Origin of the sequence: Chryseobacterium sp. MYb328, assembly GCF_037572595.1 — a bacterium.
Taxonomy (GTDB): domain Bacteria; phylum Bacteroidota; class Bacteroidia; order Flavobacteriales; family Weeksellaceae; genus Chryseobacterium; species Chryseobacterium pennae.
Map to the genome: position 1 here is coordinate 1 of NZ_JBBGZQ010000015.1, position 115343 is coordinate 115343.

117 protein-coding genes, 2 pseudogenes and 1 riboswitch (1 of these 120 running past the window's edge) are annotated in these 115343 nt (G+C 34.2%); of the genes and pseudogenes, 21 read left to right on the forward strand and 98 right to left on the reverse strand.

All coding sequences use genetic code 11. The features are described 5' to 3' along the window. Nucleotides 1-123: 123 nt before the first annotated feature. The 57 genes from ribB to WH267_RS15205 all read right to left on the reverse strand — a co-directional run bounded on the left by ribB (nt 124) and on the right by WH267_RS15205 (nt 42268). Nucleotides 124-771 (reverse strand): 3,4-dihydroxy-2-butanone-4-phosphate synthase, encoded by a 648-nt coding sequence (gene ribB, locus WH267_RS14925; protein WP_115970296.1) that lies wholly within the window; start codon nt 769-771, stop codon nt 124-126. Between the two features lie 92 nt (nt 772-863). Further along, a riboswitch (FMN riboswitch) is annotated at nt 864-989 on the reverse strand. 271 nt (nt 990-1260) lie between these two features. Next, complete coding sequence (locus tag WH267_RS14930; RefSeq protein ID WP_340009333.1) at nt 1261-1749, reverse strand: GDYXXLXY domain-containing protein; 489 nt, start codon at nt 1747-1749, stop codon at nt 1261-1263. After that, a complete protein-coding gene (locus tag WH267_RS14935) occupies nt 1742-2806 on the reverse strand; it encodes a DUF4401 domain-containing protein (RefSeq protein WP_340009334.1) in 1065 nt (354 codons plus the stop codon). Before WH267_RS14935 ends, WH267_RS14930 begins: the two co-directional genes overlap by 8 nt. Next, complete coding sequence (locus WH267_RS14940; protein WP_340009336.1) at nt 2796-3749, reverse strand: DUF2157 domain-containing protein; 954 nt, start codon at nt 3747-3749, stop codon at nt 2796-2798. The genes WH267_RS14935 and WH267_RS14940 overlap by 11 nt, the downstream gene beginning before the upstream one ends. A 233-nt stretch (nt 3750-3982) precedes the next feature. Continuing rightward, nucleotides 3983-4333 carry a DUF2200 domain-containing protein gene (locus WH267_RS14945; RefSeq protein WP_340009338.1) on the reverse strand — a complete coding sequence of 117 codons (351 nt, stop codon included), beginning with the start codon at nt 4331-4333 and terminating at the stop codon, nt 3983-3985. A 17-nt stretch (nt 4334-4350) separates the two neighbouring features. Further along, the gene (locus tag WH267_RS14950) at nt 4351-5130 is read right to left on the reverse strand and encodes an alpha/beta fold hydrolase (RefSeq protein WP_340009340.1); all 780 of its coding nucleotides are present in this window, start codon (nt 5128-5130) and stop codon (nt 4351-4353) included. Between the two features lie 80 nt (nt 5131-5210). Further along, the gene (blaCHM, locus tag WH267_RS14955) at nt 5211-5978 is read right to left on the reverse strand and encodes a CHM family subclass B1 metallo-beta-lactamase (RefSeq protein ID WP_340009342.1); all 768 of its coding nucleotides are present in this window, start codon (nt 5976-5978) and stop codon (nt 5211-5213) included. A gap of 106 nt (nt 5979-6084) precedes the next feature. Then, on the reverse strand, nt 6085-6924 hold the full coding sequence (locus WH267_RS14960) for a hypothetical protein (protein WP_115970303.1): 840 nt from the start codon (nt 6922-6924) through the stop codon (nt 6085-6087). Between the two features lie 636 nt (nt 6925-7560). Beyond that, nucleotides 7561-8577 (reverse strand): DUF2268 domain-containing putative Zn-dependent protease, encoded by a 1017-nt coding sequence (locus WH267_RS14965; RefSeq protein WP_115970304.1) that lies wholly within the window; start codon nt 8575-8577, stop codon nt 7561-7563. A 25-nt stretch (nt 8578-8602) separates the two neighbouring features. Next, complete coding sequence (locus WH267_RS14970) at nt 8603-9661, reverse strand: hypothetical protein (protein ID WP_340009344.1); 1059 nt, start codon at nt 9659-9661, stop codon at nt 8603-8605. A gap of 43 nt (nt 9662-9704) precedes the next feature. After that, the gene (locus WH267_RS14975) at nt 9705-10274 is read right to left on the reverse strand and encodes a hypothetical protein (protein WP_340009345.1); all 570 of its coding nucleotides are present in this window, start codon (nt 10272-10274) and stop codon (nt 9705-9707) included. Nucleotides 10275-10465: 191 nt separating this feature from the next. After that, the gene (locus WH267_RS14980) at nt 10466-10969 is read right to left on the reverse strand and encodes a DinB family protein (RefSeq protein ID WP_115970307.1); all 504 of its coding nucleotides are present in this window, start codon (nt 10967-10969) and stop codon (nt 10466-10468) included. A gap of 30 nt (nt 10970-10999) precedes the next feature. Beyond that, nucleotides 11000-11383, reverse strand: coding sequence for a 5-carboxymethyl-2-hydroxymuconate Delta-isomerase (locus WH267_RS14985; RefSeq protein WP_340009348.1), 384 nt, complete (start codon nt 11381-11383; stop codon nt 11000-11002). A 177-nt stretch (nt 11384-11560) separates the two neighbouring features. Continuing rightward, nucleotides 11561-13171, reverse strand: coding sequence for a serine hydrolase (locus WH267_RS14990; RefSeq protein ID WP_340009349.1), 1611 nt, complete (start codon nt 13169-13171; stop codon nt 11561-11563). Nucleotides 13172-13399: 228 nt separating this feature from the next. Then, a complete protein-coding gene (locus WH267_RS14995) occupies nt 13400-13909 on the reverse strand; it encodes a hypothetical protein (RefSeq protein ID WP_340009350.1) in 510 nt (169 codons plus the stop codon). Between the two features lie 27 nt (nt 13910-13936). After that, nucleotides 13937-14242: a hypothetical protein gene (locus WH267_RS15000; protein ID WP_340009352.1), complete on the reverse strand. Its 306-nt coding sequence runs from the start codon at nt 14240-14242 to the stop codon at nt 13937-13939. 5 nt (nt 14243-14247) lie between these two features. Next, nucleotides 14248-15027, reverse strand: coding sequence for a hypothetical protein (locus tag WH267_RS15005; protein WP_340009354.1), 780 nt, complete (start codon nt 15025-15027; stop codon nt 14248-14250). Nucleotides 15028-15127: 100 nt separating this feature from the next. Continuing rightward, entirely contained in the window at nt 15128-15502 is a 375-nt protein-coding gene (locus WH267_RS15010; RefSeq protein WP_340009356.1) for a VOC family protein, read from the reverse strand. Between the two features lie 100 nt (nt 15503-15602). Next, nucleotides 15603-16142 (reverse strand): dihydrofolate reductase family protein, encoded by a 540-nt coding sequence (locus tag WH267_RS15015; protein ID WP_340009358.1) that lies wholly within the window; start codon nt 16140-16142, stop codon nt 15603-15605. A 104-nt stretch (nt 16143-16246) separates the two neighbouring features. Further along, nucleotides 16247-16966, reverse strand: coding sequence for a phosphodiester glycosidase family protein (locus WH267_RS15020; protein ID WP_340009361.1), 720 nt, complete (start codon nt 16964-16966; stop codon nt 16247-16249). Between the two features lie 192 nt (nt 16967-17158). Continuing rightward, nucleotides 17159-17821 (reverse strand): hypothetical protein, encoded by a 663-nt coding sequence (locus WH267_RS15025; RefSeq protein ID WP_340009363.1) that lies wholly within the window; start codon nt 17819-17821, stop codon nt 17159-17161. Between the two features lie 14 nt (nt 17822-17835). Continuing rightward, complete coding sequence (locus WH267_RS15030) at nt 17836-18843, reverse strand: metallophosphoesterase (RefSeq protein WP_340009365.1); 1008 nt, start codon at nt 18841-18843, stop codon at nt 17836-17838. Between the two features lie 194 nt (nt 18844-19037). After that, entirely contained in the window at nt 19038-19697 is a 660-nt protein-coding gene (locus WH267_RS15035) for a hypothetical protein (RefSeq protein ID WP_340009367.1), read from the reverse strand. 25 nt (nt 19698-19722) lie between these two features. Next, nucleotides 19723-20019 (reverse strand): hypothetical protein, encoded by a 297-nt coding sequence (locus WH267_RS15040; RefSeq protein WP_340009369.1) that lies wholly within the window; start codon nt 20017-20019, stop codon nt 19723-19725. A 29-nt stretch (nt 20020-20048) separates the two neighbouring features. Next, nucleotides 20049-20474 (reverse strand): DUF1801 domain-containing protein, encoded by a 426-nt coding sequence (locus WH267_RS15045; protein WP_340009371.1) that lies wholly within the window; start codon nt 20472-20474, stop codon nt 20049-20051. Nucleotides 20475-20576: 102 nt separating this feature from the next. Continuing rightward, nucleotides 20577-20792 carry a hypothetical protein gene (locus WH267_RS15050; protein ID WP_115970324.1) on the reverse strand — a complete coding sequence of 72 codons (216 nt, stop codon included), beginning with the start codon at nt 20790-20792 and terminating at the stop codon, nt 20577-20579. 96 nt (nt 20793-20888) lie between these two features. Continuing rightward, nucleotides 20889-21317, reverse strand: coding sequence for a DUF1801 domain-containing protein (locus tag WH267_RS15055; RefSeq protein ID WP_340009373.1), 429 nt, complete (start codon nt 21315-21317; stop codon nt 20889-20891). Nucleotides 21318-21352: 35 nt separating this feature from the next. After that, entirely contained in the window at nt 21353-21916 is a 564-nt protein-coding gene (locus WH267_RS15060) for a hypothetical protein (RefSeq protein ID WP_340009374.1), read from the reverse strand. An 84-nt stretch (nt 21917-22000) separates the two neighbouring features. After that, on the reverse strand, nt 22001-22405 hold the full coding sequence (locus WH267_RS15065) for an NUDIX hydrolase (protein WP_340009375.1): 405 nt from the start codon (nt 22403-22405) through the stop codon (nt 22001-22003). 28 nt (nt 22406-22433) lie between these two features. Beyond that, nucleotides 22434-22766 carry a hypothetical protein gene (locus tag WH267_RS15070; protein WP_340009376.1) on the reverse strand — a complete coding sequence of 111 codons (333 nt, stop codon included), beginning with the start codon at nt 22764-22766 and terminating at the stop codon, nt 22434-22436. 239 nt (nt 22767-23005) lie between these two features. Next, a complete protein-coding gene (locus tag WH267_RS15075) occupies nt 23006-24097 on the reverse strand; it encodes a serine hydrolase domain-containing protein (RefSeq protein WP_340009378.1) in 1092 nt (363 codons plus the stop codon). After that, a complete protein-coding gene (locus tag WH267_RS15080) occupies nt 24075-24659 on the reverse strand; it encodes a hypothetical protein (protein WP_340009380.1) in 585 nt (194 codons plus the stop codon). Before WH267_RS15080 ends, WH267_RS15075 begins: the two co-directional genes overlap by 23 nt. Nucleotides 24660-24662: 3 nt before the next feature. Next, the gene (locus tag WH267_RS15085) at nt 24663-25172 is read right to left on the reverse strand and encodes a hypothetical protein (RefSeq protein ID WP_340009382.1); all 510 of its coding nucleotides are present in this window, start codon (nt 25170-25172) and stop codon (nt 24663-24665) included. A 25-nt stretch (nt 25173-25197) separates the two neighbouring features. Next, nucleotides 25198-25860, reverse strand: a complete 663-nt coding sequence (locus WH267_RS15090) for a hypothetical protein (RefSeq protein WP_340009384.1) — start codon at nt 25858-25860, stop codon at nt 25198-25200. Nucleotides 25861-26015: 155 nt separating this feature from the next. After that, nucleotides 26016-26609, reverse strand: a complete 594-nt coding sequence (locus tag WH267_RS15095; protein WP_340009386.1) for a hypothetical protein — start codon at nt 26607-26609, stop codon at nt 26016-26018. A gap of 138 nt (nt 26610-26747) precedes the next feature. Continuing rightward, nucleotides 26748-27413 (reverse strand): DUF4919 domain-containing protein, encoded by a 666-nt coding sequence (locus WH267_RS15100; RefSeq protein ID WP_340009388.1) that lies wholly within the window; start codon nt 27411-27413, stop codon nt 26748-26750. A 79-nt stretch (nt 27414-27492) separates the two neighbouring features. Continuing rightward, on the reverse strand, nt 27493-27675 hold the full coding sequence (locus tag WH267_RS15105) for a hypothetical protein (protein WP_340009390.1): 183 nt from the start codon (nt 27673-27675) through the stop codon (nt 27493-27495). A gap of 74 nt (nt 27676-27749) precedes the next feature. Continuing rightward, entirely contained in the window at nt 27750-28394 is a 645-nt protein-coding gene (locus WH267_RS15110; RefSeq protein WP_340009391.1) for a hypothetical protein, read from the reverse strand. A 192-nt stretch (nt 28395-28586) separates the two neighbouring features. After that, complete coding sequence (locus WH267_RS15115; protein WP_340009393.1) at nt 28587-28919, reverse strand: hypothetical protein; 333 nt, start codon at nt 28917-28919, stop codon at nt 28587-28589. A 224-nt stretch (nt 28920-29143) separates the two neighbouring features. Next, nucleotides 29144-29599 carry a hypothetical protein gene (locus WH267_RS15120; protein ID WP_340009396.1) on the reverse strand — a complete coding sequence of 152 codons (456 nt, stop codon included), beginning with the start codon at nt 29597-29599 and terminating at the stop codon, nt 29144-29146. Nucleotides 29600-29689: 90 nt separating this feature from the next. After that, on the reverse strand, nt 29690-30349 hold the full coding sequence (locus tag WH267_RS15125; RefSeq protein WP_340009398.1) for a DUF2461 domain-containing protein: 660 nt from the start codon (nt 30347-30349) through the stop codon (nt 29690-29692). 306 nt (nt 30350-30655) lie between these two features. Next, a complete protein-coding gene (locus tag WH267_RS15130; protein WP_340009400.1) occupies nt 30656-30886 on the reverse strand; it encodes a hypothetical protein in 231 nt (76 codons plus the stop codon). Then, nucleotides 30849-31499 carry a metallophosphoesterase gene (locus WH267_RS15135; RefSeq protein WP_340009402.1) on the reverse strand — a complete coding sequence of 217 codons (651 nt, stop codon included), beginning with the start codon at nt 31497-31499 and terminating at the stop codon, nt 30849-30851. Before WH267_RS15135 ends, WH267_RS15130 begins: the two co-directional genes overlap by 38 nt. 59 nt (nt 31500-31558) lie before the next feature. Next, a complete protein-coding gene (locus WH267_RS15140) occupies nt 31559-32308 on the reverse strand; it encodes a hypothetical protein (protein WP_148060809.1) in 750 nt (249 codons plus the stop codon). Nucleotides 32309-32321: 13 nt separating this feature from the next. Then, entirely contained in the window at nt 32322-32942 is a 621-nt protein-coding gene (locus tag WH267_RS15145; protein ID WP_340009405.1) for a hypothetical protein, read from the reverse strand. A 72-nt stretch (nt 32943-33014) separates the two neighbouring features. After that, nucleotides 33015-33677, reverse strand: a complete 663-nt coding sequence (locus WH267_RS15150; RefSeq protein ID WP_340009407.1) for an immunity protein Imm33 domain-containing protein — start codon at nt 33675-33677, stop codon at nt 33015-33017. Nucleotides 33678-33794: 117 nt separating this feature from the next. Beyond that, a complete protein-coding gene (locus WH267_RS15155) occupies nt 33795-34265 on the reverse strand; it encodes a hypothetical protein (protein WP_340009409.1) in 471 nt (156 codons plus the stop codon). Between the two features lie 224 nt (nt 34266-34489). Then, a complete protein-coding gene (locus WH267_RS15160) occupies nt 34490-34900 on the reverse strand; it encodes an SMI1/KNR4 family protein (protein ID WP_340009410.1) in 411 nt (136 codons plus the stop codon). Nucleotides 34901-35008: 108 nt separating this feature from the next. Further along, nucleotides 35009-35512 (reverse strand): hypothetical protein, encoded by a 504-nt coding sequence (locus tag WH267_RS15165; protein WP_340009412.1) that lies wholly within the window; start codon nt 35510-35512, stop codon nt 35009-35011. Nucleotides 35513-35539: 27 nt separating this feature from the next. Further along, on the reverse strand, nt 35540-36373 hold the full coding sequence (locus WH267_RS15170) for a hypothetical protein (protein WP_340009414.1): 834 nt from the start codon (nt 36371-36373) through the stop codon (nt 35540-35542). A 215-nt stretch (nt 36374-36588) separates the two neighbouring features. Then, the gene (locus tag WH267_RS15175; RefSeq protein WP_340009416.1) at nt 36589-37275 is read right to left on the reverse strand and encodes a hypothetical protein; all 687 of its coding nucleotides are present in this window, start codon (nt 37273-37275) and stop codon (nt 36589-36591) included. Between the two features lie 364 nt (nt 37276-37639). Further along, a complete protein-coding gene (locus WH267_RS15180; RefSeq protein WP_340009418.1) occupies nt 37640-38293 on the reverse strand; it encodes a DUF4919 domain-containing protein in 654 nt (217 codons plus the stop codon). Nucleotides 38294-38436: 143 nt separating this feature from the next. After that, entirely contained in the window at nt 38437-39612 is a 1176-nt protein-coding gene (locus WH267_RS15185; protein WP_340009420.1) for a Kelch repeat-containing protein, read from the reverse strand. Nucleotides 39613-39668: 56 nt separating this feature from the next. Then, the gene (locus WH267_RS15190) at nt 39669-39896 is read right to left on the reverse strand and encodes a hypothetical protein (protein ID WP_340009422.1); all 228 of its coding nucleotides are present in this window, start codon (nt 39894-39896) and stop codon (nt 39669-39671) included. Nucleotides 39897-39982: 86 nt separating this feature from the next. Further along, the gene (locus WH267_RS15195) at nt 39983-40456 is read right to left on the reverse strand and encodes a hypothetical protein (protein ID WP_340009424.1); all 474 of its coding nucleotides are present in this window, start codon (nt 40454-40456) and stop codon (nt 39983-39985) included. 254 nt (nt 40457-40710) lie between these two features. Then, the gene (locus WH267_RS15200; RefSeq protein WP_340009426.1) at nt 40711-41352 is read right to left on the reverse strand and encodes a hypothetical protein; all 642 of its coding nucleotides are present in this window, start codon (nt 41350-41352) and stop codon (nt 40711-40713) included. A gap of 406 nt (nt 41353-41758) precedes the next feature. Further along, on the reverse strand, nt 41759-42268 hold the full coding sequence (locus tag WH267_RS15205; protein WP_340009428.1) for a dihydrofolate reductase family protein: 510 nt from the start codon (nt 42266-42268) through the stop codon (nt 41759-41761). An 81-nt stretch (nt 42269-42349) separates the two neighbouring features. Here WH267_RS15205 and WH267_RS15210 point away from each other — a divergent pair, with 81 nt between their 5' ends. Continuing rightward, nucleotides 42350-42697 (forward strand): winged helix-turn-helix transcriptional regulator, encoded by a 348-nt coding sequence (locus WH267_RS15210; protein ID WP_340009430.1) that lies wholly within the window; start codon nt 42350-42352, stop codon nt 42695-42697. A 253-nt stretch (nt 42698-42950) separates the two neighbouring features. On the opposite strand, the pseudogene WH267_RS25195 reads toward WH267_RS15210, so the two are convergent. Then, nucleotides 42951-43198 (reverse strand): annotated as a pseudogene (locus tag WH267_RS25195) (transposase); the annotation flags it as partial. Nucleotides 43199-43275: 77 nt separating this feature from the next. Here WH267_RS25195 and WH267_RS15215 point away from each other — a divergent pair. Next, nucleotides 43276-43866, forward strand: a complete 591-nt coding sequence (locus tag WH267_RS15215; protein ID WP_068944692.1) for a DUF6624 domain-containing protein — start codon at nt 43276-43278, stop codon at nt 43864-43866. A 145-nt stretch (nt 43867-44011) separates the two neighbouring features. Here WH267_RS15215 and WH267_RS15220 read toward each other — a convergent pair whose 3' ends face one another. The 20 genes and pseudogenes from WH267_RS15220 to WH267_RS15315 all read right to left on the reverse strand — a co-directional run bounded on the left by WH267_RS15220 (nt 44012) and on the right by WH267_RS15315 (nt 60468). Continuing rightward, a complete protein-coding gene (locus WH267_RS15220; RefSeq protein WP_340009433.1) occupies nt 44012-44365 on the reverse strand; it encodes a hypothetical protein in 354 nt (117 codons plus the stop codon). Nucleotides 44366-44598: 233 nt separating this feature from the next. Then, nucleotides 44599-45006 carry a helix-turn-helix transcriptional regulator gene (locus WH267_RS15225; protein ID WP_340009435.1) on the reverse strand — a complete coding sequence of 136 codons (408 nt, stop codon included), beginning with the start codon at nt 45004-45006 and terminating at the stop codon, nt 44599-44601. 176 nt (nt 45007-45182) lie between these two features. Then, nucleotides 45183-45980: a radical SAM protein gene (locus tag WH267_RS15230; RefSeq protein ID WP_340009437.1), complete on the reverse strand. Its 798-nt coding sequence runs from the start codon at nt 45978-45980 to the stop codon at nt 45183-45185. Continuing rightward, nucleotides 45943-46752 (reverse strand): hypothetical protein, encoded by an 810-nt coding sequence (locus tag WH267_RS15235; protein ID WP_340009439.1) that lies wholly within the window; start codon nt 46750-46752, stop codon nt 45943-45945. Before WH267_RS15235 ends, WH267_RS15230 begins: the two co-directional genes overlap by 38 nt. A gap of 166 nt (nt 46753-46918) precedes the next feature. Further along, a complete protein-coding gene (locus WH267_RS15240; protein WP_340009440.1) occupies nt 46919-47584 on the reverse strand; it encodes a HEPN domain-containing protein in 666 nt (221 codons plus the stop codon). 185 nt (nt 47585-47769) lie between these two features. Beyond that, the gene (locus WH267_RS15245; RefSeq protein WP_370647760.1) at nt 47770-47934 is read right to left on the reverse strand and encodes a hypothetical protein; all 165 of its coding nucleotides are present in this window, start codon (nt 47932-47934) and stop codon (nt 47770-47772) included. A 117-nt stretch (nt 47935-48051) separates the two neighbouring features. After that, nucleotides 48052-48603 (reverse strand): hypothetical protein, encoded by a 552-nt coding sequence (locus WH267_RS15250; RefSeq protein ID WP_340009441.1) that lies wholly within the window; start codon nt 48601-48603, stop codon nt 48052-48054. Nucleotides 48604-48734: 131 nt separating this feature from the next. Further along, a complete protein-coding gene (locus tag WH267_RS15255) occupies nt 48735-49055 on the reverse strand; it encodes a hypothetical protein (protein ID WP_340009443.1) in 321 nt (106 codons plus the stop codon). Further along, complete coding sequence (locus tag WH267_RS15260; protein ID WP_340009445.1) at nt 49039-50013, reverse strand: 5'-nucleotidase; 975 nt, start codon at nt 50011-50013, stop codon at nt 49039-49041. The genes WH267_RS15255 and WH267_RS15260 overlap by 17 nt, the downstream gene beginning before the upstream one ends. Nucleotides 50014-50167: 154 nt before the next feature. Further along, a pseudogene (gene groEL / locus WH267_RS15265) lies at nt 50168-50395 on the reverse strand (chaperonin GroEL); the annotation flags it as partial. Nucleotides 50396-50466: 71 nt separating this feature from the next. Beyond that, complete coding sequence (locus WH267_RS15270; RefSeq protein ID WP_340009447.1) at nt 50467-51369, reverse strand: hypothetical protein; 903 nt, start codon at nt 51367-51369, stop codon at nt 50467-50469. Between the two features lie 1494 nt (nt 51370-52863). After that, nucleotides 52864-54489: a chaperonin GroEL gene (groL, locus tag WH267_RS15275; protein ID WP_340009449.1), complete on the reverse strand. Its 1626-nt coding sequence runs from the start codon at nt 54487-54489 to the stop codon at nt 52864-52866. 104 nt (nt 54490-54593) lie between these two features. After that, complete coding sequence (locus WH267_RS15280; RefSeq protein ID WP_034696138.1) at nt 54594-54872, reverse strand: co-chaperone GroES; 279 nt, start codon at nt 54870-54872, stop codon at nt 54594-54596. 179 nt (nt 54873-55051) lie between these two features. Further along, nucleotides 55052-55186, reverse strand: a complete 135-nt coding sequence (locus tag WH267_RS15285) for a hypothetical protein (protein ID WP_259080891.1) — start codon at nt 55184-55186, stop codon at nt 55052-55054. Between the two features lie 265 nt (nt 55187-55451). Continuing rightward, nucleotides 55452-55589: a hypothetical protein gene (locus WH267_RS15290; protein ID WP_165852192.1), complete on the reverse strand. Its 138-nt coding sequence runs from the start codon at nt 55587-55589 to the stop codon at nt 55452-55454. A gap of 161 nt (nt 55590-55750) precedes the next feature. Further along, nucleotides 55751-56473 carry a DUF3108 domain-containing protein gene (locus tag WH267_RS15295; protein ID WP_340009451.1) on the reverse strand — a complete coding sequence of 241 codons (723 nt, stop codon included), beginning with the start codon at nt 56471-56473 and terminating at the stop codon, nt 55751-55753. A gap of 50 nt (nt 56474-56523) precedes the next feature. Next, the gene (locus WH267_RS15300) at nt 56524-57039 is read right to left on the reverse strand and encodes a nuclear transport factor 2 family protein (RefSeq protein ID WP_123320765.1); all 516 of its coding nucleotides are present in this window, start codon (nt 57037-57039) and stop codon (nt 56524-56526) included. A 102-nt stretch (nt 57040-57141) separates the two neighbouring features. Further along, the gene (locus WH267_RS15305) at nt 57142-58380 is read right to left on the reverse strand and encodes a cation:dicarboxylate symporter family transporter (protein WP_340009454.1); all 1239 of its coding nucleotides are present in this window, start codon (nt 58378-58380) and stop codon (nt 57142-57144) included. Between the two features lie 90 nt (nt 58381-58470). Next, the gene (locus tag WH267_RS15310) at nt 58471-59757 is read right to left on the reverse strand and encodes a CitMHS family transporter (protein ID WP_340009456.1); all 1287 of its coding nucleotides are present in this window, start codon (nt 59755-59757) and stop codon (nt 58471-58473) included. Nucleotides 59758-59775: 18 nt separating this feature from the next. Then, nucleotides 59776-60468: a DUF2490 domain-containing protein gene (locus tag WH267_RS15315; RefSeq protein WP_123320762.1), complete on the reverse strand. Its 693-nt coding sequence runs from the start codon at nt 60466-60468 to the stop codon at nt 59776-59778. A 229-nt stretch (nt 60469-60697) separates the two neighbouring features. Here WH267_RS15315 and WH267_RS15320 point away from each other — a divergent pair, with 229 nt between their 5' ends. Then, on the forward strand, nt 60698-61726 hold the full coding sequence (locus WH267_RS15320; RefSeq protein WP_340009458.1) for a sensor histidine kinase: 1029 nt from the start codon (nt 60698-60700) through the stop codon (nt 61724-61726). Next, a complete protein-coding gene (locus WH267_RS15325; protein WP_340009460.1) occupies nt 61726-62424 on the forward strand; it encodes a LytR/AlgR family response regulator transcription factor in 699 nt (232 codons plus the stop codon). The genes WH267_RS15320 and WH267_RS15325 overlap by 1 nt, the downstream gene beginning before the upstream one ends. Before the next feature lie 101 nt (nt 62425-62525). On the opposite strand, the gene WH267_RS15330 is transcribed toward WH267_RS15325, so the two are convergent. After that, nucleotides 62526-64910 carry a M1 family metallopeptidase gene (locus WH267_RS15330; RefSeq protein ID WP_340009462.1) on the reverse strand — a complete coding sequence of 795 codons (2385 nt, stop codon included), beginning with the start codon at nt 64908-64910 and terminating at the stop codon, nt 62526-62528. Between the two features lie 67 nt (nt 64911-64977). After that, nucleotides 64978-65556, reverse strand: a complete 579-nt coding sequence (locus WH267_RS15335; protein ID WP_115970432.1) for a HupE/UreJ family protein — start codon at nt 65554-65556, stop codon at nt 64978-64980. Between the two features lie 70 nt (nt 65557-65626). Between WH267_RS15335 and WH267_RS15340 the strand changes: the two genes are divergently transcribed. Further along, nucleotides 65627-66127: a DUF6702 family protein gene (locus WH267_RS15340; RefSeq protein WP_340009464.1), complete on the forward strand. Its 501-nt coding sequence runs from the start codon at nt 65627-65629 to the stop codon at nt 66125-66127. Here the strand turns inward: WH267_RS15340 and WH267_RS15345 are convergent. The 4 genes from WH267_RS15345 to WH267_RS15360 form a co-directional block, all read right to left on the reverse strand. Next, nucleotides 66124-66717 (reverse strand): acyl carrier protein phosphodiesterase, encoded by a 594-nt coding sequence (locus WH267_RS15345; RefSeq protein ID WP_115970381.1) that lies wholly within the window; start codon nt 66715-66717, stop codon nt 66124-66126. The genes WH267_RS15340 and WH267_RS15345 overlap by 4 nt on opposite strands. After that, a complete protein-coding gene (locus WH267_RS15350) occupies nt 66714-67421 on the reverse strand; it encodes a VanW family protein (protein WP_115970382.1) in 708 nt (235 codons plus the stop codon). The genes WH267_RS15345 and WH267_RS15350 overlap by 4 nt, the downstream gene beginning before the upstream one ends. After that, a complete protein-coding gene (locus WH267_RS15355) occupies nt 67418-68089 on the reverse strand; it encodes a class I SAM-dependent methyltransferase (protein WP_115970383.1) in 672 nt (223 codons plus the stop codon). The genes WH267_RS15350 and WH267_RS15355 overlap by 4 nt, the downstream gene beginning before the upstream one ends. Before the next feature lie 83 nt (nt 68090-68172). Then, the gene (locus WH267_RS15360; RefSeq protein WP_115970384.1) at nt 68173-68301 is read right to left on the reverse strand and encodes a helix-turn-helix domain-containing protein; all 129 of its coding nucleotides are present in this window, start codon (nt 68299-68301) and stop codon (nt 68173-68175) included. A gap of 322 nt (nt 68302-68623) precedes the next feature. Between WH267_RS15360 and WH267_RS15365 the strand changes: the two genes are divergently transcribed. The 3 genes from WH267_RS15365 to WH267_RS15375 all read left to right on the forward strand — a co-directional run bounded on the left by WH267_RS15365 (nt 68624) and on the right by WH267_RS15375 (nt 72734). After that, on the forward strand, nt 68624-69991 hold the full coding sequence (locus tag WH267_RS15365; RefSeq protein WP_340009469.1) for a sedoheptulokinase: 1368 nt from the start codon (nt 68624-68626) through the stop codon (nt 69989-69991). A 38-nt stretch (nt 69992-70029) separates the two neighbouring features. Continuing rightward, nucleotides 70030-71175, forward strand: a complete 1146-nt coding sequence (locus WH267_RS15370; protein ID WP_228438586.1) for an MFS transporter — start codon at nt 70030-70032, stop codon at nt 71173-71175. A gap of 464 nt (nt 71176-71639) precedes the next feature. Further along, complete coding sequence (locus tag WH267_RS15375) at nt 71640-72734, forward strand: substrate-binding domain-containing protein (protein WP_115970387.1); 1095 nt, start codon at nt 71640-71642, stop codon at nt 72732-72734. A 231-nt stretch (nt 72735-72965) separates the two neighbouring features. Here WH267_RS15375 and radA read toward each other — a convergent pair whose 3' ends face one another. The 7 genes from radA to WH267_RS15410 form a co-directional block, all read right to left on the reverse strand. Continuing rightward, nucleotides 72966-74315 (reverse strand): DNA repair protein RadA, encoded by a 1350-nt coding sequence (gene radA, locus WH267_RS15380; protein ID WP_115970388.1) that lies wholly within the window; start codon nt 74313-74315, stop codon nt 72966-72968. Between the two features lie 184 nt (nt 74316-74499). Next, nucleotides 74500-76200 (reverse strand): bifunctional alpha/beta hydrolase/class I SAM-dependent methyltransferase, encoded by a 1701-nt coding sequence (locus WH267_RS15385; protein ID WP_340009472.1) that lies wholly within the window; start codon nt 76198-76200, stop codon nt 74500-74502. A 3-nt stretch (nt 76201-76203) separates the two neighbouring features. Then, nucleotides 76204-77505: a phosphatase PAP2 family protein gene (locus WH267_RS15390; protein ID WP_340009474.1), complete on the reverse strand. Its 1302-nt coding sequence runs from the start codon at nt 77503-77505 to the stop codon at nt 76204-76206. Next, entirely contained in the window at nt 77487-78242 is a 756-nt protein-coding gene (locus WH267_RS15395; RefSeq protein ID WP_115970391.1) for an SDR family NAD(P)-dependent oxidoreductase, read from the reverse strand. Before WH267_RS15395 ends, WH267_RS15390 begins: the two co-directional genes overlap by 19 nt. Before the next feature lie 461 nt (nt 78243-78703). After that, nucleotides 78704-79747, reverse strand: coding sequence for a patatin-like phospholipase family protein (locus WH267_RS15400; RefSeq protein ID WP_340009476.1), 1044 nt, complete (start codon nt 79745-79747; stop codon nt 78704-78706). 4 nt (nt 79748-79751) lie between these two features. Next, nucleotides 79752-80552, reverse strand: a complete 801-nt coding sequence (locus WH267_RS15405; RefSeq protein WP_340009478.1) for a phosphatidate cytidylyltransferase — start codon at nt 80550-80552, stop codon at nt 79752-79754. After that, nucleotides 80542-81144: a CDP-alcohol phosphatidyltransferase family protein gene (locus WH267_RS15410; protein ID WP_340009479.1), complete on the reverse strand. Its 603-nt coding sequence runs from the start codon at nt 81142-81144 to the stop codon at nt 80542-80544. The genes WH267_RS15405 and WH267_RS15410 overlap by 11 nt, the downstream gene beginning before the upstream one ends. Before the next feature lie 153 nt (nt 81145-81297). On the opposite strand from WH267_RS15410, the gene WH267_RS15415 reads away from it, so the two are divergent. Further along, on the forward strand, nt 81298-82908 hold the full coding sequence (locus WH267_RS15415; RefSeq protein ID WP_115970395.1) for a CTP synthase: 1611 nt from the start codon (nt 81298-81300) through the stop codon (nt 82906-82908). 229 nt (nt 82909-83137) lie between these two features. Beyond that, nucleotides 83138-84931, forward strand: a complete 1794-nt coding sequence (gene yidC / locus WH267_RS15420) for a membrane protein insertase YidC (RefSeq protein WP_123320748.1) — start codon at nt 83138-83140, stop codon at nt 84929-84931. 62 nt (nt 84932-84993) lie between these two features. Here the strand turns inward: yidC and WH267_RS15425 are convergent, their stop codons facing one another. After that, complete coding sequence (locus tag WH267_RS15425; RefSeq protein ID WP_123320991.1) at nt 84994-85578, reverse strand: ribonuclease HII; 585 nt, start codon at nt 85576-85578, stop codon at nt 84994-84996. 282 nt (nt 85579-85860) lie between these two features. On the opposite strand from WH267_RS15425, the gene WH267_RS15430 reads away from it, so the two are divergent. The 4 genes from WH267_RS15430 (at nt 85861) to WH267_RS15445 (ending at nt 95737) form a co-directional block, all read left to right on the forward strand. Next, nucleotides 85861-88917 (forward strand): SusC/RagA family TonB-linked outer membrane protein, encoded by a 3057-nt coding sequence (locus WH267_RS15430; protein WP_340009483.1) that lies wholly within the window; start codon nt 85861-85863, stop codon nt 88915-88917. 14 nt (nt 88918-88931) lie between these two features. Continuing rightward, nucleotides 88932-90611 (forward strand): SusD/RagB family nutrient-binding outer membrane lipoprotein, encoded by a 1680-nt coding sequence (locus tag WH267_RS15435; protein WP_115970398.1) that lies wholly within the window; start codon nt 88932-88934, stop codon nt 90609-90611. Between the two features lie 620 nt (nt 90612-91231). Further along, a complete protein-coding gene (locus tag WH267_RS15440) occupies nt 91232-94162 on the forward strand; it encodes a SusC/RagA family TonB-linked outer membrane protein (RefSeq protein ID WP_340009485.1) in 2931 nt (976 codons plus the stop codon). Between the two features lie 6 nt (nt 94163-94168). Beyond that, the gene (locus WH267_RS15445) at nt 94169-95737 is read left to right on the forward strand and encodes a SusD/RagB family nutrient-binding outer membrane lipoprotein (RefSeq protein WP_340009487.1); all 1569 of its coding nucleotides are present in this window, start codon (nt 94169-94171) and stop codon (nt 95735-95737) included. Between the two features lie 91 nt (nt 95738-95828). On the opposite strand, the gene WH267_RS15450 is transcribed toward WH267_RS15445, so the two are convergent. After that, nucleotides 95829-95984, reverse strand: a complete 156-nt coding sequence (locus WH267_RS15450; protein ID WP_340009489.1) for a hypothetical protein — start codon at nt 95982-95984, stop codon at nt 95829-95831. 163 nt (nt 95985-96147) lie between these two features. On the opposite strand from WH267_RS15450, the gene argS reads away from it, so the two are divergent. Beyond that, complete coding sequence (argS, locus tag WH267_RS15455) at nt 96148-97908, forward strand: arginine--tRNA ligase (RefSeq protein ID WP_115970401.1); 1761 nt, start codon at nt 96148-96150, stop codon at nt 97906-97908. 127 nt (nt 97909-98035) lie between these two features. On the opposite strand, the gene WH267_RS15460 is transcribed toward argS, so the two are convergent. The 5 genes from WH267_RS15460 to ccoN form a co-directional block, all read right to left on the reverse strand. Further along, nucleotides 98036-98971 (reverse strand): YihY/virulence factor BrkB family protein, encoded by a 936-nt coding sequence (locus tag WH267_RS15460; RefSeq protein ID WP_340009491.1) that lies wholly within the window; start codon nt 98969-98971, stop codon nt 98036-98038. A 1-nt stretch (nt 98972) separates the two neighbouring features. Further along, complete coding sequence (gene tamL / locus WH267_RS15465; protein WP_340009493.1) at nt 98973-101300, reverse strand: translocation and assembly module lipoprotein TamL; 2328 nt, start codon at nt 101298-101300, stop codon at nt 98973-98975. Continuing rightward, the gene (locus WH267_RS15470; RefSeq protein WP_340009495.1) at nt 101300-106327 is read right to left on the reverse strand and encodes a translocation/assembly module TamB domain-containing protein; all 5028 of its coding nucleotides are present in this window, start codon (nt 106325-106327) and stop codon (nt 101300-101302) included. Before WH267_RS15470 ends, tamL begins: the two co-directional genes overlap by 1 nt. Nucleotides 106328-106621: 294 nt before the next feature. Next, nucleotides 106622-107509 carry a cbb3-type cytochrome c oxidase N-terminal domain-containing protein gene (locus tag WH267_RS15475; protein WP_340009497.1) on the reverse strand — a complete coding sequence of 296 codons (888 nt, stop codon included), beginning with the start codon at nt 107507-107509 and terminating at the stop codon, nt 106622-106624. Nucleotides 107510-107527: 18 nt separating this feature from the next. Next, nucleotides 107528-109807 (reverse strand): cytochrome-c oxidase, cbb3-type subunit I, encoded by a 2280-nt coding sequence (gene ccoN, locus WH267_RS15480; RefSeq protein WP_340009499.1) that lies wholly within the window; start codon nt 109805-109807, stop codon nt 107528-107530. 179 nt (nt 109808-109986) lie between these two features. Between ccoN and WH267_RS15485 the strand changes: the two genes are divergently transcribed. The 6 genes from WH267_RS15485 to WH267_RS15510 all read left to right on the forward strand — a co-directional run. Continuing rightward, nucleotides 109987-110298: a helix-turn-helix domain-containing protein gene (locus WH267_RS15485; RefSeq protein WP_340009501.1), complete on the forward strand. Its 312-nt coding sequence runs from the start codon at nt 109987-109989 to the stop codon at nt 110296-110298. Between the two features lie 222 nt (nt 110299-110520). After that, complete coding sequence (locus WH267_RS15490; RefSeq protein ID WP_123320739.1) at nt 110521-111939, forward strand: amino acid permease; 1419 nt, start codon at nt 110521-110523, stop codon at nt 111937-111939. A gap of 184 nt (nt 111940-112123) precedes the next feature. After that, nucleotides 112124-112912: an AraC family transcriptional regulator gene (locus WH267_RS15495; RefSeq protein WP_340009503.1), complete on the forward strand. Its 789-nt coding sequence runs from the start codon at nt 112124-112126 to the stop codon at nt 112910-112912. A gap of 103 nt (nt 112913-113015) precedes the next feature. Then, a complete protein-coding gene (locus tag WH267_RS15500; RefSeq protein ID WP_340009505.1) occupies nt 113016-113630 on the forward strand; it encodes a hypothetical protein in 615 nt (204 codons plus the stop codon). Nucleotides 113631-113634: 4 nt separating this feature from the next. Further along, entirely contained in the window at nt 113635-114738 is a 1104-nt protein-coding gene (locus WH267_RS15505) for an agmatine deiminase family protein (protein WP_340009507.1), read from the forward strand. Nucleotides 114739-115092: 354 nt separating this feature from the next. Then, a protein-coding gene (locus tag WH267_RS15510) for an HdeD family acid-resistance protein (RefSeq protein ID WP_115970412.1) crosses the window boundary here: on the forward strand, nt 115093-115343 show its beginning. It continues 382 nt past the right edge of the window; 251 of the gene's 633 nt are visible here — the first part of the coding sequence; its start codon is at nt 115093-115095; its stop codon lies beyond the right edge, outside the window.

The window sequence follows — 115343 nt, forward strand, 5'->3', positions numbered from 1 at the left end:
TATTTAAATAATTATATCTTTTTATTTAAAAAAAAATTATTTTAACAAGAAGTAGGCTTCATATGAAATAAAAAGCCGCCCATAGTATCGGGCGGCTGTTCTGTGTATTAAATATCTATAAGTTTAGTTGCTCATAACCATTTTGCGATAAGCGTAAATATCTTCAATGGTTACTACACTCATGTCTTTTTTGATGGCAAAATCTACGATTTCCGGAAGTCTTGCCATAGAACCATCTTCATTGGTAAGTTCACAAAGTACTGCATCATCACCAAGATTAGCCATTTTTACAAGATCTACACTGCCTTCTGTGTGACCACGTCTTTCAAAGACGCCATTTTTTTTGGCGATTAGTGGAAATACATGTCCCGGGCTTGCAATATGCTCCGCCTGCGCCTCTGCAGCAACTGCTGTTCTGATGGTCGTTACGCGGTCTTTAGCTGAAACTCCGGATTCCACGCCTTCTTTGGCTTCAATAGAAATGGTAAATGCAGTCTGATTTTTTGAATTATTGTTTTCCACCATCGGACGAAGGTTCAGATGTTTACTTTTCTCTTCAGAAATGCATAAGCAGACGATACCGCTGCATTCGCGGATCAGAAGTGCCATGTCCTGTTCTGTAATAGTGGAAGCGGGAAAGATGATATCACCTTCATTTTCGCGGTTTTCATCGTCTACTAAAAGAATACCTTTTCCCTGTTGTAATGTTGAAAGTGCTTTTTCTACACGTTCTTTGGAGGTTGCTCCGAATTTTTCTAATAATTTTTCCATGTTATTTTACTTTTAAAAGTTAAAATAGTCTTCGGTACATGGAAATGAAATACGATACCGCAAGAGCCCAGAAAGGATCTTACCGTACGTTTCATTTTCTTCTCCCATCCAGACTTTAACTGTCGGTTTTGGAATTTCACCAAATCAGTCCCTTCAGATGAAAGGAGTCGCGGACTGTAACCGCCGGTAGGGAATTTCACCCTGCCCCGAAGAAAACTTATACTAAGTTTTGCTGTATGTTTTAATTTAAATTTTTATTTCATTAATTATATTTAATACACAGGCCGCTAATTTCGGAAAGATTTTTGAGATAGAAAAGGCTTTGGCAATAGGATTTATCAATAACTGATGGGTTGTAAATAAAAATCCATCCCTGAATTGGGATGGATTCTGTTGATTATATTTCAGGAATTCCGGAAGAGTATTGTTTATAAAACCTCTTTTCCGGATTTATAAATTTTGATGATTTTATTTCTTCCATTCTCTATATTATTTAATCAGTTTTAAGTTTTCGTCGTATAATCCTATCAACAGACTGTTTCCGTCTTTGTCTGTTTTTATTCCACCATATTCGGCGGCATCGTATTTTTCTGACTGCCCTTCCTGGAAAAAGAAAGACTCGGCGCCGATATTAATTCTCCATTGATTGGGTGAGGTATATTTGATGAGGTGTTCTCCGGTTCTTAATGGAGTAGGGTCTTTTTGAAAGCGAACCTGTTCGGCAATTCCTTTTGTATCAAGTTTTACCACACAATAGCCACGTTTGGGAATCTTTTCCGCATTAATGTTATTCGCGATATCATACCGTAAGTTCATATAGTCACCCTGCATCAGTGAGCGCGGATCCACGGGTGCCAGCTTTAATAAGATGGGTTGTCCGTTTTTTAGCAAAGTTTCTTTTTCCACTACGGAATAATTAAAGTATACCAACAACAGAACAAGGTTGAGAATGATGATAAGCCATTTATATTTATTCATTTGCTGTCAGTTTTTTGTGAGTGAAGAAGTAAATTGCCAGAAAGCTAATTCCTGATCCGAAAAGGAGTATGGATTTGATCAATAAGGTAAAACCAAGATCGTAATAAAAACGTCCGATAAAATAGATCAGAGCAATGATGGCTAAAACCAATCCTGTTCTGTAATTGACAAAAAAGCTTAACAGAATAATCAGGACTGCTCCCGATATGGTAGGTGTTAGTAAAGTGGGCAGTAAAAATAAAACAGTAAGAGTGTAAATAATAATTTTATAAGTTGTACTGGTTACCTTTAATGTTCTGAATAGAAGAAATACTACATAAAGGATAGCCAGCATAATCACAACAGACGGGATCCAGTCATAATAATGCTCTGTCAGGTGGAGAAAAGATGCCAGTCCTGAAAATACAAGAGTAAATATAAATGAAAAGACCATTCCTGCCCGAACCGGATCATACAGCTTAGACAATATCTTGTTTTTGGTAATTATTTTTGCTTCCTGAAGAAATAGGAATGTTATTATTACTGTTTGAAATATAATAATTGCTGAGATCAGACTGTAAGTATCATGAGTCTGAGAAAATGCAACTATACTTCCATTGATGATCAATACTGAAATAAAGGAAAGGATATAGCTTTGAACCAGAAACAAGGTGCATAATGCAATGACAATGAATACCATGTAGACGCTGTCTCCTTCGGTAGAAAGAGCAAAGCCAAGGAGAGCAAAACCAGTAATGAAAAAAGAAACACTTAAGGTATCTATAATTGTTTTTCCGGATATTCTGCTGATCAGCGAAGAACCTGCAATACAGATTACACCCAATATACCTGCTCCTGTGGGAGAATCAAAAACCTGAAACAAAAAAATAAAGCCCAGGAAGGTAAGACATGCCATCATTCCACCAATTATGGATAATATTTTGATAGATAATGATTGGTGATTATTGTCTTTTTCCTCATAAGCTGCCATAATAGAATTTTCATCAAAATGAATTTCCCTGTTACTCTCAGTCTGAAGATGATCCATCAGTTTTTTTATATGTTCTCTATTTGTCATTTTTCCATTTTTTTTGAAGGTTCATCAGATTTTTAATGATGAGGGTGATGCTCACAACTATGAAAAAGAAAACCAATAAGAATATGGCCTCACCATCTACTGTCTTGAACAGTAAAGAGCAGATAATAATGACAATACTCAACGGAATAATGGCAAAATAAAAGCTGTTTTTCGTTTTGAAACCATACCAGATTCCTGAAGCATATACAACAGTGCTGAGTGGAGCTAGAATGTATAACGATGTTTTATGAATCTCAGTAATATCCAGACAAAGTCCAAATGTCGATATACTGATAACGGCCAATGCTAAAATGTTGGTAAACCAATGGGGAACATGAATCTTTTTATAATGAGATATAAGAATTGAGCTGATTAAAATAACGGTGTTAAGGATAAACATCAGAATAAGAATACTCATGTTTTCCCAGTCTTTTGCTACCTGCTGAGAGTATAAAACAAGGGTGGTGTTTATTAAAACTATATAGAGAAGCCATAAAGGGGCAAAATCTGATATGATCACCCAAAGTGTTATAAAAAGAGTCCAGGCCAGAAAAAAGTCATAAGCATCGGCACCGGTTTGATAGATCTGTCCGAATACTGCAAACAGAACTCCTACTAAGGCTGATGCTCCTGTAAGGATGATATTTCGGATGTTGCTGTTGATTTTAGGAAGTACTGCTAAACCTGTAGTGGTAATAACCAGTATTTCTGTTAATCCGATTTTTGCAAATTTAGGAAGCTCTGCCCAATTGTAAGCAAAGAAGAAAATAATTCCGGATACGGTAAGCCCTATTCCCAGACTAATCAGGAATAATTTAAGAAATTTTTGCCAGGCTTCTGTGCTGCTGTAAATGGTATCTTTAAGAACTGTTTTGATTTCTTCTTCACTCAGATTGCTGTGCCGGCTGAGGATTTGGAGATCTTCTCGTTGTATGTTTTTCATTTAAGATATGTTAAGTGCTGACAGTTTGTACTGTCCTAATATAAGTTGTTGTTCAGTTTCTGTATATTCTTATTGCTGAAGTTTATTAGGTATCGCAGGAAATATGTTCCCATTTCTGATCTATATAATTAATCAGCCAGTTGAGGAGAGCATAATGTTTTTTTATAAACAATGCTGGTTCTATGATATTAAATTAAAAATAATACCTGATGATCAATTAAGGTTGATTAAAATCATTCCCTTAGTATCTTTTCCATTTTTTTTCCTTTGGCCAATTCATCAATCAGCTTATCAAGATATCGGATTTTCCTCATCAGTTCATCCTCTATTTCTTCTACACGATATCCGCAGATAACTCCTTTGATTAATGCAGCGTTAGGGTTCATCCTGGGAGCTTGTTCAAAAAAGGTCTTAAAATCATTTCTCTGATCCAGTTGCTCCTGAAGTCCTTGCTCATCATAACCGGTAAGCCAGTGAATGATTTCATGAACCTCAGATTTTGTGCGTCCCTTTTTCTCCGCCTTTTGAATGTAATGCGGATAAACACTGGCAAAAGTTGTGGTGAAAATTTTTGTATTCTGCATGGCCCGGGGATTCAGTATTAAACTAGTTTTTTTAAAATTCCATCAAGTATAGTATTGAATTCTTCCGGCTTTTCAAGCATAGGATAATGTCCCACTTCTGTCATGGTTACATAGTTGTAATCCTTTAAATATTTGCGATTAGCATCTATATTTGTAGGGGAAGCATCCGAATTAATAGCGATTACCGGAATTTGAACCTGCTCTGCAATGGTTGTAAAATCGGTTTTGTATAAAGGTTTGAGAAGATTGATGACCATTTCCGGCTCGTTTTGAAGGAATTCTTTTTGTAACCTGTCCTTTACAGCAGCAGGTGTTTTTTCTGCAAAAAGATACTGAGGCAGGAAGTTTTCCACTGCATATTTAAAATCTGTTCTGTAATGGGAAAACATTATTTCCTCTGCCTGTTCCTCAGTAAAAGATTCATCAAGGTTCTTCAAAGTATCTACCAGAACAAGAGCTTTTACCTGTGGAATTCTCAACGAAGCTTCAAGAACATAAGCTCCGCTCATTGAATGACCTACCAGTATAATGTTCTGTGAGTCTATGGCGTCAGCTACCGCTTTTATATCATCAGCATACCGGGAACTCGTCCAGTCATTTCTGGAAGAATCAGATTTACCGTGGCCTGCCAGATCTATTTGTATAACACGATATTTGGGTGCAAAATATTTCTGCTGATCTGCCCACCATTCAGTATTGCCGAGCCAGCCGTGGATCATGATGATTGCTGTACTTCCGTCTCCGGATTCTCTATAATGAATTTTTTGACCATCAGAAGATATTGTATATTTTTCCATGATTTTTTTTGGTGTATAAATAATATTTAGAAACGAAGGTACAAAAAGGCTGTGGAATTCAAGGTAAAGCTTTCTGTAGCTTACCTTTGCTGCACTTTAAATAAAGTAATTGTATAATCAAGTAATTTCTGATCTCCATATTCACCATGCCCCGGAATAACGATTTTTACATTAGGATATTCTTTTTTTACTTTTTCAACTGTAGCGGACCAGTCTGAAACATTGGCATCACCCAAATATCCTTTACCAGCTTCCAGTTCTTTTAGCAGGCAGCCTCCAAACAATACATTTTCACTGGGAAAATATCCAACTGTATTATCTTTTGTATGACCTTCTCCTAAAAATTTTGTAATCGTTTTTTTATCACCTACTTTTAATACCAAAGAATCGCTAAAGCTGTTTTCAGGAACAGTAAAGTTATTTTCCCGTGCCAGATCAATAGTTTTGGAATAGGCATAGGAAGAGATGTGGTGGTTATGAAATGCCTGTAATCCACCCAGACTGTCATCATGAAAATGAGTAGGAATAATGGCATTAATTTTTGAATGAAGGGTTTTATTGATCCATTGAATCAGTTCTTCTGAACCTTTGTCATTTGTTGGAGTATCAAATACAATAGTTTCATCAGCAGCTTTTACAATAAGGCCATTACAGGGTACGTTTCCGAAATCATTGGTCTGCTTAAAAGAGGTATGGATAAAAGAATTCTCAGAAATCTGAGTAATGATAAGTTGATCAGACTTATAAATTTCTTTTGCTTTAAAATTACTTTGCTGCTGAGTGTTACATCCTGTAAAAAGAAAGGAGTATAATAAGATGATGAATGTATTTTTAGTAATGTTTCTCATTGATTTGGTGTTTGATGTAAAAATATAATTTTATATTAACGTAAACACGAAAATACCCCCGGAAATATGATTTTTCAGAGGGTATTGAAGTAATTGAAGTTGTTTATTATGAGGTTGGTTCCGACTTGATGTTAATAATCATTACAGCATAAGAATTTCCTGCAATGTCTTTGATTTCGCATTTGAAGTAGATGAGGTTCTTTAAAAATTTCTGTTGAAAAACTTCAATCAGAAATTCTGTTCCAATAGGCATTGCTTTGGAGGCATAGCCTTCCAGACTGTCGATTTCATAAGAGCCTTTGTTTCCTAGAAAATTGAAAATCTCTCTAAGGACACAGTTGGCGATGAAGACAAAAGGAACAATTGGGTGGTTTTCAAAATGTCCTTTACACTGATTCAGGGTAAAAGGCATGATGGATATGGTAAACTGATGCGGGTCTGCAGTATAGTTGATTTTGCCTTCCGGAAGTTTTTCATCGTAAGTTTCAATAAGAGTATCATCGAAAAAATCCTTATAAAAAACTCCAAATGCATCCTGGGATATGATATGATAATCAAGTTCAAAAGAATACAGGATCTCTCCAGATTGCTTATCTTTTGCATTAAGACATGATTTGCCTTTCCTTTTGGATTCCAGATAGCTTCCACCGGTAATCAAAAGAGTGTCAGGAATGGCTTTGTAGGATAATTTTCTGATTCTTAATTTTTCTCCGAGGAAATAAATCTTTTCTTCAGAAGAATTGTTTAGCAGTTTGTATAGGCTGCAGCTTCCTAATGAAGCAAGAGCTTTCAAGAGATTGGTGAGATTTTCATTGCTGAAATCCCAACCGGATATTTCTGTTTCTATGCTGTGATCATTAAAAATAATATGTTCCGGAATATTAATGTACGGAGCAGTTTCTCCAATATAGGGAATGATTTTTTTCTGGATGTCTGGTGTTGTCATGGAATGAGGGTATTAAATTGTTTTCATTGTTTTCATTGTTTTGTGGGTGATCTTCTTCAGCGGTGAGGTGATAATGATACTTTGGCCGTTGTGATGGATCTGTTGGCAGCTATGCTATACTATCTGATTGGGAATAAGCAGAGGGATATAATAGCTGCAGTTTTAATGATGCTCTTATTTTTTTCTTTATGTAGAGTGAGTTTGTTTTTTCATTTATATCTTTTTATAGTGATTTATTTGTTTTTTAAAATTACAAAAAAAATAATTATAAATATTTATGATTAAAATATTTGTGTCTTCTTTTGCTATTGAAAACTCATTTTTTCTGTGTTAAATAAGGAATGAGAGTATGCGTAAAAAAGTTATCCACATAAAATTATCCACATCTTTTTTACTCGCAGGAAACTTTATGTGGATAATTTATTTTGTTTAAATATTTTAATATTAGTGTTTTAACTGTTTTATTTAAATAGTGTTAAAAAGTTATCCACATTTGTGAAATAAAGATTTTCTTTTTTTTAAAAGTTATCAACATGTTTTTCCATATTCCCTGTAGGTCAGAGTTTTTCTTATTCTTTAAATGAAAAGAATAGCGATTAAAGCTGTAATTTTTGTTTATTTTTAAATTGAATATTGCTAAAGACTTTCAATATATTTTTCGTAACCACTTTTTTCAAGAAGATCACTGGCGCTTAACTGATAGACATCTTTCCATGAATCAGGGCCGTTTTTTTCAACATATTTTTCGATGATTCTGAATCCCAGCCAATAGTTCATAGATTTGGGAGCATCAGGAAAAAGCTTGAATTTATCATTTCTCAACAATGGATTGTTTCCTGATTGATCTGCAAAAGAAGGTTTTAATTTTGTGAATATTTCCTTTTCATTTTTGATATACCATGCCCAGTTTTCTTTTGTCATATTTTCCACAGCTTCATACTTTTCCATTTTGTGGTCAAAGAATACATAAGTGAAATAACAGGCAAAACCTTCGTCTATCGTTTGGCTCAGTGCATTTCCTCCATTGCTGTCAGCCTGTCTGAAATGCTCATACACCAGATGATTCAGTTCATGGGGAAGTGCTTTTTCAAGGGAATAACGAATATCTACATTTTTATGATTAAGCTCTAAAGCAAACTGCTCGGCATTACATCCACCAAAGGAAATTCCTGTAATAGGAGTAAAGAGTAAACTTATTCTGGCTTTAGGTTGATAAGGAACTAGCTTGTTGAACCTGGTCAGGGTTTCCTTAAAATGTTTTTTGAGATCAATATTTAAAATATTATTGGCCCTATTTTCAAGTTCCTGTTTATTTTTCTGGTAGAAAGTTTTATTCCAGGCCATCATGCCTTTAGGATTGTTGAAGAGATGAGCATTTTCGTCCCCAAAAATAACTCCATAGCAGCTATCCCATAATTTTTTATGCGGTAGATAGACTTTTTGAACAATTCTTATAGAATCATATTGCTGATCTTTATGAGCAAGCAGCTGATGTTTAAAAAGGTTTTTGATGACAATGCCCTCTACTTTTACACTGTCGGGAATCTTCTCTAATCTGTTATAATTAAATTTATTCTCCGTAACTGTTGTAGTCTTTCCTGTGGAGCAGGAAAGTATGGTAGATGCCGACAAAAAAAGAATAATTTTTCTCATAGAATAAATATCAGCTGTACCCTATTTATTGTAATGGGGTTAAAGCCTTTGAATTTCTTAATAATACCATATACTGGAAATAATCAAGAGTGTTTGTGTTTTCCTTTGGCGTAAAGCTTTCTCCGAACATGGTAGATTTTACAGAGATCAGTTTGTTTGAATGTTGATAAGGAGAGCTATTAGCATTCAGCTTAAACAATGTGATGGAATTGGATTGTGTAAATTCTTTAAAATCATTGATTCCTTTTACCAGCATCAATGGACCATCTGCATTGATCCAGCCTACTTTTTGATCGTCAGGTGTCGGGAACTGTGGATTTTTCGGAAGGTACATTTCGCTGTCCAGAGTATAGCTTACAATGCTTGAAGTTTTAAAACCTGAGTTTTTAAGTCTTTCTGCAAAAGGTTTTTCATTCTTTTTTACACCATGCTGAAGCACATGATAAAATCCGAAAAGTCCGTAAAATTTCTTATGTCCGATATTTAGTTTTTTTACCGAGTTTTTAAAATTCATGATCATTGCTGAATCTCTGGAGATTTTGCGGGAATTGTCATTAAAGTCAGTATCAATTCCAATAACGGAAATTTTTAAAGAATCCTGTAACGTCTGGTTGTAGTCATACATATGATTCCATTTTTCCAATAGTTCTTTACTGGACTGCTGTGGAATTCGTTTTTGTACAGCCAATACCACTTCTTTAAGCAGGTTTTGATCCTTTGTATTGCCATGAAGGAAAAGATTCAGCTTGTGAGAATTGGTACTGTCCATTTCAGCAATGTAATATCTGACTCCGGCTTTTTGATTTAAAAATGTAAGAAGCTCCTGATCCAGTTTTTGATTGTCTGCATATCCATGAACTTCTCCTAAAAGAATAACCTGGGAATTGTAAAAGTTATCATCAAACAACTTGCTGTCTATTTTATCATTAGCGGAGACATGGTTGTTTTTCAGGTAATCAGTAAATTCAGAATCTGTACTGCCGATAAAAATTTTATTGCTAATTAATATATAAACAACGGAAATTAAAATGATAGCAAATACTGTCATAAAGAAGTATTTGAAAAATTTGAGAATTTTTTTCATGGATTATTTTTCACGAAAATAGCCTAAAAAATTAAAATAAGTCCTAAGAAAACTGAAATGTAAAATATTTTTCACCACAATGTAAGCACTGAAAAGCAGCTATTTCTCTCAGATTTTCCGGACTTCCATAAGTTTTAAAATCATAATACTTACTTTTTTCTTTGACCCCTTCTTCCCAGTACCTGTACTTTTCACTGATGTTATACAGGTCATCATTATTTTGTGGATAACCTGTAAATTCAGTGATATTTTCACAACAAAGAGGCATATCAGGTTTTTGCATAAATATAGGGATATCCGGAGTCCGGTTGTACTTTTTGATTAAAACTTCTTTGAGTTCTGCTGTGTAGTTTGAGGGACAATTTAATGAGAGGAGATATTTTTCAATAGTTTCCTTATACAGAAAACTGCAGGTGTGGACCATCAGTTTAGAGTGCAGGCACTCATGGCAGGCAGCATAAATATCATCATCAATCTCACCATTTTCTAAAGTAACTTGTCCCTGGTAAGGGTATAGGTCAACATTTGTTTTTTCACAGACATGGCATTCCGTATAATATTCATCCAATTTTTCAAGAGCATCATCGGAAATAAGTTCAAAAAGTTTCCCCATTTGATTTTTTAATTCAATTTATTCAAGCGGATTAATCAGTATAAAAGGTTCCATGATCTGTACCCCTATATTTTTAAACTCAGGAGACGATATAATTTCCAAAAGGTATTGGATTTTTTTTCCTGATTCAGGCTAAGTTCTATGGTTGTAGTGGTCATAGTGAATAATAAAAGATTAAAATAACAGAAGCCTTATTCTTTGTCTTTATAGATATTCCAGAAGTTGAAATCGGTCATAGGAGCATCCGTGATGCCGACATTACGGCCCATTGTCACAATCTGTCCTCTATGGTAAGTTCCATGAAGAACAACATGTTGAATGTATTCATATTTTGAAAAATCACATTGAAACCACTGAGATTCTATTTTTACATTTTTTGACAATTCCTCTTCAGATAAGGTTTCCACATAATCTACCAGCTTTTGAGAGTTACTCTTTATGTTGCTAAAAACTTCTTCTTTGCTGGTTTCAGCGGTGGTTTTGGCAAAATCGAAATCATTGTTTCCGGAAATATGGCTCCACCAGTATTCCTGGGTTTGCCAGATATGATGCAGGGTCTTTAAAATAGTGGGAAAGCTGGAAATAACTTCCTGATTAAGCTGTTCATCAGATTTTGTGGATAACCAGTCAATGTATTTATTGACTACCCAATTGTTGTACTGAACTGTTTTGGTGATTAATGTTTTTAAGCTCATGATATTAATATTTTGGTTTTAAAATGGGAATTAAAGTCCGAAATGCCTATCCCTATCATTGTTTTCAGGATTAATAAGCGCCTTATTGCTGTAGGTTGCTGCTTCAAATTCATTGATATTCACAGAGAGAAAAGAAACATCAGGAAGTAATGCTGTCAGCAGGGTGACAATCTGTGTCGAAAGATCTGCTTTTTGTTCTGTGCTGCGCCCTTCCATAATATATCCAAAGACATGCAGAAAGTTGTTCTTATGCTTTCCCAACCGATAATACTGATAAGGCTGAAGTCTTACCTTGATATCATTAGCAGCAAATAACCCTGCAGACTCGGCTACTGTATATACAGCATCCATAATTTCATTGGAGGTTCTTTGCCAGAGGACATCCTGTGAACATTCAATGATGAAATGAGGCATACGAAATATTTTGTAATATGATTTTTGTCATGTAAAAATAAGAAAAATATGAATCCCTGTTTCAAATAAGATTCCGTTCTGATAATAAAGTTTTTGTATGGCTGTAATTGTGAAAATTAAAATAAAAAAGCCCGGATAGCAGATCATCGGGCTTTTAAAAAATATGATAACGGTTTTTTATTGAACAGATTTTTTAATATTGTACTGAGGTTTTATGGGATCAGACATATCCAGTAGAATATCATACTGACCCTCTTCTCCAATCAGGAAATCATAAGCATTAAGTGCAATAGTCTTCCCATCGTTATTTAAACCAAGATTGTAGCCCCAATCATTATCCAGTCTGAATTTTAGCTTACCCTTTTTCAGATGATAATTTTTGAGAAAATAGAGATTCGGTTTTTGAGTATCTGCCTGCAATGGGGTATCTTTTCCGTCCCATCCACCTGGAGTTGCATCTCCGATAATTCCCCATAGATAATTATCTGTTGTCTTTGTTCCTGTTTTCACACTTCCATCGCGAAGCTTAACCATCACAGAATTAATTTTTCCTGTTTCATCCGGTTTGAAGGTGAACGTAACATTGTCATCCAGCTGAAATGAAGTATTGCTGACAGGGAATAGTGAACATATAGGATATCCATTTTCTCTGAATAGAACCTGCCCGTCCAGAGCAGTTACATAAAATTTAGTGTTTCCAGCAGAGTAAATTCCTTCCAGTTTTTTTAGTTCCTGTTGATTAATTTTTACAGCAGTAGGAATCTTATAAGGCTTATGATATATTATATTTTCAATCTTCGGTACGATGATATCTGTATGTGATAATGTAGAATTTGACAGGGCGATGAAACAAATATCATCCTCCAGAATTTTGTAATATATGCTCCGGTAGCCGGGACCGCCGCCGCCATGCCCAACACTTTTTTTACCATTATTAATGATGACATCACTGCCCAATCCATAATGATCGTTAAGATAAGGTGTAAACATTTTTTCAGTAGTTTCCTTTTTAAGAATTGTATTGTTTTTAAAAGACTCATTGAATTTGAAAAGATCGCCAACAGTAGAATACATTGCACCTGCTGCAAATGGATGATCTGTTTTAAAACGAAAGGCTTCGGTAGATGCATGGTCTAATAAAAAATCATATCCAAAGGCTTTGTTCTCATCTGTAACAGTATTAAAGTGGAAACCGGTATGATTCATCTGCAGTGGTTTAAGAATATAGCTTTCAATAGCCTTGTCATAATCCATTCCGGTCACCTTTTTAATGATATATCCTAGAATATAATATCCGGAGTTGGAGTAGTCCCATTTTGTATTAGGTGGGAAATTCAATGGTTTTGCCGAAATATATTTGATGAATGTTTCTTCATCTACCGTATTTTCTGAGCCTGTTTCATTAGGAATTCCTGAAGTGTGGGAAAGAAGATTCGCAATGGTGATACTGTCTCCTTTGGGAAAATCTGGATAATATTTGGAAAGTTTGTCGCTGATCGATAATTTTCCTTCTTCTTCCAGCTTCAGAATGACTGTGGAAGTGAACATTTTTGTGGTGGAAAAGATTCTGTAAAGACTTTTGTTGGTATTTTTTTCTTTTTTAGGACCGTTTCTGTAGCCGTAACTTTTTTCGAAAATAATTTTTCCTTTTTCAGCGACAAGAACAGTGCCGCTGAATTTGCCTGCTTTATCATAAGCTTCCAGTAATTGCTCAATTTGTTTAGTTTTTTGTGAAAAAACAGGGTTGGCTGCCAAGAGTAGGAGAAGGCAGGTTAAAATAACTTTCATGTATCTTTTTAGATAAGACAATTATAAAAGAAGTAGTATTACATTGGGTTTTGAAAAATAATTGGATTATTTGACATCGGTTCCGGATAAGTATTTTTGATTCGTATGAATAAGAGATTATTTTACACCGTAACCTTGGATTTCGGTTCCGATGTTTTTATTTCTTCTAGTAGGGTTGTACATTTTAATAGTTATTTCGTCAGTAAAAATTATCTTATTTTGAGATGCTTAATTCCAACACCATTCTTTTTTTATTTTATCAGCTATTTCATCAGCTTTTTCTTTTGTAATCCAGTCTACAATTCTTTTCTCCCCGTTTTTGTCTGCCAGTACAACGGAATAGGTAGCTCCTGTCCATGAAAAATGATAACGAACTCCGAATTTATACTTTTCTATTCTCTGATCTATTGTCTGAATATCCTTAATTTCCTGTTTCAGGAAGGTGTTGGGAGCCTTAAATAATTTATTTTTATGTATTACAGTTATAGAATCCGTTTCAATCTTGAGAATGGTTTTTCCAAAGGTATTCCACAGCCAAAGATATAGGAACAGAATAAAAAAAGCTACAAAAGGAGCTACTGTGAAGATATAGCTCAATGTGGAAAGTAAATAGGTTTTTTCAGCGGATGTCAAAGGAATTATAACTAAAATAATAAAAAAGAGTATAACTAATGCAAGGCTTGTGATAAGGGTCATCAACCAATTGGTTCTGTTTTTTATTTCAATGGTAGCAGGCATTTTTAAATGTTTTTTGTTATTTAACATTCAGCGTGATGGTCTGTATTCGATGAGAAAAGTATTTTTATATTCTGTCCAGTTTCTATAACCCAATCTTCCGCTTAGCTCTATAAATTCTTTTTCAAGTTCAAAAATTTTTATTTTTTCTTTCCCTTTTTGAAAAGTTATCCATGAAGAATTGCAGTCATATTCCCAATATATCTTTGCTTCATTCTGCAATAGGGTAGCCTCACAGGAAATTACATCTTTCAGTTCCGGTTTTTGTGAACAACTGCATTGCTGGCTATAAAAGGACGAAGAAAATAATAAAATGGGTATTAACAGATATTTCACGATCGTTACAGTTTCTCAAAATATTTTCCTTTAAACTGATAACGGATCTTTTTAGCAGTAACCTTAGAATCAGCCTGAATTACAGGAATACTGATGATTTTATTTTTAGGATCATATTCAATCTCGTAATCTCTACCTTCATAATTTCTGTTGGCTGAAGCGGTAAGATCTACTTCATATCCCAGTTGGTTTTTTATTCCGCTTAGTGTTTTGATGAGCTGGGCTTTGTCATTCAATTGTCCATTGTCAATGGAAAAAACTTTAATATTATGATAGCTCATCCCTGAACTCAGAATTGCTTTGTTTTGAGCAAGATAGTATTTTTTGTTTTCTGAGATAATATCATTGATCTGATAATAATAAGATCCCGGGTCTCCTTCACCCTGGTTTTCTCCAGCCTTCGAATATACTTTTTGATCAGACTTATACTGAAATATATTTTTAAAGAAATGCATAGTTCCGCCGGTCCAGGTATCCCAGGAATAGATCCGGAATTTACCGTCTTCTGAGGTTGCAATGATCAATCCGTTTTTTTCAAGAAATTTGAAATCATTGGTTATGGTTTGAGGATGAGAAGAAGTGTATCGAACTAATAATTTTTCAAATTTTGTGTTGGCAGCAGCCAAAGAATCATAAGAATTTTTAAAATCTCTGCCTTCAGAAGACCAATAATTAATTTTTTGAAAGGCTTCATTCAGTTGTTTTTCAATAGCCGTTATATTTTGTCCAAACCCTAAATGGATCGTGCATAAACAGATGAAGCCAAGTATTTTTTTTGCATTCATGATAATAAATTTTGTGGGTTATGAAAATAATAGATTTTTTAAAACTTCAATATAATTTCAGTGTTTCAAAAAATGGGTTAAAAAAAACGAACCTCAGTTACTATTTTTTACATTTTAACTGAAATACATTTCCTTCAGGATCTGTCCCGTCACACAACCAGAAATCATAGTTCTCAAAAGTTTTGACTTCCCTCATATGTACGTTTTTTGACAACAGTTCATTTCTTGCAGTCTCAATATCTGTGTCTGCTTCAAAAACAAGTTTGGTATTGTTGTCAAACTGATGACCATTTTCTATTTTTTCCAGGTACTGATCTCCGATTTTATGAAGTCCGATATTAACAGTTCCGGCATTCATCAGAACCCAAATAGAGTCCTCTTCAAGAACTTTGAAATTAAAATTTTCAACATAAAAATTTCTAAGCAGACTGGTATTTTGTACATACAGGATGACAGATTCTAATTTTATATTCATGGTTAGGAAGATATTGTATTTGAAATTAAAAATAATGCCATAACTGATTGGTATTCTGTCTGCTATCTTGAGATTCGTTGACGAGGGAATAATTTCAGTTTTATGGATGATAAATAAGCTGTACTACACCGGATTTAAACACATTGGTTTCCATAAGTTTTAAATTCAATCTTTCCTTCAGATCTTCAAAAAGAGGTTTTCCGTTTCCTAAAGCAACAGGATGTACAGATATTCTGTAAACATCAATCAGGTTATTTTGAATGAACGTTTTAATAAGACTTGCACCACCGTACAGCCAAATGTCTTTTCCGCCCTGTTTTTTTATTTCTGAAATTTTTTCCACAAGATCGGAGTGGATGAACGTTGCATTCTTATCCTCCCGGTTTTGATTTGAAAAGACGAATTTATTTTTTGACTGGATGGTTTTCCAGAATTCATGTTCTTCCGGGGCTGCATTTTCGTCGGGCAGATAATTTCCCCATGCATCGTAGCTTACCCGGCCATAGAAAATGGTGTCGATACCAGAGATAAAGCCATCAAAATCCATATCATCATCCAGAATGCACCAATCGATTTCTCCGTTAGGCCCTTCAATGAATCCGTCTAAGGTTGTCGCTAAATCCAGGATGATTTTTTTCATAATAAAAGTGATAATAGGGGTTAATGATTTTTCTAATAGTAATGAAAGATAAGTATAATTTACTTTTCTTTTCTTTTCTTAAAAACCCTATTGATCTACAATCTTTATTTGTGGTCTGTAACTCCTATCATCACTCCGAAATCTCCGTCCGTCTGTATCCAGTTTTTTTCAGGAAGATATGCTCTGGAAACATAACCGTCAAGATACAGTGCATTTTTGCAGCCCATTTCTTTAAAAAGCTGTGCAAAACTATAAAAGTTGATTTCCTTTTTAGACATGGCGAAAATAATCTCTCCATTTTCCAGAATACCAACACCGTTCCTGATATTCAGGTTTTTAGAATCTTTTTGAAAGATAGGATTTATTTTTCCGCCAATTAACAACATTGGCCCGGATTGAGTGGCATATTTGATTGTCGTATTGTGTTTATATTTTTTTGTTTCGGAAATTACCGGCTCATTGTTTTGAGTTAAATAAAATATTCCGTTAGGCTGAAGGTAGAAGTTTCCTGAGCCCTGTAATGTATCTATAGGTTTTAAAATTTTAAAATTTTCAATGTACAGTCCTTTTGGAAGATTATCTGCTTCAAACATTCCGCCATTCATGGCGAAAAGTAATTTTTCATTCCTGGATTCTACATCATTTTTCAGATTTTTGATGCTTTTCAGAATTTTATTTTGACTGTCCTTCCAATATAGTTTTACATTTTGTTTTTTAGGATCAGCCTGATAAATGACAAAGTTGTTTTTGTCCTGTATCTTTTCTTTACAGGAGATGAGGAGGAGGAATAGGAGTGCAAGAAAGTAGTTAGATTTTATAAACATATAAATTTCTGTTGCTATTCGTAATAGGAGAGATGCCCTTATGGACTGATAATCCTTCTTTATAAAATTCTGTACAGTCGGATACTCCCAATGTATCTTTTGGCTTTCTTTGCGCAAAAGAGAGAATACTGACCAATAAAAATAAGAAGATAATAAGGGGTTTCATAGGTTTGTTGGAAATTGCTGATCTAATTATTTTTCAATCGTTTTTAGTCTCCTGCGTAGGATCAAAATAATTATTAAAAATATAAGAATGACGATGATTGAAAAAAAGGCAATCATCTTTAAATTTTTATTTTCACTACGGATATCAGAAAGTTCTTTGAGATGCTTCCCTATCATATTTTCAGATACATTAATATCTTCATCAATAAGATCATCAGTTACTGTTGGTGTATTTGTCTTGAGTGTTTTTAACTGAGTCAGATAATCATTGCTCAGTATTTGCAGTTCTTTTAAATCTTCCGTTGTGACCTGGTCCAGTCTTTTTTGTACCAGGCAATGATCAGAATAGAGGTAACCGGTATCTTTACTGATATAGGCGAATATCAGATATTTTCCTTTTTCGGAAAACAAAACATCACATGAGTGAAGCTGAGAATGGAAAAGAGTGGCATTTTCATTATAGAAATCGTCATAAAAATCCGGTTTATACACCTTGCTGATTTTTACTTTACTCAGTGTATTTTTAGAGGTTTTATATCCATTGGGAGCTTCTGAAACATCATAAACCTCACCGATAAAAACAAGAGTAGCAGTGTTGAAAGACTCTTTTATAGTGGGCTCATTAGCACATTTACAGGCAAAAATGTGCAGTGGAAGAAAAAAAGTTAACAGGAGAAATTTATATTTCATTACGTTTTGTAAGTTTACTGAGCGTTTTTAAGTTCCATTTGCATATCCAGGACCTTTTGCGGAGTATCTATATGTTTTTCCAGGTCTTTTACTTCCAAACGGTTCGTTCTGCTTTTATACATAAACCCTTTGAAAAGATATTTTTCAACTTCAAGAGGGAATGTATCCGGATTTTTTTCAATAATAGAGCGGGTAATATGGTCAATCATTTCTTTCATATCCCTCAACGAGTCTTGTAGTTGATCTTTCCATTCCTGTAAACCATTCAGAAAACCAACGATTTCCTCCTCTTTAATATAGGCAAGCTTTGCAAGCTGTTTGTCTATTTCCGTGAAGGTCATTTCGTTCCAGTTCTTATTTTTTAACACCGGAATTTGCCATTTTTTCTGCTCTTCAGTCCAGTAATTTTTCTGGGCTTTTACCTGATGAATCTGAAATGACGGAAGTTCAATCGCGGTTAAATAATTTCCATGACAGCTTCCTGTATCTATTCCGTAGGTATTGTTCAGGATTTTGGGATAATCTCCTACTACATGATGGCCGTAGATAATAGGTTTTTCACCTTTATAAAACTCGTTCCAGTAGGTATTTTCGGGATATTTTTTTTCTAAATACCGATCTCCGGAAGTGGTGCCGGATAAAACCTCGTCCTTTTGTTCTTCCAGCTTTTTATCATGTTCAAAAAAAGCATGAATGATGATGGCATCTTCCGTTTCGTAATAATAATTCAGGTTTTTTAGCCAATCAATAAATTCAGCATACCGTCCTCCGAACTGTATTTTTACAATTTCCTGAGCGTAGCTTAAAGTTCCGTTCAGATGTTTTCTTTCATGGTTGCCCATCAGAACCACTGAGTTCGGACGGTTTTTGAAATATTCGTAAACTTCTTTAGATTTATTACCTCTGTCAACGAGATCTCCCAGGGAAATCAACAGGTCTTCGTCTTTTAGATTAATGTTTTTTGTCAGGGTTATGAGTTCATCATAACAACCGTGAATGTCTCCGATTACAAAGGTTCTCATGGTTTTGTTTATTGTTTTGCAAATATAATATCAATATATATTCCGGTGGTATTATAGGTTATAATTGTGAGTTGCTTTTTTCTAATATACGAATTACATCAAATTAATATGATCAAATAAAAAATCCGTTCTGTAATATTGAACGGATTTGTTGGTACAGATCTCCAGATATATACTGAAACTGTTATTGTATTTTACTTCTTTTCATATTTTTTAAAAAGAGCATTGTCATACGGAATAAACATGGATAATGATTTTGCTTCCCACATTCCTCCTTCGGCAGCCTGATAAAAATCATACGAGTTATCCAGGAAATTCTCTCCATCAGGTGCTTCCTGCCAATCCTGCTTATCTCTGTTGTATAAAAGAATCATACAGCTTACACAACGGTAGTTATCTTCTTTATTAGGGTTTTCATAACATTTTCCGATCTTTATATTCAGTTTTTGATTGATAATAACATCTGTCAGCCGTCTGTCTGTTAATCTGATCAAAGCGATTTGAGCATCCTCATCATCCGGGCCATTTTTTGCGGGCGTTAATTTTTCGAAATGGGCGTTCTCAATCTTTTTTAATTCTTCTGCTTTGGTTTTTCCTGTTAAGAGATCAATATTATATGGGTGAAAATCTGATGGTGTTTCAGCTACTACGGTAACCATATCTCCTGACGGGTTCTCTGTAAGAAGTTTCTGATTGGTTTCATAATTTTTCCAATCTTCGTCATTATAGGTTACATATTGAATAATTTTATAAAATAAGTTTTCTCTTTCATTCACTTTTATAAAATAGCTGGAGATGAGAAATACTACAAGAATTCCAAGGGTGATCCCTATAATCTTAAATGCCTTTTTCATGTTGATGATAAATTATTTTTAATCTTTATTGAGTTTGTAATCTTATCCAGTTCAGGATAAAAAGTAAAATAAATGTTCCTGCTATATAAAACTGTACTTTATTGACCTTTCTTGCTCCAAATTTCCAGACACAGATTCTATCTGCTATGATAATGAGAACAACGGGAATTAACCCTAATAATATATACATTCCTGCCAGTCCATCTGCCGCAGAAACGCTGGTGAAGGCTGTATAAGAAAAAAATAATCCCACAAGAAGAGATAATATCCCTAGGATGAGGAATAAAGTAAGTTTACTTGCCATTTTTGATGCTGTTTCCATGACTGGTGCTGATGAATTTTGCGATAAAATTAAGGATTTTGTTCGTAGCCGTATCGTATTGCTGCCTCAAGGGTTTTAATATGGATTTCTTTCAGGGCCTTAAATTTTATACAATAACCTGTTATACTGGCTTTTCCTATCTTGTCACCAAAGGTTCTTGATAAATAGGTTTTATCATCAATTCCCAGGATATAAACAGATATTCCTGCTGTATTGGCGCTTATTCCGATTCTGTAGAATTCCTTTGTTTTTCCATCTGCATATTGCATGGTACGATGTCCATAACCTATGTTGGGATTGGAAACAATTTTACCATCACTGTTTTTTCCGTCCAGAAACCACAGTTTACAATCAGGTATAAGTTCCAGAATGATGCGGTGAAGTTCCTGTATATCCATACGTTTAGATTCTGGCTGACTGTTGATGTATTCTGAAATTTGTTCCTGGATAGTCATATAAAATGGTGATTGATAAAGAGGTAAATATAAGATTATTTAAGCCACTGCAGTTCGATATCCTATAATCTTAAATGCCTGATGATAAATTGTTTTTAATCTTTATTGAGTTTGTAATCTTACCCAGTGCAGGATAAATGTTCCTGCTATATAAAACTGTACTTTATTGACCTTTCTTGCTCCAAATTTCCAGACACAGATTCTGTCTGCAATGATAATGAGAACAACGGGAATTAACCCTAATAATATATACATTCCTGCCAGTCCATCTGCCGCGAAAACACTGGTGAAGGCTGTATAAAAAAAATAGTCCCACAAGAAGAGATAATATCTCTAGGATGAGGAATTAAATAAGTTTACTGGCCATTTTTGGTGCTGTTTCTATGATCAGTGCTGATGAATTTTGCGATAAAATTAAGAATTTTGTTCGTAGCCATATCGTATTGCTGCCTCAAGGGTTTCAATATTAATGTCTTTCAGTTCTTTAAATTTTATGAATAAACCGGTTATACTGGCTTTTCCTATCTTTTCACCAAAAGTTCTCATTAAGTAGGTTTTATCATGAAGTTCATTGATAGCAATAGTTATTCCGTAGGAGCTGGCATCCATTTCGATCTTAGGATATTCCCGGGGGATGGTGGCCATATCTTCTGTGAAGCGAAGTCCATAGCCTATTCTGGCATGAGAGAAAGTTGGTCTTTCATCATTTTTTTCATCGTCTATAAACATCAGTTTACAATCGGGTATAAGTTCCAGAATGATACGGTGGAGTTCCTGAAGATCTGCTCTTTGGGGTTCAGGATGGCTGTTGATATATTCTGATATTTGTTCCTGTACAGTCATATAAAATGGTGATTGATAAAGAAGTAAATATAAGATTATTTAAGCCATTGCAATTCTATATATTTTGTACAATCGTTTTTCTGATCATTAAAATTATCGAGGAGAATGGCTGAACCTCCTTCTTTTACAAATTCGTTAACTGTCTGGTATATTTTTTTAGCTTCAGCCGGGCCCTGTCCAAGCAGATCAAAAACAATATGATCCGTTTTTGAAAATGCTGCATATAAAGATAATAGCCGTTTAGGATGATTGGGAAGGGTATTGATCCTGGTTTTTTCGGTGATCCCATTGATTTCATAAATTTTTGTGGCATACGGGCTATCTGGGTTGGTAGTCTTTTTTAAAAATTCTCCAACGGTTACCGGATTGAAAAGTCTTCTGAATAAAGGTTCCGTATAATGTTCCACAAATGTCAGATTTTTATGCACCATCACATTTGCATCCTTTATTTTACCGGAAAAAATATCACCAAGAAATGTTTTTGTCTGATGAAAATGGGCTCCGCCATATAAAAACAGAACCATAAATTCTCTACTGTTCAGGCTGAATGGGGGAATATGAAAAGTGTCTGTTTGTATTCCTTTATTTTCGATAAGCATTGGGGGCAGTACGTTATTGAAGACTTTCAGTTATACTTGATGAAATCTTTATTTTAAGGTTTAATTTTTGACAATAGAAAAATATTAATCCAATAAATTATGAGCGTGTAAATAATCAAAAATCAGCTTATCAACTTCAGATATTTTATCTTTATCTGAATAACGAAGCCATTTTACTTCTTCAATTTCAGAATTTGCCTGTAATTCTCCTGAATATTCTCCCGAGTAGCAGGTCATTTTTACAAGGATACCTTCATCATGGCTGTGAGCCTGTGCTTCAAAAGTTCCTACGTAATTAAGGGTTTCGGGATCCATTGTAACACTTAATTCTTCACTTATTTCGCGAATCAGTGCCTGTTCATCTGTTTCTCCGGCTTCTCTTTTTCCTCCGGGAATATAATATTTGTCTTTTCCGTAGCTTTTTGTTGACAGGATGGCTTTGTCTTTTAATTCTATCCAGGCAAGCTTATCAATGATTTTGTTGGTCATTATAGTTTTGTTTTTATTATCTACAGAATTATTTTATAAATGTAAGGGTATTTTCTATTTCCTCAACAAAATCCTGTCTGTGTAGATATTCAGGTTCTCCAAAATAGCAGATGAAATTCAATTGGCGGGCAATTTCAGAGATTGTTTTTTCAGTTCCTTTTATTTCTCCTTCGGTCCAGTTGTTCCATGCTAATAAAAGATGTTCTTCATCTTTACTGAATTGATAAAAATCAAAATCAATCCCTTTATCAATGAGTCTATGATCATACTCAATATCCATATGCCAATGATCTGTTTTTAAAAGGCTGATGATGGAGTAGAAAGTATCGGTTTCTATATTTGTTGCAATTTTTGTTTCCATTTAATAGTCTCCTGATATAAGGATATTGTTTTCTATATCTGTATTGTGTGGAATCATAATAGACACACCATATTTATTCTGAACAAATTTTAAATTGTTTCCATTTAAGAAAGGTTCAATTTTTTTTCTGCATTGTTCTTCAGCCCGAAAATCAGTTGTTGGCCTGTATTGACAAAAGCGTCCAAATAGGCGTACTGTATGTCAAATAATTTGTCTTTGATTTTAAACATCAGTCTTGATTATTTGTTTCCCTTTTTCAAAATGGCTGTAATCACATCCGAAATTTCAAATAGCTTCCCGTTATAATTATTTCCCAATAAAATAATGGTGAAATTATCATTGAGGTCAGATACTAAAAGGGCTTCATAATTTCCGGCTCTTCCATCATGAGAGTGCTCCACTAATTTTTTGTTTTTAAATTTGGCTTCTCCCAAAGAGGATTGGGTATCCGGCAAATTAAATTGTTGTCCCAATTCAAACAACGAATTTTCATTGATTAGCTTCTTCGAATGAAGGCAATTCACAAATTTTAGCAAATCAGTTGTCGTTAAGAAAGTTCCTCCAACCAAGAAATCAGGTTTATCTTCTATTGATTTATTATTAAATCCTTTTGCCACCAATTTTTTATCAACAATAGGTGTGATCTCAGACGAATTCATTTTACAGGGCTTGAAAATATTTTGACTCACATAATTTTTGTAAGTCATTCCGGTAATTTTTTCAACAATAAACTGTCTTAGAAAAACATTGTTCATGTTGTAATCATATTGAGTTCCCGGAATAAAATCAAGTTTGTCGATTAATTTTAAATCATCGAAAACATCCTGATTACTTTTAATTTTTTTCCAGTTTACATTGGGAAGTCCACTTGTGTATTGTAATAGATCTTTTATAGTTACTTCATGAGCCCACTGAGGCAATTCCGGAATATATTGGGAAACATGATCCTCAATTTTCAATTTACCTTGTTCTTGCAATTGCAATAAGGCGACACCACTAAATTCTTTGGTAATAGAGCCAATATTAAACCTGTAATCTGGGGTAAGTTTTTCCGTTTTTGAAGCATCAGCAAAGCCGAAAGCAGCATTGTAGATTATTTTATTATTTTTCGATACTAAAACAGTACCGTTAAAAACTCCGGATTGATTGACCGTCTTCATCAAAGAGTCTATTTGTGCTATTTTTTTAGTCTGGGCAAATACAGAATTGGTCAACAGTAAGAAAGCTGTGAAAAATAAGGAGATCTTTTTGGGATAGAGCATATTTGTTTTTTGAGGTAATTGGTTTTGTTTTGTAAAAGTTGGTGTTTTATCTGAATAAATCAAGAACATCAATCAATTTTTTTAGTATAGGTTTATTTATTCTTTTGTCCGGGCAGTTTTCATAATAATATCTTGGTGCATAATAATGATATGAACTCTGTCTATCATTCTGAATTAACGTAAGTTTAAACTCATTTTGATCCGAGATCCTACACATTGGAGGAGCATCCTTTAATTCAGGGATTTTAATCCTGAAATCTTCCTGTTTATATTTTAAAAGTTCAGATAAAAGTTCAGAATTGATAAGGGTGATTATTTTATCTTTTAAGGCTGGAGCAGGTTCAATTTTTTTTACAGTTCTCTTTAATTGATCATTCTTTACATAAGTGTGTGGCCGTTCTTCCTGATAAATGTTCAGTTCTCCATTTTTCTTTATAAAATAATAGTAAATAAAGTCATAAGCAGACCAGCCTCCATTAATTTCATAAATCAGGCAAATTTCATTCTGATTTAAACGTTGGGGAAGATCTGAGACAGGCTCTTTAATTTCATTTCTAAGATCAAGATTCGGAACCTGTGCATATCCAATGAAGCTAAAGCTGATAAGTATAATAAATAATATTTTTTTCATTTTTTATTTCTGATAAATGATGATGGGGATATTGGTTTTTAATTCCCATGAGTTTGCTGAGTTGTTCTTTTTATTAAAAAGTAATCTTTCATCAATTTTAGAAATGAATTTTTCCCAGCCGTGCATGGAGTCATTGATGATTATTTTTCCGAATACGGTTTCCATTAATAATTCTGTGTGAATATTTTCCAAAACAGAAGTTTTCTGCACAGTTATTCTAAGGATTTCATACCATTCAATCATGGTTATGAAATCATTGTTCCAAATATAGAATCCGGTTTCTGTATATTCAAAGATTCCATCGTCTTCCGATGTCTTGAGGAGAACTTTATGATGACGTTTGTTTTTATCCGGATTTTTATCAGCATTCTTCACTATCAAGGCAAACAATGAACAGCCCAGAAAATAGAAACATAACCATATGAATATGTTTTTCTCTACCTTAAAAATAAGTATTGTAAAAATAATGAGCAGAACAGCATTTCCCAGAATTAATTTTTGAGTCAGATTCATATTTTCGCTAAGTTTTTCAGCAGTTTTAATAAAAATATAAGTAAGAGGTATCCCTGATTTCCTTGTGTGATGAGATGATGTTTAAGACCTCTTGATTAGAAGAATCATATTCATAATCTGTGGAGTTGACCAACGCGATGAGTTTAGGGTTTATATCCAGTTCCTGATAGGCTTTCAAAACTTCATTTCCTGATACAATAAAAAAGACCTCCTCCAATTCAAGCCCGCTATATGTTTTTGAATACAGAAATACAATTGGAGATTCTCCTTTGTTTATTTTTTCTTTATACTCATTTATTTTATTTCGATCCATGCTGTTTAATGGCTGAGTAGAAATGACCATGGGATTGCTTTCCATTGAAAAATGTAATTGACTTACATTATTTTCCTGTGGTTGTACAAAATTTACCTGCCGGGTAAATGGAAACACAGAATAATTTCCGGTTTCAAATCTTTTTAAAAAAATCTCAATTTTGGCTAATGAAGTATGGTCCAATTCATATCTGACATCATTCAGCTCATTGAAATGGTTGTTGTATGTACAGTTTATATGAAAAGAATTTTGGGCGGTTTGATAAGGCCCAGCCACTACAATGGAATGTATTTCTTTATTAATGATGAAACAGACTGTTGTTCCGTCATAATGAATTTCAACTTGATGGTTTCCGGTTACTTCTAACTGATGCATTGTAAAGTGTGGTTATAGTTCTGGGTTCGACCGAATAGCTATGTTCAGATTATTGGCAGTACTTCTTTTTCAGCGGAAACTAAGTTAAATAAAAATGTGGAATTTACGGTGAAGCATTAGGGAATGATCTTTATTGTATGTTCGTTATTTTCAACTTAAAGATTTCCATACACTACAATATACTCTGCATATTCCAATTTATCATCGAGCCATTCAATCAGTTCATTCTTAAATTTTGCGACTTTCAATTCATCAGTTTTTGTCCGCATTATTCTATCAATTATTATTTTACAGGTGGTCTTGTCAAAATAATTATGTCCACAGATGTCAAAAGATACTTCCATTTCTTTATTCCAGGGATTTTCCAAAGGAAATACAGATTTAAATTCATCGATGACATAATCAAAGTCAGTGGTAGGAATGAAAGCATCGTTTCGTTTGGTTGTTTTATAACATTCTCCATCCTGATCTTCTGGCCATAGAATATATCCGATTTCATTTCTTGGAGATGGAGCGTCCCTTGTCGTGATAATTATCTGTCTTGAATTGATTCTTTCAATAGCTTTCGTTATATCATATTTGCAGAGCTCATAATTTTCTCGTGCTGTATCAGGATCACATTCTGCTGAAATACTGATCTCCCTTATGTTATTATTGTGAAACTCCTGTTCACTGATGTCAATATCGCCATTGTTTTTCTTCAACAGTTGTATGGCAACATCCAATGGGATTGTAATTTTATTTCTCAATATTTTTATTTTTTCACTGTCCATAGGGTTGGGCTATAAAGTTTTATAAGTATAAATATTCCTAAATACTTACTGTTTTCCTGCAGAATAGAGCATTGATTTGCTTTTTGAAATGAAATTACAAAAGGTTCTGCCTCCTTATTCAAACATTTTCTTTGTTGCATGGGGAATAATGAAATACATACTTTTTGTATTTCCATTTTCCAAAACAATATCGAGAATATCTAAAAAATCTCCGTTCTTGTCTCGCCCGGAACCCATTTTTCCGATCTTCATACTAAAGCCTTTTTTTAAAAAATCCTGACCATCAGTAGGGTTTAATGCAAAAGTAGGATTATTTTCATCCATTCCCAGTCCACTGTAGGCCATTGCCCGAAATATCATTTTTGTTTTTACCAGATACTGATCTGCAATTATTTTCCGGTCTGTTTTAAAATAAGCATAAGATGTTTCAAATAATGTTTTCAAGTCGAAAGGGTGGTCCTTTAGAAATTCATCTCCAAGCTGTATGACTTCATTATATTGTTTGTCATCATTCATCTGGTATAAGTTTCTGCCAAATTGAATGTCTTTATAAGGTTTATAAAATTTATTATCTGTAAAACCAATTAATAATGCCAGTACCTGCTTATCCGTAAGAGTGGAGTCCAGTTTATGATATCTTTTTAATAAGTGATCATAATAAAGGTCTGATTTTTTATTTTTTGTTTCCTTCAGGATGTTGTCAAAATCTTTTTTATACTCAAATTTATTCTGAGCAAGGATTAACAGCGGAAAGAAGATGAATAAAATTAAGGCTCGCATGGTTGAGTAGTTTTTATAAAGGACCAATTTACACAATATGTAAATACTATTTTGTTGGAATTGTGGATTACCCTTACTGTTATCTTAACAATAAGCTTATCGTTTCTGTTTTTTCATTTTCGGTGACTACATGTTTTCTGTTCATAAAACTTGCAAAAGTTCTGCTCAACGAATGTTTCTCCCGAAATTCATCATTGGTGAGATAATCAAAGTCAAAAACCTGTTCATTGTTATTAACATTATAAAAAATATCAAGTCCCATTGTATTGTGTTTTTAGGTATTTTAGTTTTAATAAATGCTAAAGATTAGCAAACCATTTTTTTAATATTGATTTTTTATTTATTATTTGGGTTACAATTGGCGTTATAGAAATCTAGCAAAGGAAGTGGGTCGTATTCGAGGACTAATCTTTTTTCTAAATGTTCCTTCACAAGGCTGGGGCAGATTTCATTAAAAAATTGGTTAATCCAGATATTTTGATACTTCACTCTAAACGGAGCGCCATCTATCATCCAGTATATTAACTTCGGTTGATCGTTTTTATATTGAAACACCCAGGTGTTTACTGTTGTAGAGGTAAACATATTACCGCTTCCCATATTATAATGTCCCGGTCTTGTGTAACCTGTAGAATATGCTGTAATATCTCCTGTGGTCTTTTCTTTTTTGAACCATGCAGTGCTGATAATAGGAACTGTGAAATTTTTTTTATAGCCGGAAATGTAATCTAACTTCTCAAATACAATAGGCTCTTGAGTTTTATTATCAAGATATTCTATTTTTTTTATTGTTTTGGTTTCAATTCTTTCGGTTTTTGTAGAATTGTTTTCCTGGAAATTAATTTTTCTCGCTCCGCCTGAAATAAAGTCTGTATTTCCTTGTCTTACAGTTCCATCCTCAAAGTAAATGGTTCCCTTATAATTTTGACCCCAAACTCCTAAAGAAATAAGAGTAAAGTAGAATAGAAAGTTTTTTTTCATGGTATCATTTTTAATTTGTGTTATGTTTTTTAAATCCGGCCTATACAGATTTAAATCTTTGATGTGCTTAAGCTATTGCCACTTAATTCAAATTTAGCAATTTGACTTTGAATCGTTTAGATGATTTTAAGTTTTTTCTTAAAACCAACCTTATATTGTGTACTATATTGAAAAAAACAATTGAGCAAAGGTTTATTTAAGGTTATTACTATAAAATCTGCCTATTTCTTCATCTTCGTTTCCAAACCAATATTTATCCCAGAAAACCCAGAATTCATTCTTATTCTGAGAATCCTGCTCAATTCTGATATTTGAAATTTCATTTCCTGTCTTCATACGGACTTTCATTATCCTGCTGGTCCCGGAGTGATGTGGCTGAATATCCTTAATCTTTAACAATTCTGTTTTCAAAACCTGGTTGTCAAAAATTCCAAATGTATAATCTGACTGGGTCATTTCTGTGTTTGACTTCTTTATTGTTTCGATGAACTCATTTTGGATATTCTTTAGAATTATTGTCTGCAAGACAACCAGTATTATTCCTACAATAAACACCTGAGTAAGGAGAAATATTCCAATGAGTCTTAATTTTGATAATTCTTCCGTAAGAATTGAACAACATTTGAAACCAATACTATTATAAAGCCCAGGAAAGCTGTTACTAATGAAAATGGTAATAGTGGAAACAATTATTCAAGATTTTCTATCATAGGTATGTTTTGATTTTCTGTTGAATATGTTTACGGTGTTTATTTAGTATAATCTCCTTCGATAATCAATTTTTCCATAGCGCTTACAATTTCAGAAACAGGAATAGCGAATACCCCGGCGTCTCCTTTGTCAAACTCTTTTTTCCAGGTAGAATATCCGTCCATTTCAAGAGAATCAGGCATTTTGCTGTTTTCTTTATACACTTTAGTCACGCTTTTATCCAGGGCTTTTTCCGATATAGGGATATGGGTTAGTTTTTCTGCAAAACCAGTAGGACTATCAGGGTTTCTCATTTTTAAACCACTGATAGAAATGTGAATAACTTTGCCTGTTTTAGGATATTCTTCAATCTTTAAAATGGTGAGCGTTGAGTTTGCTTCTATAGGTCGGGTTTTGTAATTCCATTCCTGGCCTACACTGTATTTCATATCATTTTTGGTACAGCTTAAAAGAGTAAGAAGAGCAGCTACTGTTAAGGTAAATAATTTAATCATGATCAATTGGTTTTTTAGGTGAGAATATATTTTATCTAATAATCTTAATCAGGCAGGCTATTCATACAAATGAGTTTTTATTTTTTTAGCTTAAAATAAAGGTTCTCCATTGAGGTCTGTGGTCAGAACTTCACTCATATAATCAAAAAAGGGACGCATGGCCAGCAGGGTTGAAACGACTTCCTTTTGAAAATTATCAGAAAGAACTTCTTTATCGGTAAATTTCCGCATGACGATGTATTGCTTTTTTCTGATTAAATCTATCGCCGGATGATTTTTATCAAAGCCTCGTGGAGCTGTTTTTACAGCCTCACCTTTCAGTTCATCGAAATATTTTATAAAAGTTTTGTCTGAGGTAATCTTTTCTATTTCTGTGGTACTGATTTCAAATTCTTTGCGGATGCGAAGTAAATCCTTAGTTTCCGGTCCCCAGAATCCACCACCTACAAAACTGTTTCCGGGTTCCAGCTGAATATAATATCCACCTCTGAGCATCGGTTTTGAACGGGAATATCCAACACCAAAATTATTTTTATAGGGAGTCTGATCTTTAGAAAAACGAACATCTCTGTAAATCCTGAAAATATGAATTCCCTTTAAATTGTCATATTCCTGAAGTTCGGTATACACCTGATTGAAAAACGCTTTATTTTCCTTCACAACCAGGTCATATTCTGTTTTGTGCTGGGCAAACCATTCGCGATTGTTATTTTTTTCTAATTGCTTAAGGAATTCAAATGCTTTTTTCATAATGTTGGATGCAGGTTAGATGTTTTCACTTGGAGATATTGTTTTTCAAAGTTAAATACCTTTTATCACTTTATCTATACTATTATAAGCTAAATGTAAAATATCTTCGTTTGTGGAAAAACCAGCCTCTTCCAGAAATTGTATTTTGGACTTAATGTTATTGAATAATTCCAAATCCGGGTTTTTAACATTTTCGATATAAAACATGTCAAAGAGTAAACAGTCACAATCCTCGTAATCTTTTAGTAAAATAAATGATTTAAAGAACAATTGGTAATGATCAATATCCACTATTCTGTTCTCATCTTAGTGTAATATGGTTCTTGCAAAAATGGAATGCTCGTAATCTTTAAAATTGACCAGGTCTTCCTCCAGTTCTTTCCAGTCGGACTGATTAAAGGTATCCAGGATTTTATATATCATTTCATTTCCTCCATTAAGCCAATAGTCACCATCTGTATTCCTGTCTTTTTCAATGATATGCTTAATCTCTGAAATTTTATGTCTGGCCGTAAAAATGATAATGGAAAATGACATGATCTAATATATTCCTGATTTCAGGCATACCATAATTCTCTTCGCCACTGTTGTCCTTATCATGAGTGATTAATATATCAAAATTATCTTTTGTTTTAAGCAGTTTCCTGATTTCCTTTTTTTCATAATCCTGAACAAAACGCTTTTCAGATCTTCCTTTCCGGTCACCAATCCTTCCAATACCCACAAAAGTGAGGGTTTCATTTTCCGTTTTTAATTCCTGTTTTAACCCTGACTTGCAAACAAAGACTTTTTCATAAACATCAATGGGAAATAGGCTGTTTTGAGAATTTTCCTTTTCCAGTTCATCCAGAAAATCATGATCTTCATGATTGCCACGAACACAAATCATATTGATATTGAGCTGATTTAAAAATGCCTGAATGTCTGGATTTATTTTTGTAAAGTCATCATGAAAACCAAGTTCATCCCTGTCATATTGTGCATGCTTTATTGTTGCTTTGTCTAGGTTTTCAATATTTGGGTAAGCTCCCATATCTCCGCATTGCAATATAAAATCAACGGTATTCCCTGTCTTTTTCTGGTATAAATCAACCAATTTAAAGGGCAATAATATTTTACCGTGGATGTCAGAAAAAAGAGCAACTCTCATGATGTTTGTTTATTTAAAATTGATGGAAATGTTTTTATTAAGTCCAATTTTTAGTGTGATTATATGCTTAAGGGATAAGAAAAGCAATCGATTCTATATGTTTTTATTTTAAATTTCCATTCCCCTCTTTTTCTGCTTTCATTGATAAATTCGTAGACCCTTCCATTTCGGGCATCCAGAAAAAACTGATTATATCGAATTATTTTTTCAGATTCGATTAAGATTTGTTTATAAAGTCTTTTTGTTCTTGCTAAGCATGAATCGGATTCTTCCACTTTATATTGATCCACTCTATAAGTAGAATAAATATAATTCTCAAATATTTTTGGTTTCAAATCAAGATTCGTTTCAGCATTTAAAACACTTTTCATTAATTCTTCGATTAGTAATCCAAACTCTTCTTGGGTTAAATTTAATTCAGAAACAGTATTTTTTATCTGTTTTTCAAATGTTGAATTCGTTTTAGGATATAGTTGTTTTTGATCCTCATTATCAAAATTCCAATAGTCAAAATACATATTTGAGAAAAATGGAACAGCATAGAACTTTTTATTCTTGCTAAAAACTAAAATCTCGTCATAATCTTCTTTTTTAGGGTTTCTATAGAGTGAAATAGTAAGAGAGTCTAAATTCACTTCTTTTACTTTTTCAAAGTTTTTAGCAAGCATTGGAAAATTCTGTAAGGTAAACTCTATACTTTTCTTTTCCGAATGAAATTCATTTATTTTTGTTTTTTCACACGATAAAATACACAACAGTACTATAGCTGATGCAAAGTATTTGAATTGTAAATGTATACCTGTTTTCAATAGTATGCTTTTTTTATTTCTTAATTTCTTCAATTAATTTTTCAATTTCCTTTACAATATCTGAGTGGCTACTATTCTTTTCTTTGTCTATTGAAAATAATCTATTGCAAACTTTGACAATTCGGTCTAATACTGTATTGTCATTAGGTGACCAGGTTTCACCAGTCTTCATTTGTCCGTTTGTATCGGTTGTAGCAAAATAAAACATGGTTCCATCAAATCCTCTTTTTTCCTTTTCTGAGGTTTTCATTTGTTGGGTAAGAATTTGAAATAAATTTCCGATTTTTAAATAAAGAGTAGAATCTATTTCGGTTTTATGACTGATTAATTTAACCTGGTTACGTTTTTTAGCATACCAAAAATTTTCAGAAAATCTATTGGATATAATATAATACCCGTTATCTATTGTTTCAACTGAAAAAGCATATTCTTCGGAGAATGAAGGTATTGAAGTATAGCGTGCATAAGATTGTTGCGAAAAGTCTTTATAAAGTTTTGGAAAGATATCGTTATAGTACTCCCTTAAAGAACCTTTATATTTGTCAAAATTTTCTGAAAGTTCTAAATATCCTTTTTGCCCGAAACATAAAAGTGTACTCAAAGTAAACGATAATATTAAAATTCTCTGTTTCATAGTTGTTTCCAAATTCAGTTCGCTTCCCAAGAAAGTATTTTGTGTAACTTTAATAGAGCAGTTATTTATAATCTAATTTTCTAGCAATTGTCTGTCAAATGCTATCTGTGCATTATTACCTTGCCAGATTACCTTAAAGCCAGATGGGAGAGCCATAAATTGAACGATTTCCGGGCTGAGTGTCATAAATTGTCCTACTGTCATTTGTTCGAAAGACATTGTTTCTTCATTAAAGCGATCTGTCATTGCAACCCATCCCGAGTCCGGATAATCTCCTATCCAACGGAACAAATTGGCCTGTAATCCTGTTTTGATCAACGGATCTACTGTAATAATCTGGTCAAAATCAGGAAAATCAGGTTCTGTTTTTACTCGAGTACAAACGGAAAGTTGTTGGTTCAGGATGTGAAGTGTACGGTTAAGACCTTCACCAAATCCTTGCTGTTCCGGGATGACTTCAAGAATTTCAAAAAAGTCTGACGCTTCATGAAATAGAATGCACCAGGAGAAACATGTAATTTTTTCTCCGCTTTTAATATCTGGTTTTTCATCTTGAATAAATTCAACCAGATATTGTAAAATTGGTTTTAGTTCATCTAGTGAAAGAGTAGTTTTTGCAATTTTTATTTCTTTCTCAATGGATGATTTTAATCCTTTGGAATAATAATAACTTCCCTCAGAATAAAATTCTATATTTCTGATCTTAAATGTTTTGCTTCTGTTGAAAAATCCCATAGAATATTTTGGTTATTAGTTTTTTTGATTAACATTTCAATTTCCCTTACAATGCCCACCTTGTACACAGTCAGAATTTAGGTATTGTATTGCCCAACGGATATCTGGTATTCTGTTTTATATTTCCAATATTTCCGTTTCAGTATTTTCATACCTTGTTTTTAAACTTTTAATTTTTGCTTCAAATTCACGATATATATCCTCAATTTCTCCTGGATAAAAATGAAGCCAGCGACTGTGATTTCTATATGCTTCCTGCCCTTCAGCAAGTTTTTTGTTTCTTTTGGATTCGTTTGGTACTAAAATTTTGTTGATGGTTAATTGGTGTGGCTTCAACATTTCAGTGAGTGTATCAAAGCTCGTAATACTTACTTTGAGATCACAGATTAAAATATTATTTTTTGAATGAATAATCTCTTCAGAAATATATTCAAGCTTCTTCTCGTGAGATTCTGTTGATGAACGGTAATTAAATTTTTGAAGAATATCATGACAACTGACAATTTTAAAACCTGCAAATTCAGAAATGTTTATATCCTGTTTAGAAACCTGTAAAGTTAAAATTACGGTTATTTTCTTTTTTAACAAGTTTTCTTTTTTCTTGAAAAGGTCAAATAGTCCCATAGATGAGTTTTCGGATACGGTTATTTCTCAAATATATAAAAGTTCCGGTAATTCTGAAATATTGAAAAGCAAAAACCACTCTTTTCAGAATGGTTTTATATTATTTTCTGTATCATTACTTATTGACAATAGTCGGAATTTTGCGTAGCAGACTAAATTCAAGGGAAATGATTATAATATAGCTTTATTCAATACAGAATATCAGCGTCTGCATTGATAAGTGCTATAGCGACAGAAAAAGTATCTGCGATCCATTCATATGTTTCGCCACTATTTTTAAATACACCATCTTTTCCTTTCACAAAACCGAACTGAATTGCATTGATCAAATAGTCTGCAAATACAATGAAGCTCTTATCACTTTCGTTGTGATATTCCTCCTGAATTCTTGCCAAAGGCCAGATTGAAAACATGTTCTTTGTCCAATCCCAATCGATGAAGCCATCCAGTTTTAAGTAAAATTCTTTACAATCATCCGGAAACTGAAAATCAATAATTTCTTCTGTTGCTTTAATCGAGTGTGCTGTTGCTGGTGGACTAAGTTTGATATCTTCAGTTATCCAGTTATTTATAATATTGTCAGTAAGAATTGATGTCATTCTATAGAAACGTTATGGTAAAAGATAATAATGTCTGTAAGTTTTCGGAAGTATGCTAAAATTGTATGATCATTCTACATTATGTCATACAACGAAACTTTGTAGTTGTTATTTATTGTCTGCTAATAATTGTAGAGAAGTTAAATAATCTGTATCAAAATTAATTATTCTTACTTTATCTTTTATAAATTCTCTACTTACGGTCCAATTTGCATTCAGGTCAATCCAGGTTAGGTTGATTTTCTTTTCTGTAAGCTTTTTTAATTTTCCCGGAAAAATTACATCATCCTTTTTCTTAGCTAAACTAAAAATACCAAAGTTTTTATTGATGCTTTCGATTATTGAATCAAAATTTTGAAGCGGAAGTTTCTTTACTTTTTTATCAATTGAAATTCCCTTTAATTTCATTCCTTTTTCCACAAATTCAGTTTTATTATCGGTAGTGATATTTTTGATGTTGCAGTTTTTTATAACAGAATATCCATCCAGAATAAAATCAACAGGATTCGATTTTAGCAAGATCCAATCTTTACTGTAATTAATTAAAATTCCTTGTTCTGAATTTTTATCTTCAAATTCAATAATTATAAGTTTGTTTAATAGTTTTTTCATTGATATGAGTTTTCTGAGAAATAGCCTTTACAATTTAGTTTCAAAACCTTTTCTTAATGCTTTTAGTTCTGGCTCGGTTAGATTTCTTTCATAAATTTTTTCCCAAAGTAACTGAGCTTTGTTTAGTTCTGTTATACCTGTTTTTTTTACTGCAGCCCCCCACATCAATATTGCAAAGTCTTTTTTGTTATAAAGCGTTCCGTCAAAATTTATAAGGGTACCATCATATTTTTCAACAGTATTTTTGAAATCTAGTTTTCCTCCTTTAGATTCTGTCTTAATATATTCTTCAATATTTAAATCATCATCATTACCAACGATTTTTTCCTTTGCTATATTTTTCACTTCTGCCATGATATCATTGTATTTTAAAATCTGAAAATCTTTGTTGTTGAATTTTAAAACATGATTATTGATCGTTGCATCAATTTTTTTGATGCCTGCTAATTCTTTGGCTCTGTTTTCTGTTATTTTTCCTGTGAGTTTTGAGGGAATTTGAAAACTTTCTTTTTTATTGGGAATCATTATATTGTAGAAGAAAGCATCATCTTTAGGAATCAACATCAGCATTCCTTTCACAGTTCCTTTATGAACGATCATAAAATAGTAAGAGGGTAGTTTGGTCGAAAAATTCCAATAGTCATCTAAACTCGGATTTTCATTTTTAAAAACTGATGATTGTTTGTTATCAATATTATCTTTAATTGTATAATAACTTGATACTATTTCAAAACCTTCAAAGTTGACGTTTTCTATTTTTTCACTGTTGAATACCGGATTCCCATTTTTATCGCGTTGTGAATATAAGTTTGAACTCGTAAGAAAAATCAAGAAGATAAATATTGATAAATGTTTTTTCATGGCGGGTTATAGTATTTCTTGCTTAAATTTCAAATTTACATATTAAATCAACATGATAGATTACCTCATATTGTAGTTTTAAATATATAAACATGGACAAAAAAATGTCCTAAAAAAAGACGGTTTTAAGTGCTCTCTTAAGCCTCCTGACTTTAAGAAAATGTCAGGAAACCTTAAGCAGCGGGACAGATGAAGATATATGAAAGGTAAATATTTTACCAAAATTTCCACCACTTATTTTTAGGTGTAACGGGATCAGGTTTTTGGGTATTACGTATGTCATGCGTACTTTCCTTTTTTTGAGGTTGTTCAGCAGAGTTTTCCAATTTAAACTGATCTATCAATTTCAAATAATCATCAGTTGGGATAATGTCTGTGACAAATTGTTTCTCATCTAATTTAGTTAGCAAATTAAAATTTTCCTCAATGAACTTTTCATAAGGTATCCTTGCAAAATCTTTTTCAGAACGCAAAAAGATAAAATCAACTGGTGATAGGAGTTGGGGGAATCCTTTTTGGATCAGTAGAAAAGTCCAGTTCTTCAAAGATGGATCATCATTCTCCATTTCCATTTTTGTCGGAAATTCAATATTTTCAAATTCAGATGTTAAATGTTGATTTCTTCTAATTCCATTTATAATTCTATCTGTCAGAATATCAATGGATGGATGATCTTTAGAATAGTTTTCCAAAACTTCTTTTCCAAAATAAAATGGAGTGTTATATCCGTTTAAAATGGCAGATGAAGCTGAATCTTTTTCTATTAAGCCTTTCAACACCTCAATATTTAGGGTTTTATTTTCGTAAGCCCACTGTAAATTAAAAAGGCTGGAAAAAGTTTCGATATTGTAATGACCTTCGTATGTTTCAATCTCAGAATCATTCAGCTTAGCTAAAGCCAATGCTAATTTTGAGGCCAGAAAATAATCTTCACCAGAACAGCCGGTATTAATTTCAACACAATATTTATTTTCATTGTCTTTCAGGTTTATACCGCGGCTGGAAAATTGAGGAAGAAAGAAAACCGAATTGTTATTCAGATTAAAATGATTCTCAATGGACGGATAATATTTAATTTCATCAATTTGGAAATCTGCTACATCAAGAATATCTTTATAGGTAATATTATTTTTTTTATTAATTTGAAAATTATAACTCATGGTTTAAGATATAGTTTTTTTATTTTTTTGGAGAATGAATTGTTATAATAGGATCACGAAAAGTATAATCGAACTGAAAAATAAAAATTTAGCTTGTGCTGGAATCTTAAAAAGAATATCCGCCCACTAATTTTACAAAGGTTTCTCTGTTTCCAATTTTATAAAAAGTGAGTATACTTCCGTCTGAAAGTTGTTTCATTTGTTGACTAAACTCAGCCTTTGGTCCAGATTGTATCAGTTTATCAAGCTGTTGAAAAACTTCACGTGGTGTTAAAACACAAATTGCTGTTTCTTCAGTCTTACCATCACCACTTTTTTCTATCGTTTGAATGATTAAATCTTTTTGTGTAGAACATAATTCTTTTTTTTGATCTTCATTGAGTGCTCTGTAAATATTCATCATATCGTCCAATAAATTTTTATTGAGGGGATTCATTGAATATTTTGATTCTGCTTCTATAACCATTTTTTCTGCGTTCCCTTTTGATAATTTCTTTTGAGCCGGTTTCCAGAATGTACCGGATTCACTATTGTAGTTCTCAATAGAATAATCCATTTTTACGAATTTACTTCCGTAATAAAGTTGGTTTAATTGCTCCTGAGTCAATTCGGAAGGCTTTATTTTGAATAGGTCTAAAAGTTTATAAAAGTTTTCCTGTGGATTTTCGATGACATTCTTTTTAATAAGGTCTGTGTTGATCTGAGCAGAGAATGCCTGAAAAATTAAAACTAAAATACCTGAAATAATATATTTTTTCATTTGAATTTACTCATTGTAGGTTAATCTATTTCCACTAACAGGAAAAGTGTTATTGAAAGCCTAGTTATACGGGTTGGGCAATGTGAAATATTCTTTTCTCCAATGGGTAGGATTTTATATAATAGCTTGCGGAGGCTTTACCATTATCTGAAAATTTTAATTTGCTGCAAAAGGCCTTTCTCATCTTTATAACTAAAAATATACGTTCCGCGCCTTACTGTTGATAAGTCTATCGTTTTATTATAATAGGCAAAACCTTTGCTGATTTGACTTCCATCCATTGAGTAGATGGTGTATTCGAATTGATTGCTGTTATTTTTATTAGAGATGGTAAATCCGTCTCTGGCAGCATTGGTATAAACCTTTTTTTCCAGTATACTATTATCATTGTTTGTATTGGCAGCGAGTACACTTTCGCTGATATCTGCCACTTGTATGCTTTTAATCGCTGAGCTGATGAGAGATGTTGTACTTCCGCCGATGATATATAGTTTATTGTTATATACTTCCGCTGCAGCATGTCTTCTGGGAATCATATTGGATGATAATTGATGCAGTTTATTGGTTGTTGTATCAAAATAAGCCAGAAAAGTTTGATTATTATAACCCCCTGCAATAAAAATCTTATTACCGGATACAGCTAATGAGTGTCCGGATATGCCAGCAGGCATTGTATATTGATTGGTCCAGAGATTAGTGTTGAGGTCGTAAACATTGATCAGACGGGATGAGGTACCGTTAAAACCGCCAATCACATAAAGTTTATCATTCACAATTTTACCTTTTGTTTCTCTGGCTGTGGGTATATTGGGTAGTGGATTCCATGTATTGGAAGCAATATCATAATATTGGAATGTATTGGAAAATACAGTGGTTTTAGCTCCGCTTAATCCGCTGCCGCCAAACACATATATTTTACCGTTATAGATGGCAGAGCCTGCATTTCCTGTATAGGAACGATTAACAGCTCCTTTTGTTATGGTATTGGTGGCAAGGTCTACAATTTCAAGGTGGCTATTTCCCCAACCGTTAAAAATGTAAATTTTATTATTGTAAGTCTCTGAATTAGCAAATTTTTTGGTCAATAGAGTAGAATTGAGAACACTCCATTTGTTATCCGTAATATTATATTTCTCAATATAATTAGCATTACCTCCCTTGTCCTGATATCCGTTGCTCACATAGATATTATCGTCTACAATGACGCTGGTTGCAGCACCTCTGCCTACCGACATATTGACGAGATTTTTAAAATCAAGGGTTTGTGCATGGGTTAGTAGTGTGCCCAAGAATGAAAGGAATAATAATTTTGTTTTCAATGGTAGGAGTTTTAGGGTTGGGTTCTCAATTTCAGAAACAGGAATTGTACGTGAAGCTAGGGCATCTCGTCAATTATTTTTCCTAATTTTTCAGCAATAGAATTTTTTGACATACTTACGATTTGCCATTTTTCGTCATCAAACTTTGAAATGGTGATAAAATGGTTTTCATCAAATTTAAAAGTATAATAGTAAAAGCCGTCTATTTTGTCAACATTTCCAATAATTTCAATATTGTATTCTGTATTGTTGAAGTTGAAATTAATGATATCAGGTTTTTCCATTTAGTTTTAGTTTAAAACAATTTTTATATTTTTCATCAAAATATGATGTTCACTGGGATATTCTAACCAACAATTACGAATGACCATTATGCCCCGCCATTCAATACAGCATTGCAAAACGTTTTGAAATCACCCAACTCAAGGCCATCTTTTGGATTCATAAATGGGCTCCCATCATAAAACTCGCATACCTGGCCAAAAGATTCAGATCGTTTGTCACAACAGATGAAAAAAAATCCTCTTTCATTTCTATGGCCTACATAAAGCCAAAAAGCAGGTTTTTTTTCTTTATTACCATTACAATCCATATCTTCAATCGTATAGTCAATCATCTGATATAGTCCATAAATATACTGGTCTATTGTATAAAAAGCGATACCATCATTTTCTGTCTTTTCTATAAACTGGGCATAGGCTTTTGGAATAACAAGATTCTCATATTCTTTATAAGAACAGTCATTATAAAAACTTCTGAAAATATTTTTAAAAAAGCGTTCCAAATCAGTTTCGATAGAATATAATGTCCCTTTTGCTACTAATTTGCTATATAGATCCTCCATCTTTTAATTTTTGCTTTGGGGTTCAGATTTGATATTTCTCCTCTGATGTATTTTTTTGATTAGAATATTTAATATAATAGTTTTGAAACAAATATAATAAAAGTGGGAACAGGAAAGGGAGAGTAGGGAATATTTTATCTAATCATAAGAGATGTTGTGCTGGTATTTACTATCCGAAGTCTGATGATTCTGGTAGGTTTGTTTTATTTATGCGGTGAGAATTTTAGGTATAAGCATGATGTTAGCAACAGTTATTATTTTAATTGAATTTCAATTTTTTTATCTTCCATAAATAACTTTATCCAATTTGGAATCTCATTATTTCTTGGAATGCATTCAATTAAGCTTTTATTATTTTTATAATTTTCTATTGCTTGTTCCCCAAACTTGATTTTCATTTCATAAATTTCATCACCACCATATCCAATCCAGGCTTTTGTTATGATTTGTCTGTTTTTTTCAATAGTATTATAAAGTAAAGATTTTGTGTCTTCTGGTACATGTTTTATACCATCACACCAAAAAGTCTTAGCATAATATTTTATATTTTCATTTTCAATGTTTTGAAAATCAAGAGACCATTCTAAATGACTGCAAAATTCTGAGTTAAACATGGGTTCATTAAGATTATAATTAAAAGCACCACAATCCGGACATTCAATATATTCTCCATTCAATTTTTCAAACCCACATTCTGTACATCTGCCATTTCTATTGTTTAAATGCTGAACAATAACTTTTGCTTCATTTTTGCCTAAATTGAATTCCTCAATTAATTTTTTTTCAGCTAATGCTTTTAAATCGTTTTGCATTAAAATATAAATATCAAGTTTTTGTTCTTCAGAAAAGTTGATAATAATAACTTCATTTTTACATTTGTTGCAATTAATTTTCATTCTTAATTTGTTCTTTTTTGTGATCTGTATCCAAATTTACATATTAAATGAATATTAGAGAATATCTATTGGTACAGTTTTAAATAGAGAATATATGAACAAAAAATATTCTTTTAGAATCGCTTTTATATTTTCCCTTTCCTTTCAATAATAATATACACAGCATCCAGCATTTCGATCATATGAATGTATGAATATTTATTATGTTCCTTTCTGGAAGATTGTCGTAGATTCCCAGTAAGAAATAGATCATTTCGGAAATAAAATACTCACATTCCTTGACGCTGTATTTTTTGAATGCTTTTTTTAAAGACCAACAGTGGAGGTTCTTTCGGTTCATCTTTAGTAAGATTAACATAATGATCTTTTTTCGTCCAGAATATTGACCTTTTTAGATCGTTGTTATTCAGTCTTCTTTGCTTAGATGCAGTTGAATGAAACCGTCTTTAAGTTGATATTCTTTATGTTTAAATTTTGAGTTCAGTTCACTGCTGTTTCCTAAAACACCGCCAACTCCTGTGATTAATGGATGAATATTAAAATAAATGTCCGTTACCAAATCTTTGTCTATAAAGGCATTAAAAGCACCTGTTCCACCACCAACTGCCATTTCGTGCCAGCCTTTTTCTGACATATATTCAATAGCTTCTTCGGGACTTTTAACAGTCTTGTAGTCTTTTGATGGGTTAGGTTTTTCAGAGAGTACTACGATTTCTATTCCGCTGAAATGGTCTTTGACTTCCTGTGGGAAGGTTAAAAAATTTTCAAAGGTTTTAAAGCCTATGACAAGGTTCCTCACTTTTTTTGCGAATTCTAAATAAAACTCCATCGCTTCTGCTGGCAGCTGATGATGTGGATTGTCGGATAATAATACTTTACCATTAGCTGAAATGTTGGCAATTACTGTTACTTTCATTTTTAATTTTTTTACCGTGTAAAATTATCTGAAAGAAACTTTACCTTTACTATGCGTTACCTTTTGGAAAGTAACTATTGTATGAGTACTAAAAAAAATGACATCAGTAAAGAACAAATATTGGCGCTTAAAGATGCCATTGAATTATTGGGCGGTAAATGGAAATTCTGCATTCTGCATAATTTGTATCATCACGAAACCATGCGGTTTAAAGATCTGCAGGAAATAGCTCAGGGAATAAGTCCAAAAGTTTTATCCAAAGTGCTGCAGGAACTGGAAGAGAATTTACTGATCACCCGAACGGTTAATAACACCAAACCTGTAACCGTTTCGTATGCACTTACCACACACGCTGCAGAAACTGAAGAGGTTGTCAATGCTTTAATTAATTTTGGGTTGAAGCATAGAAAGAAAATAAAGGAGAAGTGATTTTTATATCATTAAGAAGCTGAGTTTATATCAAGTCATCTTTTTTGATTTTGGAAGTTTTATTTTTTTCTCTCTTTTCAATAATAAGGTCCAGCATTTAATCATATCAATATTTGGATTTATCGGCAAGTTATCATATACTCCAAGTGAGTAATAAATTGGCTATCCGAAGTCTCCTGACTTCGGAGTCTTTTTTTAAGATCTATTTTTATTTTATCGGCTCAAAGTCAGGAGACTTTGCGCAGCGGGAAATCACCTGTGCCTCTGATGAGAGATACCCTTTATCACCAAGCAAGATACAATCAGACAACCGTTCTTTAATGTCCTTCAAAAAGTGAATATCATGAATAGATGCCGGACTTAGGTCTATACTTTAAAAAACACCGTTCACAGAACAAACCGCGTGAAGTTGTAGCCATAAAAAGACATTTGCTGTGATGCGCAAAAACCTCTGTTTGGATAACAATACTGTTCATCTTTACATCTTTTAGAGCGTGCGCTTAAAATAATTCCTATTTTTACAATTAACTTTAACCAAAAATGGTCAATCTATTTTGGATTATGACACAAAAATAGAAATGAAAATAAAAAAAATATTATTTAGCATATTAACCGCTCTTGTTGTAATGATATCAATATTCCTTTATATGAATAGGGATAAATTTGTCTATGTAGGTTCAGTAGATATTATTGAAGTCGATTGCAGCAAAAAAAATCAAATCTTGAGCGAAGTTTTTGAAAGTGACCAAAGGATTAGAAAATCAAATGAACTCATCAAATACGCTAAAGAAGATCACAGGAATCAGGAATTAGTGATTAGCATTATTGAAAAGTGTGGTATGCCGACATTAAAGGAGGTGGATCAAAAACACATGGATGCAATCTGGTTGGGTCTGCAACATAGTACTAAAGAAATAAGAAAAAAGTATTTTCCACAAATAGAGAAAGCGGTAAAAAATGGAGACTTATCTAAACAGCAATATGCATTGATGAAAGATAGGATGTTAATGGACGAAGGAAAACCCCAAATATATGGTTCACAAATAGAAAATGGTAAATTGTATAAATTAGAAAATCCTGAAACTGTAAACGAAAGAAGAAAAGAAATGGGATTGGAACCAATAGAGGATTATTTAAAGTATTTTAATATTCAGTTCAATCCGAATTAACAACACAACATGTAATCACGTAGACGACTTTACTCTCCGAAGTCTCCTGACTTTGGAGCCTTTTTTAAGGTCTATTTTTATGTTATTGGCTCAAAGTCGGGAGACCTTGCGCAGTGGGGTAGTGACGCTTAGCTGTTGTCTTTTTTTATTTCAAATAAATCTGTTCAAGAAGTTCAATTGATTCCGTTTCAGTCAACGGTATCTTTTTATCTATGTTATTTGTTAAATTGAATGAAATCAGCTTGTTATTTCTAACGGCATATAGTAAATATGAAGTAAGATCCTTATTATCATCCTGAGGCTTATCTTTTAAAGTAATTTTCCAGATAATATAGTTTTTTTCTTCGTTTCGTTTTACTTCTGTAACATCAGCTTTTACTCCATTTGAAGATGCCCAGTAATCATATTCCCATTTGTAAAATGCATTCAGCAATTCTTTTTCTGTTAAGCCTTCTTTATAAAATTCAAATTTTTCTGGTTTTCTAACTGAAACTGACAAAATTATTTTTTCGGCTTTATTGCTTAAGTAAAATTGTCCGGAATGTTTAAGCTGATCTTTATATTCCCATTTTCCAGGAAACTCAAATAACTCTCCATTGATTTGAAAAGGAGTCTTTTTTTGTGCAAATGAAAAGGTTGAAACCAGAAAAAGAAGTAAGATTGAAAAAAGTTTAATGGTTAATTTTATTTTGAGTATAAGTGTCTTGAACTATTGGTTATTAGTTTTATTTTTTATTTCTGAATCAGCTGCTCCAATTTGGCCATCATTTCATCTTTTTCTTTTAGCATTCTTTCGTACAGTGCAATTTTTTCTTCGTGGAGTTTGAGTACCTGTTCAATGGGATTGAAAATAGGATTGTCGTTTTTCTGGTATCCAATACTATGATCCCCAAAAGTATTTGCAATTACATTTACAGCCTCTTCCTCATCAAAATTCTGAAATGCTTCCACAGGAATTTTCAATACTTCAGAGATCTTCTTTAACAATGGATCTTCAATAGTTTCTTTCTGTTCTAAAAGAGAAACCTTCTTTTGGTTCCAGTCTTCACCTAGATCAAAAGCTAAAGCCTCCTGCTTTATGCCCAACATCTCACGAAAACGCTTGATATTTCTTCCCTGATGTATTTTTTTGTTTTGCATATTTGTGTGCGTTATAGAAACAAATATAAGTAAAAGTTGGGGGATAGGAAATGGTGGAGTGGGGGTATTTTAGAAAGACAAGAGGTTATATTTTCATTCACTATTTGATATCTTCTGTTCTTTAATAGTTTATTTATTTGCATAAATTCAGGAGATTTTGTGTAACAGGAGAATAATTAATATCGATGTATGACTTTGGGGTTTATATCTAGATTCATACTTTTTAATTTTTGATCTATATTACTATCAAAAATAGAACCTATTTTACTGTAATTGCAATCAATACTATTAGTGTAAACATTTCCTATCTCATCACAAAAAATATAACCTGATATTCTGTCAGTATATTTAAATTTTTCAATTCTGAATTTTTTACTCTGAAAATTCTGGGTTACAATATCAAAATCTGAATCAGAAACTTCAAAAATATTTTTATTTTTAATAGCCGCATCTAAAGGGAAAAATTGATATAAGCTCCAATATGATAAGTTAGTGAACTTATTTAAATATAAAAATAAACATTCCAAATTATTTTTGTTTTGATTTGTAACTACTGTGTTAATTTTCACCTTGTAATTAAGTCTTTGTAGATTTTTTAAAATTTTATCAACTTTTAAAAAAAGATTTTTAGATTTTCTCATAGAATTATGAATATCTTCTGTGCCATCAAGAGATACCCCTAATATGTCTATGTTATCTATAATGAAATTTAAATCAGTTGGTTTTATAGCAAGACAATTAGTGTCAACATGAGTTATGATTCCATTTTTTTTAGCTAAAATGCATGAGTCTCTAAAATATTTTTTACTGAACGAGTCTCCTCCTCCAAATGTGATAATATCAAATTTTAAAGATATTGCCCTTTCAATTATTTGTATACTTTTATCTTCGGTTCTTTTGTTACTAAAGGTTACATAACAAAAATCACAAGTTAAATTACATGATTGGGTATATGTTAGGATTAACCTTTTCATAATTTTTTTTTAATTCATTTAAACTGATTGAATTCTCCCAACAATTACTAAAATGATTTTTTAAAATATTAAAATTATCATTTTGACTTTTAAATTCTAAGGCTATAAAATTATTTTCAATTCGATCTCCTATCTTCCCTAAATGATATGGATCATATATCATATATTTTTCTGTGAAAAAGAGTGTACAATAAACCTCATTTGTAAATCTTATATCTACATGATCGTGTTCTGATAAATCTTGAATTCGTTCGAAATCAAACTTTCTGTCATGGTCATTTTTTACATTATTTAAATTATTACGTAAAGCTTTATTTGGAGACAAAGGATTTATTAATAAAATTTTAAATTTCTTTCCTTCGTCTATTTTTTTCTTAATATTTTTCCAATGTCTGTCAGTTGTAATATCTATATATGATTTTCCGGTTTCTGCGAGCAGAAATAATTCGTTACTATTATCTATTGCAGATGCAATTCTTTCATTGCGTAAGTTTTTTGATGTTGAATCTTTCATAAAATAAAGAGCAGTAATACCCTGATTTTCTACTTCAATGCTTTGGCTTTCCCTTTTTTTTGCTGTTTTTAGGATAAAATTATATCCTTGCACTTTTAGGAATATTTCAAAAACTATAATAATTATGGCAGATATAGCTACTGTCCACCACCATTGTTTTGCTAAAAATATATTAAGTAGTACAACTGAAACTGTAAAAAGAATTATTTCAATAATTAAATTAAATTTATAGAAAAAACTTGGTTTATTGCTGTTCATAATAGGAGAATTTGAATTATAGAGTGAAAAATATTAGAATTAATTTATTATATGTAAATGAATTTGATGTATAGATAAGACATTTGGCTCTAAACGTAGACAATTAAGTATATATAGTCAACAACCATTGATTAGTATAAACTATAAAATACCTTTAATGTTAAAGTTAGTTAGTTTGTAATATAAAATTTAGGACTCCCTGGTACATTAGATTTACTTGATCAATCGTATATTCAGAATATTTTCCATGTGCAGCACGATTTCTTAAGTCTAACCAAGCTGTAATGTTTTTTTGTTCTAAGATTCCATAAACTCCAGCCTTGGTTAATTCAGCATTTAGTACATTCGCTTTTTTAGGAATAAAATCATCACCTTTTGCAGTTACTGTTTCGACGTTGAAACTCTCACATAATTTTCTTAAGTGTTCTTCTAAAACAGATCCTATCATAACCGCTGCAGGATCTTTATATTTTTCATCCAGCAGATACTTACTCATTTCTAAAAAGTCAGAAAATAATTCTGCTGTAACTAATCTTTTGATATTTTTTAACCAATCCAATTCTATTTCATGTCTTATTGAATATAAAATGTTTAATCCAGCTTTGGCTTTATCAAAATAGTTATGGTCAACTAATTTTGTAAATTCTTTATAGTATGTATGATTTTCTCCAAATAGATTTGCAATAAAAGATAAAGATAAAGTTCTAAATCCAGCATATAATCCAGCGTCCACAAAATCATCACTAAATTCGGAGTATGTTTTAGTATTTAATAATTTATTTCCATTATCAATAATCAGATTGATTCTTGTGATTAATTCTTCTTTTTTCATGGTTTTTATGATATGTAGGATTTAAAATTACAGAAAAAAAGCAATTTCACAAAACTAATAATATTCAATTTTGATACTTTTTACTAAACTAAAATATTAAAATAATATATCTTTATGGAAAACCACAAAAACAAAAAAACCGTTCTGAAAAACAGAACGGTTTAATTTATTTATAGCAGTTAAGACTACATCATTCCTGGCATTCCACCACCCATTGGCATAGCTGGTTCAGCGCTCTTCACTTCAGTTATTACACATTCAGTTGTAAGAAGCATTCCAGATACAGAGGCTGCGTTTTCAAGGGCAACTCTTGTTACTTTAGTTGGGTCAATGATTCCTGCTTCAAGCATTTGAACATATCAGTTCGTTTTAGAATTGTATTTTATTCTTCAAAATCTTTTTTCCTTAAAATTGATTTATTTTATTTGTGCAAAGTTAGGAGACTTTGCAAAGCAGGAAAGTTGTTTTTAATGTACTCTTATTATTGCTTTTTCTGGTAAATAATTGTCGATTTTTTCTCTTTCAATTATTTCCTTTTCAGTTCTTCCGAAATCAGTTGAAAGTGATGTGATTTTTGCACTAGATTCATGTTTATAAATTTTCTCACTCAATGGTTTTAAAATATTCATAAATTCGTTATTCATAAAAGGTTCAATGAAGCAAAGACTTTTCTTTTTCCCTTTGTAATTAAAAGTTATAAACTTTCTTTTTCCTGCAAAAGCTTGATTCTTGTTTAATTTTTTTTGTGCCACAAAAGCTTCTAAATCCTTTTCTGCAAGTAAGTTTAATTTTTCAACTTCTTCTTGAGTTAATTTATATTGAAAGAAATTTTTTCCATCCCAACTATCTGAATAAACAATTAAGTTTCCTTTTTTATCAACTATTGTATAAGTTGAAATTTCAACATTCCCATTTTTTTGAATTTCATAATCAGCAATTTTTAGATTTTTAATTTTTAGACTTTGAGCATTTAAAACACACGTGATAAAAATGGAAAAAATTATTATTGGGGTTTTCATTTGTTTTTGGTATCTATCTTTTAATTAAAGTCTAAATATACTATTTTCTTAATGAAGACCATGTTTAAACAAAAAACCGCTCTACAAAAGCAGAACGGTTTATATATTAAATTTGTCTTAGCGACTTGCTATTACATCATTCCTGGCATTCCACCGCCCATTGGCATAGTTATTTCAGCGATCTTCACTGCAATGATAATACAATCGGTTGTAGAAAACATTCCAAATATAGAAGTTTCCTGACTTTGGATTATTTTTTTTGCGCAAAGTCGGGAGACTTTGCGCAGCGGGGTAATAGAATAACGTGTTAGGTATTGCCGAAGGTGGGGATTTTTAGCACAAAAGTTCAATCGAAGAACGAATGTTGAATTATGCACTAATGCCCAATCAAAGCCGTTCAGCCCCGCTTTTGATAATACCTTGTTATAGCCAGTGCTATTTAGTTGCTTCATCTATTTTACTGATTGTCTCAATTTTAATATTAGTTATATCAGATTTGTATAAAGGTGAGTCAAATGCATAAGGTACTCTACCTGACGGAACAAATTTCGAAGATTCTTTAAGATGAACATCTTGATCATCAAAGAATATATGAGCTCCGAAAGCTTTTAAAACCTTATCTTTAGAAATTCCACCCAAAAAATAAGCTTCGTCGACGTATACTCCCCATTTTCTTAGCGTTTTGATAACTCTCATATGTGAGGGAGCATTTCTAGCAGTTACAATGGCTAATCTTAAAGGAGATAATTCAATTGTAGTTGGAAGTTCTTCCTGAATTTTGGACAGTTTTATTAATAACTTAGCAAACGGGCCTTCAGCTAACTCATCATTTTCATGTTCTTGTTCATATTTATGAAAAGCTTCAATACCTTCAGTTTTATATCTGTGTTCTGATTCGTCGGAAAATAATACAGCATCAGCATCAAAAGCTATTTTAACTCTGTTATCTAAAGGTTTAAATTCTGTTGGAGGAGAATAAATATACGCAGCAGCACAACTTTTGGAATCTATTACAGATTGTACATCTTTTGCATCTTTGCTTAAAAATAAATCTATATCAAATGCGTCAATATATGGAGCTAAAGGTTCTCCACCACTAAATGCCATTCTGGTAATGTCTAATTTATGTTCTCGTACTGAGTTCATGATTCTAACTCCTGTTTCAGTACTATTTCTTGACATTACTACAACTTCAACAATCCTCTTTTTGGCATCTGTGTTCAAGTGTAGTAAACTTTGAACTAAATGAAAAGCTGTTCCTGGTTTAAGTAAATCGTCTTCATGTTGTTGTTGATATTTTCTATAACCTGAAATACCTTCCTTTTCGAAGATTTCATTTTCTTCTTCTAAGTCGAACAATGCTCGACTTGATACTCCAACTACTAAAATGTCTGATAAATCTAATGGCATAAGCTATTGAGTTTTGGTTTTAACTATCGTTTTTTTTAGTCGTTAAATATAAAATATAAATATGCTGTTTCCTTACGGAAAACCGTATTCTAATGAAAAACCGCTCTACAAAAGCAGAACGGTTTATATATTAATTTGTCTTAGCGACTTGCTACTACATTATTTCTGACATTCCACCACCCATTGGTGTAGCTGGTTCAGCGCTCTTTACTTCAGTGATTACACATTCAGTTGTTAAAAGCATTCCAGATACAGAAGCTGCGTTTTCAAGGGCAACTCTTGTTACTTTAGTTGGGTCAATGATACCTGCTTCAAGCATGTGAACATACTCGTCAGTTTTAGCATTGTATCCGAAGTATTCAAATTTCGCATTATTTATTTTATTTGTTCAAAGTCGGGAGACTTTGCACAGCGGGGATTTTACAATTGTGATTTAGTGTAATTTTGTATTTACTAAATATCTTTAATTTCTCGATACTTCTCAAATCTACCATCATCGTGTCCAATATTGAAGTCTAAGTCATTACTAACTTTCATATAGCTCTTTTCAAAAGTATCAGGATCTAAGATTGGATATCTTAAAATTTCATAATTCAATATTGGGCGTCCCATAATTGTAATCTGATTTGACTGTTTATTTGGCCAATAAATTCCATAGGGCATATAATTTAAATGCTTATAGATTTTAATAAGTTGTGGAGTTCCACCAATTGCCCAATCATCATCATTTCTTATTATTTCTGTTAGTAATTCGAAAGGTTCCATGTCAAAAAAATCTCCTGCTGTTTTACCGTTTTCCTGCATTTTTAGAAATAATCTCCTGCGTATAAATTTCTCATTTAATGCCCTTCCAAAATCTTTATTATTAGCTGTATCAATAAGTACTACTAACTTATTTTTCATTAATGTTGAAGTTTCATAAGAAAGAAATTCATTTTTTTTACTGTCGAAATCTATTTTCCAAATTTTAAAATCGTTAAGCTTCCAAGAGAAACCGGCAAAAAGATATTGAATCTCAGGCGTTTCAGGTGAAAATTTTTTATTAGGTTGGATGCTATCATGAAGATATTCACGCATGTTTGACATAACTCTTGTTATATGTCCTCGTAAGTCAGTTATATCTAAGGCTCTCGTGTTTACCTTAGGGTGTAATTGTATTGCATTTGTAATTTGTTCAATCATTGGATATGCATATGCTGTATCCCCAGCAAATGCCAATGCACAATCTCCTCTTTCAATTGGTTTTATTTTAGGACAACAATCCCATGCTTTTCCAGAAGTTACTCTGCTATCAGAAGCAATACATAATTCTTCAACGCTTCCAACTTTTCTTACCCAAGCTAAAACTAATGTCATATATTATTTATTTAATAAAATTATAGATGAAGAAAAAATATTGAAAAAGTGGCCGAAAGGTTTATTTTTCATTTAGATTTGATCAATGGTTTTTCACTAAATGAACTTACGAAAAATTAATGTATTAAATAGAAATACTTTAATACTTTCACTAATCTGCTATTCGAAGTTTATTAACTTGAGGTTATTTGTTTAAAGTCAGGAAGTAGCCTTCCCTCATTTTGTTTTATTATTAGTTATCATTAAATATTCTGGTTTTGCTAAAATAAAATATTAAGAATTCCTTCTGGAAAACCATAAACAAAAAACCGCCCTACAAAGCAGAACGGGTTATATATTAATTTGCCTCGGTCGCTGACCGTTACATCATTCCTGGCATTCCACCACCCATTGGCATAGCTGGCTCGTCTTTCTTTCAGTGATTAGACATTCAGTTGTTAAAAGTATTCCGGATACAGAAGCTGCGTTTTCAAGTTTTCAAGGGTAATTCTTGTTACTGTTCTATTATCCGAAGTTTCCTGACTTTGGATTTCTTGTTATGTTTTGGTTGGCAAAGTCGAAAAACTTTTTGGAGTGGAGAAATAGAAGTACAAATGTTAGATTTTGTACAAAAGTTCAATCGAAGAAATACCGTTGAACTTTGCAGTTTCGCCCCACTATCGCAAAACCCTTGTTAGCTGCAGCCCTTTTTTAGATTTAGTGATATAAAAATTTGCCAAGTCAAGACTATGATTATATGTGGTATTATTGTAGCAAAATCGGAAAATTCATAAAGCATTTTGTCATACGCAAAATTGTAATAAGAAAAATCAATCAAAGGATACAAGAAAAAGAGTAGACTTAAATAGATTGAATTTTTTTTTAAGTCAGTTTTGCATTTAAATGTTTTGTTATAATTTAATATTGTTAAAAAGCCACCTAACAAAAAGGCACAAAATATTGACACCCAATATGTGAATTGATCTTCCGAAATCCTTAAAAAAAAGAATTTTGTAAAGAATGATATTATCAAAAATCCTAAAATCCATTCCGATATTATATACCAAATTTGTTTTCTTTCAAATATTTTGAGTTTGTTGGAAGTAATAATTGCAAAATTTAAACACGATAATGATAAAAAAAGATTCAATATAATTACACAAATTTTTGGTGAATCAATAAGTTTGTAAAAGCAATAGAACAAAACAAAATTGAAAGCAATTAAGTACAAAATTTTTATTGTTTTACAATTATTCATTTAATGCAGAATTTTCAAATAGGGTTGCAGCTAACGTCCAAATATACGTATTGCGCAAATATCACATATATATTATTGCGCTTATTTCATATGTGTATTGTACAATTGCTTGTTAAACAGCGGTTTACTTTTAGTTGCTTTTGGATAAACGCAATAGTATATAATAAATGATAAACAAAGGAGTTATCTACAAAATAAAAAACCGCTCTACAAAAGCAGAGCGGTTTATATATTAAATTTGTCTTAGCGACGTGCTATTACATCATTCCTGGCATTCCACCACCCATTGGCATAGCTGGTTCAGCGCTCTTTACTTCAGTGATAACACATTCAGTTGTTAAAAGCATTCCAGATACAGAAGCTGCGTTTTCAAGGGCAACTCTTGTTACTTTAGTTGGGTCAATAATACCTGCTTCAAGCATGTGAACATACTCGTCAGTTTTAGCATTGTATCCGAAGTCTCCAGAACCTTCTGCTACTTTAGCAACGATTACAGAACCTTCACCACCTGCGTTAGCAACGATTTGTCTTAATGGCTCTTCGATAGCTCTCTTAACGATTTTGATCCCTGTAGTTTCATCAGAATTGATTCCTGTAAGGTTATCTAAAGCTGAGATTGCTCTTACTAAAGCAACACCACCTCCTGCAACGATACCTTCTTCAACAGCAGCTCTCGTAGCGTGTAATGCATCATCTACTCTGTCTTTTTTCTCTTTCATTTCTACTTCAGAAGCAGCACCTACATAAAGGACAGCAACACCACCAGCTAACTTAGCTAGTCTTTCCTGAAGTTTTTCTTTATCATAATCAGAAGTAGATGTTTCCATCTGAGCTTTGATCTGAGCTACTCTTCCTTTGATTTTAGCTTCATCGCCACCACCGTTTACGATAGTCGTGTTATCTTTGTCGATTGTTACTTTTTCAGCAGTTCCCAACATATCTAAAGAGATGTTTTCCATCGTGAAACCTTGCTCTTCAGAGATTACCTGTCCACCTGTAAGGATTGCGATATCTTCTAACATTGCTTTTCTTCTGTCTCCGAATCCCGGAGCTTTTACAGCAGCAATTTTAAGAGAACCTCTTAGTTTGTTTACCACCAAAGTAGCTAAAGCTTCTCCTTCCACTTCTTCAGAGATAATTAATAAAGACTTACCACCTTGTGCAATTGGCTCAAGAACTGGTAATAATTCTTTCATTGAAGAGATTTTCTTCTCTACTAAAAGGATATATGGGTTTTCAAGTTCAGCTAACATTTTCTCAGGGTTAGTCACGAAGTAAGGTGACTGGTATCCTCTGTCGAACTGCATACCTTCTACAACATCTACTGTTGTATCGATACCTTTAGCTTCTTCTACAGTGATTACACCTTCTTTACCTACTTTCCCGAAAGCTTCAGCGATCAAAGCACCGATTGTTTCGTCATTGTTAGCAGATACAGAAGCAACTTGTTTTACCATTTCTGTAGAATCTCCAACTGTTTTAGATTGAGATTTAAGGTTTTCAACAACAGCAGTTACTGCTTTGTCGATTCCTCTTTTAAGATCCATCGGGTTAGCACCGGCAGCTACATTCTTAAGACCTTCTCTTACGATAGCCTGTGCCAAAACAGTAGCGGTAGTAGTACCATCTCCTGCAATATCATTAGTTTTGGAAGCAACTTCTTTTACCATTTGCGCTCCCATATTTTCTACTCTGTCTTCAAGTTCGATTTCTTTTGCAACAGAAACACCATCCTTAGTTACGTGTGGAGCTCCGAAAGATTTTTCGATAACTACATTTCTACCTTTAGGACCTAAAGTTACTTTTACTGCATTAGCCAATGCATCTACACCTCTCTTTAGAGCGTCTCTTGATTCAATATCGAATTTTATTTCTTTTGCCATTTTTGATTAGATATTAGATGTTAGATGTCAGATATTAGACAGCTAACAATAGTTTTTTAATTTGATTTTTTTAATCTGAAATCTGATGTCTGTGATCTGAAATCTTAGCCAATAATTCCTAATAAGTCAGCTTCTCTTACGATTAAGTAATCTTTACCTTCTAACTTCAATTCAGCACCTGAATATTTTCCATAAAGAACTTTGTCACCTACCTGAACAGTTGTAGGCTCATCTTTTTTACCAGGTCCTACTGCCACTACAGTACCTTCCTGCGGCTTTTCCTTTGCAGTATCCGGGATAATAATACCTGAAGCTGTTTTAGTTTCTGCTGCGATTGGCTCTACCAGAACTCTGTCTGCCAATGGTTTAAAGTTTACTGACATAATATATTTATTTTTTAATTATTTCTGTGTTGTAATTCTCTAAATGTATGCCATGAGACGGTGATGGCTGAAATGGCAGACTTTTGTGACGGAATGTGAAAATATGGCAGAAAAATAAAATAAGAAAGCCGGAAAATTCCGGCTTTTATTGTAAGTGTTTAATTTTTATGAATCCTGTTTTATGGACACTGTTGTCCCGGTCCGATCCATAGAATACATTGTCCTTTGTAATTGCGTTCACAGCAATAACGTCCTGCTGCACCACCGTTGATTGATTTCTGAGCATCTCTGCTTAGTAATTTTGCATTTTTCATAGTTAATAATATTTAATTTGTATACTTCCTGAACGTTTAAAGTCAATCAGGATTTTGACATTTGGTGTTTAATTAAATCAAAGATAAGTTTTTTCCTTAATATGTGATATATTTTTAATTGTTTTTTTTAGTATAAATTATTGGTTATCAGTTTATACTTGTTCGTTTGTTTGGAGCAGTATTGATTTCAGAAGAGGTAGAAGACAAAAAGAGAAGCCGGAAGATATCTCCGGCTTTTATAATTATTTGTTGTATCAGGGCAGATCTATGGACAAAATTGCCCTGGTCCGATCCAGCGGATACATTTCATATTGTCATCATAATCACAACAAACAAGTTTTCTCGCAGAACCTCCATTAATGGATTTCTGAGCATCTCTGTTTAATAATTTTGCATTTTTCATATATAATACCTTTGTTTTTTTAGCTCCTGAACATTTAATGTCAATCAGGTTTTTTTGACAGCCTGTGTTTTTATTGTTAATTCAAAGGTAAATGTTTTTAATACAGGTTGTTAAGCTGTTTGTAGACAGGGAATTGCTATTGGTATTTTGAATGACTGTTTTTATGAGGTCATTTCTAAAAACATTCTTCTTCCACTCATATCCATTTCCTGTTTCACTATCTTTCTTGTTATAGTATCAATATAATAAGTGGTGGTAGTGGTTTTGTTACTGATATCATCATTTGTTTTCACAACCCAGACCGGTTTTCCCTTATATTCTGACTTTTGGGTATCCAGAATATAAGCTTTCATCATTCCTTTTTTCTCAGATTTTGGATTGTAGTCGAAAATAGAAATTTCGGCAGAATAGTGTTCTTTCAATGGAAGAAATCTTATCAGCATTGCATAGCTGCTGCTGTCAAAATATTGGGTTGCAGGAATATCGATAATATCTTTTTTCTGCAACTTTTTATCCAGATAATATCCTGTAACTTTATCTTTACCGGACTTTAGAACCATGTCCCGCATGGAGTTATAAGAAGAATGATACTCCGGGGTGAAATTTGAGGTTTTTACAATAGTAGAATCTGTCCATCGAGCATCTGGAGCTTGTTTCATTTTCACTATTGTTTTGATAAGAAGATCTGTTTTATTCAGCTTTTTGGTTTCTGTAATGATACTTCCGATTTCTATTTTTGTACCGGCATTTTCAGCATACCATACAGATTCTGATGTTTCATCTTTGATCAATTTAGAATTGATCTGTACATTTTCTGGGGTAAGAAGCTTTTGTGAAAAGAGATTCACGCTGCTCACTAATAAAAGGAATAAGAATGTTCTCATGATCTTTTTATTAGTTAGTTGATCTGAAATTCAAAAAGTTACAATGCTATTTATTCTTTTTGAGGTTCAGGAGAAATATTTTCGTTTTCCATTGAAAATATCACACTGGTGATTTTCCATTCATTTTTAATTTTCACAAGTCCCCAGGATTCTTTGCCCCATAAACCTTTCTTTCCTCCAGCCCAGAAACTGAAATTAAATGTTACAGAAGCAATGCTGCCGTCAGTATCTATATTTACATTAGAAAATTTTTCTTCTTTTACAGATCCTTTAGTAGTGCTTCTGAACCAGGATTTATAATCTGCTGTTTTATGATCCGGAGATTTAGGGTCTTTTTCAATTCTTTTCTGCTGGGTTTTATCCTTATAAACCCCCACCCAGGTTACTGGCCCGTCATAAAATAAGCGATAGAGGCTGGTGCTGTCTTTGGTTTTTAAGCTGGTCATAAAAGTATCCAGCACTTTATGGAGTTCAGCTTTATCTTTTTCGGAGCCTGATTGTGTTTGCGAATAGGTGAGGTTAAATCCGAATAGAAAGATAATGAGCGTTATAATGATATTTTTCATGATTTTCTGTTGAGTTTGGATGAATCCAAATTACAAAAAATACAGAAATAGAATGCAAAAATATTGATTGTTAGTATTTTAAAAAACAATGTCTAAAACTTTTCACAATGTTTCAGTTCTGGGTTTATCTGTTAAATGATTCTTTGAGGCCTGATTTATTTTTGAAATCACTGCCCCGGAAACGGCAATTCCTATAAAGTTGGTGACTGATCTGGCTTCATTCATAAAACGATCCACGCTATAGAGAAGAGCAATATCTGTCAACGGAATTTTTCCGAATCTGTTCAAAGTGAAAATAAGCGCCAAAAATCCTGAGCCTGGGACACCGGAGGCTGTTTTTGAAGTAATGGAAATGATGATGAAAAGCCACAGATAATCATTGAAACTTAAAGGGATCGTATAAAACTGAACCAGAAAACAACAGGTCACGGAGAGATAGATACAGGCTCCGGTAAGATTAAAATTATACCCTAAAGGAATAATAAATCTTAAAATTTTCCTGCTGTAGCCTTCAGATTCCATTTTCTCAAAAATAAGTGGAAAGGCTGTTTTAGAAGATGAGGTACTGACCACCAGGATAATTTCTTCTTTGATGTTCAGTAAAAATTTCCAAAGGTTAAACTTGAAGAGGTAAGAAACAGCCCCAAGAATTCCAAAAATGAAAACAATATCAGCAATATATACCGTGGCAACTACCTTACTCAAAGGAAGAAGGGTATTGATGCCATATACAGCAACACCATAGGCTATATTACAGAAAATAATGAGGGGAAGAATGATGTAAAGATACTTAATGACGGTATAAAATATATTCACACCCTGATCCAATATATTCAGGAACTTTTCTTTTTTTGAAGAAAGATTCATAGCAATACCAATCACAATAGAGAGGAAAAGAAAGATACCATGCCTATTGAGATAGATAAGATTGGGCAGACCATCATTTTTGATTTCAAATGTCTTGGGTAAGGATGTATTGATTCTGGTAATGTCAATTCCTGTATCAGAACCGGGCTGCATCATTAATCCAAAAACGAAACCCACTATTATGGCGATCGAAGTGATCACTAAGAAATATAAAATAGTCTGCCATACAATATTACGGGCATTTTTGAGCTCAGACAGCTGGCTGATTCCATAGGCGACTGCCATAAATATAACAGGGAGGATCAGTGTTTCCAGGATCATGAAAAAATACCGGCTCACCACTCCCAGTCTTATACTTTCCTCAGGAAGGTAATGGCCGGCCAATACTCCTCCTATCATTGCTGTAAATACATACAATGTAAGGTTTTTAAGGTATTTTCCGGTAAATGTTTTCTGAGGTTGTAAAGGGTTCATCGGGAAAAATAAGCTGTTTTTTACAAAACAAGTTTTAAGCGGTATTATTATTTCTGAAGTTGAAGATACTCATTATTCATTACATTCTTATCATATGGTTCCAAGAAGTAGCGCCCCTATAAGCATGATGATTGATGATCCGATTGCCCATTTTAAAGTATACTTCAGGTGATCAGAATATTCTACTCCTGCTAGTGATACTAACAGATACGTGGAAGGAACCAAAGGACTTAATAAATGAGATGCCTGACCAACAAGACTTGCTCTTCCTAATATTTCAGGAGCAATATCCAGCTGGCGTCCTGTTGCCTCAATAATAGGAAGTATTCCAAAATAATAGGCATCATTCGTGAGAAAGAAAGTAAGAGGAACACTAAAGATGGCTGTAATAATATTCAGATAACCACCCCAGCTTTTGGGAACAATGTCTATCATACTATTTCCCATAGCCTGCATGATGCCGGTTCCGTTAAGGATTCCCGTAAAGATTCCTGCTCCAAAGATCATTCCTGCTACAGACAATGCGTTTCCTGCATGTTTTGAAATAATTTTCTGCTGATCTTTTAGTTTTGGGTAATTGATGACAGAAGCAATACAAAAAGCAATCATAAAAGCAATACCTAATGGAACAATGTCTAATATCATCACAGTCAACAGAACAAGAGTCAAAATTAAATTCACCCAGATCAGTTTTGGACGGAGAAGCTGAGGATCAGATTCTCCGGCAATGTCTCCGGTACTGTATTTTGTATACTTCCCATATTTTGCGATGCGTTTTTTTTCTTTTTTCCCTAAGATGTAGGCTACAAAGATTACCCAGATGATGCCTAAAGCCATAATAGGAATCATAGGCACAAAAATTTCGGTGTGTCCCAGTTTCAGGGAGCTCATCACCCTTGCCGTAGGACCTCCCCAAGGTAAAATATTCATAATTCCACCAGCCAGCATAATAATGCAGGTCAGCGTTAATGGATTCATTCCTTGTTTTTTATATAAAGGAAGCATGGCTGCTACAACAATGATATACGTAGAAGAGCCATCACCATCCAGAGAAACCAATGTGGTAAGAATAGCAGTTCCTATAGTTGTTTTTACTGGATTGTCTCCAACGGCTTTTAAAATAAGATTGACTAAAGGCTCAAAAAGCCCGGTGTCTATCATTAAACTGAAATAAAGAATGGCAAAGATGAGCATAACCCCTGTAAGGGCTATTTCCTTGACTCCATTCTTCATCATTTCTCCCAATTGAGATCCAAAACCTGCTAAAAATGCGATGGCTACAGGGATAATGACTAAGGCGGTAAGAGGAGTCATCTTCTTATTCATGATAAGCACCATAAAGATGATGATCATCAAAAATCCAAGGAATGTAAGCATAGGTGGTTGTATTTGAGGTTATTTATTTTTATTTTTTCTCCAGTCAAAATTGTTTCGATAGCCGATATAGGCATAGTTACTGGTAGATCCGGTTTCCAGCTGGTTGATAAAAGCAACTTCTATGGCTGAGTTTTTTCCTGTTTTTATTCCTATCCCGGCTGTTAAACGGTTGCTGTCAAAAGTTTCTTCTTTGCTGGCATTCATTCTGATTTCATTTTTCAGAATACCATAAAGCCTTTCTTTCTCCCCGGCTTTATTGAATGGGATTCTTAAAGAAATAAGATAACGGAGTCTTACAATGAATTCATTCGGATTACTGATAAACCGTTCCTCCACACGAAATCGGTGAGAAATAGAAGTTCTTCCGATATTCCCTCCCAGACTTACCTGTTGGAAAGGTCTTTTTTCATACCTTTCTTTTTTGGTGTTATCAGATTTGTACGAGTCCAGAATAAGAAACATCGCTCCTACAGCAGGTCTTACTTCAGGAGCTACTTCATAATCTACATAGGCAGAAACCAGAAAAAGTCTGGTATCATAGGCGAGGTCAAAAGACCGGTATTGGGTAAGGGCTGTCAACGTACTTTTGTCTGTAAGTTTTGCAGACATGAGGTATTGGAACCACATATTATAACTGTCCCGGCTTTGAGCCATAACAAATTGACTGACACCTAGTAGAAAAAAGGTGATTAACGATAATTTAACTTTCATGTAAAATTGAATTAATATCCTGCTTTCTCAAATATATTTATAAGAAGGAGCCGTGAATTTATTTTTCAATCAATAGCAGTTTTTATCAGTAAACTGCAATCCGGGGAGAAAAAGGTCTTATATTTGGAAGATTGAAAATTGGATATTTTAGATGTTTTTTATTATAAATATTGTATTTATATTATTGATTTTTAGAGTTTTACTTAGTGGTAAGATTTTAAAGAGACTGATGGAATATCATTGGGGGCTTTTGCTGAAGTTTCAGCACGTTTTCTTCTTTTTCTTCTTCTTTATCATCACTTTTTTCACCGAAAACTACTTTTTGGATCTTCCTGAGCTCATCTGGTCTGTATTATTTGTAATTATTTTCAATGTTGGGATTTACTATCTGGTCTATTTTTATCTTGTGCCCAGGTTTTATCTTTCCAATAAGTATCCGGAATTTATTCTGTATGCATTCATCTGTTTTTTAGTATCAAGTCTTTTTAGAATTTTGCTGGAACCTGCGGTGTTTCATATGAAATTTGATGAAACCCTTTCCAATACAAAATTTCTTTATAATGTCTATACCGCTCAGGGCATTGTAATACTGGTGGCGTCATTTCTGGGAATCACGAAGGATAAATTTCTGATCGAGCAGGATTTTAAAAATTTAGGGGAAGAAAAAGACCAATTGTATCTTGACCTTTTAAAATCGAAACTAAACCCTCATTTTTTGTTGAATACTCTTAATAATATTTATTCCAAAAGTTTTAATCCATCTGAGAAAACATCTGAGTCAATCTTACAGTTAAGCCGTTTGCTGCAGTATGTTATTTATGATACCAATAAGGAAAAAATTACGCTAATGCAGGAGTTTTCAACGATTAAATCATTGATTGGACTTTACCAGCTAAAGTATAATAACCTATTGGATATCAAGTTTGAAATAAAAGATGATGAAATGCTGGAACTTATTGAAGTACCGCCATCAGTTTGTCTTACTTTATTTGAAAATGCTTTAAAACATTCAGCAGTGGGAATTGAAGAGAATAGCTTTATCAAGGTATCTTACAAAATACAGGATCAGGAATTATTATTTGAAATTAAAAATTCTGTAGCCAAGAACCGGAATCTAGTGAATAACTTTAATGATAATGGATTTGGAAATGAAGCGGTCATCAGCATTCTGGAAAAATATTATCCTGAAAGATTTACTTTTATATCGGAAGCGGCTGAGAATAATACATACGAAACTACTTTAAAAATTGAACTATAATGGCTAACCTGACTATCGTAGGAGTGGATGATGAATATCCCGCGTTAGAACTTATCCGGCACTATTGTGATCAGATAGAAGATGTAGACTTGCTGGAGATATTTCAGAATCCGGAAGAGGCACTGCAATATTTAGAGAAGAATAGGGTAGACCTTGTTATTCTGGATATTAATATGCCTTATATCAATGGGATTGACCTTTTACTTAAGCTTCCCTATAAACCATTATGTATATTTCTTACCCTGGAATCGAAATATGCTGTAAAAGCATTTGAATTGGATGTAGTGCATTATCTGGTGAAACCTGTAGATTTCGAAACATTTAAAAGAGCAGTATATAAAGCAAAGGACTTTTTACAGTTTAAACAATCTGCAGAAGATAAAAAACAGGAAGATTTCATTATGTTTAAATCTAATTATATCATGAATAAAGTCCTTCTTCAAGATATAAAGTGGATTCAGGGGTTTGGAGAATATATTATTCTAATCACCCATTTGAAAAAATATATGATCCTGGAACGGATGTCCAATTTTGAAGAAAATTTTCAAAACCTGGGATTTATCAGAATTCATAAATCTTATATTGTTCTTTCTTCTCATATCAGTTCATATGATTCAAATACGATTTATTTGAAAGGCGGAGAACAGCTCCCATTAGGAAGAACTTATAAAAAGCATCTGAAAGAATATTTAGGATAAAAAGTAGCGAAATTAAATTCTTAGAGATTTCTAATGTAAAAAATAAAAAGCTCACTGATTCAGTGAGCTTTTCAATTATTGATTGCCTGCAATTATGCTTTTTAGCTTTTTCCTGCTGCCTGCATAGGATTTACTTTTCCATTAGAGCTTCCTCTTACAGAACCTCCTTCCTGTTTCTGTTTGAAGAGCTGGAATTTTGAAGTTTCACCCCCGGCACCATTGCTGGTCCATAAATTATTGGTGGTATCAATATCAGCAGTTTCTCTCATAGGATCTAACTGAATTGATTTCAATTTTTTATCAAAATAATAGGTCTTTGAAACTTTTTGTTCGTTAAGTCTCCAGATCTGTGCAGAGGATTTATCATATAATTTTGAACCATCTTCAAATGTAAATTCAAGGATAATCGGCATTACTAATCCGCCTTTATTCAAAAAGTCGATCTGATAAGCGGTAATATTTTTAAATTTCTCTTTATCCTTAGCATCTAGAGGTGGAGTAGCATCTATTTTAGAAATATATTCCTTAGTGCTTACTTTTTCCTGACCTCTGTCATATCGGTAGTAAAAATCCTGTGCATCCTTATCCTGATCAACATAGAATTTAATATTTTTATCTTCTCTGTTTCTGATTTTTGAAAGATCTTCGAAACTATTTACCAATGGCTTTTCAACCTGATATTTTATTTCTGTAGCAGCTTTTGGATCGGTATCCAGATTAGGTGTTGCTACGGTTACCTTATCAATGGAGATATCTACAGGATCTGTTCCGTAGAACCATCCTCTCCAGAACCAGTCAAGGTCTTCACCACTGGCATCTTCCATAGTTCGGAAAAGGTCTGCAGGTTCAGGATGCTTAAAAGCCCATCTTTTCGCATAGGTTTTAAAAGCCTTATCAAAAAGTTCTCTTCCCATAATGGTTTCACGAAGAATATTCAGCCCTGTAGCAGGTTTTGAATACGCATTCGGACCATACTGAACAATGTTTTCTGAGTTGCTCATGATAGGTTCCAGCTGGTCTTTTGGAAGTTTCATATAATCTACGATTGTCCATGCCGGACCTCTTTTAGATGGGAATTTATTATCCCATTTTTCTTCCGTAAGATATTCCGTGAAAGTATTCAGACCTTCATCCATCCAGGCCCATTGTCTTTCATCAGAATTGATGATCATTGGGAAGAAGTTGTGGCCTACTTCGTGGATAATTACTCCGAGCATTCCATTTTTTGTTCCTTCAGAATACGTTCCGTCTTTTTCCGTTCTTCCGAAATTGAAGCAGATCATAGGATATTCCATCCCGTTGGCGGCTTCTACAGACTGAGCTACAGGATATGGATAAGGAATGGTAAATTCCGAATAGGTTTTTATCGTGTGAGCTACTGCTTTTGTGGAGAATTTTCTATAAAGACCATAGGCTTCTTTAGGATAAAAACTCATTGCCATTACCTTATTATTGTTTTCAGGAATAGTAACATGCATTCCGTCCCATACAAATTTTCTTGAAGAAGTCCAGGCAAAATCCCTTACATCATTCGCTTCGAAAACCCATGTTTTTCTTTGTTTCGAATGATTCTTTTCCGCTTTTTTGGCTTCATCTAAAGTGACAATTTCTATAGGTTCAGAAGCATTTTCAGCTTTTCTGTATCTTGAAAGTTGATCTGAAGTTAATACCTGATCGTAGTTTTTACATTCTCCCGTTCCGCCTACAATGTGATCGGAAGGGACATTCATAGACACTTTAAAATTTCCGAAAACCAGGGCAAATTCACCTCTTCCGGTAAACTGATGGTTTTGCCAACCCTGGAAATCGCTGTATACACACATTCTTGGATACCATTGTGTCATCGTATACAGATCATTGCCGTCCTCAGGAAAATTTTCATAACCACCACGGCCTCCCATCTTCATTCTGTTGGAAATATTATAGTTCCAGTCTACTTTGAAAACGAATTTTTCTCCTTTTTTCAACGCTTTTGGAAGATCAATACGCATCATGGTTTTGTTAACGGTATACTTTAGAGGAGTTCCGGAAGCATCCGTTACTTTTTCAAGAATAACTCCATATCCGTTATCCTTTACAGGAAGTTCCGTTACCTTAAGCTGTTGATCCGTTGTTGAGGGGCGAAGGACTGATGATGTATCATATCCTGCATTCCTCATGCTTGAATGTTCATTTTCATCCAGCTGAAGCCAGATGTACTCCAGTTCATCCGGAGAATTGTTGTAATAGGTAACTGTTTCAGACCCTTTCAGATTTCTTTTATCCTCGTCAAGGTAAGCCGTAATATTGTAATCAGCCCTGTTTTGCCAGTATCCGTGTCCCGGAGCACCGGAAGCTGTTCTGTAAATATTGGGTGTTGGCAGAATACTTCCCAGCTGTTCAAACTTGTTTCCATGATTGCTGCCCGGATTATTCTGAATATTTTGTGCGGTGAAACCTGTATATGTAAATACAGAAAGTGAAAGTATAACAACTTTTAGTTTCATAACCGAAATGATTTAATAATGATCAAAGATAGTAATAAGCAGTTGAAATAGTGAAAAATTTTCATGTTTAGAAAGGAATTCTTTCCAAAGTCATTTTCAGAGATAATGCAAATACTCCGGATGAGACAAAAAGAATCCAGTCTTTTTTGTTAACCTTAAAAATAGTAAGCAGAATAAACAACAGTATTAAAATAGCACCTACAATGACGATCTGTCCTAATTCCAATCCGATATTGAAGCCCAATAATGGAATTGCAATGCCTTGACTTTTAGCAATCATCACTCTGGCAGTATTGGCAAAGCCCATTCCATGAACAAGTCCAAAGATCAGGGCAAGGTAGTAATTGGCCCGCATCAACGTCTGTTTCTGATTTTTCATAATAATATTATCCAGAGAGGTCAGAACAATGGTCAGGGGAATTAAAAATTCAACCCAATCAGAAGGAACCCTGAAAACATCAAGGATACTTAAAGCCAGTGTAACAGAATGTCCAATGGTAAATGCGGTGACAAGGATCAGAATCTTTTTCCAGTCACTGTAGGAATAAACAGCGATCAGGGCCAGTACAAACAGCTGATGATCTAAAGCATCAAGGGAGATAATGTGTTCCCATCCAAGGTTTAAATAAAATAGAAAATCCTGCATCATAAAGTAAAATATAATGCGTACGAAAATAATGATTAATTTCGTACACATTATTTAAATGTCAGGGTTTATGAAGAAATTATGGCTGTTTTTGCTTCCCATTGTCTTTTTATTGTCTTTTACAACAGTATGGCATCCTTATCATGTAGGATCTGTGGAGATCAACTACAATTCTAAGTCTAAAACATTTGAAGTAACAGGCCGGTTTTTTCTTGATGATCTGGAAAATGGTCTTGGGAAAAAGTATGGCGGAACCTTTCATTTTAATGATGATCAATATAAGGCTAAGCTCAATGAAGGATTACAAAAATATTGTCAGGAATATTTTAAACTAAAGGCTGACAGTAGATTTCTTAAGGTCAACTATATCGGATACGAGGAAGATCATGAATCTGTAAATGTCTATCTTGAATCTGAACCCGTTGCTAATCCTAAGAAAGTGGAAACAGCTGTAAGTTTCCTGTACAATCTTTTTGATGATCAGATCAATATTGTCCATATCATTGTAAACGGAGATCGAAAGAGTGAAAAATTAACGTATCCTAACCGTTATCTGTATAAACAGTTTTAATTTTCCAACTGAATAAGAGTGTTGATTTCTTTTGCATGGGCCAAAAGATCAGGGAAAAAGTCATTATAACATTCCTGAAGGATATCTTTATGATTTAAAAAAGCTTCAAAAACAGGGATATCTTTATCCAGATATTTTGCTTTGTTCAATACATTTTGGATACTGAATTTAATGCCCCAGTCTTCACGGTAATTGTAAAGCCAGTCGTCATGTTCCATTTTGGCCAACATTATTTTGAAACTGTCAGGTAACCATTCTTCATTAGCATTTAAAACTCTGTACACCCGCTGAGAATGAGCCTTCCATTCCGTCAGGGAATTTAAAGAAAGATCATTGGCTACAAAATAATCCATAGAAACATCTACAAATGCTCCGGCGTAGAGTCTTACCAAAGGAGCAAAAACTTTTTTAGCTTCATGAATGGCAGGGTGGGAGTCTGTGAAAGTATCAATGGCGCGGTGTAAAGTAATTCCATCCTGAATGTCTTTTGGAAAAGAAAAACGATCCCTGTTTCGGATAAAGTCTTCCAAAAACTGGCCGACAATTTGTCCGTCAGTGAAAGTGAGAAAAGAATGAGCCAGATAATTCATAAACGAATATAAAAATTTTTAAACAAAGTTTTACTATTGCTTACCGTTTCTACCCAAACTCCTTTTTCAATTTCAAGATATTTAAACTCAATGTCGTTTAAGATAACCTCTTCCGGAGAAACCAGGCTGAGCTGAAGTTCATCATCATTAATAAGACATTTAAACTGTACCGGAAACGAAAATAGATTCTGAATCTGCAGATCTTTGTAACCATAAACAACTGTACAGTCTGAACCTAATGGTGTAAAACGTTCGTCGTCCTTGTAAATATCTATCGAATGTGGATATCGTTCCAGAACTTTCAATCCGGATTGAAGCGCCAGATAATATAAAATAGAAGAGAACTGACAGATCCCGCCACCAAAATCACTTGAAATAGTATTGTTGATGAGGTTTCTTCCTTCCTTAAAATTATTTTTTTCGCTAGGTTTTCCAATCATTTTCCAGAAAGAAAATACTTCACCGGGATGGAGAATGAGGTTGTTGATTTTATCACCTACAACTTTTAAATTGTGAATTTTATTCTGATGAAAAGCCCCGCTTTTAATAATTTGCTGGAAGCTGACAGTATATTCTCCAATATTTTCTGAACGATATTCTTTAGGATAAGCATAATTGCTTTTTCGTTCATTAAAATACCGCTGCAAAAGTTTCATCTGCAGTTTCCATGAATGAGGGAGCCAGTTTTTCAGTTGCTGTTTCATCTCTTTTCCAAAATGGTAATATGATAGGAAGCCCAGTTTTTCAGAAAGGAGCGGCAAAGAAAATTATCCAGTGGAAGAAAGAATCTTCTGATTGTTTTCGGCACTCTGTGAATCGGAAAAAATAACACTCCGGTTGTATTGATAACTTTCCATTGATCTTTTGAAAGCGCTGCAATATCTGAAACTGAAAAGCTGTTTCCGGCATGCCAGTCCTTTTGTGGAGAAACGGATTTTTTTCTGCTTTTTACAGGATAATCGAAAATAAGATTTCCATTCTTGTTTAATTTCTGATAACATTCGTTTAAAAATGCTTTCGTCTCTTCCCGGTTCTGATGCATGATGACATGAAAGCAGAAAATACAGTCGAATTCCTCATGAAAAGGGATGTCTGAAATTTCACCCGCTTTCAGAATTTTTTCACGATATTTCTGACGGGCGACATCCAGCATATTTTCACTGAAATCTGTTCCATGGGTAGCAAAATTTAACAAGCGACCTGTTCCGCATCCGAGATCCAGAACCTTTGTATATTTTTTGCCCCGGAAAAAAGAGGTTAAAAAAGACCTTTCCTGTTGGTCAATGTATTGTCCGTAAGAGTTCCCGAAGCGGTTCTCATCATAGGATTCTGCGAGGTTGCTGTAATATTCAAGAATACTAGTTTTCATCATTTGAAAAATCTTTTGTTAAGATCTTTAATTTTATTGACTTCTACAATATTTTTTCCGGCATAATGAATTTTTTACAGCTCAGACTAATTGGATTGTTCTTTTCTGAATTCAGAAGGTGTCATCCCTGTCATTTTCTTAAAAATGGTATTAAAAGCTGTTTTTGAATTGAAACCGGACTCAAATGCAATTCCTATCCTGTTTCTTCTTGCCATTATATTTTTAAAGGCAACTCTTTAGTTCAGAGATGTCTTTTTCTTCACCTAAAATCAACGCATTAGTCATTTGATTTCTAATGTAATTATTTATTGGGGGTTAAGATAAATTCGGATTCAGCTATGGTATGTTAATATAAAGTTTTCAATGTTTGTGCTTGGTGATTCTTTCTTAAGATCAAAGATAGTATGTTTTTATTTTTTTAATAAATGTTTGCATATTGTTTACTTTTATGTAAATAAAATATTATAATATTTTTGTGTATTGATAATAATAATTTTACATTTGAAAACAAATTATAAATCATTCAGTAAAAATACAATGGAAACAAAATCTTACATAATAGGTGTTGATTTCGGAACTACATCACTGTCGGTTGTGCTTGTCAAAACTGATGACTGGCAAATAGAAAGAGTAATCAATAGAGAAACGAATGCCTACATTGAGTCTAGTAATACCTTGGTGAAAGAACAGTCGATCAAAATACTGGTAGATTCTTTCAATAGTGTAATGGAAGAAATTAACTCATTACCTAATATTCATATAGCCGCCTATGGTTTTACTGGACAGATGCATGGTATTGTTGGGCTAGACAAAAATAATAATGCGGTGACCAATCTGGTAACTTGGGAAGATCGAAGTGGAGAAATGGTAATGGATAATGCTACTAAAATGATTGATACTATTAAGACGTTAGCAGATGACGACACTATTTCTTGCGGTTACGGTATTGTTACCTTGTATAAATGGCTGGTTGTAGAAAAAAGAACAGACATTTCTAGCTTTTGTACGATTGCAGACTATTTTGTAGGGCTAATTACACACAAAATAGCAATGAGTCCATCGATGGCTCATAGTATTGGTTTATTTGATATCTCCAAGAATACATGGAATCGCAGATCTATTGAGAAATTGGGCTTAGACTTTCAGTTATTTCCGTTGGTAGTCAGTGAATCGAGTTTGTTGGGTTATGCGGGTGATGTGCCAGTGTTTTCCGCAATTGGAGATAACCAAGCCAGCTTTATGGGGACAGTTTCTGGAACAAAAAAGTCAATGGTACTGAATGTTGGTACAGGGACTCAAATTTCGGTTCTACTTGAGAAAGGGGAAGTTAATAAGTACAATGGATACATAGATGGAGTGGCTACCCAGCTACGTCCTTACGATAACGATTATTATTTGATGGCTACCAGTTTTATAAATGGTGGGGCAACCTATAGATCGCTCTTTAATTTTATGAAAGAGATAGCAGTCTCTTTATTTAATCTTGAAAATATAGATGAGAATCAGTTGTGGAACAATATGGAAAAGAGTGCAGGGTTCAGTATAGAGGAAGGTGATCCGTTAAAAGTTCTTCCTTTGCTGTCATACGAACGTAATGATTTTGGAAAAAACGGGGAAATAACAAATATAACTTCTGAAAATTTTCATCCAGGCAATTTGATTGCGGGATTCCTGAAGGGGCTTTCAGAAAATTATAAATCAGCCCTAAATCCTAACATACTAGAGAAGACAGATTTTATTTACGGAGGCGGAAACGGATTGAAAAAAAACAAAGTATTTGTTCAGATTCTGGAACAAACCTTTGGAAAGCCAATATACTTAACGTCTTATGATGAAGAAGCGGCGGTGGGTGCTGCAATGAATGCTGCTAAAGCAATACAAATTGAACAAATCCAAAAAATCTGATAAACTTAAATAAGGAATTAACCAAAATATAAACCAACATGATGAAAATTTTAAAATTACCGAATTCGATTGCTGTAATGTTCTCCTTTTTTGTTATGGGATATGTAGATTTGGTAGGCATTGCAACAAATAACATAAAGATAGATTTTGGACTGACGGATACCATTGCCAACTTACTGCCATCGATGGTCTTTCTCTGGTTTCTCGTCTTTTCGGTTCCTACTGGAATAATGATGAATAAGATTGGACGCAAAAAAACAGTGTTATTAAGTCTTGCCGTAACGTTTCTGGCGGTGATTACTCCTTTGATTGGATATAGTTTTCCGATTATGCTCATCTCTTTTGCATTGCTTGGAATTGGTAATACCTTAATGCAGGTTTCATTAAATCCTTTGGTAACCAATATTATAAAAGGAGAAAAACTAGCCAGTGCTTTAACTTTCGGCCAGTTCATAAAAGCTATCGCCTCTTTCCTGGCGCCTATAATTTCCAGTTGGGCTGCAATCAATTTTGGAAATTGGAGATTACTATTTCCTATGTTTGCAACAATTTCATTAATCTCTTTTGTCTTGCTCTATTTTACCTCAATAGAGGAAAAATCCGGTGAAGACAAAATGTCATCGTTCAAAGATTGTTTGGGGCTTCTGGCCGATAAGACTATTTTGATGCTATTTATTGGGATACTAGTACATGTGGGCATTGACGTTGGTGTCAATATCACTGCGCCGAAACTCTTGATGGAGCGTGTGGGCATGAATCTACAGGACGCTAGCTACGGAATAGTTTTGTACTTTATCTCCAGAACGATAGGAACGTTTTCAGGTACTTTTATCCTGTCGTTGATCCCTTCTCGAGTATTCTTTATGGTTAGTGCCCTTCTGATGGTAGTGGGAGTAATGGGGCTTTTTTTTGCTGAAACAGGAATGCTGCTCTATATCTGTATTGTCCTACTCGGAATAGGTAATTCGAATGTCTTTTCTATCATCTTTTCGACTGCAATGCAATTAATACCTTCCCGAAATAATGAAATATCGGGCCTGATGATCATGGGTATATCAGGAGGGGCTATTTTTCCCTTCTTTATGGGGATTCTATCCGATTCTCTGAAAAGTCAGCAAGGAGCCGTCATCATATTGCTTTTTTGCATAATCTATCTATTATCTATCTGTCGGAAAATTAAATAACCTAGGTTCGGTGGGATAAGAGAAATAGAATCGAGAAGGTTGAAAGCCTGCAGTTACCATTGGGTGGATGATTCCGCAAGTCATCAAAAAAATCCGGTTTTTTACCACCAATACACGAATAAAAGGTGCTTGAATTGAAACATAAATGACGAAGAATATCCAAGGTCGTTGCCATTCCAGAGGAACCCCAGTTTAGTCAAGAAATAAAATAGCAAGCAATTGGAAATCAAATATTTTTGAATGTTTCTTAATCCAAGCTGAGGTTAAATAATGACATTTTTTCCTAAACACATATTACTCTTTCCATTTGATTTTAATGGAAAGAATGTAATCTTGCACACTCCAAAATATAGAATAAAGGTTTATTTTCCATTTAGTCAATGGGGTATTTTCAATGTGAGATACAAAACAGTTAATATATTTTTTATATTTGCATATCGCATGCAAAATATGATCAAACTTCTATGGATATAAAAAGAAACTATAAATCTATACTTGATTTATTACTTGCGGAGATAAAAAGCGGTAATTTTCCGTTTGATTCTTTGCTCCCCACAGAAGAAGAATTAGCTTTAAAGTATGGAGTGTCCCGGCCAACAATCACCAAGGTTTATAATACATTGCAGGATGAAAACTATATTGTCAAAAAAAAAGGTGTGGGAAGCCGCGTTATTTTCACGAATAAAAATCACCATACGTTTGGATTATTGTTACCGGGAGCAGGAGAATCTGAAATATTTTCGATAATAAATAATAGAATTCTGGAGCGTTCTCTACATGGCGAATTCGAGTGCCTTTGGGATGGTACAACAGCTGGAAACGCCGAAACTAGGAAAGAATTAATTGAAATATATACGGAGAATTATATTTCAAAAAAGGTAGATGGTGTATTTTTTGCTCCATTGGAAAGAATATCGAATGCAGATAATATTAATAAAAATATTTGCGATAAATTTACCCGTGCAGGTATACCACTGATACTTATTGACAGAGATATTGTGGAATTTCCAGCCAGAAGTATCCATGACCTTGTATCTCTTGATAATTTTAATGCTGGTTACGCGATGGCTGAACACCTCTTGGATTCAAACTGTACCGAAATCAATTTTTTATACAGGAAGAACTCTGCTTTTTCTATAACACTTCGTCGTCTTGGTGTGGCGGCGGCGGTACACAAACGAGGATTCGTATTTAATAATGATAATGTGTATTGTGGAGATCCTGAGGAAGTTGATTTTGTTCGGAAAATTAAATTCAAATCTGGACATGCTGGCATTATATGCGCAAATGACTCCACAGCAGCAATGTTGATGTCGACCATGGATTCTCTTGATATTAAAATTTCCAAAAATGTCCTAATATGTGGATTTGATGATATGAAATACGCAAATTATCTGAAATACCCTCTTACATCTTATAATCAGCCCTGTACAGATATTGCTGATGTTGCTGTTGAGATGATGTTCAGACGTATTAAAAATAAAGATATGAAGTCCAATCATTTAAGTCTGATTGGACAAATTATTCCGCGTAAATCTACCATTTTTGAGAAAAAATAATACTTAAAAGACAATGACAACCTGTGGAAATATTTTCAATTGTAATATATTTGTTACTAATATTTTTTACAGTGAAGTCATCTTGATTTTCCGTTTTGAGATTTTCCAAGAACAATTGCCAATAAAAGCTAAATAACTGAAGCCTATCCAACTGTGCATCTGTTCTTTCTATGGTATATCGCTCATTATATAGCGACTTATCGAATGTTTTCGAGCCACATTTTTATTTTTTTAAAAAAGTCTTTCGTGGAAATCTTCAATTTTGCTTACTTCCTCAATCTTAATACCAAACTTTTTCTTCGGAAGTTTATTGAGATTGGAAATGAAAATTTTCTCGTAACCCAATTTTTCGGCTTCAGTAATTCTTTGTTCTGCCTGAGCAACCGGACGGATTTCCCCGCTTAAGCCGATCTCTCCGGCAAAGCAGTAATGTTCAGAAATGGCTATATCTTCATTGGATGAAAGAACAGAAGCTATAACTGCAAGGTCTAAAGCCGGATCATCCGTTTTTATTCCTCCGGTAATATTAAGAAAAACGTCTTTGGCTCCAAGTTGGAACCCAGCTCTTTTTTCGAGAACTGCCAGAAGCATATTCAGCCTTTTGGAATCAAATCCGGTACAGCTTCTTTGAGGAGTCCCATAAACGGCTGTACTCACCAAAGCCTGAATTTCTAAAAGCATCGGTCTGTTACCTTCCAGAGTTACTGCGACTGAGTTTCCGGAAAGCTCTTCAAACTTTTTGGTGATAAGAATTTCTGAAGGATTTTTAATTTCCTTTAATCCCTGTGAGATCATTTCGTAGATTCCGATTTCAGAAGTAGATCCGAAACGGTTTTTATTGGCTCTCAATAATCTGAAAAGGTGATTTCTGTCTCCATCAAAGTTTAAAACCACATCTACCATGTGTTCCAGTACCTTGGGGCCGGCAATCTGACCGTCTTTGGTAATATGGCCTACCAAAAATACAGGAATACTGTTTTCTTTAGCATATTTAATGATCTCATTGGAGCATTCTCTGATTTGGGAAACGGTTCCGGGGGAACTTTCTATCAATTGGGACTGAAGTGTCTGAATAGAATCAATGATCATGAAATCCGGTTCCAGTTTTTTGGCTTCATGAAGAATTTTTTCCAGGGATGTTTCTGTAAAAAGGAAACAGTTCGGATTTTGAATATCTGTTAACCTGTCAGCTCTCATTTTAATCTGAGATGCACTTTCTTCCCCGGAAACATAGAAGATTTTTTTCTTCATTTTTAAGGCAAGCTGAAGCAGCAGGGTAGATTTCCCGATTCCGGGTTCGCCACCGATCAGGGTAACGGAGCCTAAGACAATTCCTCCTCCCAGAACGCGGTTTAGTTCTTCGGAAGGTGTTTTTATTCTTGGTTCTTCACTGGTTTCTACCTCAATGATATTGATGACATGTTGCTTGGTTTTTGAGAAAGGTACCGATTTGCTGTTGGGTTTTTCTACCACTTCTTCTACCAGAGTATTCCATTCTCCACAGTTTTTGCACTGTCCCATCCATTGGGAATATTGGGTTCCGCAGTTTTGACAGAAATATGCCGTTTTCAGTTTTGCCATACTGCGAAGTTATAAAAAAAGCTTTTTTTTCTGAGGCTTACAGAGATTTAAATATCAAAAACTCGTCTTATTCACTTATAGTATGTGTTTGCATACTTGGAATAGATTTTATTCTCTCGCAGATTTGGCAGATTGAGTAGCTAAGAAAGATCAGTGTAATCTGCAAAATCTGCGAGAGAAATTATCAGTTAAGAACATTTACTTTCCCGGAAGAAACTGTGAAAATTCCAAAATCATCAATCAGCATCTTCTCTTTTTGAATAGTATTGAATGCCATAACTCTGTCCAGCTCTTTCTGTGAACGTCTTCTCATGATCCAGTCTTTATTCTGATGATTATTCAGTACATAGGCAATCATTTTCAATTGTGGATGCCAGGGTTGTCCTGTGTACACAATGTGAGAGTCCTTTTCTGAGATGGAAACAATTCCCTGAATAGCTTTGCTTGCCATTTCATTATCTCCAAAAAGTTCAAGTATACCTGAGACAATGGTAATATTAGGTTCAATATTCAGTTTTTTATACGTCTCAGGATTAAAACAATCGAAATTAGTAAACCGGATCTGTTGGTAACCTTTTTCTTTAATCACCTTTTCACCGATTTCGATATTAGACTTTACAAACTCATTAATGACAATTTCAGCTTCAGGATATTTCTCTTTAATATCAAATAAATAATTTCCGGTACCTCCGGCAATATCAAGAATTTTAACAGCTCTTCCCTGTTGTTTAAGTACCTGAATATTTTGTTCTAAAAGCTGAAGCAAATGTTGTTTTCTGATACGGATTCCTTTCCAGCCAATGGCATTGAGATAATTCTTATCCATCATTTTTCCAAAACCTAATTTTCCTTTTGGCTGGTTCTGATAAACATAATCCAATGAAGCACCGGAATCAAATCCATACTTTAATCCGATGGCCATTCCATTGCTTATTTTCCCGATCTTTCCCAGGGAGAGTTTCTGAAGTTTAAAGTTCAGATTGTTTCCAACATTATTTTTCAGATCCTGCTCTTCTTTTACAGAAAATGGGTCAGGGGAAAGATGGGTCTGTTTTGGAACTCTGTTAAAACATTTTTCAGCAAAATCTACAATTTTATTGTATACTTTTTCTTTTCCGGAATCGAATAAAATGCCGTGGAAGAAATCGGGCAGTATCTCGTACTTTTTTAAATCTGTATCCAGTTTATCATGGAATATTTTTTGGTTTTTATTAAAAACCACATGATCTTTTTCTGCAGCTAAAATCAATGTTGGAGTATCTATTGCTTCAGCATCTTCTGTTAAACGTTTTCCAGCTTTGGCAAGATCAATAAGAAGTTCCGCATCAATGGATCTGGAGATCAATGGATCAGTATCGTAAGCTTTCTGTTGTTCAGGATCATGGGTCAGCATCTTCGATTTTACATAACTTTTGATGATTAACCCTTTTTTCAGCTTGGTACCCAATGTAATCATTTCATTAGCCAAAGGAACAATAAGATTAATCCTGAATGCCGGTGCCAAAAGAGCCATGCCTGCAATACCAGGAGCAAAATCATGAGCCCAGGCAGCAGCAACCACTCCTCCTATACTATTGGCAACTACAAAAATATCTGAGATCTTCACCTCATATTTTGTGTAAAGAAATTTTGAAAAAGCATTCAGATCGCGAACATAATCCATGAAAACGGATGAGGTTGTAGCAGGAGTATGGCCATGGCCACGGAGATCAAAAGCAAAAATATTATATTTCGAAAACTGTGGTGACTGAGCAATATCATTAAGCCTTTCAGAATGTTCATGACCTCGGTGGATCATGATGATGCTTTTCTGATGGGGCTGGTAATTCCATTCCCTGTAAAAAATCTCATTGTTATCAAAACTTATAAAATGTCCGCTGTTCATAGGTTAAAATTTTTTGAGAAAATCCTGCAGGTAAGAATGGATAATGATATGCTTATTGCTGGTTTTCATAATGGTTATTGCTCCCTCTAAGGGTAAAGATAAAATATTTTTGATTACCAGAATCCCGATTACAGAACTTCTGGTAAATCCCATTGTACAATGGATGAGTATTTTCCCATCTTCAGGAAGATGTCTGTGGGTTCTGCTGATTTCTGTGATGAGAGATTGTGTTCTTTCAAGATCAAATGTTCCTATATCTAAAATAGGACGGAAAAAATAATTAGCCTGCTCTTTTAGCAATAAGTTTTCCTCAATTTCAGGAGAAAGATCATACACAAAAGTATTTTTATCTGCCTTAAAATATTTTAAGGTTTCCTGATCCGGTTTTGATGAAATATAAATACGGGAAACAGGTTCAACAGGTGTTTTATTTTTTCGGAGAAGTCTCCAGAATATCCGGTACATTAAAAGATATGGAAAATAAAAGATCTTTTTGATCCAGGAAATGTTTCCGTTTCTATCTTTTAAGAAATAGGTATTGTCTTTTTGATAATGATAACCGATGCAAAAATTCATCAGAGCCGGCCATAGCAGGATTAGTCCTGGTTGTCCTGAAAACTGATTCAATAATAATGCAGTTAGAATAAACATCCAGGCCGATAAAAAATAAAAATTAGCGACATGAAAATTCCTGTATTGGAAATCTTTTTTTCGGTAAGGAAAGATGATAAAACTGATATGAGAAAGTATAGCACCCGTTATGATGTCAATACCATGATGCTGATAGGTAGTTAACGTTGAAAACCCTAATAAAATAAGCAAGAGTAGAAGAAAAGTCCTTCCTTTTTGTAATGTTCTGAAAACAGACCAGAAGATCAATGCATAAGAAATATGTAATGAAGGAGCCTGATTAAAAGGTGAATCAAATGTTTTTAAAAACTGAAAAGAATATCTCAAAATGAAATTTTCAATATCAGGTTTTTGTAAAGAAAACTTTAAAGGAAACAACAGAAAAGAGATCCCTGCAATAATTGTCACAAAGAGCATTCTTTGGGTCAAAACCTTAAGCTGTTCTTTATTAGTACAAAGGAAAAATACCAGATAGAAAAATAATCCACTGGTCATATACGGAATAATCGTCCATGGAATAAACGGAATATATTTTTCAAAGTCAAAAACAAACGATGGAACCTCCGGTAATGCTGAAATATGCCACGCCGTATAATTGTAAACCACAGTGAATACAACGGAACAAAGTAGCAGAGCATACAACTTCTGCTGTATTTTCAATCGTTTTTCATCCATTTTGCTTTTCTGAACATAATGATATTTAGTAATGAAGAAGGAAGCAGGGATAAAGATTTCATCATCCACTTCATTTTTGCTGGAAAAATAATTAATTTTTCTTTGTCTTCAATGGCTTTGGTAATAATAGAAACTGCTGTTTCCAAATTGGTGAGAAATGGTTTTTTGCTTAAATCATTTTGATTCAGCTTACGTAATTTTTCAGTATCCACATAGCCAGGTGCAATAGTGGTTACAGAAATTCCAAAAGGTTTCAGGGCACGGCGGTAAGCATCAGCAATCTGAATGACAGATCTTTTACTCTTAGTATATAAACTGGAATTTTCATAATTCATAATTCCGGAAACTGAGGCAATGACAGCAATATTTCCGCTTTTCTGCTTTTTCATAGCTTTTCTTGCAGCTTCAAAACAGTTCACCGTTCCTAAAATGTTAGTCTGCAGCATTTCCTCCGCTTCTTCATAGGAGATTTTTCCTGCCACATCTTCTGCATAGCTTCCGGCACAATTAATAAAGATATCAAGTTGATCTTTATCCACAAGGAAAGACTTTAATGTGGATAAAACAGAACTCATTTCACAAACGTCTGTCTGGAAAACCTGCAAGGTTTCGAAATGGCTATCGGTAATTTTTGCAGGATCTCTTCCACAAACTCCTACACAATATCCTTTTGAAAGATAATGCCGGGCCAGAGAATAGCCAATACCAGAAGTTCCGCCTGCAATAAAAACATTCATGAGTAAGTTGTGATTTTCAATTGTATGTAAAAATAAATTTTAAAAATGAAAAATAAGGATGTTTTGCTACGGATACATAATAATTTTATTTTCCCACTGCTGTTGCAGATTTATACGGATGACTCGTTTTGAAGTGGATGTCTTGATCTCGGAAAAAATCAGAAAATTTTTGATTCATATTTTGATATTGTGGATAACTTTTTTATATTATAAATTAGACTTATTTATGAAAAATCGTTTAACAGATGTAATTTATAACTTGTTGAATTTTTGATGAATATGGAGATGCGTTTTCTGCAATTCCATATTGTGGATAACTTTTTTAACCGCAGACTGTACAGATTTATGCAGGTGCTTGTGGATAATAAATCAGAAATTTTCAACCCTTTTATGTGTTTTTTATACGAAGACTTGTTACTTGAAAATAATCTGGGAGGTTAAAACTTTTGTGGTTAAAAAAATTATAATTTAGTCTTTGTTCCTTTCACGGTTTGATCAAAACCATACTGCCACTGCATTTCCATATCCTGTACAAATTGTGAATAAGTTTTTGGAAATGAAAAATCAAGTTCAAATTTTCTCCAGTTAATGCTTTTTTCCGGATAATGTCCTTTTAAAACTTCTTTTATGCTGGTAGTGTCAATCTGATAATCAACTTTAATCTGATTGGTTTCCAATAATCTTTCATTAGCATTGAAACCAAAAACCGAACGGATTAGTGCCTCTTCAATTGAGGTGTAAGGCTGCTTTTTTTCAGTAATGATTTCCTGGGAAAGATGTTTTGCCAGTTCAACGGGAATAAGATCAATAACTCCGCCCATAAAATAATTCTGTTTGAGAAGTACAGGACTCACATAAAACATATCAGAGATAGAAGCTCTTGTACTTTCAAGTAGCGAAGCGTCTGTTATAAGTTTAGAATCTTTTTCAACGGCGCTGTTTTTAAAACTGTTGAAAGTAACGGAAATATGCTCCGCGTTTATTTTTTTCGCTGTTTCAGAATCAGTGAAGATTACTTTTCTGAACAATTTTTTTTCATTTCTTGTCTGTTGGGACTCCTGTGGACTAAAAAGAAGTTCAGATCCAATAATAAGGGTTGGAATTTCTTTTGAAAACCTAGTACCTTTTAGTGAGGGAAAACATTCAGAAAGATCTTGAGGCATTTTCACAATATACCGATTGAAAACATCTTCAATGAATGGCGCTTTTCTTTTATCAAAGCATTTTTTTAATGAAAAAACACCTATCTCAGAGAGTTTTTTATGTTTGGTCAATGCTGTTTTTGATACAAACTGATAGTATTCTTCTGATTTCATATATTCCTTTCGGGAAAAATGATCGGGAAAAGCGTTGATAACAGTTGCTGCAAAAGATCCGCCGCAGGTTGCAATGAGAATATCCGGTTTCATCCCAAGTTCATCCAGGGCTGCAAAAATACCGAGGTAAATCATTAGCCTTGTTCCGCCTCCTGAGAAAATGACTGATCTTTTAAATTTTTCATCCATGATTTTAATTCTTTATCAAAAATGAAAGGATCCAGAAGAATAGGGGAGCATTAAAAATAAGACTGTCCATTCTGTCCAAAAGGCCTCCATGGCCGGGTAGGAGTGTGCCTGTATCTTTTACTTCTGTTTTTCTTTTTAAATAAGACATGAAAATATCTCCGCAAAACCCTGAAATTCCCAAGGCTATTCCAATAATACTATTGGTGAAGATACCGGTTTTCAGTAAAAAGAACCCTAAAATATTACTTAGGATCACCGTAAGAAAAATGCCTCCTATAAGCCCCTCTTGCGTTTTATTCGGACTGATTTTGGGTACGATTTTATGTTTGCCAAAGAATTTTCCCATCAGATACTGAAAAACATCATTGAGCTCTGTTACCACAACAATGAAAATAATGGAACTAAGCCCATTGGAACTGCATCTTATCCATAACAGATGTGGAAAAGCAAAAAGGCAGACCAGCAGAGCAATAAGAATTCCATACAATTGTTGTACAGAATCTCTTACAATTAAAAAATAAAGAAAGACAGTAGCTCCTAAGATAAAACTGTACAAAAAGTAATATTCAATATTAAAAAAGTATAACAGTAAAAACTGGGCAATTCCAATGAATATGGCAGGATTTACAGGATTTATAACTTTAAGCATTCTTGAAAATTCAAAAAAAGCCTGAAAGCTTATCCATGAAATAAAAATGGTCATGGCAAGAGGATGTGAAATTCCGAGGGCAAAAACTATAATGATATAAATCCAGGTCTTTACTCTTAAGGGAACGTCTGCGAATTTATTTTCTTCAGGCTTCATTCAGTGATTTCTTAAGTCGGGTATAGGTACTGATCAGTAGCAGAATGATAATGATTCCTATAATATAATTTGAAACCGCTGTGATGCTGATCCCAAAAAATACCAGTAGGCCATACAAACCTAAGATAAGTGCCCGGTCACTTTTTCCCATAGGGCCATCATAACGACGCTCTTTTCCTACAATTTTTCCTATCAGTCCAGCAAATTCATTAATCACACTTAAGGCAATGAAAATAACAATCAGGTATATACTTTCGGGCTGAAATTTTAATAAAGGAAAAAATATAATCACATCAGAAATAACGTCACCTACCTCATTTAAAACTTCTCCCAGTTTGCTGGTTTGGTTGAATCTCCTGGCCATCATTCCGTCTAAAGCATTTAAAGTCATTCTTAAAAGCAATCCGATCGGGAGACTCAGAAAAAGCCATTTTGAAGAGTTTGCATACCAAAACAGAACTCCAATTACGATTGATAAAAGAATTGAGCTGATTGTAATCTGATTGGCTGTAATTTTATTCTTATTTAAAAATAATAAAACAGGAGTAAGCAGCTGCTGGAATTTTGGTTTGAGTTTATATACCGAAATCATGGTGATTATTACTTTGTATCATTTGTCTTTATCAAATATAGAGAAAAATTTTAATCAGGATTTATAATTGTTTGAAGGGGGTTTCCGCATTTTAAAAATCTAAAAAATTGCTTTGTATCTCTTTTTCCCATAACTTTGCACAAACCTAATCTAATGAGTAAAAAGAATACAAAGTACATCTTTGTGACAGGAGGTGTAACTTCATCTTTGGGAAAAGGAATCGTGTCTGCTTCTTTGGGACTATTGCTAAAATCACGCGGTTTTAACGTAACGATCCAAAAACTTGATCCTTATATCAATATTGACCCGGGAACTTTGAATCCTTATGAACACGGAGAGTGTTATGTGACTGAAGATGGTGCGGAGACGGATCTGGATTTAGGTCACTACGAGCGTTACCTTGATGCTCCTACATCCCAAAACAACAACGTTACTACAGGAAAAATCTACCAGACTGTAATTGAAAAAGAAAGAAAAGGAGACTTTCTTGGAAAAACAGTTCAGGTAATTCCTCATATTACTAACGAAATTAAGCGTAGAATTAAAATCCTTTCTAAACAGAACTACGATATCATCATTACCGAAATCGGAGGAACTGTAGGGGATATTGAATCTTTACCATACATTGAAACTGTTCGTCAGCTGAAGTGGGAACTGGGAGAGAAAAATTCTATGGTGATCCACCTTACACTATTGCCTTACCTGGCTTCAAGTGGAGAATTAAAGACAAAACCATCTCAGCACTCCGTTCGTCAGTTGATGGAAAGCGGAATTATGGCTGATGTATTGGTTTGCAGAACAGAACATAAAATTCCAAAAGATCAGAGAGCAAAACTGGCTCAGTTCTGTAACGTTCCATTGGAAAACGTTATTGAATGTAAGGATATGGAAACTATTTATGAAGTTCCAATGTATCTTCAGAAACAAGATTTCGATGACGTAGTCTTGAAAGAACTGGATCTGAAAAGTGATAAAGATGCTGATCTTAAAGACTGGAAAACTTTTGTTAAAAAATTCCAGAACCCTAAGAGAACTGTTGAAATTGCATTGGTTGGAAAATATGTTTCCCTTCAGGATTCTTATATTTCTATTGCTGAAGCATTCAAACATGCAGGAGCTGACCTTGAAACTGAAGTAAAAGTAAGATGGGTATACAGTGGAGATATTACAGAAGAGAATATCAAAGAAACACTTAAAGGTGTTAATGGTATCCTTGTTGCTCCAGGTTTTGGAGACAGAGGGATTGAAGGAAAAGTTCTTACTGCAAAATATGCAAGAGAAAATAAAATTCCAATGTTGGGAATCTGTTTAGGAATGCAGATTATGACGGTTGAATTTGCAAGAAATGTTTTAGGACATACAAAAGCAAACTCTGTGGAATTTGATACGGCAACTCCGGATCCTGTAATTTCATTAATGGAGGAACAGAAAAATGTGATTGATAAAGGAGGGACGATGCGTCTTGGAGCGTGGAAATGTGCTTTGAAAAACGGATCTAAGCTATACGAAATCTATGGAAGTAAAAATATTTCTGAAAGACACCGTCACCGTTATGAATTCAACAGTGATTATCTTCAGGAATTTGAAAAGAACGGTTTCTTAGCTACAGGAACAAACCCGGAAACAGGATTGGTTGAAGCATTAGAATTACCAGGGCATCCATTCTATGTAGGTGTACAATATCACCCGGAATACAAGAGTACGGTAGCTACACCGCATCCTTTATTCAGAGCTTTTATTAAAGCTTGTGAAACTTCTAAGTAAGATATTTTAGTGTGGGAAGAACATAATATTCAACCCAACATCAACAAATAAGGTAATTTTTTACTATAAACGTCTATCGATAAACTCAGGTTGATTTTTCTCAGCCTGAGTTTATTATATACTAATGTATTATAGTATAGAGTTTTGATAAAAAAACAGTATTTTTGTCAGCTCAAATAACGTACTGGTGTACGTACATTTTAAGTTTAAAATTTTAATCTAAAATAAAATGCAACAAAACAACGGAATCGATAAGAAGCAGATGATTAGTTTCGCGGTTTTATGCCTGGTTCTCTTCGGTGCAATGTTCTATTTCCAGAACAAGCAGATGAAAGAAGAAGAGTTAAAAGCTCAGCAGCAGAAAACGGAACAGGTGAAAAATGTCGTAAAACAAACTCAGGCCACCAATATCAATCCAAATGTAACTCCTAATGCGATTCAGACAGCTAATTTGTCTAACAAAGAATTGAATGTCGAATTCTCAAGCTTAGGGGGGCAGGTTTCTAAAGTTCAGCTTTCAGAATACAAAGCATACAATAATAAAACGGATCAGGCTGACCTTCCGCTTTATCTTATCAATAAAAATAATTCAAACTACGGATTCCAGTTTAAAGATAAAACAGGGAAGGTAATCAATACTAAAGATTTAGTTTTCTCACCTACTGTTAACGGAAATGCTGTAACGATGACCGCTAACTATAATGGAGCTGTTATTCAGTTTATTTATACATTACTTCCAAAATATACACTTGATTTTAAAGTAAGAACTCAAGGTCTTGCAGCAGTTACTTCTGATAACAAAGCAGATTTTATCTGGGACTATAGTGTAAGAAACCTTGAAAAGGGTAGAGCTCAGGAACAATCTCACTCAGAATTCTCTTATGCTTTCAATAATTATAAAGATTATGATTATGATGGAAGAACCACAATGGAGGAGGAAAAAGAAACTCTTAACTGGATTGGAGTAAAACAGCAGTTCTTTACTTCTGTTATCGAAGCTAAGAATGGATTTACTCAAAGTAAGGGGAATCAGGAAAATGTAGAAGAAGGAGAATATCTGAAGAAATTAAACTATGAAGGCTTTGTTCAGATGACCGGAAGTGAGCTGAATCAGGATTTCACATGGTATTTTATGCCATTGGATTTACCATTATTAAAATCTTACGATAAAAACTTTGATGAAATTCTTCCGTTAGGTTGGTCTTTCATTGGAGCAATGAACCGTTATTTCTTCATGTGGTTATATGCAATTATTGCTGGATGGGGATTATCAGCAGGTTGGGTAATTTTTGCAATGACAATTATCGTAAAATTGATTCTATCACCCATTATGTACAAGCAGCATAAGCTGAGTGCTATGATGAAGGTGATTCGCCCGGAAATTGATGAAGCAAATGCTAAGTTCAAGGATGCGGACCCAATGAAGAAGCAGCAGGCTACGATGGAAATCTACAGAAAAGCTGGAGTAAATCAGATGGCAGGATGTTTACCGGCGTTGGTACAGATCCCTATCTTCTATGCCTTATTCCGTTTCTTCCCGAACTTTATTGATTTAAGAGGTCAAGGATTCTGGTTTGCAAAAGACTTAACGGCTTATGATGATTTGATTAAATTACCATTTAAAGTTCCGTTCCTTGGAGATCACTTAAGTATCTTCGCATTGGCTTGTACGATAGTTATCTTAATCTATACTGTAATGACCTCAGGAAACATGCAGCAGCCACAGCAGGAAGGAATGCCAAACATGAAAGTGTTAATGTATATCTTCCCGATTACATTCTTATTCTTCCTGAACACTTCAGCATCAGGTCTTTCATGGTATTACTTTGTATCGAATGCAATTAACATCCTAATCATCCTTGTTATTAAATATGTAATTCTGGATGAGAAGAAAATTCATGCTCAGATTCAGGCTAATAAAGAAAAGCCGAAAACGGAAGGTAAATTCCAGAAGAAGATGAGAGAAATGATGGAGCAAGCTCAACAGCAACAGCAAACTCAAGAAAAAAACAAAAAGAAATAATCGATAATCTATCATAATAAAAAAGAGAAGCAATTTGCTTCTCTTTTTTGTTTTATATAACATTAGTCATACTTTAATCTGAAAGACTGTCTGTGATGTTTTGTTGGGCCATGCTTAATTAATGCTTCCTGATGTCTTTTTGTAGCATATCCGAAATTGGTATTCCAGCCATATTCGGGATGTTCCTCGTGAAGATCAATCATTAATCTGTCTCTGTAGTTTTTAGCAAGGATAGAGGCTGCAGCAATGGCCAAAACTTTGGAATCACCTTTTATGATGCATTGATGGGGAATATAATTATAAGGATGGAATTTATTGCCATCTACCAAAATAAGTTCCGGTGTTATAGCCAGTTTGTCTAGTGCGCGATGCATTGCGTGGATGCTGGCATTGAGTATGTTATGTTCATCAATGAATGCTGGTGGAAGTTCTGCTATGGCATAGCTCTTTACATTATCTCTGATATAGCTGTCCAGATTCATTCTGGTTTTAAACGTTAGTTGCTTGGAATCGTTAATGAGACTTTGTTCAAAATTATCATCCAAAATAACAGCTGCGGCGACTACCGGCCCGCTTAAACACCCTCTTCCTACTTCATCACATCCTGCTTCAATGTAAATGTTTGACCAGCTTTTTATTAAGTCCATATTTTTTTCTACTGGTACAAAAATATAACTTTTTTTTAAGTTTTTTTTTTTCATATTTCTCCCAAATTAATAGTTGCTATGCATATCCTTGTTTTGTTGAAAATATCCCTTTTAATGGGTGTTTTCAATCTGTTTGTGTTATCGTTATTTTGGTGAATTATTTATAATTATATCCCACTATTTGTTGAATTTTATTATGTTATTTTTAATATTTTAACAAATTGTTTGGTAATTTTAAGAAACTTTCACATATTTGTAGCCAAATAAAAAAATAATACATTCATGAAGAAATTAACAACGAGTGTTCTGATTATTGCCCTCACTTCTTCTGTTATTAATGTAAGTGCCCAAAAAAAAGGTAACGATACATTAACTACTCAGAATATCGGGGAGATCGTAGTGACAGGAGCATTGGGGATTAAGAAAAAGCAAGATGCGATTACAGGAAGTACAGCACTTGTAAAAACTGAAGAGCTTACTAAAGCAGGTAACCCAAACGCTGTTCAGGCATTAACGGGTAAGGTGTCTGGTCTACAAATTAATTTACCTAATAACTCAGTAAATGGACAGGCTACAATTAACCTTAGAGGTCAAAGATCTTTGACGGGTGATAATGGTGCTTTAATTGTTATTGATGGAGCTCCATCCACTGCTGCTATTTTTCAGCAGTTACCTCCTGATGTAATTGAAAGTGTGAATGTTTATAAAGGGCAACAGGGATCTGCACTTTATGGAGAAAGAGGTGCCAACGGGGTAATTGTTGTTACAACAAGAAAGGGTACAAAATCAGATAAGCTTCAATTTACACTGACATCAAATATTGATGCTTCTTCTGTGTACAAGCTTCCTATTATTCAAAAGAAATATGGGCAAGGAGTTCCTGGGGCTTTATTTAGTCCTGGTCCAACAACTCTTCTTGGGGGAAGTGCTTGGATACCATACGAAAATACATCTTGGGGACCACTTTATTCAGACCCTACCATAGGAGGGAAAGATATGATTATTGGAACACCAGATGCAAATGGTCAGTTTGTTAGAGGAAAATATTCGCCTAGAGATAATCATTTCGCAGACTTCTTTAAAACAGGTATTTTATATCAGAATGGTTTATCCATGAACGTTGGAGGAAGCGATGCTTATGCATTCTTCTCAATCAACAGAACACAAAATGATTTTGTAGTTGATAAGGATAGGTTAACCAGAAATAATATTTTATTCAAAGCAGGTAAGAAACTTGGCAAGTTCAGAATTGATGGAACGTTCAATTTGATTGATCAACAAACGTCTGAAACTAACTCAAATCTTTATGCTACATTGCTTCAAACTCCGTCCAATGTTGATATAAGAGCGTTTTCAAAACCTGATCTTGAACATTATTTTACTACTTATGCAAATAACCCATATTGGACTATAGATAATGTAAGATATAATAATAAGAGTACAACCTTTAGCGGAATATTTAATGCTGAGTATACCTTCAATGATCATATCAGCTTATCTTATTTAGGAAATGTTTTGAGTATTTCCGGATTGGGAGAAAGTTATAATAATGGTTATAAATTTGGTAAAGTATTTGCGGATAGCGGAACAGACTACGATGGTCAATCTTTTCTTAGTTTTGCCCATACAAATATTGAATCTAACTATTTCAAAAGTGTAAGTAGAAGATTTAATTATTATGGAGATTTAATGTTGAACTTCAACTATAAACTTACAGATGATATAGCAATGAAGTTGAATATTGGTAATAACATAAGAGATGATTCTTTTACTGTTGCTACTGTAGGGGGGATAAATCTTCAGATTCCTGGATTTTATCACATTAATAATGTAGGAAACCCATCTTCGTTTTCTGATCTGCAGAATACACAAACTCGCCTAAGAAGTATTGCTGGTTTTGCCAATTTAGACCTTTCATACAAAGACTATTTGTTTTTAAATTCAACATTTAGAATTGAGAAGAGTTCAGTGTTAGCTACGCGCCCTACTTATACTGATGATTTAAATATTAAAGCCTATCCATATTACTCTGTAGGGGTTTCATTTGTACCAACAAAAGCGTTTGAATCGTTAAAAGGTGGTATTTTGAACTATGCTAAAATAACAGCTTCCTATACAAAAGTTGGAAGTACAGCAGCAATTAACCCTTATGCAACTGATGAGGTAACTGGGCTAATTCCATCCGGATTTCCAATGAATTTCTCATCATATTTAATTAATAGAAACCCAACTAATCCAAATATTAAACCGGAGTTTACTAACACAAAAGAAGCTTCATTGCAGTTAGGATTCTTTAATGATAGAATTACTTTGGAAGGGGCTGTATTTTCGTCTGGTGTTACTGATTTGATTACAAACTTTTCAAGTTCAAGTGCTTCAGGGATTTCAACTTTAAGAGATAACCTAGGAAACGCTACGAATAAAGGGTTTGAAGTGGATCTTGGGCTTACTCCAATAAGAACTCAAGATTTTGAATGGAATCTAAGAGCTTCTTATAGTACTTATACTTCTGAAGTTACAGACCTTAGAAATGGAGTGGATGAAATTCCTTTATTGGCTTATAATAATCCTAATGTTGGTGTGTATATCAAAAAAGGAGAAGAATATCCATTAATTAAGGGAACTAAGTATCAAAGAGATGATCAAGGTAGAATTGTTGTAGGGAGTAATGGGATGCCTCTAGCTACTTCCAATTTTGAAGTACTAGGGAAAGTAACTCCTGATTATATCTTAGGATTCAGTACTTCTTTCCGTTATAAAGGATTTAGACTTTCGGGAACAGCGGACTATAGAACTGGAAATAGTTTTGTAGCTTTTACAAAATCTACACTAGCTTTTACAGGAGCTTTAGAGCAATCTGCTGATTTTGATAGAAGTAAAGGGTATGTAGTGCCTAATTCGGTACAGAATGTTGGTACAGCTGCTAATCCAGTATATGTGGCAAATACTACTGCTGCATTAGGGGCAAATTATAATGGGGCTGTAACTTATTTTTCCGAAACAGGTAATTTTGATTCTGTTGGAGAGGAATTTGTGATTGACGGATCTGCTTTTAAAATTCGTGAAATTGCATTAAGTTATACATTACCTAAATCTGTTTTATCATCTACATTTGTTAATAGTCTTACATTTGGTGTTTATGCAAGAAATCCTTTTGCATGGTATGCTAAAAGTAACAGAAACTTTGCTGATCCTGAAACAGCTAGTAACAGTGGAACGATCAACCAAAGGCCAGGTCAGGCAACTGGGATTGGAGGTCCTAATGCGTACGGAATTGCATTTACAGGACAATATCCTTCAACTAGAACATTTGGAGTTAGTATGAGTGCATCATTTTAATTAAAAATCAAGAAATGAAAAAAATAAATAAAATCAAATTAATATTACCTTTAGCGGCATTAAGTTTAAGTGTCTTATCATGTAGTGATTATTTAGATATTAATGAAAGTCCAAATGCTGGACATATTGAAAGTGTAACACCAGCTTTGGTGCTTCCGGGTGCTATTAATGAGTTATTCATGACGGAAGGGAGTGAGCCTGGAGGATCACGTTTATCATCAATGATGACTTTAGGGAATGTAATGATGAATAGCTGGGCTACAGATGTTCATAATTTTGGAGGAATATTCGGTTCTGAGTATACACTAGGTTCTGTAAATAGTGGATTTTATTCTGGTATTTGGGGAAGAATTTATTTATATGCAGCTAACCTAAAGTTGGTAGAAGATTATCCTAACGCGGATCATTCTCAGGATAACTATGTTGCAATTGCTAAGGTTGTTAAAGCTTTTTATATGCAGTATATAGTCGATTTGTATGGAGATGCTCCTTATAAAGAAGCTTTTCTTCGTTCAGCAAATACGTCTCCTAAATATGATGACGATAAAGAGATTTACAAAGCTTTAATAGGAGAATTGGAAGCAGCAAATGCTTTAATTGATAATAATATGCCCAATAAAGCTGCTGCAGCTACGGATCCTATTTTTAAAGGGGATATGAATAAGTGGAAAGCTTTTTCAAATACAATTAAATTGAGAATGCTTCTGAGAATGTCTAATGTTACTGGCGAAATGGCAACATATAGAGATCAAAAATTAGCTACATTGGCAGGTGCAACATTTATTAAGGATACAAAAACTACAGATTTGCTTGATATTACAGATAATGTTCTTAATAATCCAGGCTATTCTAATGGAAATAATGATAAAATGAATCCGTTTATCAGTTCATATAGGGCTACATCTTCAGGTTCATCAGTTCAATTGTATAGTAACCTTACAGCTTCTGAGCATTTAGCTAATTGTTTGAATGGTAACCTTATGAATTCCACAGAGTCTTATTATACAAAATTTAACGGAATCGTTGATCCTAGAAGATTTAGAATGTTCTCATCTGTAACGTATAATGGAGTTGCACAAGTAAAAGGAATACGTCAAGGAGCAAATTCAGGACAGCCTGGAGCACCAACTGATAATAAAACTTTATCTAAATTAGGAACAGGTAATTTTGCGGGTTCTACTGCGGTAACTACTGTAGGCCAGCTTATTACAGCAGGTAATGCAAGAGGTGGAATGGTGATGTCTATTGCTGAAAGTGAATTATTACAAGCCGAGGCTGCTTTAAGATATCCTGCAATATTTTCAGGAGCGGAAGATCACTTTAATAATGCTATTGATGCTTCCCGTAAGTGGTTAGGTGCTGATAAAGTGGCTGTAGATGCATATAAAGTAGCTATTGCATCAGTTCCTGGTTTAGGATTAGGAGCTGGCACATTTAACCAAAAAATTGAAGCAATCATGACTCAAAAATGGTTAGTTCTAACTAACGTTAATGGTGCTGAGATGTTTATTGAATATAATAGAACGGGATATCCTATAACACCAATGGCAGTAACCAGTACAATGCCTAATAGACCATATAGGTTATTTTATCCTAGTTCGGAATATGCTACAAACTCACTGAATGTACCTAACTTAACAACTTCTCAGGTATTTACTAAGAATGCAGCAACTCCATTCTGGAATCAGAACTAATTCTATAAATTTTAATATATTTTTTGAAGGCTGCCCTTTTGGGTAGCCTTTTTTGATTCATTAGGGGAAATGATCTTCATAAAAATGTTTATTGGACTATGAAAAAAATACCGCTATATGGGTGTGGGTGTAAAATTTTATTTTTATAAAATTCTGTAAAATATCCCGATTTTAAAAAAATAAATCTGTTTTTTTTAAAAGGGTTTCATGTATGCTTTTGTTTTTTTAATTTATTTGTACTAAGTCTTTTTTTATTGTTTGCACGACGTTTTTAACAAAATTTTAAATAAAAAAAAAGATATGCATAACATTGTTTGTTTGTGGTAAGTATTAATTTTATTTTTTTTAAATTGGTTTATTGTATTGTAATACAGTGTTTTAAATGTTATTTTGTTGATTTTATATATAGAGAATATCAATGAATTATCTAATTGGTATATATGGAAAAATAGTAATTAATTTTTTTTTAATTTTCGTTAAAAAGAATGATTTTAACGTATTTTAATAATTTATTGTTTGTTAATTTTTTGAATATTTAAAATATTGTTATTTTTTTTGAATTTTCCTTTGTGCTTTTAAGAAAGTTTTACAAATTTGTACGGATATAAAATTAATTTGATATGAAGAAACTAACTACGAGTCTACTTGTTGTGGTTTTGTCTTCATCTGTTGCAGTTGTAAATGCACAGCAGAAGAAAAACGATACTGCTACACAGACTAAGGAAATTGAGGGTGTAGTGGTGACAGCACTCGGTATTAAGAGAGAAAAAAAAGCTCTTGGATACGCATCTCAAGAAATCAAAGGGGACCTTATTTCTGATGCAGGGCAGACGAATGCTGTAAGTGCATTATCAGGAAATGTTGCGGGGGTTCAGGTTACTGCTCCATCTTCTATGGGGGGGTCTACAAGAATTACAATGAGGGGGATCAGTTCTGTAACTGGTGAAAACCGTCCGTTAATTGTAGTTGACGGAGTTCCTCTGGATAACTCAAACGTTAACAATGAGGATACTCAAAGAGGAGCTGGAGGTAGAGATTATGGTGATGCTACATTTGATATCAACCCTGATGATATTGAAAGTGTAACAGTTTTAAAAGGAGGACCGGCCGCTGCCTTATACGGATATAGAGCTGGAAATGGTGCTATTATTTATACTACAAAATCAGCCAAGAAAGGAAGAACAGAAGTCCAGTTCAATACCGGTGTTGCTTTTGAATCTATCTACATAAGACCAAAATTACAAAACTTATATGGAGGTGGTTCAGAATTGGCTCTGCAAACTCAGAAAATTGATGGGGTAACTTACAATCTTCCTGAATTTGGAACAGATGAAAGCTGGGGGCCTAAATATGACCCGAATTTATACTATTTAGGCTGGGATTCTTTTGATCCTGAGTTTCCTGACCAATATATGAAGCTGAAACAATGGGTTGCTCCTAGAAAAGATGTTGATGACTTCTTTAGAGTTGGAACGACTTATACCAATAACATTTCTGTTGCTAAATCATTCGAAAATACGAATGTAAGATTATCTTATACCAATACAAAAATTAACGGTATTGTACCAAATTCAGAAATTAAGAAAGATAATTTCAGCTTAAATGTGAGCTCTAAATTATCTGACAACTTAAAAGCTGACGCACTCTTTAACTATGTTCATACTGCAGGTTTCAACAGACCTGAACAAGGGTATGGAGATAATTCGGTAGCACAGAAGTTTTATCAGTGGGGACAGAGACAGCTTGATTTTGCAGAACTTCAACGTTATAAATTACCATCAAATGGAATGCAAAGATCATGGAACAGAACATCATGGGATGATGGTACTCCTAATTTCTCTGACAACCCTTACTGGACTATCTATGAAAATACTTCAGATGATAACAGACATAGATTTTATGGAAATGCTGGGTTAACATATAATTTCTCTAAGAAAGTATATGTTTCCGGTAAAGTATATGGAGATACCTATTCACAAACCATCACTTCGAGAGTAGCTATTGGATCGGCTGCACAATCTCAGTATAACGTTAGAAAAAGTAATAACTCTGAATTCAACTATGAAGGAAGACTACATTATAATGATAATTTCGGAGATTTCAGTTTAAATACCTTTGCAGGATTTAACATTATGGACCGTAAGTGGGATATAATGGAAGGTAAATCTGTTGGGGGATTAATTATTCCTAATTTATATAACTTATCTAACAGTAGAGAAGTTCCAAAAGCAAGCAATGCATCTTATCACTTGGGGGTACGCAGTTTATTTGCGTCAGTTTCTTTGGGGTATAAAGATTTCTTATTCTTAGAGGCTACAGGTAGAAATGACTGGTTCTCCATGCTAAATGAAGATCAGTTTTATCCTTCCGTAACAGGTAGCTTTGTGTTCTCCAAAGTTCTTAAAGCAGACTGGATCTCTTTTGGAAAGGTGAGAGCAGGATGGTCAAGAATTGCAGGAGGTTCTGATCCTTTTATCAGAGGAACTTTTGCAACTATAGGGAATTCATTCTGGGGAAGCCCTACTTATTCTATGCCTGTTATTAAAGGAGAGCCAAACCTTAAACCTGAGGTTAAGACTACTAAGGAAATTGGTTTAGAAATGAACTTCTTTAAAAATAGAATTGGATTTGATGTCACTTATTATGATGTGAAAAGTACTGACCTGATCCTTCCGTTACCAATTGATCCTGCAACCGGATTTGGAAACAGAAGAATCAATGCCGGAGAGATGACCAACAAAGGTATCGAAGCGATGGTAAATATTACTCCTATAAGAACTGATGACTTCTCTTGGGATTTTACATGGAACTTTACGAGAAACAGAAACAAGCTTGTAGAATTACAGGGAACTCTTGAAAATTATATCCTGACTAATGCTCCGTTCAGAGTACAGTTAGCTGCTCAGGTTGGATATTCATATGGTACAATCCTGGGAACTGATTTTGTATATGATGCCAATGGAAATAAGGTAGTAGATGAAAATGGTCGTTATAAAGCGTCACCAATTAAATCTTTAGGTTCAGTACTTCCAGATTATAACATGGGATTCAGAAACTCATTCAAATATAAAAGTTTTGGATTATCATTCCTGATTGATGTTCAACAGGGTGGTAAATACTTCTCAACAACTCACATGTGGGGAATGAATAATGGTATGCTTGAAGAAACAGCTCTTGGAGGAAACAGAGAAGCTGGAGTGATTCTTCCGGGTGTTAAAGAAAATGGTGCTCCTAACGATATTCTGCTGGATGCTCCAACTTGGGGTAAATCATATTATAACACCGTTGATGCACAGAATGTTTTTGATGCAAGTTACATTAAGCTAAGAGATATTACTTTATCTTATGATTTACCAAAATCATTTATAGGTAATTCTATTCAAGGTATCAGAGTATCTGCATTTGCAAGAAACCTTTTTGCTTGGAATCTTGCCTTCAAGGGAGTTGATCCGGAAAATACTTCTTATGGATCAGGTAATATTCAAGGGTTAGAAGGTGGTTCTTTACCATCTACAAGGATGTACGGAGTTAATGTGAATTTTAAATTTTAAATTACAATGAAAAAAATATTTTCAATAATAGCAGTAGCAGGTTTATCTTTAGCGCTTAACAGCTGTTCAGATAAACTAGATGAAATTGATGTCAATCCGAATTCTACAGAGAATCCTCTGCCGACCGGGTTATTCAATAATGGGAACAAAGAATATATGGACTATACAAGAGATGGTTGGGTATCAGGAAGAATGATGTTACCATTTGTTCAGTATTCTGCTCAAAGAATATATACTGAAGAGGACAGATATCAGTACAGACTTACTACAGGAACTCAATTATGGGCTAGAAGCTACTACGTAGCACAGGATTATAAGAAAATTATCGATTATAATACCGACCCGGCTACTAAAGTTAAGATGCTTGCGTATGGAACTAATGAAAACCAGATCGCAGCGGCAAGAATTATGTTATCTTATGTGTTCGCTAACTTAGCAGATGCTTTTGGAGATATTCCTTATTGGTCTTATGGTAATAAAGATGCTGATTTCCAAGCATTAAATGTTGATGCGACATTACAGCCTAAATTTGCTACACAGCAAAAAGTATATACAGATGTCTTAAAAGAGCTTAAGGAAGCTTCAGAAATGCTTGATCTTTCTACAACAACCGTTTTCTCTGAAGGTGATCAATTGTTTAAAAGTCCTGCTAAGCTTAAGAAATTTGCAAACTCATTAAGATTGAGAATTGCAACCCGAGTAAAAGGAGTTGTTCCGGGAGCAGAGGCACATATTGCAGATGCTATCGCTTCAGGAGTAATGACCTCTAATGAGGATACTGTGGGCTTAACTTATGAAAGCAACCTGGTTAATCCATCACCATTCTTTTCAACTTACATTGACAGATCTGATTTTGCTGTTTCAAAACCTTTTGTTCAGTTGCTTAAAGGAGAATCTGGAGTTTTTGGGGTAGATCCTAGAATTTTTAAATATGCAGCTCCAATAACTGTGTCCGCAAGTGATATCAGAGCAGGTACAATGACTGAAGCTACAGATATTAGCCAAATCCAGGGAATGCCTTATGGTGTGCCATCTACATTGACATCAAGTCAGGCGGGTACAACAAGTTACTTTGGTAAAAATATTCTAAAACCTGGCGCTACCGAAATATTCATGGAATATGCAGAAGTAGAGTTTTTATTATCAGAAGCGAATGGCTGGGCACAAGATCATTACGAAAAAGGAGTGAGAGCTTCTATGCAAAGATGGGGAATTGATGCTGCTAAAATCAACACATTTGTAAGTGCACTTCCTGCAGCTAGTAAGGCTAATGTAATGACGCAAAAGTATATTGCATTATTCATGCAGTCTAATGAAGCCTGGTCAGAATATAGAAGAACCGGATACCCGAATACATTGTTAAAGCCTGGGCAAACAGCTAATCTTAATAAGCCATCTGCAACAGGGCAAACCACTTATACCTTTACCTCGCTTATTGCTGGTTTAACAGATGTACCAACCAGAATTTTCTATCCAACTACCGTGCAGACATTAAATTCAGCGAATTATCAAGCTGCTTCTGCTTCTATTGGAGGAGATAAAATGGATACCAAATTAATTTGGGATAAAAATTAATACACTTAACAACATTCATATTATACCGCCTTCGGGCGGTTTTTTTATTTCATCTATGTATATAAAAAAAGAGGTCTTTAAGACCTCTTTTTTATCCACCACAATTTACAAATTTCGGTACGCAGGCTCCCCATTCCTGGCATTGCTTGTAGCCATCAGGGCATCTTCCCCATGGTTCGCAGCAAGGAGCATTTCCGGCAGTAATTTTTTTAAGATCTGTTTTTGTGAATTTTTTTAGATTTTTCATAATAAAATTTTGTTTAATTAGTAATAATAAATATATGAAAAATATAGACAAGGCTTTGATTTTCAGTGTAATTATTCAGAAATATATCAAATAATTGAATGTCTTCACTTGCATTATAGACTTGTCTTTTTTATTTCACTAAATTTGTACTTTAAATTTTGAGATGAATATTAAAGATATTATAGAACAAAAACTTTCAGAGGTCATTTTAAATGTATATCAGTTAAAAGACATCAATCTGGAAATTCAGGAAAATAAAACGGAATTTGAAGGTGACTTTACCATCGTTACCTTTCCGTTGGTAAAACAATTGAAGAAGAATCCTGAAAGTATTGGAGTTGAATTAGGAGAAGCTTTAACGGAGCAGACAGATCTTTTTGAAAGCTTTAATGTTGTTAAAGGATTCCTTAATGTTAAAGTTAAAAACCAACTGTTTGTAGATAACTTCAGATCTGTTCATAATGGTTTTTCAACAATAGATAAGAAAAATGCTACTGTAATGGTAGAATATTCTTCACCTAATACCAACAAACCTCTGCACTTAGGGCATATCAGAAATAACCTGTTAGGGTTCTCTGTAGCTCAGATTCTTAAAGAGGCTGGTTACGATGTGATCAAAACCCAGATCATCAATGACAGAGGAATTCATATCTGTAAATCAATGTTGGCTTGGGAGAAATTCGGGAACGGAGAAACTCCTGAAGCAACGAATACCAAAGGAGATAAATTTGTTGGAAACTACTATGTAGAATTTGACAAAAACTATAAGAAAGAAATTTCTGAACTTGTAGGCCAGGGAATAGGAGAAGAACAGGCTAAAAAAGATGCTCCTATCATAAAAGAAGCTCAAAAGATGCTTCTGGATTGGGAAAATGGCGATGAAACGGTAAGAAATCTTTGGGCAGAAATGAATTCTTGGGTGTACAAAGGCTTCAATGATACTTATAAAAGATTAGGCGTTGACTTTGATCAGGTTCAGTATGAAAGCAATACCTATATTTTAGGAAAAGATCTTATCCAGGCTGGATTAGATAAAGGAGTCCTATATCAAAAAGAAGATGGTTCAGTTTGGTGTGACCTTACAGATGAAGGATTAGACCAAAAGCTATTACTACGTTCTGATGGTACTTCAGTTTATATGACCCAGGATTTAGGAACGGCTGTAGAACGTTTTAAACAAAACGATATTCAGAAACTTATCTATACGGTAGGTAATGAACAGGATTACCACTTCCAGGTTTTATTTAAAATTCTTAAGAAATTAGGATACGAATGGGCAGATCAGTTATTCCACCTTTCTTACGGAATGGTTGAATTACCGGAAGGTAAAATGAAATCCCGTGAAGGAACTGTTGTAGATGCTGATGACTTAATGCAGGAAATGTATGAAACAGCAAAATCTAAAGCACAGGAACTAGGGAAGTTGGAAAATCTTTCTGATGAGGATAAAGAAACATCGTATGAAACAGTTGGTCTTGGAGCACTGAAGTATTTCATGCTGAAAGTGGATCCTAAGAAGAAAATGCTCTTCAATCCTGCTGAAAGTATAGACTTTAATGGAAATACAGGGCCGTTTATTCAATATACTTACGCTCGTATTCAGTCATTGTTATCGAAGGCAGAGTTTGCCTATAGAGAAACTGCTGATGTGGTATTGAATCAGTTTGAGAAAGAGCTGATAATGCAATTGGCCAACTTTAAAACAGTAGTGGCTAAATCAGCAGAAACATTAAGTCCTGCTTTAGTAGCAAACTATGTATATGATCTTGTAAAATCTTATAACTCATTTTACCAGAATAATCCGATCCTGAATCAGGATGATGAAAATATGAAACAGTTCCGTCTGAATCTATCAGACCTTACAGCAAAAACGATCAAAAAATCGTTGGAATTGCTGGGAATCGGAACAGTAAACAGAATGTAAAAAGTAAGCCTCCTGAACTTCAGGAGGCTTTTTTTATACTAATAATCTGTAAATTCTAATTTAGAAGCTGCTTGAAATAATGAGATAGACGGAATTTTAAGAATACGAACTGCATTACCAAATACCGTCATTCACTTTTCTCCTCATGCATCTGTTTCAGACTATCTGCATATAGCTTCGCGGCACTCCATCGGGCATGTTTTGACAATATTACTTTATAGCCCTTTTTGTAGGTGTATACTTTAGTGAATTTAGCCCCAAAAAATATGAGCATACAGGAATAGTTAATCCACATCATAATAAGGATTACCGTTCCGGCAGCTCCAAATGCTGAAGTAGGTTTAACTTGGTTGAAATAAAGACTCAGTAAAAATTTTCCCAGGGTAAATAAGGCCGTTGTTAAAAAAGCACCTCTCCAAACAGATTTCCAGGTGATCTGCACATCCGGGAGCACTTTAAACATTAAGGCAAATAAAAGCATGACAAGCCCAAACCCGATTGAAAAATTAACAACCTCAACAAGAAGATAGGTTTCGAATCCAAAATACTGGGTGATGATTGTATTGAAAAGACTGATTAATGAAGATAGAACCATTGTAATCATAAGCAGGAAGCCAAGAATAAGAATCATTCCCAAAGAGTTGGCTCTATCCAGTAGAAACTTAAGCAGAGCTTTTTTAGGGGCAGATTCTACATCCCAAAGTGAATTAAATGTATGCTGAAGCTGAAAGAATAGGGTAGTGGAACCAAAAACCAATGCTCCTACTCCTATGGCTTTCATAAAGATATTCTTTTTGTCAATTAGAGCTCCGGCGAGCATTCCTTCTATGCTCTTGGCTACATCAGGACCCATAATTCCACTGATTTGAGTACTGATCTGTCCACGGATGGCTTCTTCACCAAAGAAATTTCCCAGCACCCAGATGATAATGATTAATAATCCCGGGATGGAAAATATGGCATAATAAGCCAGACTCGCTGAATCTTTGGACGCAGAAGAACTGTTCCATTCAGTAAAGGTTTCTTTTAAAACTTCCCAGAAAAATTTAATATTATTGATCATACTAAAAAGGATATCCGATGGCAATATTTAATACAAGATTGTCTTTCCTCCAGCTTGGATCTCCAAAATTGATTTTGTCGAAGGCCCATCTGTCTCCCTTTTCATAATAAGGTACTCTCAATGGCATGGCTAAATCCAGCCTTAACACTAATATAGAGAAATCAAGTCTTAGACCAACTCCGGCTCCTACAGCAATTTCATTCAGAAAATCTTTTGAAAACTTAGCTCCCGGTCTTAAAGGATCACTATTCAGTAACCAGATATTTCCAGCGTCTACAAAGACTGCCGCATTTAAAAATTTATATAAATTAGCGCGGTATTCTGCATTTAATTCCAGCTTAATATCACCGGATTGGTCGAAATAAGTTCCTGGCTTTATCGTTCTTGGGTCAAAGCTTCCAGGTCCTAATGTTCTCGCACGGAAGGCTCTGATGCTGTTACTACCTCCCGAGAAAAACTGCTTGGAGAAAGGAACAAATTCTGAGTTTCCATATGGATAAGCAATTCCTGCAATAAGCCTTGTAGCCAATGAGGATTTCTCAGTGAATTTATGGTAAAACCTGAAATCATTTTCAATTTTAGCATATTGGCTGAAAGGAATTCCGAAGATCTTTTTTTCCTTATCTTCTTTTACGTTAGCTCCGGTAACCAGGCCTGTGATATTTCCTGCCAGATCAAGAGTTCCTTTATAATAAAAGGTATTCTTTTTTGGCAGCATGGTATTGGTATAAGTATAAGAATAGGTAGGACCAAAGATAAGCTGCTTCGCAACAATACGCTTCATTGCTGGATTATCAGCAGAGTTGGCTTCATATTCTGCAGTAACCTTTTGTGGAGAAACAAGGGTGATATCAATCACTTTCAGGTCATGTTCCTTTCTGGCATTTTCCTTCCATAAATATCCGAATGAAGCAGTGAAATTATTAAGTGTGTAAAATTTTGTCCTGTTCTGGAATTCATATCCCAATGTAATATTCGTTCTCGGAACAAATTCACTGGAAGAATGAAAGCGGAAAGGAGCTACAATTCTCGGAATGGAAAGCTGAACATTGGTTCCTGCACGGAAAATATTATTCGCATTCTGAGCACCTCCCATCTGGAAGTCAAAAGCACCAAAAATGGCTGCTTTAAATTGTTCCGCTCCCCTGAAGAAATTTCTATGGGTCCAGTTCAGATTAAGTTCACTCCCTGCATAGTTGGCAGAATTGGTTCTTCCCAGTGCTTCAAGCCTTAAAGATTGAATCTGTCTCGGAGTCAATAAATAATATGCATCAAACTTATGACTCAAAGAATCCGAAGTTACAAATTCATTTTTCACAAATTTGAATACTCCTAAACTGATTAGTCGGTTCAGGGTAAGATTGTGATTGGAGCGGTTGTAAAGATCCCCTTTTTTAAAATATAAAGCTCTGTCGAAAATCTTTGGCTTGAATTTATGCTGCGGATCAATCACATAAATATCATCAAATGCATACTTGCTCAGAGAATCACTGTTCATCGGAACGCTGTATTTTCCTGCTTTTACATCCTGAATATTATAGTTAGGGAATACAATTACCTTATCAATACTGAATTGTTGGGTAGACAGAGCTGGAGTGTTCTCTTTCAGTTTTACATTCAGCTCAACTTTATGATTTTTGTTGACTGTACTGTCTGCCTGTACAATGATATTATCCGGATGGAAATAATAAAACCCTCTTTCCTTTAAATTATTATCAATTCTTTCCCTTTCTGCTTTAATAACATCCAGATCAAATGGTCTTCCGTTTTTAAGAAGCGTCTTTCCGGCAACATTCTGAATTTCCTGATTAACAAGAGTAGAATCTTTCTGAAACTTCACCCCATCAACCAAATACCTGGCGCCGGGCTTTAAGGTATAAATTACTTTCGCCTTTTTATTTTTTGAAACCGTATCATACGTTGCTTTTGCATTGAAATATCCTTTGTTTTCAGAATAATTTTCAATGATGTCTTTATTGAATTCTCGGTCTACATCCCCTAATAATACAGGCTTTCCCCCCATTTTATATTTAAGCCAGTAATTGAAGCCTTTATCTTTTTTAGGTTCTTTGGCGATATTGTAGAAATAGAGCTTAGGGCGCATTCCTAAAAATGTAGAATTCGGTTTAGGAGTAAGATTGGCTTCCAATGCAGCCTGAAGGTCCTTTTTTTCTTTTTTGGAAATAGTGTCATTCTCAATCTTTACTTCAGCACCTGTATAAAGCATCTGGTTTTCTTTCAAAAACCTGGTGTTACTACAGGAAACTACAGTCGAAGCAATTCCGGAAACCAACAGATATTTACAATATGTATGAAATGTATTATTCATTATTTAAATTCTACCACTTGATTGTTTTGATTCTTTTTAGGCTTTTTCTCTTTAGATTTCTGGAAAATCTCGCGGAACTTGTCATAATCCAGAGTGATGATAAATCCAACTCCGGTTTCTATGATTTGCCCCTGAAGAGCTACCTGATATTCATCCTTACGATAAGCCCGCAACATATACCTTCCATCTTTGGAAAGGCTGTAATCTACAGAAACATTTCCTGCAATATTCGTCATGTTTTCATTCTGACGGGCTTGCCCTTCCAATCCGAAGTTACTTCCTACCGTTACTTTCAGCCTGTCATTCAGTAATTTTTTGCTGATATCCACATTGAGATCAGTTCTGGTATTTTTCTGTCCGGTGGAATAATCTTCCGAAGAATCCAACCCAAAGTTAAGATCTACTCCTTTGATCAGTCCGGATGCCAGATTGTTTAACTGTTGAGAAAGAATTTTACTTACACTCTGTCTTGCCATTGTTTCAGCAGACATTCCTGCACCGCTTTCAAACGGATTTTCCCCGATAAAACGGTTCAGAAGCAATAGTGCAAACACCTGTTTATTCAATTCAGATTCCTGAGTTCTAAGCTGAGCCAGTTTCTGGTCAATAACATCCTTAACATTAGAGGATACCGCATTGTTTTTCTCTTCTGTGGTAATATCGAAAGTCAGTTGTGGTTTAAGCAATTCACCTTTCATTTTTAACAGTGTATTGAAAGGTATTCTCTGCTTATACTGATTCATGGTGGCAGCACTTTCATTACCAATCTGCTGTTCTACGAGATCAATGGGAGCAGCTTCAGTTTTATATACTGCTGTAATATCCATAATAGCGGTTGTAGGTTCTCCTGTCCAGGTGATAGTACTTCCTTTCTGGATATCAAATTTACGCTTCAGGAAACTCACCGAAAGATCATAGCTTCCTTTGTTCACTTCATAAACTCCTACCAATGTAGTTTTTCCTGAAGGATCAATACCCCCCGTTAATTCAGCTTCTCCCTGAAGCTGTACAAAATCCCCGTTGGCTTTATCTATGACAATAGATAGTTTAGCTTCTTTGCTTACTTCAATATTAACGCTGACATCCATTCCTTTGATGCGGCTTTGAGCATCCAGCGAATCTGTCTTGATTGTTTTATTTAAAACTACCTGATCCTGATCCACAAATTCTACAATGCCATCTCTTTCCTGTAAAGAAGGATTAGATTGAGGAAGAACAAACGTGAAATCTGTATTATCTGCAACACTCAGTCTTCCATCTACTTTTGGTAAATCCAGATTTCCTCGGATACGGAGACCGGCATCAATCGCAAGAATACCATACATCATGGCATCGTTTGATTTCTGTGAGTTAACCACTTTGAAATCCTTGGCGTTTACATTAAGATTGAATGCAAAATCTCTATAGGTTTGAGTAAGAACTTGCCCATCTACAATCAGAGCATTCCCGTCCTTATCTTTGATTTTAAATTTATTAAATTCTATACCACGGTTGGTAAAATCAATTTCATCATTCAGTTTTCTGAAATCACTTCCTGTTTTTGCAATTTCCAGTCCTGCATCATTGAATTTTACTTTTCCGAGAATATTCGGCTGATCTGTTGTTCCGGTAATTTTCAGGTTCCCGGAAAGGTAGCCTTCCGTATTGGTAATTGCATTCATAGAGAACCCTTGAATACTCTTCATCTGAAGTTGGTTGATGGCCATATTCAGGTCAAAAGAACTTGAAGCAGTATTGTAATCTCCAAGAATTCTTACATCATTATTGTTTCCGGAAAGGGCAATGTCAGCATTTAAAAGTTTCGGTGAAGAATTATTTACTTTTACTGCCAGGTTTCCGACAGGACTTCCATAGACAATAAGATTGGAAACATTTAGATCAGAGGTGAAAGTCATATCTTTCATTATATCTCTAAGCTGGGCTGTTCCGTTAATTGTTCCTCTGGCCAGAACCGTATCTTTTTTAATCAATTCTGTTACAGTTTCGATTTTAAAATCTTTTAAGGCTATGTTCAAAGGGCTACTTGGGATTTCACTTTCCGACTGAATGGAAATCTCGCTTCCACCATTACTTAATCTGAAATTATCCGCTAAAATTCCTTTTTTGCTGATCTGAATTTTATTGTTCTCAGCCACGTTCCAATCCGCATAATTTAGTTTTAAACCATTTGGATTCAGGGAAACCTCTGTAATGTCATTCAATGATTTTGCATTTCCGGCAATCAGGAATTGAGTGGCGTCTTTATCATCTTTTGTGGTGATATTGTAGTTGATCGTATTGTCAGCAACATCCCCATCAATATTGATTTTTTTCAATGAAAAGCTCGAACTTTTTAAAGCGGCAACATTCAGGCTGTATTGTAATGCCTGATTTTCATTAGTGACTTTTAATGTTCCTTTTTCAATCGTATTTTCACCATACAGCAATTGAGGAATCTGGCCATCAATTTCAATTTTTTGAGAATCGGCATCATAGTTTCCTGCCAAATTAATAGTTTCAAAACTTTTCAGATCCGGAACAAATTTTCTGATCAGATCATCATTCTTAATCTTTGCAGTAAAGTTGAAATGCTGGCCTGGATCAATTTTTTGAGACTTATCCGGTTTCTGGAACTGATAATACTGATTAATAGTTTGGGTTAAGGCACCGAAAATCTGTGTAAGTTTGTATTTTCCTTTCAGTTCAACATCTGCAATCTGAGAATTGAAAATAATCTGTGTAGAATCTTTAGTAGATAAAGTTTTCAGATTCACTTCCTGTACCGGATACACTTCTTTGGTATCAGAAAAAGCGAAATCTTTAAGGTTTAAATAACCGTTCAGATTATTCGGATCAAGGCTGGTAAAATCACCATCTATTTTTCCGGCAAGAATCATTGGTTTTTCATAGAAACCAAGTTTGTTGACATCCAGTTTGATAACCTCACCATTGACCTTAACGGTTGGATTTTTTTCATCATAGACTCCTGAAGCGGTTAGCAATAAGCTGGCGTTAGGATCTTTTGAATTTAAAACAACATGGTAAGCCCCTTTATTGATCTTACCGGTTAAGTCCATGTTCTGATAGCGGTAGCCTTTGTAAGTGGCAGAAGCAAGATGTCCTTTTACATTGGCATTGGCATTTTTGAAATCAAAACTCTCTCCTTTAGCAGAAATTTGAGCTGTGACAGGACCAATATCTTTATTCTGGATGATCTTTCCAACCTGTATTCCCTGAAGATTGGCTTTCACATCATATAATTCATGATTTTTTCTACGCATATCCACATTGGCAACAATGGCTGCATTTCCAAGGGTAGAGTAGAGGTTGAGGTCTGTATTGACCATTTTTGTCGTTCCTTTTGCACTTCCTTTAACACTGAAGTTGGAAGGAAGGGATATATTCGATGGAATGGTATTCTTTGGAACTAAATTGAAAATCGTTTGAGCATTAGAAGAAAATTCTCCGATTCTCAGATCGTAATACAACTGATCGGGATTCATTGCATTTTTAACTCTTCCGGATGCATTCACTCTCAATTGATCCAACCCAGTAACTTTTAGATCCTGGATGAAAAGATCATTTACACTTCCTTTTACATTCGCGTTGACATTCAGAACAGCGTTTGGATATTTATTAAAAGGAACTGTATTTTTTAAAGTAGGAACAAGGTTTAAAATATCAGAAAACCCGATTTTTGAATCTTTGATATTGGCGGAAATTTTCACAGCCCCTAAATTTGAAGACAGTTCGTCAATGGAATTATAATTTAAAATAACCTCATCACGCAACACTGTTTTTGGAGTTTGCAGGTATAAACTCTTCAGATAAGCTTCTTTTTCAGCATAGACAAAATCTGTATTGAATTTCTGGATATCCAAGCCTCTTGCTTCCTGAATTTCTGCGGAATTAACCGTTCCTGCAAAAGTATTGTTCTCCATTTTGAAACTTCTCACCTCAACATTCATTTTAGAGAAATTCAGGTGATTGAAATCTATACCTTGTTTGGTTGGAGCAATGGCGGTGTTGTTATAGGCAACTTTTACATCATTTAAAACCAGCTTTCCTAACAGAAGATTCATCGCTTTATCCTTTTCGGAAGCTTTTGAAACTTCAGGTTCTTTTTTATTTTTCGGATTGGCATTTTGAGCCGGAAGATAAAGGTTGGCATTGATATCAGCTCCGGAAAGGAATACATTACCAATGTTGAAAGCATTATTCTCAAGATCAAGTTTATTGACCTTCGTACTTAGTTCTTTAAATAGAACTTTAGCGTATGTCTTGGTATTTTCATCACCATAGTCAATATTGAAGTGAGTAAGTTTGATTCCTCTTAAGCCAATATTCATCGGCTTTTTCTCATTAAGGGAGTCTACTTTTTTCTCCACCTTTTTAGAAACTTCTTCTACAATACCTTGCTTGAGTTTTAATTTTAATCCATCAAGATTAATATCATTGACCGCGTAGGCATTTTTATTGAGATCGAATTTCTTTACTCTGGTATCAAAAGATTTAAAATAAAGATTAATGTCATTCTTCGATTGTTGATCATTGAAGGTAACCCCAACATCTTTTAAATTGATTTTATCAAGAGAAATAATGAAGGGTTTGGAAGAGCTTTCTTCTTTATCAGTGGTTGCAAAAGCATCTATGATATAATCAAAATTGAATTTGCCATCCGGTTTTCTTACAACATTGGCGCGGGCTCCTTCCATATCTACAGAGGTAATGTCCGCTGTAGAGTTGATAAGCTTCAGCATCTGTAAGCCTACATCAAGTTTTTTTACAGCTAATAGAGTATCTACATCCTGCCCTTTGAGATAGAGATTTTCCATGACAAGACTGTTGGGAAATCCAATATAGACTCTTTCCAGGCTTACTTTGGTTTTAATTTTTTTCTCCAGGTAAACAATCAATCTGTCTTTGATGAAGTTTTGAACGGCTGGAAGTCTTAAGCTTAGGATCAACAGGGTAAGCAAAACCAATATTGAAATAAAGGTTATTGCAGTACGCCTTAGTAGTTTGGTAGTGTTGATTTTCAGTTTCAAAAGTGAGAAGGTTTCTAACAAAGATAATAATACTATTTTATTCAGTCTTTGTTGTGGTATCCCTTATGAATGCAAAAATCCTGCCTTGGCTGCCTTATTATGGAATTTTTAGTTGTGTAGTTGTCAAGTGAATAGTTGAGTAAGACGAGCCAAGGTGTGGATTTTATTTTTTAAAAAGCCCCCTTTAAATCATTTTTTTAATGTTGAAAAGGTTAGCAAAAATGAAAATTCAAATGTTAGTGTAGTTGCAAAGGGGGCTTGGCATGGTTTATATGAATTGAGATAATAAATTTTCTAGTTGTTTCCGTTTTCCCATTTTACATCCTCTCCCTGTGGAGCTGCCCCACCTTGAGCTTGTGTAATAGGAGCAGTTTCCTGATTGATATGATAAATATAGGCTGCAATTTTTTCAGCATCTCTTCCGGTAATGGTTCCATCCTTGATGAAAGGTCTCATGGTAGGATTGTTTGGAGAACCATTTTCAAGCATCCAGAAAACATTTTTAAATAAACTTTTTTCTTTGATATTAATCCAGTGAGTATCGGTAAGGTTAGGACCAATTCCTCCTTTTCCTCCATCTCCGTGGCAGGTTACACAATTGGTTTTGAATAATTCCTGACCTTCTGCTATATTATCTGCACTGTATTTTGCACTTTCCAGATTAATCTGTGGAGCAGTTTTCTCATATTCTGCGATGGACGCCAGCATCGTTTTGGCTTCTTTGGTGTATTCAGCTTCCGGATGGGCATAATCTGTGAATGAAAAGGCCATCAGATACACTACACAAAAGATACATCCAAACCAGAACAGTCCTATCCACCATTTGGGAAGAGAGTTATCAAGCTCTGTAATTCCATCGAAACCATGGTCAATCAGAATATCTTTTTCTTCGGTAGCAGACTGCTTTTTGAAGGCAGAGTTCCAAAGTTTCTGATAATAAGGAACACTCTTTTCCTCAAGATATTGTTTTTTCTCTTCCTCTGATAGTCTGCTGAAACTTTCATTTTCAATCATGTCTCCAATGGAGTTCATAATCATCAGAAGGATAATCGCAATCAATATCAGTGCCCAGAAAAAGGGTGAGGAAAAATATCCTGAATCACTGGCGAACATTTCAAAGGCCATGATCGTTAAGCCGATTGTTGTTGCGATATATATTGAAATTGGGGTTCTCGTTTTCATTACATCAATTTTTAATGATTACTCAGCACTTGCGGTTTGGATCTGTGTTGTTTTAATATCTGTACCTAATCTTTGCAGGTAGGCGATCATTGCTACAATTTCTCTTTGTTCAAGCGGTACATAAGCTCCTCCTTTTGCTGTTTTTTCTTTAGTCATCTGATCTTTTACGTCAGTAGCTTCTGAATAAATTCTTTGTACAATAGCTTTTGACTGGTTGTCTGCCCATTGGTTAGCAGAATCAATCTGAGCTTTGGTGTAAGGAACATCAAATGTATTTTTCATTAGTTTCATTTTATCCACCATCTGAGTACGGTCCAGTTTGTTGGTAATCAGCCAGGGGAAACGTGGCATAATAGAACCTGCAGAAGTAATTCTTGGGTTGTACATGTGCTTAAAGTGCCATGAATCCGGGTTTCTGCCTCCTTCTCTGTGAAGATCCGGTCCTGTTCTCTTAGAGCCCCAAAGGAAGGGTCTGTCGTAGATAAATTCTCCAGCTTTAGAGTATTGTCCGTTCTTTCCTTCAAATCTTACTACTTCATCACGGAAAGGTCGGATCATCTGTGAGTGACAGGAGTTACATCCTTCACGGATATATAAATCTCTTCCTTCAAGCTCTAAAGGGGTGTATGGTTTCACCGCAGTGATTGTTGGAACACTTTGCTTCAGTGATAAGGTTGGAACGATTTCCACAAGTCCACCAATAGCTATGGTAATGAAGGCTAGGATAGAAAGTAGGGTAGGTGTTCTTTCTAGCCAAAGGTGTACGCCTTCACCTTCTTTTCTTGTTCCTCCGATATTAGCTAATGCAGGTGCTTCTGCCGGAACATTTTTCTGGAATGAACCTACTTTAATAGTTTTGATAACGTTGATCACCATTAAAATAGCTCCTGAAAGATAGAATATCCCTCCTAAGAATCTCATTTTAAAGTAAGGAATGATCGCTGTAACGGTGTCCAGCCAGTTTTTCCATAATAAAGTTCCATCCGGGTTGAACTGTTTCCACATCAATCCCTGTGTGAATCCTGCAATATACATCGGCACGGCATAGAAGATAATTCCTAATGTTCCCAGCCAGAAGTGCCAGTTGGCAAGTTTTACAGACCAAAGTTTTGTTCTCCACATGATTGGAACCAGGTAATACACCACCCCGAATGCCATGAAACCATTCCATCCAAGAGCTCCTAAGTGTACGTGACCGATAACCCAGTCAGTATAGTGACCAATTTTATTTAAAGATTTGGTTGCTAATAAAGGTCCTTCAAAAGTGGCCATCCCATAACAGGTAATGGCTACCACAAAGAATTTAAGGATCGGATTTTCTCTTACTTTATCCCAGGCTCCTCTTAACGTAAGAAGACCATTCAGCATTCCTCCCCAAGATGGAGCAATCAACATGATAGAAAACCCAGTTCCTACAGCCTGTGCCCAAGCTGGTAATGCTGTATATTGTAGATGGTGAGGACCGGCCCAAAGGTATACAAAGATCAGCGACCAGAAGTGAATAATGGATAATTTGTACGAGAATACCGGTCGCTGAGCTGCTTTTGGCATAAAGTAATACATAAGACCCAGTACAGGGGTTGTTAATACAAATGCTACTGCATTGTGACCATACCACCATTGTACTAATGCATCTTTTACACCTGAGTATACAGAATAAGATTTCCAGCTTGTGAAAGATAACGGAACTTCCAGGTTATTGAAGATGTGAAGCATGGCTACGGCAATCCATGTGGCCAGATAGAACCAGATTGCTACATATAAATGTCTTACTCTTCTTTTGGCAATAGTTCCGAACATATTGATTCCGAATACAATCCATGAGAAGGCAATTAATATATCAATAGGCCATTCATGTTCAGCATATTCTTTTGAAGTGTTGATTCCCATTAAGAATGTAATCACTACGGCAACAATCATAAACTGCCATGACCAGAAGTGAATCCATGAGAGGGTATCACTATACATCCTTGTTTTCAGTAATCGCTGCATGCTATAGTAAGCGCCGCAGAAGAAGGAGTTACATACGAAGGCAAAAATTACAGCACTGGTGTGAAGCATTCTGATTCTTCCGAAGCCCATCGCTCCCTGAGTATTAATTAATCCCTGAATGTTGCCCGAAGCTAAACTTTTAATAGTTGTATCATCTGTACCGAATAAAAATTCAGGTAATTCAGGATAAAAAAGCATCAATGCGGCAGTAAGTCCCAGCAGAAATCCGACAAGTCCGAATGCGATTGTTGCATAGAGGAATGCTCTGACAATATTATTGTCATAATTAAATTTTTGCGTCTCCATAAATTCCAATAGTGTTTACCGAGGTGATATTTGCTCTGAAAAGGTTTATTTTTCGCCGTTTTCTATGTTAAAAGTAAATATCATGTAACGTGTATAATGTTTTGCCAAAGGTATTTATTAACTTTGTTGGAGGCTAATAGATAATCTTCTAAAATATACCGAAAACTACTAAAACAGAAATGATGAAAATATGTGGACAAAATATCAGGAAAATCCGTAGGAGTAAAGATTTTACGCAAGAGTATATGGCTTTTGAAATGGGGATTTCTCAAAAGGCGTATTCCGATATTGAGAATTCCAAGGTGAAGATTAACCTGGAAATCCTGACTAAAATCTCAGATATTTTAGAGATCAAGCCTTCCGAAATTTGCAGCATCTCTCATAAATGTGGAATGGATGATGATTATGAAGATAAATACCAGGGACTTCTGGAGTATATGAAAAAGAATAATATCCCGGTTCCGGATGAGTATCTGGAAAATGGGAAATAATATAGCTGTCCTGACAACGGGATTTTAAATAATGACTGATTAATCAGCCTTTACTCAATGGTAAAGGCTGATTTTTTATAATTATTGTAAGTCCACCCCCGAATTGAAAAGGATCGTTATTAGGTTTTCTTCTTTTAGCCCGCTGGATTTCTCAATTAACCCCGTGGAATGTGAATTTCTCTGAAAAGTTTTTATATATTTAGCGACCGAATAATTCATTCAATGAGCAACGAAAATAAAACAGGACAAAACGAGACTTTAGTTAGAGGATTAACAAATCGACATATACAATTAATTGCCCTTGGAGGTGCCATAGGAACCGGATTATTTCTGGGAATCGGACCGGCAGCAGTGTTAGCTGGTCCCTCAGTGATTTTAGGATATGCCTTAGCCGGAATTATTGCCTTTTTTATCATGCGTCAGCTTGGTGAAATGGTTGTTCAGGAACCGGTATCGGGAAGTTTTAGTCACTTTGCTTATAAATATTGGGGAAATTTTCCGGGCTTTGCCTCAGGGTGGAACTATTGGATTCTTTATATTCTGGTAAGTATGGCCGAGCTTACAGCAATTGGTCATTATATTCATTTCTGGTGGCCGGAAATACCACTCTGGGTATCCAGTTTATTCTTCTTTGTAGTCATCACTGCGCTTAACCTTGCTTCTGTAAAAGTGTATGGAGAAACTGAATTCTGGTTTTCTATTATCAAAGTAATCGCAATTATTGCGATGATTGTTTTCGGTATTTATCTGTTGATTAGTGGAACCGGAGGTGAAAAAGCTACAGTCACAAACTTATGGAATGACGGCGGATTTTTTCCGAAAGGATTATTTAATAAAACAGAAACCGGATATTCTGGATTATTTGCAGCAATGGCTATGATTATGTTCTCTTTCGGAGGATTGGAACTTATCGGAATTACTGCTGCTGAAGCTAAAAATCCTGAGAAAACCATTCCACAGGCAACCAATCAGGTGATCTATAGAATTTTAATTTTCTATGTTGGAGCTTTAGTGATCCTGTTTTCATTAAGTCCATGGAGAGAAATTACAGAAGGTTCAAGTCCGTTTGTAATGGTATTTCAAAACTTAAATGGATTAGAATTCAGTCTTTTCGGTAAAGTAATCCAATTCAATACTTTGATTGCGAATATTCTTAATCTTATTGTATTAACTGCTGCTTTATCTGTATATAACAGTAGTGTTTACAGTAATAGCCGTATGCTTTTCGGATTGGCTCAACAGAGGAATGCTCCTAAGTTTTTGAAAAAGCTTAATAAAAATTCTGTGCCTATCAATGCAATCATTGTATCTTCATGTTTTGCCGGAATCTGTATTATCATTAATAAACTAGTACCGGAAAAAGCATTTCAGTACCTGATGGCTCTCGTAGTGTCTACTCTGATTATTAACTGGATCATGATCTGTTATACCCATTTGAAATTTAAGAAATCAATTACCAAAGAAGGAATTCAATCGAAATTTCCATCTATATTCTATCCGGTATCCAATTATATCTGTATTGCGTTTTTAGTTCTTATATTAGGACTGATGAGTATTACAGGAATGGAAATTCAGGTGATTCTGATTCCGGTCTGGATAGGCTTTTTATTTGTAATGTATAAGCTTTATAAACCAAGCTAACATATATTAACCATATTTAATGTAATGAAAGATGAAAGCCAATGTGAGGTTTTCATCTTTTTTTTTTATTATTTTTCCGTAAATTGGTAATAAAGAATTAAATACTTGGAAATGAAATTTTGATCCTTATAATGTATCAGAATCAAGTTTTTTTGATGATTTGTTGTTTTTATAATAATGTGATATGCAGGCTAATTTTAGTGAGATACAGAAGATCATCGACCATATTGAAGTCAATTTTGATAGGGAGGTCACAGCTCATGAAATAGAGTCTATATCTCATTACTCATATCGAAATTTTCAACGTATTTTTTTCAAGCTTTTCAACGAAACGGTTTCTGGCTTTCAAAAGCGTCTGCGTCTTGAGAATGCCTACAAAAAACTGATCTATACAGAAGATAGTCTTTCTGAAATAGCATGGCAGGTGGGATATTTCAACATTCAATCCTTTTCAAAAGCATTTAAAAAACAATATTCAATATCTCCGGCAGAAGCAAGGAAACAGAAACAGGATATTTTCAAAAAATTTATAGAGAACCATCAGACAGATCTTAAAATTGAGCTTAAATATAAAGATGCAGTCTCTGTTTACTGCAAGTTTATTAAAGCTAAAGACTATAATAACGAAGAAATAGATGCTCTATGGAAAGAAATTGAACCGGATACTGAAATATTCGACGCAGCCTACGGAGTAATTTGTGATCAGCCTTTAATTACCAATCATTCGCATTGCAGATATGGTGCAGCTGTGACTTCTGATGGGGTAATCAAAGGATTTGTGGAAAGTGAAATTTTTGGCGGAAAATACGCAAGGTTCACTCATTATGGTCCTTATGGAAATATTTTGGAGACCTATCGTTCATTTTATCAATTGTGGCTTTCTGAAAAACAGTTTTTGTTGGATAACTCCGATGTTATTGAAGAGTATGAAGAACCGGAGATCACTCATATTTATTTTCCATTGTATGGGTAAGATGTCCTTTTTGGACAAGAATTGCTTTTTAGAGTCTTTAATTTTGCAACAGTAAATAACCAGAAGGGAATTTATACTGCAAAACTTAAAAAGACAAAGTACAATGAACAAAAAATTATTTCTCCTGACTTTATTTCTCTCTTTCTATAGCAAAGCGCAAATTTCTGTTCAGGCTTATGCTGGAAATAAAGAAACAGAAGTGCTGGGGATTTATGATAAAGATTTTGGAAGTAAATGGAATTATTTTGCCTCGGGAACTATTGGATATGACTATAATCTGAAAAAAGTAAATCCTGAACTCTATCAAAATATTAATTATGGAATCGGAAGGAATCTAGGAGTTTCTGCAGGAGTTCATGTTTCAGATAAAGATATTATGCCTTCTGTAGGGTTGGCTTACGGAAAAGGAAATGATGTTTTTGGAATTAGTGTTTTTCCTGCATTTACTTACTCTACAGATGCAAAGGAATTCGGATTTGGGTTATATTCTTTACTGGAATATACTCCAAAAATTAATGATCACCTGAATTTTTACAGCATGTTGATTCTTGAGTCTGATTTTAGTTTTAAAGAACACCAGTCCAGTAATCAAATCATTCGCCTGGGACTGGAAAACAGAAAGAACATGCAGTTCGGGATAGGAAGTAATGTTTCCCAGACCGGAAGCAGTTTTGAAACCGATATCAACTTCGGAATATTTATTGGAAAGAAATTTTAACGATATGAACAAATTATTCACCCTTACTTTTATACTTGGATTTATGTATACTATGGGACAAACCTATCATTTTCCTGAAGAATCTTCACTTCACGAAGGAACCTGGCTGCAATGGCCCCACCACTATCAGCATGGCGCAACGTATCGCCAAAGAGTAGAACAAACCTGGATTGATATGACAAAAGCATTGCAATCCGGTGAAAAGGTACACATTATAGCTTATAATGCGGATGAAAAAAAGAGAATTATTAAGCTTTTAGAAGAGAATAAGATTCCGATGAAGAATGTTGACTTTAGGATTTATCCTACTGATGATGTATGGATCAGAGATAACGGCCCCATCTTCGTAAAGGATAATAAAGGAAATGTTTTAATTGAAGATTGGGGGTTCAATGGCTGGGGCGAAAAGTTCGACTTTGAAAACTGTGATGCAATTCCACAGCGTATAGGAAAAGACCTGGGAGTAAAAGTTATTAATCTGAATGAAGAAATGGTGAATGAAGGTGGATCTGTAGAAACCGATGGAAATGGAGTTCTTATGGCCTGTAAAAGTTCAGTAATCAGTCAGAAGAAAGAATCTACAAGAAATAAAGGAATTACAGAACAGGAAGCGGAAGAAATGTTTGAAACCTATTATGGAGTTTCCAAAGTGATATGGCTGGATGGTGTTACCGGATTAGATGTTACAGATATGCACATTGACGGTTTCATGAAGTTTGCCAACTCCTCTACCATGATCACGATGAACGAAGACGATCTCGTAGAACTGGGGCTTTCCGATAAAGATATCAATACACTGTATACAGCTTCTAATGCTGAAGGTAAGGAATATAAAAAAGTATATCTGCCAGCTACCAAAAATAAAGTGAAGACAGCTTATGGAAAACAGCTGGATGAAAAAGGTTCTTATGTTAATTATTATGTAGCGAATACTGTAGTTCTGGTTCCTAATTACGGAGATCCTAATGATCAGGTTGCTAATCAGATTATTCAGAAGCAATATCCCGACAGAAAAGTAATAGGGATAGATGTGAGAAATTTATATGAAAACGGAGGGATGGTACATTGTGTTACCCAACAGCAGCCTGCCGGAAAATTGATGAAGTAGCATTAGAACTTATTAAAACATTATGATACAACTATAATTAGAGGTATTATAATGTTTTTTTGTAAGTTGATTTTTTTTATAAAAATTGCATACTTATATATTTCATCTTTTGTATTTGGGGGAGAAGGTTAATAAAAAACATCATAATTAATAGCTAGCTAGATTTTGTTATTAATATGTAATGCAGTATAATCAATGATTTACATACTGTTTGATGGCTTGGTCTGTTATTTTTTTGTAAATTAGTAATGGAGGATTATTCAAATTCGGGTGAGAATTGTAATCTGTTTTTGAAATTCCGGCGGACGAGCCGAACACCGCATCACAAAGTAGGCAGACTTAAAAAACACTCCTATGGCTAATCTATTTCAAACCCTTACCAATACGGTTAAACATTGGTATATTCCATTGATTTTTGGAATTCTCTTTCTGCTCTGTGGTTTTTATGTATTCAGCGTGCCACTTGCAACGTATGTTACACTTTCCATTTTTTTCAGTGTTTCATTCCTGTTCTCGGGGATTACAGAAATATTCTTTTCCATACAGAACAGCAAATCTCTTCAGGGTTGGGGCTGGTTTCTGGTAAGTGGACTTCTGACTACAGC

Coding starts and splice junctions, on each gene's coding strand:
- ribB (WP_115970296.1), bottom strand. CDS start 771: ATGGAAAAATTATTAGAAAAATTCGGAGCAACCTCCAAAGAACGTGTA.
- WH267_RS14930 (WP_340009333.1), bottom strand. CDS start 1,749: ATGAATAAATATAAATGGCTTATCATCATTCTCAACCTTGTTCTGTTG.
- WH267_RS14935 (WP_340009334.1), bottom strand. CDS start 2,806: ATGACAAATAGAGAACATATAAAAAAACTGATGGATCATCTTCAGACT.
- WH267_RS14940 (WP_340009336.1), bottom strand. CDS start 3,749: ATGAAAAACATACAACGAGAAGATCTCCAAATCCTCAGCCGGCACAGC.
- WH267_RS14945 (WP_340009338.1), bottom strand. CDS start 4,333: ATGCAGAATACAAAAATTTTCACCACAACTTTTGCCAGTGTTTATCCG.
- WH267_RS14950 (WP_340009340.1), bottom strand. CDS start 5,130: ATGGAAAAATATACAATATCTTCTGATGGTCAAAAAATTCATTATAGA.
- blaCHM (WP_340009342.1), bottom strand. CDS start 5,978: ATGAGAAACATTACTAAAAATACATTCATCATCTTATTATACTCCTTT.
- WH267_RS14960 (WP_115970303.1), bottom strand. CDS start 6,924: ATGACAACACCAGACATCCAGAAAAAAATCATTCCCTATATTGGAGAA.
- WH267_RS14965 (WP_115970304.1), bottom strand. CDS start 8,577: ATGAGAAAAATTATTCTTTTTTTGTCGGCATCTACCATACTTTCCTGC.
- WH267_RS14970 (WP_340009344.1), bottom strand. CDS start 9,661: ATGAAAAAAATTCTCAAATTTTTCAAATACTTCTTTATGACAGTATTT.
- WH267_RS14975 (WP_340009345.1), bottom strand. CDS start 10,274: ATGGGGAAACTTTTTGAACTTATTTCCGATGATGCTCTTGAAAAATTG.
- WH267_RS14980 (WP_115970307.1), bottom strand. CDS start 10,969: ATGAGCTTAAAAACATTAATCACCAAAACAGTTCAGTACAACAATTGG.
- WH267_RS14985 (WP_340009348.1), bottom strand. CDS start 11,383: ATGCCTCATTTCATCATTGAATGTTCACAGGATGTCCTCTGGCAAAGA.
- WH267_RS14990 (WP_340009349.1), bottom strand. CDS start 13,171: ATGAAAGTTATTTTAACCTGCCTTCTCCTACTCTTGGCAGCCAACCCT.
- WH267_RS14995 (WP_340009350.1), bottom strand. CDS start 13,909: ATGCCTGCTACCATTGAAATAAAAAACAGAACCAATTGGTTGATGACC.
- WH267_RS15005 (WP_340009354.1), bottom strand. CDS start 15,027: ATGAATGCAAAAAAAATACTTGGCTTCATCTGTTTATGCACGATCCAT.
- WH267_RS15010 (WP_340009356.1), bottom strand. CDS start 15,502: ATGAATATAAAATTAGAATCTGTCATCCTGTATGTACAAAATACCAGT.
- WH267_RS15015 (WP_340009358.1), bottom strand. CDS start 16,142: ATGAAAAAAATCATCCTGGATTTAGCGACAACCTTAGACGGATTCATT.
- WH267_RS15020 (WP_340009361.1), bottom strand. CDS start 16,966: ATGTTTATAAAATCTAACTACTTTCTTGCACTCCTATTCCTCCTCCTC.
- WH267_RS15025 (WP_340009363.1), bottom strand. CDS start 17,821: ATGAAATATAAATTTCTCCTGTTAACTTTTTTTCTTCCACTGCACATT.
- WH267_RS15030 (WP_340009365.1), bottom strand. CDS start 18,843: ATGAGAACCTTTGTAATCGGAGACATTCACGGTTGTTATGATGAACTC.
- WH267_RS15035 (WP_340009367.1), bottom strand. CDS start 19,697: ATGAAAAAGGCATTTAAGATTATAGGGATCACCCTTGGAATTCTTGTA.
- WH267_RS15040 (WP_340009369.1), bottom strand. CDS start 20,019: ATGGAAACAGCATCAAAAATGGCAAGTAAACTTACTTTATTCCTCATC.
- WH267_RS15045 (WP_340009371.1), bottom strand. CDS start 20,474: ATGACTATCCAGGAACAAATTTCAGAATACATCAACAGTCAGCCAGAA.
- WH267_RS15055 (WP_340009373.1), bottom strand. CDS start 21,317: ATGACTGTACAGGAACAAATATCAGAATATATCAACAGCCATCCTGAA.
- WH267_RS15060 (WP_340009374.1), bottom strand. CDS start 21,916: ATGCTTATCGAAAATAAAGGAATACAAACAGACACTTTTCATATTCCC.
- WH267_RS15065 (WP_340009375.1), bottom strand. CDS start 22,405: ATGACCAACAAAATCATTGATAAGCTTGCCTGGATAGAATTAAAAGAC.
- WH267_RS15070 (WP_340009376.1), bottom strand. CDS start 22,766: ATGGAAACAAAAATTGCAACAAATATAGAAACCGATACTTTCTACTCC.
- WH267_RS15075 (WP_340009378.1), bottom strand. CDS start 24,097: ATGTTCTTGATTTATTCAGATAAAACACCAACTTTTACAAAACAAAAC.
- WH267_RS15080 (WP_340009380.1), bottom strand. CDS start 24,659: ATGAAAAAAATATTATTTATTATACTTATCAGCTTTAGCTTCATTGGA.
- WH267_RS15085 (WP_340009382.1), bottom strand. CDS start 25,172: ATGAATCTGACTCAAAAATTAATTCTGGGAAATGCTGTTCTGCTCATT.
- WH267_RS15090 (WP_340009384.1), bottom strand. CDS start 25,860: ATGCATCAGTTAGAAGTAACCGGAAACCATCAAGTTGAAATTCATTAT.
- WH267_RS15100 (WP_340009388.1), bottom strand. CDS start 27,413: ATGCGAGCCTTAATTTTATTCATCTTCTTTCCGCTGTTAATCCTTGCT.
- WH267_RS15105 (WP_340009390.1), bottom strand. CDS start 27,675: ATGGGACTTGATATTTTTTATAATGTTAATAACAATGAACAGGTTTTT.
- WH267_RS15110 (WP_340009391.1), bottom strand. CDS start 28,394: ATGAAAAAAAACTTTCTATTCTACTTTACTCTTATTTCTTTAGGAGTT.
- WH267_RS15120 (WP_340009396.1), bottom strand. CDS start 29,599: ATGATTAAATTATTTACCTTAACAGTAGCTGCTCTTCTTACTCTTTTA.
- WH267_RS15125 (WP_340009398.1), bottom strand. CDS start 30,349: ATGAAAAAAGCATTTGAATTCCTTAAGCAATTAGAAAAAAATAACAAT.
- WH267_RS15130 (WP_340009400.1), bottom strand. CDS start 30,886: ATGTCATTTTCCATTATCATTTTTACGGCCAGACATAAAATTTCAGAG.
- WH267_RS15135 (WP_340009402.1), bottom strand. CDS start 31,499: ATGAGAGTTGCTCTTTTTTCTGACATCCACGGTAAAATATTATTGCCC.
- WH267_RS15145 (WP_340009405.1), bottom strand. CDS start 32,942: ATGAAACAGAGAATTTTAATATTATCGTTTACTTTGAGTACACTTTTA.
- WH267_RS15150 (WP_340009407.1), bottom strand. CDS start 33,677: ATGGGATTTTTCAACAGAAGCAAAACATTTAAGATCAGAAATATAGAA.
- WH267_RS15160 (WP_340009410.1), bottom strand. CDS start 34,900: ATGACATCAATTCTTACTGACAATATTATAAATAACTGGATAACTGAA.
- WH267_RS15165 (WP_340009412.1), bottom strand. CDS start 35,512: ATGAAAAAACTATTAAACAAACTTATAATTATTGAATTTGAAGATAAA.
- WH267_RS15170 (WP_340009414.1), bottom strand. CDS start 36,373: ATGAAAAAACATTTATCAATATTTATCTTCTTGATTTTTCTTACGAGT.
- WH267_RS15180 (WP_340009418.1), bottom strand. CDS start 38,293: ATGAAAAAATATATTATTTCAGGTATTTTAGTTTTAATTTTTCAGGCA.
- WH267_RS15190 (WP_340009422.1), bottom strand. CDS start 39,896: ATGGAAAAACCTGATATCATTAATTTCAACTTCAACAATACAGAATAC.
- WH267_RS15195 (WP_340009424.1), bottom strand. CDS start 40,456: ATGGAGGATCTATATAGCAAATTAGTAGCAAAAGGGACATTATATTCT.
- WH267_RS15200 (WP_340009426.1), bottom strand. CDS start 41,352: ATGAAAATTAATTGCAACAAATGTAAAAATGAAGTTATTATTATCAAC.
- WH267_RS15205 (WP_340009428.1), bottom strand. CDS start 42,268: ATGAAAGTAACAGTAATTGCCAACATTTCAGCTAATGGTAAAGTATTA.
- WH267_RS15210 (WP_340009430.1), top strand. CDS start 42,350: ATGAGTACTAAAAAAAATGACATCAGTAAAGAACAAATATTGGCGCTT.
- WH267_RS15215 (WP_068944692.1), top strand. CDS start 43,276: ATGAAAATAAAAAAAATATTATTTAGCATATTAACCGCTCTTGTTGTA.
- WH267_RS15225 (WP_340009435.1), bottom strand. CDS start 45,006: ATGCAAAACAAAAAAATACATCAGGGAAGAAATATCAAGCGTTTTCGT.
- WH267_RS15230 (WP_340009437.1), bottom strand. CDS start 45,980: ATGAAAAGGTTAATCCTAACATATACCCAATCATGTAATTTAACTTGT.
- WH267_RS15235 (WP_340009439.1), bottom strand. CDS start 46,752: ATGAACAGCAATAAACCAAGTTTTTTCTATAAATTTAATTTAATTATT.
- WH267_RS15240 (WP_340009440.1), bottom strand. CDS start 47,584: ATGAAAAAAGAAGAATTAATCACAAGAATCAATCTGATTATTGATAAT.
- WH267_RS15245 (WP_370647760.1), bottom strand. CDS start 47,934: ATGCTTGAAGCAGGAATCATTGACCCAACTAAAGTAACAAGAGTTGCC.
- WH267_RS15250 (WP_340009441.1), bottom strand. CDS start 48,603: ATGAAAACCCCAATAATAATTTTTTCCATTTTTATCACGTGTGTTTTA.
- WH267_RS15255 (WP_340009443.1), bottom strand. CDS start 49,055: ATGAAGCAACTAAATAGCACTGGCTATAACAAGGTATTATCAAAAGCG.
- WH267_RS15260 (WP_340009445.1), bottom strand. CDS start 50,013: ATGCCATTAGATTTATCAGACATTTTAGTAGTTGGAGTATCAAGTCGA.
- WH267_RS15270 (WP_340009447.1), bottom strand. CDS start 51,369: ATGACATTAGTTTTAGCTTGGGTAAGAAAAGTTGGAAGCGTTGAAGAA.
- groL (WP_340009449.1), bottom strand. CDS start 54,489: ATGGCAAAAGAAATAAAATTCGATATTGAATCAAGAGACGCTCTAAAG.
- WH267_RS15280 (WP_034696138.1), bottom strand. CDS start 54,872: ATGTCAGTAAACTTTAAACCATTGGCAGACAGAGTTCTGGTAGAGCCA.
- WH267_RS15285 (WP_259080891.1), bottom strand. CDS start 55,186: ATGAAAAATGCAAAATTACTAAGCAGAGATGCTCAGAAATCAATCAAC.
- WH267_RS15290 (WP_165852192.1), bottom strand. CDS start 55,589: ATGAAAAATGCAAAATTATTAAACAGAGATGCTCAGAAATCCATTAAT.
- WH267_RS15295 (WP_340009451.1), bottom strand. CDS start 56,473: ATGAGAACATTCTTATTCCTTTTATTAGTGAGCAGCGTGAATCTCTTT.
- WH267_RS15300 (WP_123320765.1), bottom strand. CDS start 57,039: ATGAAAAATATCATTATAACGCTCATTATCTTTCTATTCGGATTTAAC.
- WH267_RS15305 (WP_340009454.1), bottom strand. CDS start 58,380: ATGAACCCTTTACAACCTCAGAAAACATTTACCGGAAAATACCTTAAA.
- WH267_RS15310 (WP_340009456.1), bottom strand. CDS start 59,757: ATGCTTACATTCCTTGGATTTTTGATGATCATCATCTTTATGGTGCTT.
- WH267_RS15315 (WP_123320762.1), bottom strand. CDS start 60,468: ATGAAAGTTAAATTATCGTTAATCACCTTTTTTCTACTAGGTGTCAGT.
- WH267_RS15320 (WP_340009458.1), top strand. CDS start 60,698: ATGGAATATCATTGGGGGCTTTTGCTGAAGTTTCAGCACGTTTTCTTC.
- WH267_RS15325 (WP_340009460.1), top strand. CDS start 61,726: ATGGCTAACCTGACTATCGTAGGAGTGGATGATGAATATCCCGCGTTA.
- WH267_RS15330 (WP_340009462.1), bottom strand. CDS start 64,910: ATGAAACTAAAAGTTGTTATACTTTCACTTTCTGTATTTACATATACA.
- WH267_RS15335 (WP_115970432.1), bottom strand. CDS start 65,556: ATGCAGGATTTTCTATTTTATTTAAACCTTGGATGGGAACACATTATC.
- WH267_RS15340 (WP_340009464.1), top strand. CDS start 65,627: ATGAAGAAATTATGGCTGTTTTTGCTTCCCATTGTCTTTTTATTGTCT.
- WH267_RS15345 (WP_115970381.1), bottom strand. CDS start 66,717: ATGAATTATCTGGCTCATTCTTTTCTCACTTTCACTGACGGACAAATT.
- WH267_RS15350 (WP_115970382.1), bottom strand. CDS start 67,421: ATGAAACAGCAACTGAAAAACTGGCTCCCTCATTCATGGAAACTGCAG.
- WH267_RS15355 (WP_115970383.1), bottom strand. CDS start 68,089: ATGATGAAAACTAGTATTCTTGAATATTACAGCAACCTCGCAGAATCC.
- WH267_RS15360 (WP_115970384.1), bottom strand. CDS start 68,301: ATGGCAAGAAGAAACAGGATAGGAATTGCATTTGAGTCCGGTTTCAAT.
- WH267_RS15365 (WP_340009469.1), top strand. CDS start 68,624: ATGGAAACAAAATCTTACATAATAGGTGTTGATTTCGGAACTACATCA.
- WH267_RS15370 (WP_228438586.1), top strand. CDS start 70,030: ATGATGAAAATTTTAAAATTACCGAATTCGATTGCTGTAATGTTCTCC.
- WH267_RS15375 (WP_115970387.1), top strand. CDS start 71,640: ATGGATATAAAAAGAAACTATAAATCTATACTTGATTTATTACTTGCG.
- radA (WP_115970388.1), bottom strand. CDS start 74,315: ATGGCAAAACTGAAAACGGCATATTTCTGTCAAAACTGCGGAACCCAA.
- WH267_RS15385 (WP_340009472.1), bottom strand. CDS start 76,200: ATGAACAGCGGACATTTTATAAGTTTTGATAACAATGAGATTTTTTAC.
- WH267_RS15390 (WP_340009474.1), bottom strand. CDS start 77,505: ATGGATGAAAAACGATTGAAAATACAGCAGAAGTTGTATGCTCTGCTA.
- WH267_RS15395 (WP_115970391.1), bottom strand. CDS start 78,242: ATGAATGTTTTTATTGCAGGCGGAACTTCTGGTATTGGCTATTCTCTG.
- WH267_RS15400 (WP_340009476.1), bottom strand. CDS start 79,747: ATGGATGAAAAATTTAAAAGATCAGTCATTTTCTCAGGAGGCGGAACA.
- WH267_RS15405 (WP_340009478.1), bottom strand. CDS start 80,552: ATGAAGCCTGAAGAAAATAAATTCGCAGACGTTCCCTTAAGAGTAAAG.
- WH267_RS15410 (WP_340009479.1), bottom strand. CDS start 81,144: ATGATTTCGGTATATAAACTCAAACCAAAATTCCAGCAGCTGCTTACT.
- WH267_RS15415 (WP_115970395.1), top strand. CDS start 81,298: ATGAGTAAAAAGAATACAAAGTACATCTTTGTGACAGGAGGTGTAACT.
- yidC (WP_123320748.1), top strand. CDS start 83,138: ATGCAACAAAACAACGGAATCGATAAGAAGCAGATGATTAGTTTCGCG.
- WH267_RS15425 (WP_123320991.1), bottom strand. CDS start 85,578: ATGGACTTAATAAAAAGCTGGTCAAACATTTACATTGAAGCAGGATGT.
- WH267_RS15430 (WP_340009483.1), top strand. CDS start 85,861: ATGAAGAAATTAACAACGAGTGTTCTGATTATTGCCCTCACTTCTTCT.
- WH267_RS15435 (WP_115970398.1), top strand. CDS start 88,932: ATGAAAAAAATAAATAAAATCAAATTAATATTACCTTTAGCGGCATTA.
- WH267_RS15440 (WP_340009485.1), top strand. CDS start 91,232: ATGAAGAAACTAACTACGAGTCTACTTGTTGTGGTTTTGTCTTCATCT.
- WH267_RS15445 (WP_340009487.1), top strand. CDS start 94,169: ATGAAAAAAATATTTTCAATAATAGCAGTAGCAGGTTTATCTTTAGCG.
- WH267_RS15450 (WP_340009489.1), bottom strand. CDS start 95,984: ATGAAAAATCTAAAAAAATTCACAAAAACAGATCTTAAAAAAATTACT.
- argS (WP_115970401.1), top strand. CDS start 96,148: ATGAATATTAAAGATATTATAGAACAAAAACTTTCAGAGGTCATTTTA.
- WH267_RS15460 (WP_340009491.1), bottom strand. CDS start 98,971: ATGATCAATAATATTAAATTTTTCTGGGAAGTTTTAAAAGAAACCTTT.
- tamL (WP_340009493.1), bottom strand. CDS start 101,300: ATGAATAATACATTTCATACATATTGTAAATATCTGTTGGTTTCCGGA.
- WH267_RS15475 (WP_340009497.1), bottom strand. CDS start 107,509: ATGAAAACGAGAACCCCAATTTCAATATATATCGCAACAACAATCGGC.
- ccoN (WP_340009499.1), bottom strand. CDS start 109,807: ATGGAGACGCAAAAATTTAATTATGACAATAATATTGTCAGAGCATTC.
- WH267_RS15485 (WP_340009501.1), top strand. CDS start 109,987: ATGATGAAAATATGTGGACAAAATATCAGGAAAATCCGTAGGAGTAAA.
- WH267_RS15490 (WP_123320739.1), top strand. CDS start 110,521: ATGAGCAACGAAAATAAAACAGGACAAAACGAGACTTTAGTTAGAGGA.
- WH267_RS15495 (WP_340009503.1), top strand. CDS start 112,124: ATGCAGGCTAATTTTAGTGAGATACAGAAGATCATCGACCATATTGAA.
- WH267_RS15500 (WP_340009505.1), top strand. CDS start 113,016: ATGAACAAAAAATTATTTCTCCTGACTTTATTTCTCTCTTTCTATAGC.
- WH267_RS15505 (WP_340009507.1), top strand. CDS start 113,635: ATGAACAAATTATTCACCCTTACTTTTATACTTGGATTTATGTATACT.